The sequence below is a fragment of the Marivirga aurantiaca genome (genome assembly GCF_016679925.1).
Classification (GTDB): Bacteria; Bacteroidota; Bacteroidia; order Cytophagales; family Cyclobacteriaceae; genus Marivirga; species Marivirga aurantiaca.
Genome location: NZ_JAEQBW010000002.1, coordinates 346,030 through 461,372, shown reverse-complemented (window position 1 = coordinate 461,372; position 115,343 = coordinate 346,030). Strand labels below are relative to the sequence as shown.

Sequence of the window (115,343 nt, the reverse complement as noted above, 5' to 3'; positions counted from 1 at the left end):
AGAACCACTATTCTGGATTCACCTGAATGTAGACTTCCCATTTAACTTGACAGGAATATTATATTTCCCCAAGATCAAGAATGAGTTGGAGATGTCCAAGAATAAGATTCAGCTATACTCACGCCAGGTATTTATTACTGATGAGGTAAAGGATGTTGTACCTGAATTCCTAATGTTGCTGCACGGTGTAATTGACTCTCCTGATATTCCATTGAACGTATCAAGAAGTTACTTACAGGCTGATAGCAATGTAAAGAAAATCAACAGCCATATCACTAAAAAAGTAGCGGATAAGCTTTCTGACCTATTTAAAAAAGAGAGAAAGTCTTTTGAAGAGAAATGGGAGAGTATCGGTCTTTTCATTAAATATGGTATGATGAGCGATGATAAATTCTATGATAAAGCCAAAAGCTTCTGCCTATTGAAAAGCATCAATCAGGATAAATACTTCACTTTAGATGAATATACAGAGCATGTTAAAACCAACCAAACAGATAAGGATGGCAATGTAAATTTCATTTACGCTACTGACCCTGCAAAACAGGATGCTTTTATTACTTCTGCTGAAAAGAAAGCTTATGATGTTATTCTTTTGAATAGCCCGATCGATAGCCATTTCATCAATATGCTGGAACAAAAACTTGAAAAAACCAGCATGAAGCGTGTAGATGCTGACATTGTTGATAAGCTGATTGACAAAGATGAAAAAGCAGAAAGTGTACTTTCTGATGAGGAAAAAGAAAAGCTTAAAAAGGTATTTGAAGAAGCTGTTAATAATAAATCCATGACTATTGCTGTGGAAGCCCTTTCTCCTGATGAATTGCCGGTTACTATTACTTTACCGGAATTTATGAGAAGGATGAAGGATATGGCTCAAACCGGTGGCGGAGGAATGTCATTTATGGGAACAATGCCAGACCAGTTTAACCTGACAATTAATGGAAACCATAAATTAGCCGGAAAAATCCTTAAAGAAACTGACACTGAAAAGCAGAAAGCTTTAGCTAAGCAAGGTTATGATTTAGCACTCCTGTCGCAGAATATGTTAAACGGTAAGGACCTAACTTCCTTTATCAGCAGGAGTGTACAAATGATGGACTAACTTCAATTTTAGGATCTATGATATTAAGTTTAATACCATGGAGATAAATATTGAATTCAAATTTTATTAATTTATTATGAACAGCCCGGGGAATTCAATATCTTCGGGCTGTTTGCGTTTTGAATATAATGAGAAAAATAATCATCCTGGGTGTATTTTTATTAGCTAGTCCTTTAATTGTGTCCGCACAAACTGAAGAGGGAAAGGATACTGTTGCTACAGCCAGTGATAGTGTAAAAACTACCTTTCAGTTTCTGGATGGGGCACCTGTTACTATTGACTTTAATAATGAAGAAGAAGAGGAGGAAGAAAAGAATGAAAAAAAGAAAAAGAAAGTAAAGCGTAATTTTTACTACGACAAAAAAACTCGCAAAAAGTTTACCGTTTCCGGCTATGGAAACAACGTAACAAGAGAACTTTTCAATTATCTTAAAAAAGAATATGTAGAGCCTGATCCTTATGTACGGGATTTCTATTGGTACGATTTTAAAAGGAAAACCATAAGAAGTACTAAAAATGCAGATCCTAAGTTTGCGGCCATATTACATGGCCCCTATAAAAAATTAAAGGATGATGAAGTCATTGAATCCGGCATGTACTGGAATGGCTTAAAGCATGGCCGATGGATGCGATATGACAACAATGGCATCTTAATGGACAAGCAAGTTTATTTCAAAGGTTGGCCTATAGATTCCAAAATTACCTATTACGATGAGGAGAGAACTCAGGTAAAAGAAGCTATTCCTATCGTGTATGGAGAAAAAGAAGGCACCTACTTATATTTTCACAAAAACGGACAGGTAGCTGTGCAAGGCGAATACAGATTTGATCAAAAAGTCGGCCTCTGGGTTGAATACTATGACCAACGCAGGCGAAGAAAGAAAACTATTCAATATGGAAGAGATCCTTTTGATAAAAGTTTCCAGCCTTATATCAACCAGGAATGGAATGATGAAGGCAAGTTGGTTTATGACAGGGAGCAATGGGAAAGGAAATTCGCCAGTAATTAAATAGAGCCTATTAGGCAATTACACGAGAATCATTTGTAACTACTAGAAAACAAGAATCAAATGACGAACGTTTGTGTAATTTATTTTTAGAATCCATATAATATTTAACATGCTAAAATCATTTTTATACGTGGGTTTAGGAGGTGCTGCAGGTAGTATCGCACGCTATGCGGTTACTATTTTATCAGAAAAAATTGGCTCTGGAACTTACCCCTACGGAACCTTTTTAGCCAACATATTAGGAAGCTTGCTTTTCGGACTTCTTTTTGGGTGGTTAGTAAAATCAGGAATTAAATCGGAGGCCTTTCATTTATTATTGTTAACAGGATTCTGTGGTGGGTTCACTACCTTTTCAGCTTTTGCCTTTGAAAATTATGTATTTATAATGAGTGGGGGCATTATGGAATTTGTTATTTATACAATTGCCAGCTTTGCCATTTCGTTAATTGCTGTCACCTTAGGAATGTACTTAACCTCCAATGTTATTTAGGGTCCTATCTAAGAATATATAGTTTTCCATATCCTTTTTTGAATGCTTTGTCAGCACTGGTAGCTCTTTGCTCCATAAAGGCTCCATTATTCCTTACCAAAACCCTGTAAAGATAAACTCCATTGGCCAATAAATCGCCAAATTCATCACGCCCATCCCAGGCGTAGGTGGTGATATTATTACCTATGTGAATGGGGCCGATTTCATCCTGCAAGATTTCCCTTACTACCCTTCCTGTTACAGTCAGCACCTGAATTTTAATTTCATTGGGTATTTCAGAACCGGTTAAAGTAAAAACGAACCTTGTCTGGGTGGAAAAAGGGTTTGGGTACGGATAAAAATTGGTAATAGTTGAAGCATTAATCACTTCAAATCGTATTTTGTAGGGTTCCGTTCCGGTTTCATTTTGGCTACCATCGGAAGCCTGCACTCTCAATTGATACATACCATCTTCCAAACTTTCAGGCTGGTATTGAATGCTAAATGGTTTCTCATCTGTAGCAGGAATCCACTCTACCCGGGGATTTGAAAAAGCAATTCTTTGAACTTCACAGCCCTCACAAATTCGCTGCAACTCAATTTGAATTCCCGAAGTATCTTGCTTAGTGATCAGCTGATTCTCATCTTTTAACTCCATCCTGATAGCTGGTGTTGGTGAAACTATATCGCCATCCAATATGCTGATTCCATCAAATGTCACACTCAGAAAAGGGGGCAATGAATCTTTTTTTACATCCAGCACTTCTCTGTAGTTTAGGATATTATTGGAAAAATTCTTTTCAGAAAAACGCTGATTTCTATTAACCAGTATACTTATATCATTTTTACCTGTCCTACCCCTCGTTTCTATGGCAGATGTCAATTCACTTTCCAGATAAGCTTCCAAAGGAGGAATAGTGTCATAGACACGGTGAAAAGTTCTTGTGTTTTTATTGAAAAGCTGGGTTTGGTAAACAATGCTGTCTTCAAAGGAATTAGGAGTCACATTCACAAAATCATATGTCAATTCATACACTTCTCCTTCACTCACAATCCCTTTCGCTTCATTAAAATTTTTCCGGGGAAGTAGCACTCCCTCAGGAACCTCAGCAAAATTCACTTTCCACTCCAATAGTTTGGCAGCCGTTAAATCAATAGGATCAGATATTGTAGCCCTTAATCTCAAATAAGGAAATAGGTCCGCTTCTATGTTACTTATATCCAGTGGTAAGTCTGCATCGGAAAACAATAAATTCTGATTCCCCAAAGTATCTACACCAAATACATCAACACGTATATTGTCATTCCCCTCCACCTCACCGAAATCAGCATCTAAGTTCATCCAACTTTTAACAGGCCCGACTTGCTGCGTAAAAATAGTTCCGCTCTCATAACGGGCGTCTACTGTTTCTGACAAACTAATGACTTGCTTGTTTTTCGGATCAGGTGAGGATGGGTTTGCTGTTATTTCTATTCCATTGCCGGCACCACTACCTTTTTTACCCAATAAAATATAAGGATCGCCATTTTGCAAATTATCAATAACAGCAGCTGAAGCTCCTAAACTCAATAATTCCAGCCTGTTATTGGCCAAAAGAATATTCCAGGCAACACTGTCATAGGAAGTTATAAGTACAAAATCACCCTCGGGTAAATCATCATAGTATTTCTTAAAATAAGTCTGTGGTTGATTCAATTGATTATTATAAATTTGGTTAATCACCTGAGGTCTCCTCCCACAGGAAATATCATCGATTATATCAAATTCATTACTGCCTAAAATACGATAAGGAGCTCCTGAAGAACGATCAAATGCCACCAGGTTAAGTGTTCTGAATTTACATTCATTCACAAAAAAACCGAAGGTAGAAAATTCAATCCCATCAATCATAATACTCAGCCTTCCAAGAGCAGTATCTGCAGGATTGCTTACTTCCAGTTGAAAAGGATTTTCTTCAAACGACCAGGGGCCGTATTCAATATTAAGGCCCTCTATCTCATTCAGTCTGATTTGATCAATTTGATTCTGGACCCACCCTTGTTGAGGAGTTCCGGTATAAACAAAAGAAGAGGTAGTCCATTGATCCAACTCATCTGCACGGGGATCGGCAAATTTAGTACGCCAGAAGTAGGCCTTATTGTCATTACTTAATAAGCCCACCTCCCATTTGGCTATCACTTTCGCATTAACAGTTTGCTGCTTTAAAAATGGGCTGGTAAAGTTGCGGCTAGTGTCGAGTTCAAACAAAAAATCCCGCTCTTCGGAAAACAGGTCAGTTGATTGGGCAGTTAAAGTTATGTTCTGCTCATTGACAAAGGAAAAATTGTAGGGATACAAATTGAGAGTTGTTCCTATGGAAATAAAGTATTCAATAGATGCTGAATTATTGGTTTCATCCATTTCGTTGATGGAATCAGCAGGATCAAGTTGAATCTCAAATCTATTTTGCCCAAAGCTGTTGATATCTTCATTAAAAATACTCAACTGTACTGTATCCTGATAATATACTGAAGGAAAATATTGCACCTCCTGTTCTATAACCTCATTATTGGGCAGGATTCTTTTGACAGATATCCCAATGGAATCTACAGGGGTAGTACCAAAGTTTCTGATAATCACATCGATTCCAAATTCCGGTGTAAAGGCATCAATAGGCTCTCCATCAATGGAGACCACTTCCAAATCCTCATCTTTCACTTCCAAATCAGGTTTATTTGCAGGGAACAAACGATAGGCAGGATCTCCCATCAAATTGAATTGTTGTGCCTGAGCCACATAAATCTCCGCAGGATTTGTACCAAATAAAGCTAAATAATCCTTTATTACCTCTTTGTGAATTTTTCCTATTGGTTGATCTATCAGTGAGGAATCTCCAAAGGCTTTTTCATAAAAAATATCGGAGTAACGTTTTAATTCATTGGTAAAGCCTAAGGCTGAATGAGCCATAACTCCCAGTGCTCCCCTATCCACTGTATTCACCCAGTCTTCACCAAAAGTGATCGCCTCTTTATTTTGTTGGTAGAATGATCCTGCATTACAGCCATTGATCAGGATAAAAGGATACTTTCCCTTATTTTGATATCCATAGATATCATTGCTTACAAAGCCAATATCAATATCTGATTCACCTGTTGAAGAATGTCCAAAAAAAGTAATTAAGCCGAGTCCGTTATTTACTTCATCGGCCACATTAATCAACTCTACCACCTGTGTGGTTTCTTTGGTGATATTGATAGCATCTCCGCCAATATAGGGGCTTTCGGCAAAAGCGGTAAAATCATTAATGTAATTTTTAAACCTGTTGATTTCAAAAGCAGAAAGTCCCCCACTTAAATGCAGAAACTTCTTTCTTCTCAAATTATCCAGGGGATTTGCCTCCATTTCTTTTATTTTATTCAAATAATTGGCCACTATTTGCGGGTTATGTGCATTTAGCCTGCCAAATGAAAGGGAAGCTTCATTATTGTTATTGAGGTTAAAACCAAATAGATTATCGGATCCTGGAGAGCCTGCAGTGGGTACAAATTCTTTATATTGGGCAGACGTTTGGGAAGTTTGCCTATAGTATCCATGCCCCCAATTCAATCCCTTGCCAATCAGGAACACAAACTCAGTCTTTTTATTCTCCACCAAAAACCTTGTGAAACGGTAAATGGCCATTGGAGATATTTCCCCAAAATTAAACTGGTCATAAAGGTTAGTGATATCAACAACCAAAGTATCATACCCCCCACCTGCTTGCGAAGCACGATAAGATGCATAGGATTTTACCGGATTATTATAGTCCCCGGCCTGCTTAGTCAAATCCGTATGGCTGATAATCACATAATCAGGATCAATACTTGCCAGGTTTCTAAACTTGATTCTTTTAATCACCGGAGTAATAAAATTCTGATTCTGAATATATAAATTGGCCCCGTTCAAAGTATTCTCTACTACAGTGTTTATTTCGTTGCCTGATCTATTAGTTCCAAGGAGTACAGGTTCATTAAAATTATCTATCCGATATAAGCGGGCACTGCTATTTGTATTGGTAAAACTCACATATGAATTATTCGCGGCATTGTCACCTAAATGGAAAGAAGTACCAGCTTCATTATCCATATCAAAAGTTTTACTGTAATTAAGCGAAATGTAGGAAACAGACATTCTATCCGGAGAGTTACCTTGAGGCACAACCCTCACTTCAATGTTACCATTTACATTTACATCAGACCAATTCAAACTGACTGCAAGCTTAGTAAAACCATAACCTGAAAAATTGACTGCTCCAACACTTCTTAAAGAGTTGGTAGTTGGCCCCACAAAAACCTCCGCCTGATGATCCCTTGCATTTCTTCCTTGTACTAATATTTCAAATTCAGGTGAAGCATCATTTCTGTTTTGTTTGAGAAGATTGCCCACCGTATAATTTCTTGCACTTGTAAAACCACTATCCGTCCAGCCTTCCCCTTTATCAAAAGTAGATTTAAACACTTCGTTTTGAGGATTATAAGATTGACCTCCATTTGCTGAGCTAACCCATAGATTCTTTACATTCTGAATAAATGATGTTTCAGCAGGCAAATCATTGGCGTTGTTGATCACGTTCCGCTCAATCATTCTTTTACCTTGAACCCCATCCAAACGCCAGGTTAAAAAATAAGCTGTCGTATCAGTAAATAAATTGTAATATGTGTGAGGTTGATCTTCCGGATTTTCATACAAAGGTGTATCGGAAATTCCATCATTTTTTCTGCCCAAAAACTGAATAACATCCCCTTGATTGAGTTTTCCATCAGCCTGGCCTGTTACCCTGATAGCAATTTCGTTCCCACGATGATAAATTCTAAAAGTGCGGGAATCAATACTTGAAAGTGGCAAGCCAGCATTAAATAATGTATTATAATCCAGTTGATAGGCTCCCTCCTGTGCTATAGAGATTTTGTAATAATCCTGGTTAAAATTAATCCATTCTGAACCGTACTGTGAAATGCCCATTAACGGAGCAAACCAACAAATAAAAAAACCGATGATTAGAAATAAATTACTCTTTAGCATTCCAATTCAATATAACGGAAAAAATATGTGAATATAATGATTCTGAGCTGTTGCCTAAATCTGTAAATGCATAATCAATTTGCAAAATCTTGTATTTAAAACCGAGTCCCATATTAGCCTGCCCATTCCATCTTTCAGTACCATTAAAATTCTTGATCTTTTGGAGATTATTTCCGCCAAATCTTAAAAACGCCATATTATCATAAGCCAATTCAATGCCTGCACGTGGATCAATTGAAAATTTGTCTTCACTGATATAAGTGTTTCTTTGACCATCGAAAGTGGCATCAAAATTCACTTCTGCCAATACACTGAATTTATAAGGTAATTTTTGAGTATAGGCTGTTCCTAAAATCAGCCGGGGAACTGCCAATTCAGTGCTATTCTCAGGAATCTCATTGTTGGTTTGGTTATATATTTGCTCAATCATGGTGACATTGTGATACCAGGTAGTAAAAGTCCCGGTGACATCCCTGGCCATTAATCCAATATCCAGATTTTTATATTTATAGGAAGCCCCCAGGTCAAATCCAAAACCCCAGGCCTTGGCAAATTCACCTACTGTTCGATGGATCACTTTTGCATTGGCGCCAAATGACAGTCCTTCTAAAAATTTCAGGTTTCTGGCATAAGAGAACTGAAATGCATAATCTGCAGCAGAAAAAAAACGAATATTATCGTAATTAAGTGCTCCATTGGCATCATACAAGAAACGTGTATCAGGAATATCATCCACTCCGAAGCGGATAAATGTAATACCCATTGTACTTTCCTCATCTATGGGCGTGGCAAAACCAGCATAATCATAAGCAGCAATACCCGCAAAATATTCAGCATGCATCAAATTCAAGGAATAGTCACTTTTGATCGCCATCAATTTGGCAGGATTCCAATAACCGGCCGAAGCATCTGAAACTGAAGCAACATTGGCTCCTCCCATGGCGAAGCTTCTTGCTCCTACTCCAATAGATAAAAATTCATTGGCATACTTGGGCTTTGAAACCTGAGCAAGCAAAGAGAAGCTACCTAACAAAAAAATCAATAAAAGTGATATGAATCTCATCGATTGTTATTTCCTTAAAATTACAAAATATATCATGATAATTTGGTTTTCTTTTCTCTTCATTTAGCATTCCATTTAAAATAATCAATGGTCACCTGTCTTATAATCGTACACTTTTTCAAATTAAAGTGACCACAGTCGAACATAAAGTTCAAAACTAAAATTCATTTGACTCCATCTTTGAAAATTAATAAAAGGGGATTAATGAATGAGAACGCAGTTTTTAATCCAATAAGCCAGCTTACCCCCTTGTTGAAACTTGTCTTGGTACAAATCTTGGCATTTGGTATGGCAAGGCGAATAAGATTTTCGCTCATTAATATTCATAAAATGAAAATCTATATGATAGCAGAAAAATTAAAAACACAATTGAGAATAGGTATTCTTGAATATTGTGCGATGCAAATCCTGCACAGAGGTGAGGTATATGCATCAGATATGATCGAAGAGTTGCTGGCTGCTAAGCTGATATCTGTTGAGGGTGTAGTATATCCTTTACTGATCCGCTTTAAAAATGAGGGACTGGTGCGGTATGATTGGGTGGATTCTGAAAGCGGCTTACCAAAAAAACATTATCAATTAACAGATGATGGTATTAGTACGGTAAAAGCCCTGGACCAGACATGGGATGAAATAACAAAGACCACGGAATATTTCAGAGCAAGGAATTCTGAAATGTCCGGAACAAATTCCGATTCAACATCAAAAAAATAACACACCTATCTGCAAAAATGTAGCAGTATTCAGGTAAAAAACTTAATTTTAGAGCAATGAAAAAAAACATAAGTATCAATATTGGCGGAATTATTTTCCATGTGGAGGAAGATGGTTTTGAGGCATTGAAAAAATATTTGGACACTATTAACCATTATTTTTCCGATTTTGAAGATAGCCAGGAAATCATTAACGACATAGAAAACAGAATTGCCGAAATTTTCCTTAGCAAGCTAAAGGACGATAAACAAGTGATCAGCTATGAGGATATTCAATCTTTGATGGCCACCCTGGGAAGTATTGAGGATTTTAAGAAAGCAGAAGAGCAGACAGAGGAAAAAGAAGCCTCTTATGAAAATAAATCTGCTTACGAGGAAAGCGGTGAACCCAGAAAATTATATCGCGATGTGCAAAGGAAGATTCTGGGAGGTGTAGCTGCCGGAATAGCCCACTATTTTAATGTGGATGCTCTTTGGATAAGGCTAGCGATGCTTTTATTATTCATTGGCACCTCATTTGCCAATGGCTTCTCATTATTTGTGGCACTTGTATATATCGTTTGTTGGATATTCCTTCCATCCAATCCATTTTTGAAAGAAGACGAGAAAGTTAAAAAATTCTACAGAAGTGAAGATAACAAAGTAATTGCCGGTGTAGCAAAAGGGCTTTCCGCTTATTTTGGAGTAGATGTGGCCGTTATTCGGATAATATTTGTTTTATTGCTCATTCCGGGCGGTGCAGGATTTTTCATATATTTGGTACTATGGCTTATTACTCCCTATGCCAGAACAGTCACTCAGAAAATGCAAATGGAAGGAACGCCCATTACACTTTCCAACATAGAACAAAATATTAAATCGGGTCTTAATGTGAAAGAGGGAGAGGAAACTCCCATTGTAAAAGTACTTTTATTCCCTTTCCGCTTAATTGCTATTATTTTAAATGGAATGGCCAAAGCTTTGGGACCGGTGCTTAATTTTGTAGTTGAGGCTATCCGAGTAGTAATGGGCATTGTGTTATTGGTTTTTGGTCTGGTAGCAAGTGTATCTGTAGTAATAGCTACCTTAATATCACAGGGAATTGTAGCCAATAGCGATTACTTTCACTTTGGTGATATCCCTTATCAACTAATCTCAAATACTATTCCATCAGAATTAATCATTGCCATTGTTATTTTATTGCTCATTCCGGCTATTTTTATTTCCATTGCAGGTATCAGTGTATTGGCAAAAAGGTGGGTATTAAATAAAACTGTAGGTTTTTCTTTGCTGGGAGTTTGGGTATTGGGCATTATTATGAGTGCCATTTTAATACCGGCAACTGCTTTGAAATTCAGTAAAGAGGCTACAGTTACTGAAGTAGAAACTTTTAAAATAGAGGATAAAATAGCTGTATTAAAAGTAAATGAAGCAGGATATGAAGATCGTCCTTACACAAGAATTACCTTAAAGGGCTATGAAGGGAATGAGTTCAAACTAGAGAAAAATTTTGAAGCAAAAGGAAGCACCAGGATGGAAGCTGAGGAGAATGCGAAAATGGTCACTCATCATGTAGAACTGCGCGAGGATTCTGTTTTATGGATCGATTTAAACTTCAGGTTCAATGAAGATGCCATCTTTAGGGCACAGTCGTTAAGAATGACTTTATACATTCCCTATAACCAACCTTTTCAAATGGATAGAAAAATGCGCTATCTTCTAAGAAACACTATCTATATCAATGGATATAATGTAAAACAAATTCCTTACAACACCTGGATGTTTAATGAAGAAGGTTTGCAATGCTTAAGCTGTGAACAAACCAGTGCAAGGGTTATATCAGGGGAAAGTGATTCCTTTTACGAGGCTCCATTTTATATAAATGACAATATCGCCCCTGTTATTTATAATTTTGATGATTTTGACAGGATCTCCGGTGCCACCGGCTTATTTTTAGAGATTCACCAGGGAGATGAGTATCAGGTTGCAGTGTTTTCTGATGAAGACGATCTGGATGATTTGCAAATCACCAATAGGAATGGAAAATTAAGATTGAGCTATAGTTCAAGTGGATGGAAATGGAGAAATACTGTTCCTGACATTAAATGTGTCATTACATTACCGGAATTGGAAAAACTGGAATTGTCGTCAGGGGCTGTAGCCCATGTTGTAGACTTTAATGCTCAGGATTTCCATGCTGAATTAAGTTCAGCTGCAAAGGTTTATGCAAAAGGCATTTTCAAAAATGTAGAAATAGATTTATCCAGTGCTTCCAAAGCAATTTTGGGTGGTAAGACTGATTACTTAAATGCAGATTTAAGTAGTGCCGCAAAGGTTGAAGCCTTCGATTTGATAGCCAACAAAGGAAGAGTAGATGTTTCCAGTGCTGCCAAAGCAGAAGTTACCGTAAAGGAAAACCTTAATGCTCAAGCTTCAAGCGCAGGAATAATCAACTATGAAGGAAATCCACAGGTAAGTAGTAATAGTAGTAGCGGTGGACAAATCAAGAGAGAAAATTAAAATCAATTAGATATTTTTTCCAATTCATCTTCATCTCTATAAATTCTTCTTTGACAAAATAAATAACCACGGCTGATAGCTGTGGTTATTTATTTTATGCTCATGATTGATTGTGCCCCCTATCTATTTGAAATAAAAAAGTAATAATAGTACTATTCAAACCTCCGAGGGTTTCCTGTCCGGCTAATAGTTAGCCCATCTATAAAACAAATCAATAAACAAGCCGTGAAAAATTATGTGGTTGATTTAATTTTCGCATCTTTAACATCAAATAAAAAGTATACTTTATGGATGTAAGAATTAAGTTTTTAGGTGGGGCACAATCTGTTACAGGTTCAAAATTTTTGCTCGAAATTGATGAGTTCAGACTTTTAATTGATTGTGGTCTTTTTCAGGGTTTAAAGAAATTACGGCTAAGGAACTGGGAAGATTTACCTATTCCAGCTGAGAGCATTGATGCAATAGTATTAACTCATGCCCACCTGGATCATTCAGGATATGTCCCCCGCATTGTAAAACAAGGTTTTAAAGGGAAAATTCACTGCACTGAAGCTACTGCCGACTTATTGGAAATACTTTGGATCGACTCAGCAAAATTACAGGAGGAAGAAGCAGAATTTATCAAAAAGAAAGGATATAGCAAGCATGAGAATCCTTTAGCCCTTTATAATCAGAAAGATGTACAAATTTCACTCCCCCTTTTGAAAACACATCCATTTGAAACACTTATTACGCTTACTGAAAATATTCAACTCAAATTTTATCCTGCCGGTCACATATTAGGAGCCTCCATTGTAGAACTCAAAGTGAAAGGAGATACACAAGAAAAAAACCTATTGATTTCAGGAGATATTGGAAGGGAGAATGATCCGGTTTTATTTCCTCCCACTGTCGTAAAATCAGCTGATATTGTTTTAATGGAGTCTACTTATGGCGATAGAATAAATAATAATGAAGATATCAAAGAAACGTTAAAAGACCATATCCTCAAAAATATTGATTCGGGGGTTATAATGATTCCCGCTTTTACCGTAGGTCGTACACAAAACCTATTGCTTTATTTACATGATTTAATGAGAACAGGGGATATACCCGAGACTCCGGTTTATATTGATAGCCCAATGGCCATTAGCGTTACCTCACTATATGAGAAATATGATGCACTCCACCGCTTAGAAGACAAAGCCGTTTTCAATGACCGTAATTTCCATTATGTTAAGGATCAAATGCAGTCCAATTCGCTGAAAGCACTAAAAAATAAAGCGATAATTATTTCTGCCAGTGGCATGCTTACCGGTGGACGTATCCTTAACCATCTTTTCCAAAGACTATCCAATAAAAATGACACTTTATTGTTTTCCGGCTACCAGGCTATTGGTACGCGGGGAAGGGATATTCTGGAAGGGAAAGAAAAAATCAGAATCTATGGTGAAGAAATTTCCGTTCATTGTCAGTATGATGAAATTGAAGGACTCTCAGCGCATGCTGATCAAACCGAACTAATTGAATGGTACCAGAAGATTGTTGAAAAACCAAAATATACTTTTATTGTGCATGGAGAAATAAGAGCTGCTGAAGCACTTAAAAGTAAATTGGAAAATGCCGGGGCTAAGAATGTATTCATTCCCGACTATTTAGAGTCATTCGAACTATTTTCAGGGATTTAATTTCATCAATTTCTTTTTAGATCACTTGTAAAAAAAACTCAATTTAATGACCAAAATCATAATATAATAAGATTGAAATCATAGCTTCCAACATAGGTAACATTAGTTACTAACTACCTGAATATTAACCCGTAAAATTGTTTAGAAATATATATTGAAGCTATGAAAATCGAACAAATTTACACAGGATGTTTAGCACACGCTGCATATTATATCGAAAACAATGGAGAAGCTGCAGTTTTTGATCCTTTAAGGGAAGTGCAGCCCTACATTGACAGAGCAGCTAAAGACAAAGCCAAAATTAAGTATGTATTTGAAACACATTTTCATGCAGACTTTGTAAGCGGTCATTTGGATTTGGCTAAAAAAACAGGAGCTAAAATTGTTTACGGTCCAACAGCCAAACCTCAATTTGAAGCTATTGTAGCACAAGATAATGATATTTTTGAAGTAGGGAACTACAAAATAAAAGCACTGCATACTCCCGGCCATACTATGGAAAGCACTACCTATCTTTTGATAGATGAAACTGGAAATGACCACGGAATCATCACGGGGGACACATTATTTATTGGAGATGTAGGCAGGCCGGATTTGGCACAGCACGTTATAGCAGACTTAACCGAAGAAAAACTAGCCGGTCATTTGTACGACTCCTTACACAACAAAATCCTTCCTTTAAATGATCATTTAATTGTGTATCCAAATCATGGAGCCGGAAGTGCTTGTGGTAAAATGATGAGCAAAGAAACTACAGATACTTTAGGTCACCAGAAGAAAACCAATTATGCATTACAGCCAATGGACAAAGAAAAATTCATCAAAGAATTATTAACCGGACTTACCTCTCCTCCCGGCTACTTTCCGAAAAATGTTTTAATGAACATTCAAGGATATGAAAGCATTGATTCTGTAATGAAAAAAGCAAAGCAACCCTTAAGCCCTGAAGCTTTTGAAGCTGCTGCCAATGAAACAGGGGCGTTAGTTTTAGACACCAGAAATGCAGAAGTTTTTGCAAAAGGATTTATTCCAAACAGTATAAATATCGGATTAGATGGAAATTTTGCCATGTGGGTAGGCGAAATGATTCCCGATATTAAACAAAAAATTCTCTTAGTGGCTGAAAAAGGAGATGAAGAAGAAGCTATAATAAGGCTTTCAAGAGTGGGGTATGACAATACTATAGGTTTTTTAGAAGGTGGATTTAAAAACTGGCAGCTAGCTGGCAAAGAAACTGATTCAGTTAAAAGAATAAACGCAGAAGAATTAGCCAATAAAATGGAAGAAAAGCCACTGATTTTTGATGTGAGAAAGAAAAGTGAGTTTGATTCTGAGCATGTTATCGGGGCCCGAAATATACCTTTAAATCAAATCAACTCCCATTTGGCAGAGTTACCAAAAGAAAAACAATTTATTCTACATTGTGCGGCAGGTTATAGGAGTATGTTGGCCGCTTCCATACTGAAAGCAAGAGGATGGGAAAATTTTGTAGATGTGAGAGGTGGTTTCAAGGAAATTAAAGAAACTAATATTCCAGTATCTGAATATGTATGCCCAACTACTTTACTTTAATTTTATTTGAACTGTAATTCATTTTATGCCACAACATTCTGTTGTGGCATAATTTTCTATTTTCATGCTTTCCCTATTTTTCAAGTGAGATTTAAAAAAGATAAAAGTCTAACCATGTTAATTTTAACCCATCAACCTAATGTCAGATGGAAATCTATAATATTCAATTTATTCAAATCCCCAATACTTCTTTTAGCTTAGGGAATCCGGTTTTACTTACAGGCACCTGCTCTCCTGAATGAAGTTTTACAATGTGACTATCTTTTTTATAAGCTTCAATTTTGGTGATTTCACTTACCTTCACAATATAAGAGCGATGTACCCTCACAAATGTTTGGGGATCCAGGCTATGTTCAAAATATGTCAATGTTTTATTCTTGAGAAATTTCCCTTCTAAAGTATATATGTTCACGTAATCGTCATTGGCTTCCATATATTTAATATCCTGGACGGGAATGATTTTAATATCATTGCGAACCTTCACAACTATACGGCTCAGCATCTCCTGATTGTTTAACTCTTCATTTTGCATAAGAGTCGCCAAATTTTTATCTACTCCATTTAATTGAAATTTCTCAATTGCTTTGGCAAATCTCTCCTTAGCAAAAGGCTTTAACAGATAATCAATGGCATGTACATCAAAAGCTTTCATAGCATATTCATCATAAGCTGTGGTGAAAATTACCGCAGGAATATTATCTATGAGTTCCAGCATTTCGAAGCCATTGATTTTCGGCATTTGCACATCCAGGAATATCAAGTCCGCCTCATGTTCTTGAATAGCCTTTAAGCCTTCAAAGCCATCGTGGCAAACAGCTACTACTTTAAATTGCGGGAAATCTTCCAGATATTCCTTTACAATTTCCGTGGCCAGGGGCTCATCATCTATGATTATAGTCTTGATCATGGTTCTGTGGGATTAGTAGTTGTATGCTATATTGTTTGTCTGTTTGTTGTGTTTTCAGTAAATCATATCTGCCAAAAACCAGGAATAAGCGTCTTTTTACAGCTTCCAAACCAAAGCCAGACCCTTTAGGTTGCCCTGCCCTGGGATCAAATGGATTAGTGATTTTCACTATCAGGCCCTGACTACTCGCTACGATTTGCAAGCTGATAAATACCTCCCCGGTCAGACCATACAAACTGTGTTTTACAGCATTTTCCAACAAAGGCTGGATCAATAATTGGGGCAAATTATAATTTTTTGTGTGATCGTCCAACTCAATCTGTACCTGCAGACGATGACCAAACCGTACCTTTTCTATATCAAGAAACAATTTCAAAAATGACACTTCTTCGGTCACACTTATCCACTTCTTTTCATCCTTCCTGATTGTTGCCCTAAGAAAATCAGAGAGTTGCAAAACCATTTCCCTTGCTTTTTCCGGTTGACTTTTGACCAGGGCGCTAATAGAATTAAGGCTGTTAAAGAGGAAATGAGGCTGCAATTGTTGTCTCAAGTGATACAATTCAGCTTCCCTGGCCATTTGCTGTATCTGAGTCTCCCGTTCCACTGCTTCTGCCTGTTCCTCTAATCTGCCATGGTAATTCAGTAATAAAGAGCAAGCCATAAAAAGTAATAACAATACAAATCCCCTGGCCAAAAATATATGCTCCAGAAAATCCTGGTATTCAATTTCATGCTTAAAGATGGTCTGTAACAGCTGATCTCCTCCAAACAGCACGAATATTGATAATATAAGCGGAATAATATAAGCCAAAATCACATTGCCCTGTGTGGGCAAATAGTATCGAAATATATTCTCCAATAAAATAAAACCTCCTATTAATAAGCCACTATGAACCAGGCTATCTAAAAATGCAATGTGCCAGATTAAGCCATAATATATCAACAAGAAACTTGTAAGGAGAACCCAAAGCACTATTATTATCAGCGCTTTGAGCCATCTAAAGGGCTTGTTGTGAAATAGCTTAGTAATCATACTATAAATAAAAGCATGGGAAAAACCGATTAATGAACATCCTGAAAATATTTCTCTAATTTAAGTAGAATAATATTACTCGATATTTCACAACTATACTAATTACTTCTTTTAATAGGATTTAATTTCCAATCCACCAAAAGTTACCGATCCTATAATTCTCAATACTTTATTGGAAGCTTCACCTGTTGGAGGGAATGCCCTTTTATCTTCTACACCGGCAAATATATTGCTCACGTCAGCTTTTATTTCCCAATGAGGAGGAATAATCAGTTTCATACCTCCAAAAATAACTTCAACATTTAATATGGCTCCATCTTCTAATTCAGCTTTTGATAAATCTATGTCAGCACCACCAAAAATAGCTGATATTTTACCTCCTTTGAAATTTTGAGAAAGCATTCTGCGTTGAACACCTGCAAATAAGGCTTCTGCATTGATAAAATCATTATCGTCATCAAATTTATTTTTACCTGAGCCAAGGGACCAGCTTTCACTGCTCCAGGTATCTTTGCCACTTCCTATCCCTCTTACAAGTATAAAATATATACCTAAAGCTATTAAGCCTCCGGGTATCAGGTAAGGTTCAAATTCCATTGGGAGAAGATTCTCTTTTTTGATCAGCAGAAAAGAGCCAAATAGTATCATAAACATACCAAATCCATTATTAAAGCGATGCCTTACCAAACTGAACACCCCAATTATAATAAGTATTACGGGCCATGACAGCAACCAGCTCGCATCGAAAATATCCAGCCTTTTCAATATCATGAAAACACCTATGGCCAAAAGGATCAATCCTGCCGTTACATTTCCATTGCTCAAATTTTGTTTGTTCTTTTTCATCCTAGTGTATTTATGTTTACAATACAAACATAATCTTAAGCTCACCTAAACTAATACCCTCATAGGTTAAGAATTATAAAAACTCGGTAAATAGCAGGAGTAAATCGGTGAAAAGCAGAAGCTGTTTAGTGCCAATCATTTAAAATCTCACTTTTTTAAAAAAAGACGAACAATATGATTTTTACTAAAACCGTGGGTATTACAGGAGTATCCGTTACATTTCTAAGCTACAGAGATTAAAAATCTCTAACATACAATATCTTTTCCTCATTACTTTTTAAAATCCTTCAACAGCATCAAAGTATGGTTCAAAGCTTTATTACTGTTCCAATCCTGATGACCGGGAATTACATAATCCGGAGAGAATTTCCTTTTTATATTTTTGATAGTGGCAGGCCACTCCTGTATGTTGGCTTCTCCTATGTATCCTAAGTCCTCTGCCTCAACACTCTTTACCAGACATCCACCATAAAGCACCCTATCCTTCTCAAACCATATGATGATGTTATCAGCAGTATGACCCTCTCCTGGATAGTAAGTTTGAATTTCATATTGACCAACAGTAAAAATAGTATCATGCAAGATCAGGAATTCTGCTCGCTCCTCTCCTCTTTCTCTGATGATTTTATCCGTTTGTTCAGTAGTAAATGTTTTAATTCCTTGCTTTTGATAATACGCCAGGCCCGCTGTTCGATCATCATGCGAATGTGTTGCGATATACATAACTACATTTTTATTATGTCTGGTTTTTATACTATCCAGCAAGGGTTGAAACTGGCTGGTATCCCAGGGGCTATCAATGATCACCGCTCCCTCATTTGTTATTAAATAAAGACCATTCGAAGGAAATGGGGTTCCTTTATAATCCTTAAAAGTGGTATAAACATAGAAATCACCTGTTAAATGAGTGATTTCCAGTTTAGTACTTTCTGTTTGAGAAAAAGCATTATTGTAGAAGAAAAGTATTATCAATGAAAATATAATCTTATCCATACTTAATTGAAAATTTTATTAATAAGCAAGTAGCTCTTAGCTTGTACAACCGTATAAATTTAGCACTTCCAATTTTATAATCAATCTTTTCCCATGAACAACTTAAACCTCCTGATTACATCACTTTATTCTGCTATTTCTACCACTACAATTTCATTTCCATATAAGTCGAGGCAATGAAAAAACTTAAATTCCGGGGTATTGACAGGTGCAACTTTAATTTCCACCTTATTCTTCTTTAGCTTTTCAAAAAGCTCATTCAAGGAGGTAGTATATATTACCATAGTGGGTTGCCCATTTGTCTGTCGGCCAATCTGACCTTTTTGTTCTTTGCTATCGGCTTTAATAAACCAAATACCAAAGTTATCTGAAGTGTCTCCACCCAAATGCAAAAACCGTTGCCCAACATCAGTTGTAACATCAAAGATTTTTTTGAATCCAAAATTTTCTTCGTAAAACTTTGATGCTTTTTCATAGTCCTCAACAAGTAGGACAATTCTTCCTAAATAATTTTTCATTTTTTTCTATTTTTAATTTCACTGTCTTGATTGATAGTTAGTTTTTGCCATTTTCTGTAGGTACTGAAAAGCTTTATTATCCTTAGGATGCACCCAATTATATCCTATAGCTTGCCATTGTTCTTCGTATTGATTGAGTCCAATACAGGTAATATATTCATTCCCGCAAACCACATAATCTCTCCAGAATGTAAGAAGGTATCCTCCATTCTTTTTGAAATATTCTTCAGCATCAGAATAGTTTTTGAACCATGCATAAACAATGCCCACACAAGAAGGATTATAAAGACAATCATTTTTAATAACAGTCTCTTTTAAGTCTATCCAGGAATGGAAGCCATTTTCATGAGCAATAACTGCATAGGCATGTTTTAATTTAACAAAACCGGAATTTTCAATAAGCCACTCCTCTGATTTGAGGGAAAAAGATGGTATTTGAAGAAATCTCTTGACAGACTCAGAAGTAGAATCGGGCTTGTTCCTTAAATTTTTAAGAAGAAAAGAGGCTTGAATTTTTAAATCGCTTAAGCGAATGGCTCTTAAATTGTTCATATAATTCCTTTTTTGTCAATTTCCCACTTTTGACCGAAATTAAGTAAACAATAAAAACTGTATTATTTGAGAGGGTGAGTTTATCTTTTGTGGGAATAGGCGGCCCTTGCAACCTAAAAATAAAGGTAAGTATTTTTAGCAATTATATAAATGCTAAACCAACTATTTTGTTGAAAGTTTTTATATTATGTTTCATCGGCTCCCAACAATTTGAAAACCTATTACACAAACAATCCTCTACAATAAAAACCGTAATTTATCTTTCAAGAAGATACCAACAAACACCTGATAAATAATTAAATTATTTGAAAACAAGAGATATAGTTGGATATTAGCATCTTATAAGCATATAAACACCCCATTTCCACTTTTTAAAAAAAATCCTGCTACCTCACGCAACCGATCTGAAGTATATTGCATCTACCTAATGTAACCAGTTAAAATGAAAGTGTTCATCCGAAAATCCATAAGCGAAGAAAGTCTGATTGCGGGATGCATCAAGCAGAATGGCAGTGACCAAAAGGCACTGTTTGATAAGTATTCAGGAAGAATGCTAACGGTTTGCAACCGCTATATCAAGGACAGACTGGAGGCAGAAGGGGTAATGGTGACAGCATTTGTGAAAATATTTGAACGGATTGCGCAATTCAGTGGAGAGGGCAATTTTGAGGGATGGATGCGTAGAATAATGGTGAATGAATCGTTGATGTACTTAAGGAAACATAAAAATATGTCCTTGACAATTGATATAGAGGAAGCACACCATTTACCCAATTTTGAAGTACTGGATGATCATCTGCAAGCGGCAGACCTGTTACAAATGATTAGTGAATTACCGGTGGGCTACAGAACTGTTTTTAACCTGTACGCCATAGAAGGCTTTTCCCATAAGGAAATAGCAGAGCAATTGAACATACATGAAAACACTTCCAAATCGCAATTAAGCAGAGCCAGGGCATACCTGCAAAAGCGTTTAACCGAAATGGAGCAACAAATAGAAATGAGTCATGGAATCAAATAGAATCGATGAAATATTCAAGGATAAACTGGAAAGGCACAGCCTAAAGGTATCCGACCAGGCATGGTCGCAGCTTCGATCTCAGATGAAGTCAGAAAAGAAACATCAACCAAAATTCTGGATGGTCGCTGCAAGCGCAAGTATATTAATATTATTTTCGCTCGGCTTGGGGTATAATTTAATGAACAAGCCCACCACTATATCCGGGAAGAAGGTTGAGTTGAGAAATAGTCAAAACTTTACGGCTCAAACACATATACCTTCTCAACCGCAGGTGATCGGGAAAGCGCATTCGGAAGCTTTAGAAGCAAATCGAGTAGAAAATAATCAAAAAAGCAACTCTGCTCCATCTGTTAAAAGATTTCAAAAAGAAGAAAAGGTAGAGGAAGTATTCCGACCTCAACCTTTGGAAAAAATTTCCGGAATGGAGGCCCGATTGGCTATACAAACGGATGAAATAAAAATTGTCAGATTTCCTGGCAATGAAAGAGAAAGTGACATACAGATTGAAATCTACTATGAACAACAATTAGTTGGATCAAGGATAGATGAAACCAGGAATTCACTCAATAAAAGTGCAAACAAACTAAAGTCACTGGCCAGTGAAATAAGTTTAGCAGATTTAAGGTCTGCCAAAAATGAGCTTTTTGCTTCCGCCTTCCAGGCAAACAAAAGGACTTTAAATAATTAATCAATATTAAAAAAAAGACAATGAAACGTATAAACCACATAGCTTTAGTAATGGCATTGACTCTCCTTAGCATGCCGGGAATGGCTTTCAACGAAACATCTGATACTTTGAAAATAGTAAAGAAAGATGGTGAAACAGCAATAATAATCTTAGAAGATAAGATTTACAGTGTAAGGATATTCAAGCACACAAGCAGAGAAGAATTGGAAAAATTCAAAGAAGAAGCTGCCGAACATGGAATTGATATCACTTATGAAAACCTACAAATTGTCAATGGCACTATTGAGGCTCTTAAAATGAAAGTAGATTGTAATGATGGCTTTTCAGGAGTAGTTACGGTTACAGATATTCCGGAATCAGGGATTGGTTTTATCAGGGATTATTCAGAAGATGCCAATGTACCCTTTCAAATTGGGAAGGTTTTCCAAAACCAACCAAAATCATTGTCGGAGGAAATAGAAGAAGATATTGAGGCTGATATTGAAGAAGAGTCGAAATCATGGGAGCAAAAAGTAGAGGACGGATTTGACACTGCCTTTAATAGAGAATCTAAAATCCATAGTGATTCCAAATCCAAAAAAAGGTTTCGTCATGATCATGAATTTGAGTTTCTAATTGGGTTGAATAATTACCTCAATGAGGATAATCAATTCCCAGACAACAATAATGAGGTCTATAGCCTGGATCCAAGTACTTCATGGACTTATGGTATCAATTCCGTACACAGGCTTTCCTTAAGCAGCTATTTCAAGTTGAACTTTCAATTTGGCCTGCAATGGTACAATTTTGCTATGGCTGATAGTCGTTATCAAATTATTAAAGGCCCTGAAGAATTGGAATTTATGGATACTGCAGTGGAGCGTCCGGATATAAGCCCTAGCAGAAGCAAACTTAACATCACTTATTTAAATATCAACCTTGTTCCAATGTTCCATACAGGAAAAAGCAGCTCATCATTCAGGTTTGGTGCAGGACCGTATGGTGGCTATAGAATTGGCAGCAAATCCAAATTTAAATATGATGACGATGGAAAAGATGTTACCAAGAATAATTTCTATCTCAACAACTGGAGATATGGAATCAAAGCACAAGTTGGCTGGAAAGGCATTGATCTATTCGCCACTTATGATCTGAATCCATTATTTATCGACAACAGAGGGCCAGAATTAAATGCCTTTTCTTTCGGAATTATATTCTAAGCCAGTAGAAATTTGAATAGGAAATTAAGTAAACACCTACAAAATAGCCACAGAGATTAATCTGTGGCTATTTTTTTTTAGAAAATAATAATTGGATAAACAAATGACAGTACAATATTCCTTTGAAATATTTTATCAACTTATCATGCTTTATAATTGATTTGCTTATACTCCTCTTTACTCAACCGCAAATCCCTCCTTACGGTTTGTAGCTCCGGTCTAAAAAAAGAAGCATATAACAATAAGGCAGTAAACAACCCCATCATGGCATTATGATAAGTGCAGGCAAAAGTGAACACTATTATTACCTGATAGATACTCAAACTTACATATTTGATAAGAGTCGTCCTTTTGTAAATTTTCATCTTGTTTTCCAAATCCTTCTCTTTGGAAGCTGCCATATTCCTGTTTTTGGCAAAGAAATGCAAGTAGAGCACTACTATCAAAGCGAAAAAGGAAACAAAGCCTACAAAGTAAATCTCCATTTGAAGACTCAATTGCGTTAAGGTGTTATTTCCGTTTTCTGATCGTAAGAATACAATGGCAAACAAAAACAGAGGAGCCGCCAACAATCCATAGTAATTCATCTGCAAAGACTGAAAAAAAGACTCCCAGTATTTTAAATCACGCTTTTCTTCCATTATTGACATTTACTAGCCTCATGAATATGAAGCTATTTTTAATACCTATTAAGCTTAATTGCACAGAAAACAATAACGACATAATTTTACCGAGCCGAATCCAACAGCTTAACTGCACTAAGGCCCAAATGGTTAACTAATATTTTCTTGTATTCAGTCGAATTTTTGTATCCATCATTGGCTGCAAAGAATTCTTCCATGATAGGTTGCCAATCACTGGAAAGAGGCATAATAAAAGCAAAATCCTCCGAACCATCATCTCCTACCTGATGCCTTTTCAATGGTTTTCTTTCCTTTACAGCATTTAAATAAAAAGCTAAATCCAGGTATGAAAATGATTTGGGATCTGATAAAATCTTATCCAACACAGCAGGGCTGGAATTAATATAGGAGATTTTAAGCTCAGGGTAAAATTTGGATTTAATCTGATTCACCCTTTTTTCATTAAGCGTTCCTTTGGCTGTATAGCCTGTAAATCCTTTAAAAACAGTACTGATTTCCTCCATTGAGCTCAATGTAGGTACGCTACTGTGTGTTACCAGGATAGCAAAATTGGTGATAAATGCCGGGCTAAACTTAATTTGGCTTTTCCTGGCTTCTGTAACGGTCACATTACCTAATCCAAAAACACCCTTAGAACCATTTTTAACACCATCAAACATCGCACTAAAACTACTGCCATTGCCTACATACCGTGCATTCATCTGAATGCCATGATTTTTGGCTACATAGGCCATAAAATCATTCATAATATCCACACAAACACCTGTCAGCTTTCCGGATGCATCTTTATAGGCAAAGCCCGGGGTTTCTACATAAGTAAAAGTAACCACCGCTTTTTTGCTGGCTTTTGCCTCGGAAAAATTATCTCCTGATAAACTTTGGGCAGTAATCTCTGATGCAAATAGCATCAGTAAAATAATCGGGATAAAAAGTATACGTACCATAGAATTATATTGAATTATAAATATTCTTATATTAAAACCTCAATGTAAATAAAGCTATTTCTCACTTGGATTCAAATTTTCTTTTGCCAAAGCATAGTTTGGAGCAAGTTTAAGAGCTTTATTAAAATATTGTTTTGCAGCCTCCTCATTGCCCTGCGCACGTGCAATCATTCCCTGCACATTGTATACTACTGCCTTAAAAGGTGCTTCTATCTCTTCCTCAGCTTCATTTTTTACGTATACATTATTTCTCTCCACAGCCGGTTTGCCTAACAACAACTCTGAATTAATCATCGCATCATCATATTTCTTTAAATCATACTGCTTCTGAATAATTTCAAACAGCACAAAGGCGTCATCTGATAAGCTGTACAATCTTTCGTACATCTTCAATGATTGATCAAGAGCTCCTAGTTCTTCCAGGCTTTTTGCTCCAATTTGTAACATCAATCTGTTATTGGAATTTCTATTTAATGCATCCCTGCTTACAAGAGCTGCTGAAGCATATTGCTGAAATTCAAAATACATATAAGCCAATGAATCCAAATAAGCGGAATTATTTGGTTCTAATACCATTAAATCATATATGGCATCCTTGGCTATTGCAAAATCATTGTATTGAATGGATTTGCTATATTTCATTTTGGCCCTATTTATGGCCTCTTCATTTCCGGATTGGCTGAAGCCGAAAGAACAAACGGCCATCATTAAAATGGCGATTAGAATAGATTTACTTGATTTTATCATGATGTTACTTTAAGATTTAGTTTTTTTCCTGTTTCCAGCATGTATTGGTAAGCTTCTTCGCGATTATTACTGATCTTACCATCCAATATTGCTTCCTTAATTTCATTCTTAATTATTCCAATTTCTTTACAAGGGGAAAGATTGAAAGCTTCCATAATATCTTCCCCTGATATGGGTGGCTGAAAGTTCCTTACCTGGTCTTTCTCTTCCACCTCTTTCATTTTTTGCTCCACCACATCAAAATTTGCCAGGAATTTCTGAACCTTGGTAGGATTTTTTGAAGTTACATCAGCCCGACATAAATTCAAAAGATCTTCAATGTCATCCCCAGCCTCAAATAGCAATCTTCGTACCGCATTATCAGTGATATTATCCCTGACCAACGGAATAGGCCTCAAATGAAGTAAAACAAGCTTTTGCACATACTTCATTTTTTCATTTAATGGTAATTTTAATCTTTGAAAAATTCTTGGGACCATTCGGGCTCCTTTATCTTCATGGCCGTGAAATGTCCATCCCTGCTTGGGCTGGAAACGTTTGGTAGCTGGTTTTGCTATGTCATGCAATAATGCTGCCCATCTCAGCCATAGCCCACCACCAAGTGCTGCAGTATTATCAAGCACTTGTAAGGTGTGATAAAAGTTATCCTTGTGCTTATGTCCATTTTTTTCTTCCACTCCCTGAAGGTTAGTCAATTCAGGGAAAAATTTATCCAGAAGTTGCGCATGATACAAAAGTTTAAACCCGTAGGATGGTGTATCGGATAAAATTATTTTATTTAGTTCATCAGTTATTCGCTCCTGAGAAATAATTTTAAGCCTATCTGAATTTTTTACAATGCTATCAAATGTGTTAGGCTCTATGTCAAAGCCTAACTGAGCAGCAAAGCGAACCGCCCTCATCATCCGAAGAGGATCATCTGAGAAAGTAACATCAGGGGCCAATGGAGTTCGAACAATTTTTCTCTTTAAATCCTTTACTCCATTGAATGGATCCACCAGATCCCCATAATTCTTAACATTTAAACTGATGGCCAGCGCATTGATAGTGAAATCTCTTCTGTTCTGATCATCCTCAAGACTGCCATCTTCTACTATGGGCTTTCTGCTATCCCGTTGATAAGATTCCCTCCTCGCCCCCACAAATTCAAGGTCAAATTCCCCATAATGGATACATGCTGTACCGAAATTTTTAAAAATTTGAACACCTTTAGTAGTCCCTAAGGCAGAGGCTACTTTTTTAGCCAAAGCAATGCCGCTACCCACACATACAAAATCAATATCTTTGGAGGGCCTTTCAAGAATTAAGTCACGCACGAAACCACCCACTATATAAGCTTCAATCCCCAGTTCGCTGGCACAGTTCTTTACCACTGAGAATATCTTATCTTTATCTATTACTTCCTTAAAATTCATTTATAATTTCTTAGGTGCCAGACTATATAAAATAGAAAGAGTGTGGAAATCCCATACCTATTCCAGTTCTTTTCCTGACTTGGCTCTCTGCATTAAAATTCAAAGTTAGTATATTCTTCGGATTTGCAGGAATGGTATTCTGACGAATTTTAAGGATTGCATCCTTTCCAATAAAAAAGCCGATTCAATGAATCGGCTTTTACTATTTTGTATGAAAAAAAATTTAGTTCCTCCTATTAATTTCATCTCGGATTTTGGCTGCCATTTCATAGTCTTCAGCTTTAATGGTCTTATCCAGTAAATCATTTAACTTATCCATTGACAAATCCTTCAGTTCATCATTTTGTTTTGATTTACCGGAGGAGGATGGTTCTTCTTTACTAATAGGTCTTTTTAACTCTGAAATATCTCCTTCGGGTGCCTCATCAGTAAGGATGATGCCCGCTTCAGACATTATCTTTTCATAAGTGAAAATGGGTGCATCAAAACGTATACCAATAGCAATGGCATCAGAAGGCCTCGAATCAATTTCAATTACTCCCTGGCCATTATCGCATACTATTTTAGCAAAAAAGACCCCCTCCTTTAAATCGGAAATAACTATTTCCTTCACTGCATATCCAAAGCTTTTTGCAAAGGACTTAAAGAGATCATGCGTCATAGGCCTGTTAGGGACGATTTTTTCTATTTCTATGGCAATAGCCTGCGCTTCAAACATCCCTATAATAATAGGAAGTCTCCTATTGCCATCAGACTCGCCCAAAACTAATGCAAAAGATCCCGATTGAGACTGACTGGATGATAAGCCTAGTATTTCTAATTTAATTTTCTCCACTTTGCTTACACTATTAATTTTGTGCAGCTTTCAGTGCTGCAGTTAATTTAGGAACTACTTCAAATGCATCTCCTACTATTCCATAATCTGCGGCCGAAAAAAATGGGGCTTCCGCATCTTTGTTAATTACGAGAATATTTTTGGAAGAGTTTACTCCTGCCAAATGTTGAATGGCCCCGGAAATTCCTACTGCTACATATAATTGAGGTGACACTTTTACACCTGTTTGTCCTACGTGCTCATGGTGAGGTCTCCAGCCCATATCAGAAACCGGTTTGGAACAACCTGTGGCAGCACCTAATGTTTTGGCCAATTCTTCAATCATTCCCCAGTTTTCAGGGCCTTTCATACCTCTTCCTCCGGAAACTACAATTTCTGCTTCAGGTAATAAGACCTCTCCTGTAGCTTTATCCTGCGATGTAATTTTAACATTGAAATCTGCATCAGAAAGGTTGGCAGCAAATTTCTCAACAGATGCATCGGCACCATCTTCTTTCAATTCAACTGCATTTTTCTTGATACCTAAAATTTTCTTCTCGGTGGTAATGTTAACATTGGCAAATGCCTTACCTGTATAAATACTCCTCTTCACCTGGAAACCGGAAGATGTATCAGGTAAATCCACTATGTTGGAGACAAAGCCGGCATCTAACTTGGCTGAAACTCTTGCAGCAACAGGATCACCCAAGGATGATTTGGCCAACACTAAAATATTAGCACCTATTTTTTCCATCGCCTGGCTAATCACGTTAGCATAAGCCTGAATAATGCCTTTTTCCAATTTCTCATCCGTAACATGTAAAACTTTGGAAGCTCCTGCCTTTCCTGCACTTTTTAACGCATCTTCAGCAATTGAACCAATGGCAATGGCTGTAACATCTCCTTCCATGGCTGCCGCATATGAAACTGCCTCTAAAGAGGACTTTTTGACGGCACCTTCAGCGTGCTCTATAAAAACTAATATTGACATCTCTTTTTATTTAATTTTTTGAAATAATTCCTATTCAACCTGATTAATTATATAACCTTGGCCTCATTTTTTAATAATTTCACCAATTCTTCCACATTATCGGCATCAATCATTTTTACGGCTCCTTTTGCAGGTGGTAATTCATATTGCTCCAACTGGCCTGCAACATCGGCACTTACAGGCTCGATTACTTCTAATTTTTTAGACCTTGCAGACATGATACCTCTCATGTTAGGAATTTTCCATTCTGCAATAGGCTCCTGGCATCCTGCTATAAACGGCAGGGAAAGCTCCAAATATTCCTTTCCACCTTCAATCTCACGAGCCATTGTAGCTTTATCGCCTTCAATATCTAATTTCATTACAGGAGAAATTGCAGGAATCCCCAATAATTCTCCAACCATGCCATGTACCATTCCACCATTAAAATCGATAGACTCACGTCCCATCATGATGAGGTCATAATTGGCCTCCTTGGCATGGACTGCTATTTGTTTTGCAACGAACAAGGAATCGGTTGGTTCAGCATTGATGCGAATGGCATCATCGGCACCAATGGCCAAAGCTTTTCTAATAGTAGGTTCTGTTTCTGAAGTCCCAATGTTCAATACTGTTAAAGTACCACCACTTGATTCTTTTAGTTCTACTGCTCTTGCCAGGGCATAATCGTCATACGGCCCAATGATAAACTGTACTCCATTGGCATCAAATTTTTTATTGTTGTCCGTAAAAGCAATCTTTGCAGTTGTGTCCGGCACGTGTGTTATGCAAACTAATATTTTCATATATTACTCTATGTTTTAAAAGTTTATTGTAAGGTTTGACATGAATATCTGGCAATGATGTTAGATTAATAACTCATATCGATGCCCGAAGTTAAGTAATATTAAAAAAAATAAAAATTGAATTGCGGAATGAATAAAGAACGGATTGCTCAATTGGAACAATTTAGAAAAGAATCGCCAAATGATCCTTTCTTATTATATGCTTTAGCCACAGAATACAAGGAAGAAAAGCCTGAAAAAGCAAAATTGTTTTTTGATGAATTGCTTGAGAAATATGAGGATTATATTGGCTCTTACTATCATGCCGCCTCTCTGTATGCTGAACATTTTGACAGAGAGAAAGCAGATAAAATTTATCAGAAAGGAATTGAAATGGCACAACAGTTAAATGAGCATCATGCTTTAAAGGAATTAAAAAATGCTTATACTAATTTTCAGTTTGAGGAATGATAAAGTATGCCTCTCATTTCCAGTAAAAAATAACTTTACGAAAAAATTATGCGCATAATAGGAGAAATACCGAATAACCATTGTAAAATCACACTTTTTCAGTGGAATGAAAAATACCTTGTGAAATTTGAATTGGGACTTTACGAACAAACTTATAAAGTAGATGAATATGAAGTGGAAGGTACCAACGCACTGAAAGAATTGATTTCAGATGTTTTTTTACAAAAAGTCATGAAGCGTTTTGATGAAATGCATGCTGATTGGGGAGAAATTGTGGAGTTTTAATGATACTGTTTAAAAGAACGACAGCCGGTATTTCCATGCTGCCGTTATATCTTTATGCATTTTTCTACCCAATCAAAATTTAAAATAATAGGACACTATTTTTAGTAAATTTCTATTTTCTCAATAAAAGTGAAGCTACTATAAATCACTCACCCTTTAAAGCAATATAAATATCTACCTCAGCATTGTTGGAATCCTGTGCTCTTTCTCCGTACACCTCAAAATCTGCTGTATATGCTCTGTTTAAATCAGAATTCCATATTTCAGTCCAGGTTTCAAATACTGCCCCTTTTGTGAGGTCACCTTTGGAAATATATTTTGTATACAAGCCTCCGTCAAATGCTTACACTATTAACCCGTCAGGAATAGTTTTTAATGAACTCACTTTACAACCTAATATACAATCATAAGGCATGGTATGATCTCCCTCATAATTTGTATAAATCGAATAAACTGTCTGGTCAATTTTATTTGGGATCTTTCCCACTATATTCTCAGTCATGAATTTATCCCAAAGCTCTCCAATGTCCTTACCTGATTGTCCGTTCTGGTTAGTGGTTCTTACTGAGATACCAATAATTTTGAAAGCATCAATTTTCTCTGTCTGCATTTTTCTATGTTTTATATGTAAGGCAAAAGTAAATGCTCCTTATGTCAAAGGTATGTCAGGGGTAACTCTACTTTTTTCAAGACATAGTTTGAAGTACTCTTGAAGGGAAATTTTATGGGGTTCGAACTGATGATTTGTGATTTGGATATTTTGAAAGCAATCCAAGCGGAATGCCCTAAATTCATTTCTCAATCTACAGAAAGCAATTAAAATCCAATTATCCTGAGTGGAATAAAGGGCAAATGGCTCAATGCTTCTCTGACTTCTTTGGTTTTCCAGTGACAAATAATCTACTTCAAGAATGCTATAGTTGGTTATAGCCGATTGAAGTTTGCTTAAATAGTTACTTGTTCTTTCATTTTCAATGTTATTCCGGATTTGGATTCGCTCTTCCAATAGTTCTGTTTTCTCCTTTTGAGAATGTTTTAAAACTGATTTAAGCTTCGTAATTGCACTTTTATACTGCTCTACCAGAGACTGATCCTTATTTTTATTAATGATATGTTCAGCTGTTATTAAGGCATTTGCTTCTTCCTCAGTGAACATAACAGGTGGCAGCTTATAGCCTTCCAGAATAGAATAACCTTTTCCCTCTTCGGTAACGATAGGAATCCCTGAGTTTTCCAAAGTCCGGATATCCCTATAAACAGTTCTGATACTCACACTATACTTTTCTGCCATTTCCCTGGCAGTTACAATTCTCCTGGATTGCAAATGTGTAAGTATCGCTGTTAAGCGGGCAAGTCTGGGTTTATCCTTTTCCATCTTTATCTAATATTTCCTCAATTACCAGAATGCAACATTTTTTATTTAGAATTTCAAAATACTAAAAAATCTCATTAAAAACGATGGGGACCTTTTACAATTATTTCTTGCCTTTAGTCACCTTGAACAATAATTTCATGTTTGTCAGCAACAGTTTCAGTAAAGAGGAAATAAAACACAATAATACCTGAAAAGCTGTAATCCTAAACGGTAAAGTCCACCTGATAAATAATGTGCTGCGAAAATAATCATAGTCCTCGGATTGTAAAATCTTAATTTTAGTTATTAATTGCGGGTATGGTTTTAAACTATATTTGGATTGCTTTCTTCCTCATCGCTTTTGTGTTTGCTTTGGTCAAGTGGATATTCATGGGAGATATGGAAATATTTCCTGCATTGACCCAAGCCACTTTTGATATGGCAAAAACCGGTTTTGAAATATCCCTGGGCCTCACAGGAGTAATGACCTTGTGGTTGGGCATTATGAAAATTGGAGAAAAAGGTGGTATGGTAGCTGTGCTGTCCCGTATTACTTCACCTTTGTTTTCAAAATTATTTCCTGAAGTACCTAAGAACCACCCTGCCATGGGAGCCATGTTAATGAACATTTCTGCCAATATGTTGGGGCTGGACAATGCTGCTACCCCACTGGGAATAAAAGCTATGCATAGCCTGCAGGAACTAAATCCACAAAAAGATACAGCCAGTAATGCCCAGATTATGTTTTTGGTTTTAAATACTTCCGGCTTAACAATTATTCCTATTAGCATCATGGTTTATCGGGCACAGTTGGGCGCAGCTGATCCCTCAGATATTTTTATACCCATTCTACTCACTACTTTCTTCTCTACATTGGCCGGACTTTTAGCAGTTGGATTTATTCAAAGAATCAATTTCTTTAATAAACAGATTTTATTGTCACTGGGATTGGTGAGTTTAATGATTGCAGGTGTCATTTGGTATTTTACAAGTTTGAGCCAATCGGAAGTGGGGCCCATATCCTCAGCCATAGCCAATTTTATCATTTTTGCCATTATTGTTTCATTCATTATAATGGCCTATCGAAAGAAAGTAAATGTATATGAATCTTTTATTGAAGGAGCGAAAGAAGGCTTTAAATATGCTGTTACCATAATACCTTATTTGGTAGCCATCCTGATTGCTATTGGGGTGTTCAGGGCTTCCGGTGCAATGGAACTGGTAAAAGCAGGTCTCGAAAGCTTTTTCGGTTTTCTGGGTGTCAATACGGATTTCGTGCCCTCTATACCAACAGCCTTAATGAAGCCCCTGAGTGGCAGTGGGGCCAGGGGAATGATGGTGGACGCAATGGAAACCTACGGAGCAGATTCTTTTGTGGGTCGATTAGTAAGTGTAATGCAAGGCTCTACTGAAACTACCTTTTATGTATTGGCAGTTTATTTTGGGGCAGTTAATATTAAGCATACCCGTTATGCTGTTACCTGTGGGCTAATTGCTGATGCAGTAGGAATTATTGCCTCCATATTAATTAGTTATATGTTCTTTTATTAATACATGGAGAGCATGTCGCTCCTCTGAGCCGGGATGTGTGTTTGAAATCAAATAACTAGGTCAGACCATAGGTCAGCACCGGGCTTTGCTTCCACTGGTTATTTCGAACATTTTATTCCGTGTTAACGGATTGATGTAAAGTAATCTGTTGGCTTTCGTTTTCGGGTTTTGTTTGGGGTCCAATCGGACGGTTTGGAATCGTCCTGGCCAAGAATAGCCAATTCCCTCTCTGTTTGCCCTCGTTTTGTGTCCCCAAAAACGAGCGGGATACATACCTATTATTCCAAAGCATTTGTGGAAAACAGGCGCAAAAAATTTCGATTCTAAGTAGAAATTTAGGTGTTTCGTGAGACACGAAACACGGCTGAGAAACAAAGAATTAGTGATCCATCTAACGGTCTGGAACCACATTAAAAAATCCGGTCATTTGAATGACCGGATCCTACTTATAAACCTTCTATTCCAAAGCCTATTTAGCTTTTCTTTTATCATATACTTTCTTGGCTCCGAAAGCTGCTCCTGCAGCAATCAAAAATTCAATTCCTGTAATGGGTACAGGATTTTCATCCGGAGGTGGGGGCGGCCCCGGTTGAGCATTTCCTGTAACGGTAAAACCTATCACACAAAGTGCGATCAGAAATGTTTTCCCAAATAACTTATTCATACTATTGTTCCCTATATTATTTCTTAATAACCCTCTGGGTCAAGGTTCCCTTCTCAGTAATTATCTGTATAAGATAAGTTCCTCTTTTTAACCCACTCATATCAACTTTTTCACCTGACCTCTTCACTTTATGTTCATTAATAAATTGGCCAGATAATGTAAATATAGCTATTTTCAATTGATTCAATTCCTTATCCGCAAATTCTATCGTTAAATCCTTCTCAACAGGGTTCGGATAAATATTTAAAATAGCCTCTAGTTTCTCTGCATTTGAAAGAACTTCTTCCTCAAAAATGTAACTCTCACTTATTTTTGTACACACCCCATTAGAAATTTCTACGGAATAATTTCCACTTTCGTTTACTATTAATATAGAATTATTTTCTCCAGAAAGTAACTCACCATTTTTATACCATTGGTAAGAATTGGCCTCAACTGATGACTGTAGGATGTTTCCGGAAACCTCAATCTCAGGCGTTGCCAAATCTTCTACAGTTACGGAAAAACCAAGGACATTGGATGTACAACCATTACTGGAGATACCTTTCACCTCATAAGTAGTCGATTCCTCAGGAGATATATTAAACAGTCCAGTAGAATTTTCATGAACCACCTCATCATTCACCGTTAATTGGTAATTACTTAATGTGAAATTGCTTTGAACCTCAATAGCCAAAGACTCTCCTTTACAAATTATGGAATTTTCCAGGCCATAAATATTTGCTTGTTCATAAACTGAAATATTTATCGACTGATCAGATGTAAATGCACCACACAGTTCATTGGAAATTCCAATTTCTAATTGATTTTCACCTATAGATAACAACTCTGCACCTACCTCAAAAGTTAATTCACCTGAAGTTGTACCCGATTTACCTGATAAAGTATCTGACTGCTGAATTAACCAGTAAGTATTATCAATCTCCGTATTGGAAATAACTATTTGTGCTGTTCCACCAGAACAAATATCTTCCGCACTCACATTTAAGGCAGTATTGATGCTCTTCTGAATATTGATAACTAAGGCCTCAGTAAATGTAAATTCCTCACATTCACCATAATTGGCTTTTATTGTAAAGCTATTTTCTCCTATACCTAAGAAATCCCTCGGTATAGCACTAGCGATGGTTTCTCCATTTCCATTTAATGTGAGTACTTTTTTGGTACCATCATATATTTCATAAGTAATTCCATTTTGAGTATTAATAGAAAAAGATGCTTCACTATTCTCACAAATTGTGGATCCAAAGTAGGCGATAGATTGGTCGATAGCCAAATCATCAACTATAATTTCTATTTCACTTGTTAATGTTCCACTTTCACATCCCTCTTTCTGAGCTAATATGCTAATAGTATTGGTTCCGGCACTTAATAAACTAACGGTTATTGTTCCATCAATAACACCACCGTTACCTTCCAAAATAGCTAATGTATCTGTGCTATTGGTTAAATAATAGCTCACTCCCACTTCTGTAGCTACCGAGTAAGGAGCCATTTCCACCCCACTACAAACTGAAGAACCACTCACAGCCCTATTAAGATCAAGTGATGAATCCATAAAAGCATTGAAACTTGCTACTTCCAAGGTATCACAACCTGAATTGGAGGCTTTTATCGTTAATTCATTATCTCCTGAACTAAGATAATCCGCTGCTATTTCTGCTGAAACACTTGCTCCTGTCCCTTCCAATGTATTGAGCAACTCTATCCCCTTATAAATATAATAAGTGGCAAAACTTTCTGTTTGTTCAATTTCAAAAGTAGCTGATGATTCAAAACAAGTAGTTACATCTGCTACTGAAACAGCCTGGGGTTGGTTGGTTTCTAAAACTAACTCGAATCTGGTACTACCTTTGGATGCCGCATCACTTGTAACATTGAATGTAATAGCCTTCCCATTTTCAACGATTGTAGATTCACCAAGAAAATGGTCAATCAATTTGAAAGAATAGCCTGGTAAATGATCAATATCCCTAAATATTAATTGATAATCTTTTTCATTCACCATTTGTTCAAGACTAAGATATATTGATCTGGAGCAACTATTCTCTTCTGAAGATTTTCCTAATCTGTTCACTTTAAGTTTTCTGCCATCAGAAGAAAGCGTAGAAAGAGTTTCAAAAGTATTCAGTAGTCTGGTAGCATCGTAAGTAGCTTCATAGCTATCAGTGGCATTTTCATTGAAGGCAACTATTCCAATATCTTCTATTGTATCCTTGAGCAATACAATTTCGAAACGCTCTAAAGGAGTACTCTGTCTATAGTAAGTTGGTGTGGAACCTGTTACTTTTGTAGCCTCAGTAGCAGAAACTGAGCCACCTCCTGAAGTAGCCCTCACAAAAAATCCCTGACCCTGTGGTATGAGTTGCTCACCGGAACCATCATAGGCTATATATGCCCCGGTCGATGTATTGTAGATGTGTGCGGTGGAAGCTTCTATACCAGAGTTTACCCATTGCGACCAATCAGTTGGAGCAGGATAAGGGTTAGCAATTGAATTCCAACCTGCATCAGGATCTGTGCCGGTGAAAGTTAAGGCCTGGCTAAAATTACCCGTATGCAACACACCCCTGCCATCCACTGTAACCGGTGCTGCTCCTGGGTAGGTGTACAAATGATATCCCTCTCCCACCGTAAATGTTTCCGTATTGCTTGAGCTCGGGAAAGCTACGTACCTTTCGTTTAATGTCAGTGAGGCTCCCGCATTTTCATCATAGGCGTACAATGAAGGGTTTGTATCGAAACCGGTACCTGTACTACTTCCTGTGAAAACCCCTGTAATTGCGAGTTCATTTTGCAAATCAGCTACACTTACATTAGAGGCAGGAAAACCAATGATATGGAAACCTTTATTATCCCCATTTACTGTATAGATAGCTCTCTGTACAGTAATGTTGCCACTAAATGTAGCATCAGCAGGAATAGTAGCAATAGCGGCATCCCTGGTACTGGAAGAAAGTAAGGTAAAAACACCTGAACCACTACCATCCGCATCAAAAGTGGTACCACTTGACAGGGTGAGAATGTTGGCCAATCTTATATCCGCACCCGTTACCTGGGCAGTTCCACCAGTTACATTCACATTGAATAAGGTGGTTGCACTACTCCCCCCTATTGATTTAGTACCTGTCCCCTCAAAAGCCAAAGTGCCTGAATTGTTATTAAAAGTTCCGTTATTGGTAAAATTAGTTGTTATCGAGATAGGTATATCAGCACTAGCTGTTAAAGTAGCTCCATTATCAATAGTTAAATTTCTAAATTGAGTGGTTCCCGCACCGGATATCACTGTTGTTCCATTGAATATAAAACCACCTGTACCATTGGTTGTAGCCTGAATAGTACCATCATTAATGATATTACCACTTAATAAAACCGTTCTTGCTAAAGGTGCAAATGTACCACTTATAATTCTTAAATCGGAATTGATAGTTTGATCAACTAAATTCATTGAAACTGTACCAGAAGTTTTATTTATACGAACTTCTTCTCCAAATGTAATGGAATTATTGCCACTAATGGCTTGGTCAGCAGTGCCCAGAAAATCAATTCTTTGAGTAGTTGTCCAGGTTCCGTTGTTTGTTACGTCACCTTGAAATGTAATGGGATTAGTATTTTCTGAAATGAAAGTAACTGAATTTTGACTTATTAAGAACTCACCGCCAATCACTAAATTACCCGCACCGGTAAGTGTTTTATTAACACTGCTTCCCCCGGACCTTATTTCCAGATTTGAATAAGTTGTTGCCCAAATATCCTGACTGGAATTTGCTGAATAAATTACTGTAGACCCTGTATTCATATTAAAAGCTGATGGCGCGCTCGATTGAAACCACCACCCTTGAGTTTGATCCGCTCCATTAAAAGCAGTTGAAAAAACAGATGCACTTCCCAAAGTGAAATTGTTTGAATTTACATATGCGCCTGATGTTCTCATTTCAAGAATTCCATTGATATTTAAGGTGTTAAGCAAAGAAGAACTCCCTGAAACACCATAAACCGGAACATTAGATAGTACAGTGCCATTTGTTTGAACAACAAAATTATTACCCACTTCCAGAGCAGATACGCTTCCGGAGATACTCAATGTACCTGAAATTACTGTTAAATTATTAAACTGTATTACCGAATTGTCAAAACCATTTGAATCTATTGTACCATTATTCCCTATTCCAAAAAGTGCTTGTGCAGTAGAAATGGGTGCATTATTATTCCAATAAGCTATCACTTCATTATTAAAAATCCAAAGAGAAGCATCATCCGATAACCCAATACCAGTTCCTGTAAATCTAAATTGACTAGTTCCGGACAACACATTAGCGGTAATAGCAGTAGGAAATCCAAATTCAGCTCCATCCCATCCAATTATACTTCCTCCCACTATCATCAAACCACTGGAAAATGTTAATCCTCCCGCAACATCATATTGAATAAATAAATCCCTACAATTTTGAGTTGAAGAAGTGGTAACAATAAATCCATTTGTATACACATCATCTCCTTCACCAGGAAAATCAATGTTAACTGTTCCCGGAGATGCATTACCCCAAGTAGCACCATCTGCCCAAGCTCCATTTTGAACTGCAACAAAGTTACTAGCAAATACATCTACCCCTAAATACCCGAAGAATATAACTATCAGTAAAAATCTTTTCATAAGTTTCAAACTATAAAGCCCTATCAAATATTAATATCACTTATGCTAACCACACGTTATGGAACACAGTAAATCAATTAACAAAGCTACTCACAATATTATCCTAATCTTAAATAATAAACTACTAAATATTACATTCTATCGAAAAACAGGAGAATTATTTAATGTTTTTTGGCTCCTTTAAGAAGAATAGCATTTCATTCTTCACTAAATTTTTGTCACATTTGTGGTTTAAGGTGTTGGATATCCCTACTTTTGTGGTTTGTTATAATTTTATATGTATTTAAGAAAAATATTCCTTTTCTTTTTCGTAGCCTTCTTATTTAGTGCCTGTGTGGGCAATAAAAGACTGGTATATCTACAAAAAGACGATTTGCACAAGAAACATCCAACAGATACTGTTTTACGCGAGTACCCATTATTTTTTGATGATTACCGTATCCAGCCTCAAGATATTTTATCTGTACAGTTCAAAAGCCTGACAGACGAAACCTACGACATCTTTAAGGATTTCGGTATGGGTAATGTAGGTGGCGGAGGTGCTGCTGGCCTAATTGGCCTGAGAGGTGAATTAGTGGACCCTCAAGGTGAAATTGTCTTTCCCGTGGTGGGAAAAGTAAGGGTGCAAGGCATGACCGTATTTGAGGTGCAGGATACGCTTCAATCTATAGCAAGTAATTATGTAGAAGACCCGGTTGTGAAAGTACGTTTACTTAATTTTAGATTTTCGATTTTAGGTGAGGTAAACGGAGAAGGTTCTGTTTCTACCCAAAACACCCGCACCACCTTTATGGAAGCGATTGCCATGGCCGGAGGGTTATCTGAACTGGCAGATAGAAGAAATGTGAAAATCATCAGGCAAAAAGGAAATACTGCAGAGGTGTTTTATGTGGATTTATTGGAAGAAGATTTTCTTTCATCTGATAAGTTTTATGTCTACCAAAATGACATTATTATAGTACCTCCATTGCAGCAAAGACCTATCAGAAGGTATTACGGACAAAACTTAGGATTATTATTGTCTTCTGTTTCTGCTATTTTACTGATCGCAAATATCATTAACAATTAAGAACTTCCCATTGGATAATCAATTCAACCCATATAGCTCAGATTTTGCAGACCCATCTGCAGGGCAAAACACTTCCGGTGGCACGGCCATTGATTTTAAGCGTGTACTATACAAAATAATCAGGTTTTGGTATGTAATCGTTATCATGTCATTACTGTCTTTATCAGTTGCCTATCTCATCAACAGGTATACCACCAGGATTTACCCGGTAAGTGCTTCAATTATGATTAAAGAAAATCAGGAAGAAGTGGGCGCCAAATTCCTGTACAATAATGCCATCGCAAATCCATACAGAAATTATTTCAACGAAATGTATGTGATCAAATCTTATCCTCTCATTAAAAGTGTAATAGATGAGTTGGGATTTGAAATAGCCTATTATCGTGAAGGGGATATCAAAAGTACTGAATATTACAACCCCAATTTTCCGGTAAATATATTACCTGAAAAACAAAGTACACTTCCGTATGGGAAAAGTGTGGGAATTACCTTCATCAACCAGAAAGAGTTTCTTTTGAATCAATTAAACCCGGTAGATCAACAAAAAACCGGGAAACCTGCAACTTATACCTACAATCAATGGGTACCCATTAATGGGCATCAAGTAAAGTTTGTGAAAGAGGGGTTACTTCCTGAAGGTGACATTAACAAGTACTATGTTATCAGGTTTACTGATCCTGAGAATGTAACAAATACCTATCAAAATAAATTGACTGCCAACTGGGCGGAACAAGGTTCCTCTGTGTTGAATTTACGTCTTAACGGGGCAGAACCTAGAAAGGAAATTGATTTCCTGTTTAAATTTATTGAAAAATACCAGGAATTGGATATTGAAAGAAAAAATCAGACAGCCTTACAAACAATCCAGTTTATAGATGAACAATTAGCCTCCATAGCTGACACCTTACAGTTTTATGAAAACCAATTGATGCGGTTTAAGGAAAAAAATGTGGTGGCCAACCTGGATGGAGAAGCACTTCGCATTTATGAAAAACTGGAAAACATAGAGGAGTCTGCGGTACAATACAAAGTGCAGGAAAAATATTACGAATATCTTCGTAAATTCTTAAATAATCCACAAAGTGAAATAGAGCAAGTAGTTACACCTTCAAGTGTGGGGATTGAAGACCCCGTGATCACTGAAATGATTACCAAACTTCTTAAGTTACATATAGAAATCAAGCAATTCCAGGGAAAGAACAAACAAGAAAATCCAATTCTGCAGGAAAAGAGAAGAGAGCTTGCTACTTTAAGGGACAATATTTTAAGTAGTATTATCACTCTGGAAGAAACCAGGGCAATCATGCAACAATCTATTAATCAACAAAAAAGGTTAATGGAATCGCAATTAAAATTACTTCCAGGTTTGCAGCAGGATTTCATCAACATTAAAAGAAGTTATTCTTTCCGGGAAGGGTTGTATAATTTCCTGATGCAAAAAAGAGCTGAAGCTGCTATTTCCAAAGCTTCCACTACCAGCGATATTAGAACAGTGAACCCACCCAAACTTTCTGGCGGGCCTATCACACCTAAAACCTCACAAAACTACATGATTTTCCTGGCTGTAGGATTAATACTTCCTATTGCATTCTTTATTTTGCTTGAACTTTTCAATAATAAAATTCAGTCCAAGGAAGATATAGAAAAGATTAGTCAGATTCCTGTTATCGGAGGAATTGGACATAAGAAAACAGAAAATAATTTGGTGGTTTATCAAAAACCTCGTTCGGCTGTAGCAGAATCTTTCCGAGCACTTCGTTCCAACCTGAATTTTTATACTGAAGGGAAAGAGAAAAAAATATTCCTGGTGACTAGTTCTATTTCCGGGGAAGGGAAAACCTTCACGACTATAAACCTTGCTACAGTTTTGGCCTTGTCAGGTAAAAAAACCTTGCTCATTGGTGCCGATATGAGAAGACCTAAGATTTTTGATGATTTTAAATTACACAATGAATATGGTTTAAGTAATTTATTATCAGGTCAGGGCACTCTGGCAGAACTAGTGCAAAGTACTGAAGTTGAAAATCTTGATTTGTTGAGTGGCGGCCCTATACCACCCAATCCAAGTGAGTTATTGATGAGAGATATAATGAAAACTGCCTTTAGCAAAGCATTTGATACATATGATTTTATTATCATTGATTCCCCTCCTATTGCTTTGGTAACTGACGCTTTTGTGCTTTCTAAATTTGCAGACCATACCCTCTTTCTTGTTCGTCAGGATTATACACCTAAAGAAGCTGTGCTGGCAGCCAATGAATTGTATGAAAAAGGGAAAATCAAAAATATGAGTATCCTTTTCAACGATATTAAAAAAGCCGGCCCGGGCTATGGTTATGGGTACGGATATGGTTATGGATACGGATATGGGTATGGTTATGGGTACGGAAAAAAGAAAGACGGCTATGGGTATTATCATGAGAGCTAAGTAAAATGAAGCCTAATGCTTTACTGACCAAAATTATATTTTTACTTTGTTGTACAAGTAGGCTAACCTCTGTATTAACATTCATATAAGTTTGGTAATCTTTCTTCCACTAAAATCAACATTAATTATGTGCTGATTAAACTTCATGAAGGCTTGTTCATCGAATAGTCTATAAATTATAATAACAACTTTTCTTTTTTATTTAAATATTTAGGCATATTAGAGAATTAATATGGTTCAATAATATGGCGAATTTTAACCTAATATTTTGAGAGAAAGGGATTTACATAGCTTTTCAATAAGAATTATTTTCCTTTCTGCCATTTTAATAATGGTTTCATGGGGAATAATGGCTCAAAATCCTCCCCAAACCTTAAACGACTCTATACTTTATTATATTCAACAAGCTGAGTCCAGCTGGCATAAGGATATACAAAAAGCCTCAGAAAGTGCTGAAAAAGCATATTTTTTGTCAAAAAAAACTAATTCACCCTACTTAATCACAGAAGCCATTGCTCAATATGGCATTTCATTTTACTCCAATTCGGAATATGACAGTGCTGAAATTTATTATGATTCTGCCTATCAAATAGCCCTCAAACATAATCTATACTCATCCATCTATCTCACATTAAAATCAGCAGCTTTAGGAAAAAAGTCATACTATTTTAAAATAATAGAACTTGTAGATACACAATATCCACTCCTGATGGAAGGTGACAGTAATAAAGTTAATTTATTATTGTCTCAATTAAGTGCTACGCTTGAGATAGGTCGTTCACAAAAAGCTGATTCAATTATTAAAATAATAGAAAGAGATTTCTCCGGAAAAACCTCAGATTCACATGCACTCAAGATATTGAACCTAAAAGGAAAATATTATTCTCAAACAGCCGACTATACAAAATCCGATTCCATTATAAAGTACTTAATCCCTTTTTATCAAAGTTCAGGAGATTTAATGGATGAAGGAAAAGCCTATTTAATACTTGCAGAAAATGCCATGAGTATCAGTAATTATGATGAAAGCATGCAATATTTAATTATGGCTCGTAAACTCTACGAAAGATTATCTTATCAATTTGGAATTGCCACTACCAAAATGATGACCGGCTCCCTTTACTCCTATTTATCAGATTATAATGAAGCATTCACTTATTTATTTGAGGCCCTGGAATATTTTGAAGAGAATGAAAACTTAAATGAAATCCAAAAAATCTATTACGAACTAGGGTGGATTTTACACCTGGAGAACTTAAATGACAGGGCACGCAATTACCTCTCTAAATCAATTAAAATATCCAGACAGATCAAAAATTATATTTCCCTGGGAGATACACACAATGCCTTTGGATCCTTATACCTGAACATGAAACAAAATGATTCGGCTTTGATTCATTTTGATAGAGCTATCCATTATTTCTCCAAAACTGGAAATATGAAATCCTTAGCTGCCTCTAAATTTAATAAAGCTATTGTGCTTGAAAAGAAAGGCCAAAATCAAAATGCACTTGTACTTTACAGAGAAACGTATCAGGTTGATAAAAAATTAGGGAATACTTTGGGGAAAACTGAAGGAGAATATGCCCTGGGAGAGTTCTTTAGGAAAAACAATATTCAGGATTCCGCCCATTTTTATCTTGAAATGGGTGAAAAGAATGCTGAAACCCTTTCAGATAAATCATTACTACTGAAAATTTATAAAAGCCAGGCAGCATTTTATACCCAGACCAACAACTATCCTCAGGCCAACAGCTATTTGCAAAAAGCGATGAACCTACAGGATGAGTTATTTATCAAAGAAAAGGAATTACAATTGGCTGCATTGGAAACCAGCTATGATTTAAAAAACAAAGAAAAGGAATTGGATTTGCTAACTCTTCAAATGGATAATAATGCAAAAACCATTGCATTAAACAACAAAAAAATCCAGTCCCAAAATAATCTACTTATTGGACTAAGCATTGGTATTCTATTACTCCTACTTTTAAGTTATATCATTTACCGTTATCTACAGGTTAAAACCAGGAATAATGAGAAATTAAAGAAACTTAACAAAGAAATACAGGAAAAGCAGGAAGAAATACTCACACAATCAGAAGAACTTCAAGCTTCTAACCAGTTTATCAATGAAATGAATGCGCTTTTAGAGAAAAAGGTAATTGAACGAACAACCGCCTTACAACGAGCTCATACTGAATTGGATAAATTCTTTTATAGAGCATCACACGATTTCAGAGGACCTCTCACTACAATGATGGGACTGGTGGAAGTCTCCCGACTTACTACTACAGATCCATCTGTTGCCAGTATTTTTGACAATGTGGATGTTACTGCCAAAAAATTAGATAAAATGGTCAGAAAACTGCAATCAGTAAGCTTTCTAAGTGATTATCAGGAATTGCCTGATCCTGATCCCATCCATCTTGATGAATTTTTAAAATTCACTGTTGAGAAATTTACGACAGAACATATTCATAAAAAGTTGAAATTCAAGGTGAAAAACAGTGCTCCTAAACAGATATGCTTTTATACCACCTTTTTGGAAATCTGTCTCCATAATTTGATAGAGAATAGTATAACGTTCAACTACAATGAAACTATTGTTATAAATATCGATTTGTGGCTAGAAAAAGAACATCTTCATTTAACTGTAAGTGATAACGGGCATGGCATACCTGCCGAACTACAGGAAAATATCTTTGAAATGTTCGAAAAATCTTCTCATATATCCAAAGGAAATGGATTAGGCCTCTATTTGGTAAAAAAAGTAGTCAACAAGCTAAATGGTTATATTAGGTTGGAAAGCAGCGATAAGGAAGGCAGCATTTTCCATCTGGAATTTCCTTTATTTGATAAGCCTGCATCCGACAAACCAACATCCTAAAAGTTAATTGCGTTATTAGGGAGATGAGGACCAGTGATCCTTATTTATCAAAATCATACTGTTCTGCCAATTTTCAAGGGAAATTGTTAAATTTAGTTTTGACAATCAAATAATGAATATCAAGCGTAAAGAAATTATTTTTATCATGGGAGTTTCAGGTGTGGGCAAAACCACTATCGGGACACTTTTATCAGAAAGGCTTTCCATTCCTTATTTTGATGGAGATGCTTTTCACCCGAAGGAGAATATTGAAAAAATGACCAGTGGTCATCCCCTTAATGACAATGATCGATTGGGTTGGTTAAAAAGCCTTAATACACTTGCAAAGGAACAGCAGGAAATAAAAGGTTGTATTATTGGATGTTCTGCTTTAAAGGAAAAGTACAGAGATTTACTGAAGACCAATATTGAAAATGATGTAAAATGGATATTTTTAACAGGTTCTTATGAGTTAATTGTCAATAGACTGGAATCAAGGAAAGGTCATTATATGCCTCCATCATTGCTTCAGTCGCAACTTGACTCCCTGGAAATTCCAGTGGACGCTATCACCATCAACATTGAAAAACCACCTGAAGAAATAGTTGAAATGCTTACAGCAGAAATATTGAAAAAATCGGATTTTGGGTTGATTGGCCTGGGAGTAATGGGTAAAAGCCTCAGCAGAAACCTTGTAGCAAAAGGTTTCGATATTTCAGTCTACAACAGACATGTACCAGGCACTGAGGAAAATATAGCAAGGGATTTTAAAAATGAATTTGAGGAATTGAAAGAAATTCTGGCATTTGATGACCTTAAGTCTTTTATCGACTCCCTTCAGAAACCCAGAAAAATAATGCTGATGGTAAATGCAGGAAAAGCTGTTGATGCCGTTATTGATGATTTACTGCCTTTTCTTTCCGAAAATGATATAATAATAGATGGAGGCAACTCTCACTATAAAGATACAGCAAGAAGGGAAGCATTTCTTGCAGAAAAAACTGTATTTTTTATTGGAGCAGGTATTTCAGGTGGGGAAGAGGGCGCCTTGACCGGACCATCCATTATGCCAGGTGGAGAAGAAAAAGCTTATAAAATGATAAAGCCATTTCTTGAAACTATTGCTGCCAAAGACAAAAAGGGTAAGCCTTGTTGTACCTACATTGGCTCATCAGGAAGTGGCCATTTCACTAAAATGATTCATAATGGTATTGAGTATGCAGAAATGCAATTACTGACTGAAATATACCAGATTTTCAAATCTACAGGAAAAAATCCTGATGAGATAGCTAAGATGCTTCTACAAAGAGAAAATGTCATGGACAGCTATTTACTTGAAATAACGATTGAAATCCTTAAGAAAAAAGAAAATGGAGAATGGTTGATCAACAAAATACTTGACAAAGCGGAAAATAAAGGAACAGGCAATTGGACTACCATTGCCGCAGCTGAATTGGGCATTCCTAACACCATGATAGCCAGCTCTTTATTTGCCAGGTACATTTCATCTTTTAAAGAAGAACGACTAAAGTTGAATCCCCTGTTTTCCCATGAAAGTAATTCCTTACAACTGAATAGTGGGGAAATTTTAAAAGCCTATCAATTGGCCCGTATCATAAATCACGCACAAGGATTTAAATTGTTAAACGAAGCTTCCAAAGCCTACAATTGGCAACTCAATTTAAGTGAAATAGCCCGAATATGGACCAATGGTTGTATTATTCGCTCCACACTGATGGAAGAGCTAGTGAATGTTTTAGAAAAAAATGAAAATTTGTTTTACGATAAAAACATCCTAGAGTCTGTAAAAGAATTGAAACCGGCTCTATCCGAAACTGTGCCAGAATGTATTAAAAACAGTATCCCTATACCTTGTTTAAGTGAAGCCATTAATTATTTGAATGCAATTACATTATCCGAATCACCTGCCAATTTAATCCAGGCACAGCGTGATTATTTTGGTGCACATACTTATCAAAGAACAGATGATGAATCCGGGGAATTCCATCATACTCACTGGAAAAAGGCAAATCTATGATCGAATATACTCTTTTAGTAGCTGTTCTGGCTGGCATTCTTGTCTTACTTTTCTTAATTCTAAAATTAAAACTTCATGCTTTTCCAGCATTGTTGATTTCCAGCATTGTTGTGGGGGTTTTAGCAGGTCTTGAACCTCTTGCCATAATGGACACCATTCATGAGGGAATGGCCAATACATTGGGGTTTGTAGCAACTGTTGTGGGTTTAGGTGCCATGTTTGGAGCAATACTGGAACATTCTGGAGGAGCAAGGATTGTCGCTAATTTCCTATTAAAAAAGTTCAGTGTAAGCAGGGCTCCTGCTGCAATGGCAGTGGCCGGATTCATCATCGCCATTCCTGTGTTTTTTGAAGTAGGATTTATACTGCTGGTTCCGATGATTTATGCTTTACAAAGACAGACCAAAAAATCATTATTGATATTCGCACTTCCACTATTGGCGGGTTTGGCAGTAACGCATGCTTTTATGCCTCCAACCCCCGGGCCTATTGCAGTGGCAGATATCATTGGTGCTGATTTAGGTTGGGTGATAGTAATTGGAGCCATCATAGGTTTTCCAACTGTTGTTCTGGGCGGATTATTTTATGGCAAATACATTGGCAATAAAATATTTATCGAAGCGCCACCTGTTACAATAGAAGTTGAGGATAATGGGCTTAAGGCAGGAAAAAAAATACCTGGCGTATATACCATTCTGGCAATTATAGCAATTCCTATTATTCTAATTTTATTAAGCACATTTGTTAAGAGTGGGCTCCTATCCATTGAGAACTCAGGTTTAATTCTGGTTTTGAACTTGTTTGGACATCCATTTTCAGCCTTAATTATAGCAAACATTATTGCCTGGTATGTATTAGGGATAAGGTTAGGTTTCTCTAAGAAAGAATTGTTGGATATTACTACTAAGTCAATGGGACCGGCAGGAATGATCATTTTGATAACAGGTGCCGGAGGTGTATTTAAGCAAGTATTGGTCAATACAGGAGCAGGTGAAATGCTGGCCAGTTCATTGGCTGGTATAGGCTTTCCTGTTTTGGTTTTTGCATTTATAGTGGCTTTATTGGTTAGGGTAATTCAAGGTTCGGCAACAGTCGCCATGATTACAGCAGCTGGTTTGGTGTCTCCTTTAATCACGGGAGGTACAGGGAATTTTGAACTAGCGTGCATAGTAATTGCCATTGCAGCGGGTGGAACATTTATGTCGCACGTAAATGACAGTGGGTTTTGGCTGGTAAAGGAGTTGTTGGGCATAAGTGAAAAAGAAACCTTTAAAACATGGACAATAATGACGGGGATCCTATCAATATCGGGATTTTTACTTGTTTTTATAATTTATCTGCTTTATTCCATTTATTAAAAATAAAAAAGTTAGAATTACCAGATTCTATTTTTTCATCAGTTTAGTTATTAACCCTCTGACAGTTATTATCAAAATAATCTCAAATTTAAAAGTACCATGGGAGATCCTAATATGAATATTATAGCAAGAGAACTGAGCTAAACCACTCCTAAACCTCTATCTTCGCTGTTGTAATCACTTTGGAGATGAAATGAGCCATATATTTAAATTAGGAATAGCTAAGACTACTACTATCCGAAAAGAAATTGAAAAGATAATAATGTTCTTACTATTCATATTTTCACTAATAAATTCTAACCTTTAATTATCTTATCAGTTCCTTAACCTGTACAATAGTTATTCATTGCATTTTTCATGATAGAGTTACTACAAAAAATTAATACTAAAGAACCTGTAACAACGGATATTCTGGTCGAATTAATTAATCAGATACGGCCGCCAAAGAATAAACCTGAAATTGCCACTGAGAATTTCGCAAAGCTAAGAGAAGTGCTGAAGCAGAATCCTTCAAAAGCAGAACAACTAAGGAATTACCTCACTAAATTAATATGCTCAAAACAAAGTATTCAATTATTTACCGAATCGGGTATACTATCAAACAAAGGTTTCTTCAGAGAGCTAAGGCATAGGGTTAATTCCCACTTTTTACCTGAAGTTTATAATGAAACAGATCATACAGCCACTTTTAATGAGATGTTTCATAAAAATTGGGATTATCAATGGGTAAATACTATCCCGGACGAAGAATGGTCTGGCCTTTTTCAGGATTTGGGTTTAAGAAGTATAAGTCATTTGGATAAGGAAAATAGCATGCTTATCCAGCTTTTGAATAGTATTTTAGTTTTATCTCAAAGAGTAGCAGCATTAGGACTAGAACCGGAAATTTTAACAAAATTACCTGAACTGGAAGAATTTGATTCTCCGTTTATGGTTCAAAATAAGGAGATTTTCGATTATGTCGAGAATTTTCAGAAAGAAGGTTTTGACAAAACAGATCAGAATCCTGACTATAAGCACATAATGGTTATGTTAAACCAGTGTGAGGATTATATTTCGCTAATAAGAAAGAACAAACGAAAGTTTGGGGCTGATTTGCACCTTACCTATTTACTTTTAAGGCTTAACCAAAACATAGAAAGATTACGCAAACTGCTAAAACTAATTGATGTTTCTAGCGATCCTATTCCTTTCTCTACAGAGATTGAAGTTTTTAAAACATTGGTGATTACTGAAAATAAGAAGAATAGCCTGAGTGAACATTTTGAAAATAATCTCAGTCTTTTGGCTTTTCAGGTAACGGAGCATTCCGGAAAAACAGGGGATCATTATATCACCAACACAAGATTAGAATGGTGGAAGATGCTTCTTTCAGCTATGGGTGGTGGACTAATTGTTGGAGTCCTGACCATTATTAAAGTGCTAATCTATTACCTGCGCCTGGCACCTTTTGGAGAAGCGTTTCTTTACAGTATGAATTATTCCTTAGGGTTTATTGGCATTCACCTGACTCACTCTACATTAGCGACCAAACAGCCTGCCATGACAGCTTCGCGCCTGGCAGCTTCACTTGATGTGAGTGATCAACCAAAAAATGAAGCCTTAGATAATTTAGCCGATCTGATTGTAAAAATTTCAAGGTCCCAATTCATAGCCTTTGTTGGCAATGTAGTAATAGCTTTCCCTGTAGCATTTGGTATAGCTTTAGCTTTCCATTATTTTTCAGGCAGTCATATAGCTGAACCTGAAAAAGCGTTAAAGTTAATTCATGAATTAAATCCATGGGAAAGCTATGCCATCTTTCATGCTGCAATTACCGGCATATTTTTATTCTTATCGGGTCTTATTTCAGGTTATTACGACAATAAAAATGTTTATCATAAAATACATACCCGTTTAAGAAAACATACTGTTTTAATTAGAATATTTGGCAGGCGCAACACCGAACGATTCGGTGGATACATAGAAAATAATTTAGGTAGCCTGGCAGGCAATTTTTTCCTGGGAATTTTTCTTGGTACTACCGGCACTATAGGTTTTATACTTGGCTTGCCATTAGACATACGCCACATTACATTCTCTTCAGGTAATTTCGGAATAGCTGTAGCATCTATAGGTGCGGAACTTAGTCAATACCAAATATGGATGTCAATATCTGGCATCCTTTTAATAGGATTGGTCAATTTTTATGTAAGCTTTTCGCTAGCTACTTTTGTAGCTATTAAATCCAGAAAAGTTAACTTTAAGCAGACCAGAAAACTTATCTCCCTTATATTTAAATTGTTCTTTAAAGCCCCACACCACTTCTTTCTCCCGCCTAAAGATGTAGTGGAAAAAATTAAGGATGAAGCTGAAGTTACTACTGACAAGGAAGATGTTAAGGGTAAAAAGGAGGAAGAAAATACCCATCCTGAAGAGAATAATGAAGAAAATAATTCATCGTCTGAAGAAGGAAAAGTAAGGCCTGTTAAAAAATAAAGAATAAAATGTACAAAGGTTTGAATATCGGATATAACCTAAACTAAATTTAGATAATTTAAAAAATAAAATTATCTTTTGCTTTTAAAAAAATAGATACAACCAGTTAATCTTCAATATGGAAGAATTTAGTATAATTAATTTATTTTTAGTATTACTGGCGGCTTGGTTTGGAGGCGCATTAGCTACAAAGTTAGGTTATCCGGCTATATTAGGTGAACTGATTATTGGAATAATATTAGGTCCGGCATTGCTTGGGTTTATTGACCAGTCCAGAACAGTAATGGTAATTGCTGAGGTGGGTATTATTCTTCTAATGGTGTATATAGGGATGGAAATTGATTTCCGTGATTTGGGAAAAGCTTCCTGGGCAGGTTTGTTAGCCGCAATAGGGGGATTTATAGTGCCATTCGGATTAGGTTTTTATACAATTACTGCTTTTGGTGGAACGGAAATGTCTGCTCTATTTGTAGCCATTGCAGTTGGAGTAACTTCCTTGGCCACTAAAAGCCGCATATTAGTAGATCTTAAATTATTAAATACCAGGATTGCCTATGTCTTGATGGCCGGAGCACTCATCTCTGATACACTGGCACTAGTCATTTTTGCAGGAATAGTAAGTTTTGCTGATGTAGGAGTGATTGATATTTTAGGCTTATTGTTAGTTGCAGGAAAAGCTATTCTATTCTTCATAGTAACTGCATTCATAGGAATTAAAATTCTACCATTATTATTAGGCTATTTTGAAAAAGCTGGAATTAAAAGCAGTACACTCTATTTTACTCTCATATTAATTATTGCTTTTGGTTTTGCTGAGTTGGCTGAATTAGCTGGCATGCATAGCATTCTTGGCGCATTTTTAGCTGGTTTATTTATTCGTGATGGTGTTTTTCCTAAAAATGTAGCCAAAGAAGTACATAAAACCTTTTATGATGTTTCGATAGGTTTTATGGCACCCATATTTTTTGTTACTGCTGGTTTTCAGGTAAGTTTAGCCGTTTTTGAAACTGATTTGTTATTATTGGTCGTGGTGATTTTCGTTGCCATGTTCGGAAAAATAGTCGGGACAGCATTGTTTTATTTGCCAAGTGGTTATGGATGGAGAGAAGGTATTACTGTTGGGGCAGGAATGAACGGGAGAGGCGCTGTAGAGATAATTATTGCCGGGATAGGACTTGAGATGGGAATTATCAATCAGGATATATTTTCCATACTGGTTTTTATGGCCATTTTTACCACCACTACTGTTCCTTTTCTTCTAAAATGGACAACTAGCTGGCTCAGAAAAAGAGGAGAACTTGTTCAGGTAGATAGTAGAAGCGGCTATTTAATTTTAGGTATTAATCCTGTAAGCTTAATACTAGCCAACCAATTAAAGGAAAACTCAAAGGTGATTTTTATAGATAATAATAAAGAATTATCCCTTCAGGCCAATAAAGAGGGATTTATTAGTGTACATGGCAATGCATTAAAAGAGGAAATACTTGAAGAAGCTCAGGCAGCAAAAGTTAATACTTTTATCTCAATGACCGGAAATAGCGAAGTGAATCTATTGGCTGCTCAGATAGCAAGAGAAACTTTCCTTGTGCCGAATAACTATGTAATGATATCTCCAAACGAAGATGGTGCCGGTGTGGATGTTCTTGATACTATTAAGGCCTCGACAATCTTTGCCATGAAATTCTCACTTGATGAGTGGATACATATAATTACTACGAAAGCTTATATTGACACCAAAGAATTAGTTGAAGAAGAGATAATAAGTACCAGGGCCTGGGTGAAGTTATTTATGGAAAATAATGAAAATATTATGCCAATAGTAATTATTGGAATAGATGGAGGAAAGCGCCCTTTTCAGTATGATGATGTGTTGGTAAAAGGTGAAAAAGTATATTATTTCAAAGCAAAGTAAGGAGTAATGTCTTCCTTCAAACAATAATCAAACTACCTTTATTTTTGAAGCTGGAGTTTATAAACTAAAGATGAAGTTTCAATCATCCTCAAAAAGAAAAAACTATTTCTCTTGACTAACTAAGTTTTTAGTTGTAAGTTTATCCTATCATTAACCAAGTGGATATGCAACAACTAACAAGGGCCGAAGAAGAAATAATGCAAAAGCTATGGGTATTGGAAAAAGCACATGTTAAACAAGTGCTCGAACTTATGCCTGAACCCAAGCCGGCTTATAATACCGTAAGCACTATTATAAGAATTCTGGAAAAGAAAGGTGTGGTAGGCCATGAAGTAACCGGTAAAAGCCATTTATACTTTCCATTGCTCAAGAAAGAGGAGTATAAAAAGCAATCACTTAAACAACTAATTCACGGGTATTTTGAAGGCTCATTTTCGAAAATGGCTTCATTCTTTGCTAAAGAAGAGGATTTAAGTACTGAAGAAGTAGATGAATTATTATCTCATTTGAAGAACAACATAAAAGAGAAAAAATGATTTTTTCCATCAGCTATATCATTCAGGCACATATTATCTTCATTATATTGCTAGGTGTTTATCATTTCTTACTAAGGAATGACACCAACTTTAAGTTCAATAGAATTTACTTGTTATCTATAGTTGTATTTGCTCTTGTTATACCTCTTCTAAGTTTCCCTGTATTTACTCAAACCACTATTCTGATTTTTCCGGAATTAACAAATTTGACAAATCCTGCTAATAGTTCTCCTATGGCTTCCTCCCTTTCAGTAGGTAGTATCATAGCAATTGGCTATTGTGTCATCTCCTTACTATTCATAATATCCAAAGTTTTCAGGTTTCTAAAACTTTTTCGACAAGTAAACTTAATTAAGCGCAAAGCGAAATTTGAAAGTAAAAACGGTGTCTATATTGTTGAAAATGAAGTCGCCCCTTTTTCTTTCTTAAAATGGTCATTTATACCTCAATCTATTCTGGCGAAAGAAGGCGGGGGTTTAATAATTGCCCATGAGAAATTACATGCCCGCGAATTACATAGCTTAGATATCATCTTTACTGAGCTAGCCTGTTGTTTCTTGTTTATAAATCCACTTAACAAATTGTTTAAAAAACATATTATTGAAAATCATGAATATAGGGCTGATGAGATTGCATTACAAAATGATACCGATTCAAAATATAAACAACTACTGATTGAACAAACCCTCTATCCTACCCATTTAAAGTTGGTAAGTTCTTTCGCTAAACCTTTAATTTTAAATAGACTAATGATGATGATGAAAAAAAGAAAACAAACTATCGCTTTCAAAATGCTTGCTATTGTATCTACAGCATTGGTGCTAACTGTCTTTTCCTGTGATTTTCAGGAAAAAGAAAGTCTCTTGATAAAATCAGAAAAAGATATGGCTTCAGAAAATGACAACAATAAGGTTTTCACCATAGTGGAGGACCAGGCTGAGCCTAAAGAAGGAATTGATCACTTGAATAGTTTTCTTTCTGAGAAGTTAAAAAATAGCTATCCTGCGCAAGCCAGAAGGCTTGGTATAGAAGGAACTGTGTATGTGCAGTTTAATATTGAGAAAGACGGTAGCCTTTCTAATATCACAGCCGTAAAAGGGATAGGTGCAGGATGTGACCAAGTTGCAGTAGATGCTCTTGCGGCATATGGTCAATGGACACCTGGAAAACAAAATGGGCAGGTAGTTCGCTCTCAAAGGGTAGTTCCTATCAGATTCACCCTCGAATAAAGAAAATAGTTTAGTTAGTATGATAGGTAAATAAATATGAGCTCCTAAAATTTCTTTTAGGAGCTTTTTTTATTCCCAATCTTATAAAGCCCACAATAATTCGCTACGCCCAAATTTCCTGTGATGTAATTTTGTCCCTGTTATTGGCAAAATAATCAATTGTTTTTTTTCTATATTATATTCAATTAGTTAAAAGCGATAGATATGAAAGCAATAATTTTAATGCTCGGTTTATTTCTACATTCTGATTCTATGAATTCAGTAGAGAACCAGATGATTCTTCAGGAAGTTTTAAACATTGAAGAGTTTAAACAATATATCTCGAAGAATCCCCGGTTTGTAGGTAGTCAGAATCCTCAAATAATACTGTTATCGCATGAAATGATAGACAAATCTGCTAAGTTAGAGATTAATCAAATTCCCATAAAAATAGTAGACAGCGAAACTGCCAAAGTCAATGAAAAGATTTTCTTCATAGAAATACAAAGTTTTAAGATAAGAAACAAAAAAGCCAGTCTTTCCCTGAATTATAAGAATGCCAGGCTTTATTTCGAGGAGAATAAAAGGATAACCATGGTGGCTGATCTAAAAAAAGTAGATGGTGAATGGTTAATATCTCAATATGAAGTAAAAGAAATTAGTATTTCCGATTAAGTATTTCAGCATAAATGATAGCTTTTTTGGCACTTTCAGGATCCGACAAACCATCCCTGATTTCCCTTGCAAATTCATTTTCCTCCCTCTCAATTGAAAATGCATCAAAACGTGATCCTTCCTTTTCCACCTCTTCAAAGTCGACTAGTTCATTGATACTCTTGAGTCTTTCTCCTTTTTTATAAAGTTCCTTTAAAGTGTCATCTGCATTTTCATACTCTTCATGCCCCACACTCTGCTCCAATACGCGTTCTTCCACTTGATCAGACAAAGGTTCCGCTTCCTCAAATTCTCTCTCCTCCCTCCGAGGGGCCTCACCGCTCAATTCCCTAATGATATCCTCAAAAGTTTTGGGCTGTTCCTGTGGTTGGCCGGTATTTGTAGTTTGCTTTTGTCTGGTTGCAGGCTTTTTCTTACTACCAATTCCTTTAATAACATAGTATAATATTGCCAGGGCTATATATATGAGATATTTATAATCTTCCATTTGCTAAAATTAATCAATCTTAATGTAATGTAATTAAAAATGGGTAAATAGTTAAATATAGCTATGCAATAATAACAGAAAGTAAATAATAGCAAACCAGCCATAACTCTCCATCATATAAACTTAACTGTTAATCCAATCTAAATCCCAAAACCAAAACATCATCTGTTTGGGCATAACCATTTTTCCACTCCTCAAATTTCCTTTGCAACAAGAATTTTTGGTCGGTCAATGTTTCTCCTGAAATTTCAGTTAATAATTCCCTGAATCTTTTGGTCATATATTTTTTGTCTCTCGCACCACCAAATTGATCAGCAAAACCATCCGAAAATAGATAATATGAAGAGTCCACTTCAATAGGAAGTGTATGCTTTTTAAACTCCAGCTTCTTGAAATTCCTGTTTTTACCCCCAATTGAGAATTTATCACCTTTAATTTCCGTAGCCATTCCGGAAGAATCTACTACCAGTAAAGGACTCTTTGCTCCGGCAAATTCAATTATTCCTGATTTCTTATCTATTACAACTATTCCAGCATCCATACCATCCTGGTTATCATTCTCAGTCTGCTTAAGTGTTTCATTAATTCCAATATGTAAATCATTTAATATTTCCGCAGGATCAGTAATACCTTTTTGCTTTACTATTTGATTTAGGTTATTCTCGCCAACCAGCGACATAAAGGCTCCTGGAACACCATGTCCGGTGCAATCCACAGCAGCAACAATAGTTTTTCCATTTTTTTGAGTCAGCCAGTAAAAATCTCCTGAAACTATATCTCTCGGAACAAAAAAGATAAAAGACTGAGGTAAATAACTTTTAAAGGAATCCTGAGAAGGAAGCATAGCTCTTTGAATTTGCTTAGCATACCTGATACTTCCAATAATATCCCTGTTTTGCTTTTCAATAAATTCTTTTTGAGTTTGCATGGCATCGCGCTGGGTGAGGATCTCTTCCTTCTGAACTGTCAGTTCTTCATTCTGCTCTTTAATTTGGTCGCTTTTGAAACGAAGGTCCTTCTGTACTTTCAAAAGGCTTTGATTACGCTCTTGTAATTCAAAATGTGCTTCTTGCAAAGCCAGTCGATGCATGAAATTATTTTTCATGATATAATATCTAAATGCAGCAATGGAAAAACAAGCTACACCTACAACCAAAAGAATATTGACTCCTTTCAAAAGGAAATAATCTCCTACTGTCATTCCGCAAAAAACCATGTTCACTGCAATTTGAATGATAAATATCAGTATGAAATTAATAATAAAGTAAAAGGGGCGTAAGATCACTAGAACCGCACTGGTAATGAACACTGTGATCATTGAAATAACATAATTTAACCAATCGCCACATTCCACCATATAAGCTGCAGAAGTGAAAAGGCAAAAGGCAATAATCTCGAATAAAAGTTCATGGCTGAATTTATACTTCTGGTGAAGAAGAAAAACAATGCCCACCAAAACAGAAGGCCCCAGACGAAAAAAATACCAAACCTGGAGATTGGGTTTTTCAATAGATAGTTCAGGGATTATACTTAAAGGAAATAGAAAAATGACCAATATAGCACCCCATCGGGCATAAATAGAGCCTATCCGCTTATATTCTGCTTTCCAGGCTTCTCCTATATTAACACCAAATTTTTCGGTCAAATTTAAATTCATTCCGTTACTCTACCTTATGAGACTACAATACTAGGAATAAAAATGAAACCTCTCATCGAAAATGAGGATAAACATTTTCATCCATTAAAGATTGGATTTTTTTACGAAGTCTCCTACCCTTCACACGTTTTATTTGCTCGTTATAATCTTGCCGTATGTCAATTTTATAAGATGGAATTGACACATTTAAAGCTTTCTCAACCCAAACTGAATGTATTGTAAATGCAAACTGTAAGCTCTCATGATGTAATTTTACCACCGGACCCCTCTTAAGATTTTTAGCATCAAACAGCCAAATTTCTGAGTAGTAAGAACTTAGATTATAACTATTTTCCTCTTTTCCGACAACGGTACACAGAATATAACCATTCAAAGATGAAACTATTCCTGAATTTAAATTTGAAGAGGGTACAAACTGCAACGACCACATGAATGTATCATTGGGAAAAGAGTAATGATCAATGACTTTCATTGAGGCTGTTTCTACCGTTTGCAGGATAAAAGGTGCTCCTTTTTTAGAAAATCCCAACATCTCTTCAGCGGAATAGATCCTATTACGGTCAGAGCATTCATACAAATTGTACATAAAATCCGTCAGCATTTGATCAGACATTCCATAAGCCTGCCAAAAAACATGTTCTATTTTATCAACGTTTTTATCCGGAGAAAGCATATCCCGATATGTATATAGCCCAACACCCCAGGTATGAGGCCCCGGATCTTTTTCATCAAGATCTCCGGTTAAGTGCAGGAATGTCGATTCACTTTCCAATACATCCCTGTTTTTTACATCAATCAGCACCTTACCTATCTTGCCAATATCCATCTCTCCTACCGCGAGCATACCAACCCTCTGTGCATCAATAAGCTCTCCGGAACACTTTAGTTTATCATAATACCTGATCCATTCGGCAGGGCATGCACAACAATTGTGTGCTGTATGTATTGTAATAATATCATCATCATTATTATAATCAACAGAAAAATGAACTGTCTCCAGTGGCAACACTACCTTGTGCGCCATTACTTCTTTCTTCTCATCAATTAATTGCTTTCTAGGAATGATGTAGAGGCTGGAATAATCATTTTGAGCTCCATCCAACAAATCCCTCAAAAACGAATCAATTTTTTCATTATTAGGAAAAGGATTATTCATCATCACATCCAGAGTAAATTTGAAATTAGTATCTGCAAGAATTATATAATCCTTACTAAACCCAATCTGGTGCATATTATGTGCTATTTCTATAGCAGAACCATCTTCATTTACAATTTTATATGCCTTGGGTTTTTTCTCTCCCATCCACTTTATTAAATAAACTGCATTTTCATTAGAAAACTTATGGCCTATAACCCTCCAGTAGAATGCTTTTAATTTCTCCCAAAAAGTTTCCTTTTTAGGTTTTGCACCTGCTTCATAAAAGAAATCATTGACTTCCTCTACTACATTTTCGGTACTTTCATAATTCTTCCAATGATCAATTTTCTCTTCCAATCTTTTTTCCAGGCTCTCCTCATCTTCAAAAATCCGATCAAAAATTTCAGTAGCTTTTAATAAGGATTTAGTGGTCTTTGTAAAGTTAACACTGAACACCTCCCTGGTTTCGGGATCATATACAGGATGTGCAGTAGTCAATATCATAGGAAAAGGGTTTTGTAGAAAAGGTGGTGTCCCCGCTCTCCAAAATTTATTCTCCCCTATTGGAGTAATTAACTCCATAGAATCGGGATCAAACTCAAAAGGTCTTCCGGCATCAAAAGTTGCCAATAAGCGTGCCTCATCATTACCTGGTTGTTGAAAAGGTGTAATAGCAGTATTAATCTGGTTTCTAGTGCCTAGCTTCATTGACATTCGAGCCAAACCTTTGTTTTTAAAGGCTATATCGGCATAAGGGTTGTCTTTTCCATTAAGAATAGGGCTAGAGCCTAAATCAGCATAAAAACATGGTGTTTTTAGCAAACGGGTTTTCAACTTCACTTTTCCGGCTTCTGTTAAATCAAAGCGAAACATGTATCCATCCCCATTGATTACAGGAGAGCCAAACTCCTGATTAAATTTTCCATCGGGAAGGTAACGCTCATAGGGCAAACCACCGGAATTAACGGTTCCCGCCCCCGAATTGATAAATACAAATCCTGAAAGATCATCGGGGATTTTCCCTTCTTTTACTTTTAATTCTACATCTAAGGGTTCTCTGGTTGAAGTCAACAGGTTGGGATGACTCATAAGTTCAAATATTACAGCTTATAAATTAGTTTTTCAATCACACATAAATACAAATAAAAATTGAAATATTATTTATTAACACTGGATTACTCTCTTAAATACTCTCAATGGACTGCCTTCCCAAAAAGGATTTCTATTGTAGGGAAATGCACAAACAAAAAAGGGAGCATAACGCTCCCTTCTATCAGTTTCTATTAAAATCCATATTAGCTTAGATACTGTCTGTTGCAATCTTATAAGTAGGATCTTCTAACACATTTACCTCGATGATCTTATCTGCATTTTGAAGCAATTTTCTGCAATCCTGACTTAAGTGTTTAAGGTGAACCTTCTTTCCTACCTTAAGATAACGCTCCGTTAATTTGTTCAATGCTTCAATGGCTGACATATCCACTACCCTGCTTTCCGCAAAATCAATAACTACTTCATCAGGGTCACTTAAAACATCAAATTTCTCATTAAATGCAGTAACAGATCCAAAAAACAAAGGACCATATATTTCATAATACTTAGTACCATTTTCATCTACATGTTTCCTGGCCCTGATCCTTTTAGCATTATCCCATGCAAATACAAGAGCCGAAATAATTACACCTACTATTACTGCTAAAGCCAGGTTATGCAATACCACAGTAACAATAGTCACCAGGAACATCACAAAAATATCAGATTTAGGCATTCTTTTAATAGTTCTTAAACTGGCCCACTCAAAGGTTCCAATTGCAACCATAATCATAAGTCCGGTTAAAGCCGCCATTGGCAGTTGTTCAATAATACCGGATCCAAACATAATGAAGACCAACAGCATTACCGCTGCCACTATTCCCGAAAGCCTGGCCCTGGCCCCGTTAGAAATATTAATCAAACTCTGCCCTAACATGGCACAACCACCCATTCCGGAAAGGAAGCCTGAACAAATATTGGCTATTCCCTGTGCTACAGCTTCTTTATTGCCTCTACCTCTGGTTTCAGTTATTTCATCAATAATATTCAATGTCAATAAACTTTCAATCAAGCCCACACCTGCCATAATTAACGCATAAGGAAAAATGATTGTCAGTGTTTCCCAAGCTAAAGGAATTGCAGGTATGTGAAAAGGAGGAAATCCTCCCTGGATAGAAGCAACATCACCCACTACTTTTGTATCTATACCGAAGAAATATACTATCCCAAAAACAGCTAATATAGCAGCCAAAGAGGCTGGAAAAGCCTTGGTTATTTTAGGTAGGCCCCAAATAATAACCATTGTTAATAATACTAAACCTAATAATATATATAAAGAAGAACCACTCAGCCAATTACCTGATTTATCCTGAAATTGCTCCATCTGAGACATAAATATGATAATGGCCAATCCATTTACAAATCCAAATATCACTGGATGAGGGACTAAGCGCATTAATTTACCCATTCTTAATGTGCCTGCTAATACTTGCAAAATCCCTGCTAATATTACGGTTGCCAACACATATTCTATACCATGTGATTTGGCTAACACTACTATAACAACGGCAACGGCTCCAGTAGCACCTGAAATCATGCCCGGACGACCACCTAAAATAGCCGTTACAAGACCCATCACAAAAGCTGCATATAAACCTGTTAATGGAGAAAGTCCTGCGATTAAAGCAAATGCTACTGCTTCAGGAATAAGAGCAATTGCTACTGTTAAGCCCGATAAAACTTCTGTTTTATAGTTTACTTTTTGAGACAAATCAAAAAGATTGAAATACTTTTTCATGTGTATATGTTCGTTTTAAGTTGCCACATGGAATTCGCGATAAATATTCATCTGGCGGTTGGTATAAATTCGCCCTCGAATATTTATGCTCATTTCATATGTATGTAATTGATTTTAAGTTGTTGTCACCCCGATTTAGCCGGGGCAGGTTATGGAATCTTTGATTAAAAATTCATCTTCGGTTAATGTAAATTCGAATCTGAATTTTTAATGTCGATTTCATTATTTTAAATTACTTGAAATGGAAATGATTATAAAGCATCAAGGATATGACCCCTGAAGGAAATACTAAGAAAAAAATGCTTATTCTTATCTATAGGTAAAGAAACCTATGGTGGAGTGATTTGAGAATATAGTTGTTTTGGAAACATACCGTTTTTTTGAAGATGCAAAAGTAGAGCAATTATTTTAAAAAAGTTGACATTGGTCATAAATAATTCAAAAAAACAATAAGCCATACAGTTTATATATGAGCTTTACCTAGAGGTTTAAATTAATCGGGAGCACTGGTTATTAGAGGTTTAAAAAGCTTTGAATCAAGACTGCCTGTACAAACAGCCTTGATTCCATAAAAGTAATTTAAGAGAGAGAATTCAATGTCGTTTAGTTAAGCTTTAAAATAAAACCTCAACCTTCTATCCTTCTCCAAAGGAGAAGGAAGTTTGTCTTAACTAAACGACATTGATATAAAATTATTTATCCAACTTACAAGGTGCCTTTGGTGCTGGGCAAATCCTGTAAGCGACTTTCATCCCTACTTACAGCCATTTTTATAGCCCTTGCCCATGCCTTGAAAATGGCTTCAATTTTATGATGTTCATTATCTCCGCTTACCTGAATATCCAAATTGCATTGGGCGGCATCTGTAAAAGATTTAAAAAAATGAAAGAACATCTCTGTAGGCATATCCCCAACTTTTTCTCTTTTAAAATCCGCTTTCCAGTTAATCCATGGTCTACCACCAAAATCAATCCCTACCTGTGCCAGTGCATCATCCATCGGGAGTAAAAAACCATAGCGGTAAATTCCTTTCTTATTACCCAAAGCTTGTTTAAAAGCTTCTCCTAAAGCCAAAGCTGTATCTTCAATGGTATGGTGCTCATCTACTTCCAAATCACCATTTACTTCAATTTTCAAGTTTAAACCACCATGTTTCCCCAACTGATCGAGCATATGGTCGAAGAATTTAAGGCCTGTATTCATTTCCACTTTACCGGAACCATCTAAATTCAACTCTATAAAAATATCAGTTTCATTAGTCTTTCTGTTGATTACTGCTTTACGATTTGGAAGCACCAGGAAATGAGCAATTTCTTTCCAGTCTTTCGTGCAGAAAGTAGCTTCCTCATATTGATCGCCTATAAATATAGATTGCGCCCCTAAATTACTGGCCAAAGCCACATCTGTTCTCCTGTCTCCAATCACATAACTGTTGGCCAAATCATAATCATCGCTTAAATATTTTTGAAGCAAACCTGTTTGTGGTTTTCTGGTGGGCTTTTTTTCCTCTTCAAAGCTTTTATCAATCAGCACCTCATCAAATACTATTCCTTCATTTTCCAGTTGTTGCATCATTTTATTATGTGCGGGCCAGAAAGTATCTTCCGGAAAAGAATCTGTACCCAACCCATCCTGATTGGTCACCATCACCAATTCATAATCTGTATTTTGCACAATTTTTTGCAAAGAAGATAATGCAAAAGGCAGGAACTCCAATTTTTCAAGGGAATCCACCTGGAAATCTGAGGGTGGCTCCTTAATAAGAGTACCATCCCTGTCTATAAATAATACTTTTTTCTTCATTTTCATAAAATCAATTCCAAAATTAGGAATTTGCTACTCGATCTGCATAAAAACCCCAATTATTTACTGCTTTACCAGATAAAAAAGATGTTTTTGATAAGTTTTGATAAAAACATTTCCATTTAAGATGCATCCACCTATATTTGCAGGGTTTTGAAAAAATAAATAGAATTATGAGTAATATAATATGGATTGTGCCCATTTTGGGTATCGTTGGTCTGATTGTAATGGCCATTAAATCTTCATGGGTCACAAAGCAGGATTCCGGTGATGAAAAAATGAATGAACTGGCAGGTTACATCGCCAAAGGTGCCATGGCTTTTTTAAAAGCTGAATGGAAAGTAATGTTTTACTTTGTCCTTATTGCCGGCATATTATTAGCCTATTCAGGCACTTTGGTAGAAACTTCTTCTCCTGTAATTGCCATTTCATTTGTAATAGGTGCAGTTTTCTCAGCCTTTGCCGGTTGGGTGGGCATGAATATCGCTACTAAAGCCAATGTCCGCACCACTCAGGCAGCCAAAACAAGTTTGGCAAAAGCACTTAAAGTTTCTTTCTCTGGCGGAACAGTGATGGGACTAGGTGTGGCCGGGCTTGCAGTCTTTGGGATGGGTATTTTATTTATCTTTTTCTATCAATTTTATGTAATCAATACCGGAGGCGATGTGAATGGCCCTGCAATGATTACTGCATTGGAAGTATTGGCAGGTTTCTCTCTTGGAGCTGAGTCTATTGCACTTTTCGCCCGTGTGGGTGGTGGTATTTACACAAAAGCTGCCGATGTAGGTGCTGATTTAGTAGGGAAAGTTGAAGCAGGTATTCCTGAGGATGATCCAAGAAACCCTGCTACCATAGCTGATAACGTAGGTGATAATGTAGGTGATGTGGCTGGTATGGGTGCTGATCTTTTCGGTTCGTATGTAGCTACCATTTTAGCTTCCATGGTTTTAGGAAGAGAGATTATTTCAGTTGATAATTTTGGCGGTATTGCACCAATTTTATTACCAATGATTATCGCAGGTTTAGGATTGGTATTTTCTATTATCGGTACATTATTTGTAAGAATTTCCAAAGAAACTGACAGTGTTCAGAAAGCATTGAACATGGGGAACTGGTCTTCCATTGTGCTTACAGCTGTAGCCACTTATTTCCTTGTTAAGTGGATGCTACCTGACACCATGATTATCAGGGATTATGCATTTACTAGCATGGATGTATTCTGGGCTATCCTAACAGGATTGATTGTAGGTGCCTTAATGAGTATTATTACTGAATATTATACAGCTATGGGCAGAAAGCCTGTGTTGTCTATTGTAAAACAATCAAGCACTGGTTCAGCCACTAACATAATTGCCGGTTTAGCAGTAGGTATGCAATCCACTGTATTGCCAATATTGGTTTTAGCTACTGGTATTGTAGTTTCCTACACATTTGCAGGTTTATATGGTGTGGCCATTGCAGCTGCCGGAATGATGGCAACAACTGCCATGCAATTAGCTATTGATGCTTTCGGCCCTATTGCTGATAATGCTGGTGGAATTGCTGAAATGAGTGGTTTACCTGAAGAAGTAAGAGGTAGAACAGACAACCTTGATGCAGTGGGTAACACTACCGCAGCTGCCGGAAAAGGTTTTGCAATTGCCTCTGCAGCTTTAACGGCTTTGGCTCTTTTTGCCGCTTTCGTTGGTATTTCCGGAATTGATTCTATTGATATTTATAAAGCTCCTGTATTAGCTGCCTTATTCGTAGGTGGTATGATTCCTTATATATTCTCCTCTTTAGCGATTGCCGCTGTTGGAAGAGCTGCTATGGATATGGTGGAAGAAGTAAGAAGACAGTTCAGGGAGTTACCAGGTATTATGGAAGGTACTACCAAGCCGGAATATGAAAAGTGTGTGGCTATTTCCACTAAAGCTTCCATCAGAGAAATGATTTTACCGGGTGCTATTGCTTTAATAGTTCCTTTATTGGTTGGTTTTGGTTTTAAAGATGTTTTTCCTGATACTTCATCAGCTGAAATATTAGGTGGTTTATTAGCCGGTGTTACTGTTTCAGGTGTATTGATGGGAATTTTCCAGAACAATGCAGGTGGTGCATGGGATAACGCTAAAAAATCGTTTGAAAAAGGTGTAATGATAAATGGAGTAATGGAGTATAAAGGATCGGAAGCACATAAAGCATCCGTTACAGGAGACACTGTTGGAGATCCTTTTAAAGATACTTCAGGTCCATCAATGAACATCCTTATCAAATTAATGTCAATTGTAGCTTTGGTAATTGCTCCTCACATAGCAGTAAAAGACCATACTGCACATTCTGATAATGTTAAGCAGGAAGTTAAAGAAATGGTGCTTGATGCCAAAGGCAATATAGAAGCAGAGAGATAATAAAAGCTGGAAGACTAAAATCTTCCAAGCCCTTTCAAACCAATAATTTTTCAGAGGCTGTATCATGTAATTTGATACAGCCTTTTTTATTGTTTTTGCCAAAAATCATTTCTATTTTGCCACTGCAATTTTTATTAATAAAACTCAGATAATGACCAAAAACGATCCATCAAAAGAGAAATCCTTCCAAAAAAGAAAATTTTCATTATCAAGGTATATAAGAGTTGATTTCAAAACACTTCAGGGTAGAATTACAATAGGCTTTTTATTGATGGGCTTATTTTCCATTATTATGCTTTTAAGCAGTAATTGGGCATGGATTAATCAAGTAAACAAAGCTCGGAATTTAATCCATCTCAACAAAAACAGTAGTATAAAAGCCTCTGAAATCCAACAGCTGGTGGATCTTACTCATATTCTTTCTTTTAGGTATTTAACAACCAATGATGATTTTTTCAAAGGGGACGTAGAAAACAGATGGACAAACGACATCTATCCTACTCTGGAAAAATTAGACAGTCTGACTAAAAATATTAACAATGAAGAGGTTACAGTATATATTAAGAAGTTAAGGGAGCATCTCCCTAAAATAAGGTCAAAGCAACTTTCTGCCATTAACGATAGCCAAATAGAAGAATTGAATAATGAGCAATTAATTGAAGATATTATTCACCTTACCTTTTTAATTGATAGCATTAAGGAAGAATTAGCTGTATCAGAAACACAAACTTTGCGGGAACTAGAGAATGCGGAATCTAAAATCCCCATTTTTTTAGGCATTCAATTTATTATAGCTCTTGTGATTAGTACGCTAATAGCCCTTTATATCATTAGGTCAGTACTGCAACGGATTAAATTCCTTAAAGTGAAAATCCGTGAGATGTCAGAAGGTAATTTACCTGACGAAATGGAGCAGTCAAAAGATGAAATGAACTCAATCATTAAGGCGCTCAACGAGCTAGTTATTAATCTTCGGGGTATTACCAATTTTGCTGAAGAAGTAGGAAAAGGGCAATTCGATTCTGAAATAGCTGTATTTGACAATAAAGGTCATTTAGGGGAATCACTGGCTGAAATGAGAATCAAACTTCAAAATGTAGCTGAACAGGACAAAAAAAGAGATTGGTTCAATGCCGGTGTGGCTAAATTTGGAGATATCCTAAGAAAAAATAATGAAAGCATTGAAGTATTATCAGCCAGGCTCATAGGGGAATTGGTTAATTATGCCAATGCCAACCAGGGCTCACTTTTCATTGTCCATAAAGATGACAATAACAAAATCACCTTACAGTTAAAAGGAGCTTATGCCTATGAAAGACAAAAATTTATTCAAAAGGAATTAGAACCCGGGCAAGGGCTGGTAGGTCAATGTTATCTTGAAAAAGAGTATATATATCTATCGGAAATACCTGCCAACTATGTAGCCATTCGCTCAGGCTTAGGTGAGGCCACTCCTACGCACTTACTAGTAAGCCCAATGAAAATCAATGAAGATATTTTTGGTATTATTGAACTAGCTTCTTTCCATCCTTTTGAAGAGCATCATATTGAATTTATTGAAAAGGTAGGTGAAAACATTGCCTCTACTATTCAAGGTCTGAAAGTTTCGCTGGAGACCAAAAACCTGCTGGAAGAATCGCAAATGCGTGCGGAACAACTACAGGCACAGGAAGAGGAAATGCGCCAAAATGCAGAAGAACTGGAAGCCACACAAGAGGAAATGGAAAGGCAAAGTCGTGAGATGGGCGCATTTAACCTGGCCGTAAAAGAATCTGCTGTTTTTATTGAAATGGAAGAAGATGGTACTATTTCCAGTGTGAACAAAAAATTCGAGCAAGTATTAGGATACAATCCGGATCAAATTGTGGGCAAAAATCATTCATACATTTGGGCTAATAAAGAATTGGCCAATCAGGAATTTGACTCCCTTTTAAACGAAATCAATAAAGGGAATTCCGCACAAAAGTTGATTGAGTGCAGTAAAAAAAATGGCGACAGTATTAAGCTGTATGCGGATTATTTCCCGATTAAAGAGGAATCAGGGAAAGTCAGGAAAATCGAATGCTTGTGTTTTGAGTTGACAGGATTGATTCAGGATTTAAAGAGTTGAAGATAAAAAAACTTCCTTTCAATAAACATAGCATACGAAACATAATAAATGGCATTGAGTTCAATATTGTAAAATAGCGAACTACCATATTGAAAGATTTTGCCGAACTTATCACTTCCATAGATCAAAGCAACAAAACCAATGACAAGGTAGCTGCACTAAAAAGCTATTTTTCGGAAGCCAATGATGCTGATAAAATATGGGTGCTGGCCTTGTTTACCAATCGAAGACCCAAAAGAAAAATCAACAGCACTTTATTGAAAGACTGGGTCACTCAATGGGCAGCAATACCGAGTTGGCTTTTTCAGGAATCATATCATGTTGTGGGTGACCTGGCTGAAACTATCGCCTTGATACTGCCTTTTGACGAAACAAAAGCAACTATAGATAAACCACTTCATCATTATATTCATCAACTTATAGAAATTGGTGAGCTCTCCAATGAAGAAAAGGAAATCCAATTGAAAGAAATCTATGGAGAACTCAACACACAGGAGAGATTTGTATTTACAAAGTTAATGACGGGTTCATGGAGGTTGGGCGTCTCTCAAAATATTGTCACCAGAGCCATCAGTCAGGCTTATAATATTGACAAAACTATTATTGCACATCGATTGATGGGCAACTGGACACCTCAAAGCACCAGCTTTTCTGAATTGATATTGGAAGAACGAAAGGATGATTTAATTGCCCGCCCCTACCCTTTTTTCCTGGCTCACCCCGTAACTTATGAAGAAGTGAAAGAGTTGGGTCATCCAAAAGACTGGCAGGCTGAGTGGAAATGGGATGGCATTAGAGGGCAAATCATCAAAAGAAAAAATGAAGTTTTTATCTGGAGCCGTGGTGAGGAATTGGTGACAGAAAAATTTCCCGAATTAGTTGAAATGTCGGCAAACATTCCAAACGGAACAGTGCTGGATGGTGAGATCCTACCCTATCAAAATGGTGAACCATTGCCATTTGCGCTTTTACAAACACGAATTGGGAGGAAAAACCTCAGTAAAGCCATCTTAAAAAATGCTCCTGTAGTTTTTAAAGCTTACGACATCCTGGAATATCAATCGCAGGACATCCGGTCAAATAGCCTGCAAAACCGTAATTTGCTTTTAGAAGAAATAATTAGGGGAGTGAATCATCCCAATTTGCAACTATCAGCAGCAGAGAAATTTAATAATTGGGAGGAACTTGCCGAAACCCGCACAAAAGCAAGAAGTTTAAAAACTGAAGGTTTTATGCTGAAAAAGTTAGGCTCAGCTTATGAAGTTGGGCGCAAAAGAGGCGGTTGGTGGAAATGGAAAATTGATCCTCTAACCATTGATGGGGTGCTCATTTATGCGCAAAAAGGACACGGGCGAAGAGCAGATTTGTACTCTGACTATACTTTTGGTGTTTGGAGAGATAATGAACTGATCCCTTTTGCTAAAGCTTATTCAGGACTTACAGATGCTGAAATGAGAAAAGTGAATGCTTTTGTGAAAAATAATACCAAAGAAAGGTTTGGCCCTGTAAGGACTGTCACTCCCCAGCTGGTATTTGAAATAGCTTTTGAAGGAATTCAGGAATCTAAAAGACATAAATCCGGTATTGCATTACGCTTTCCGCGGATCAGCAGATGGCGGGAAGATAAAAAAATGGAAGCAGCTAATACCTTAGGTGATTTACAGGAACTGCTGGAAAAGTATGGATAAGCGCATTGGTTTAGGAAAAGACTGGTTTAAAAAGCAGGGATGGAAAGCATTTCCTTTTCAGGTAGAAACCTGGAACAGTTATTTATCAGGAAAATCAGGATTGCTTAATGCCCCTACAGGCAGTGGTAAAACCTATGCTTTATGGATCGCTTGCTTGTTATCCCATTATACACAGCAGAAGAAACTCCTAAGCCAACCAAAAAAAGGGCTCAAGTTTCTGTGGATTTTACCCTTAAGAGCATTGTCAAAAGATATTCAATCGGCCATGCAAGTCTCTGCGGATGATTTCGGTTTCAGTTGGCAAATAGAAACCCGCACAGGAGATACTTCCACCAAAGACCGGCAACGACAAAAAAAGAGTCCGCCAGACTGCCTGATCACCACCCCTGAAAGCCTTCACTTATTATTAAGCCAGAAAAACAGTTCTCAGTACTTTAAAAACCTTGAAGCCATCATTGTGGATGAATGGCATGAACTTTTGGGAAGCAAACGTGGTGTGCAGGTAGAACTGGCATTAGCTGTTTTAAAAGATTTGGCAGTATCAAAATTGAGAATTTGGGCTATCTCCGCCACCATAGGTAATTTGGAAGAGGCCCGTGATGTACTTTTAGGCAAAGATGCCAAAGAAGGTGACTTTATTAGATCAGACATTGAAAAATTGATACAAATAGAATCAATTTTACCTGATGAGGTGGAAAATTATCCATGGGCAGGCCATTTAGGTATTAAACTGATTGATAAAGTACTACCGATTATTCATCAGAATAAAACCACCTTAATTTTTACGAACACACGTTCTCAAACCGAAATCTGGTATCAGAAACTACTGGAAAAATCGCCTGATCTGGCTGGAGCAATAGCCATGCATCATGGTTCTTTAAGTAATCACATCAGAATATGGGTGGAAGAAGCCTTACATTCCGGCATTATTAAAGTGGTGGTTTGTACTTCCAGTTTAGATTTGGGAGTGGATTTCAGGCCAGTAGATACTATTATTCAGGTGGGAAGCCCAAAAGGCATTTCACGCTTTGCACAAAGGGCTGGCAGAAGCGGGCACAGGCCTGGTGAGAAGAGTAGAATTTACTTTCTACCCACCCATTCTTTGGAATTAATTGAAGGTGCTGCTTTGAGGCAAGCCATATCAGAAAAGAATTTCGAAGCAAGGATTCCGGTTCAGAAAGCATTTGATGTGCTACTCCAATTCATGATTACACTAGCTGTTGGTGAAGGCTTCAATCCGGAAAAACTCTTGAGTCAAATAAAATCAACTTATTGCTTTCGAGATATTACTGAGGAAGAGTGGCAATGGATACTTAATTTTATTCAGTTTGGAGGTAAAAGTCTCTCGGCCTATGATGAATACCACAAAGTAGTGCAGGAAGAGAGCCTGCTAAAAGTGGTGAATAAAAAGATTGCGATGCGCCACAGGTTATCCATTGGCACTATTGTGGGTGATCAGCTTTTAAACATAAAATATATTAAAGGAGGCTATATAGGTACTGTTGAAGAGAATTTCATCAGCAGATTAAAACCGGGAGATGTTTTCTGGTTTTCCGGCAGAAACCTGGAATATGTTCGGTTGAAAGACATGACTGTACAGGTGAAGCTAAGCAAGAAAAAAACAGGTTTAGTGCCAAAGTGGATGGGTGGAAGAATGCCACTCTCTTCTCAGTTATCATTTTATATTCGTCAAAAATTAGATGATTTTACAAAAGGAATAATTCGGGATATTGAACTCGAAAAAATCTCACCCCTGATAAACAGACAAAAAAAGTTTTCTATTATTCCTGCCCAAAATGAACTCCTGATAGAAACTGTTAGCTCGAAAGAAGGTTTTCATATTTTTATTTTCCCATTTGAAGGTCGGTTTATCCATGAAGTATTAGCCAGCTTAGTAGCCTACCGAATCAGTATCTCACAACCCATTTCGTTTTCCATAGCCATGAATGATTACGGTCTTGAGCTTCTAACAGATGAAGTAATAGATATGGAAGAGGCTCTTTCATTGGATTTATTTTCAGCTGTTAACCTGGAAGAAGATATCTTGAGAGGAATAAATGAGACAGAAATGGCCAAAAGAAAATTTCGTGATATCGCAGCCATTTCCGGCTTAATTTTTAAAGGATTCCCGGGGAAAAATGTTAAAGACAAGCACCTCCAAGCTTCATCATCCATTATGTTCGGGGTTTTCACAGAGTATGAACCTGAGAATTTACTTTTAAAGCAAGCCCATGAAGAAGTAATTCAACATCAACTGGAAAAAGAAAGACTTGAGAAAGCTATTGCCAGAATAAATCAACAAAAAATAATTCTTAAAAAACTTGCACAGCCCTCTCCTTTTTCATTTCCGATTATGGTGGATAGGTTAAGGGAAAAATTTTCAACAGAAACTTTGGAAGAAAGAGTAGCAAAAATTCAATTACAGCTAGAAAGTTAATATTTTTAATTTTACATTTGAAATCAACATTAACAGAAATCGAAAGATGAAAAAAATTATTGTTCTATTAATATTCGTAAGCATTCAGTTCAATTTATCAGCCCAGTCCGATATTTTTGGCAAGTGGAAAACCATTGATGATGAGACCGGAAAGGTAAAAAGCATTGTAGAAATTTATAAGAAGGATGGCAAGGCATATGGGAAAATAGTGAAGCTTTTCAGAGGGCCTGATGAAGAGCAGGATCCTATTTGCGATTTATGTCCAGGGGATAGAAAAAACAAGAAAATAATAGGACTGGAGATCATTAGAGGTATGGAATATGACAAAAGCGATAATGAATGGGAAGACGGTACCATCCTGGATCCTAAAAATGGAAAAACTTACGACTGCCTGATCTATAAGGAAGGAGATGAATTGAAAGTAAGAGGGTATATTGCCTTTTTCTACAGAACTCAAACCTGGAAGAAGGTAGATTAAGGTTTTGCAAATCAATATCCTAAATGAACCATTTTTATTAACAGCTGACAAAGTTGTTTTTTGGGAAAAAGAATCCATCCTTTTTATAGCAGATGTTCATTTGGGTAAAACCTCGCATTTCAGAAAAGCCGGAATAGCAGTACCCAACGAACTCATTTCTGCTGAGATGGGTAGAATTAAAGAGCTTATTAGCAAATATCACCCAAAGAGAATCTTCTTTTTGGGTGATTTATTTCATAGCCACATCAATGTAGAGTGGGAAATGTTCAAGGATTTCCTAAGAGAGTTTGCATCCATAGAATTTATTCTTATCAAAGGAAACCATGATATTCTTCCTGACACCAATTATCAACTCCCTAACTTCAAATGTAAAGAAGAGCCCTTCCTGTTTAAATCCTTGCTCTTATCTCATCATCCTTTACCTCAGGAAGCAATAGTAAATTGTGGAAATGTAATAAATTTTGCCGGGCATGTGCATCCGGGAATAAGTATAAAAGGAAAAGGAAGAACTTCTCTAAACATGGCATGTTATCACCTGAAACAAAAGCAACTTATACTCCCTGCCTTTGGCCGGTTTACAGGACTTACTATTCAGAAATTCTCTCAAAACGATCATTATTATGGTGTTACCAACAGCAAAGTGGTTTTAGTAAAACAGAAAAATTAAAGAATACCTTACACCTTTAGTTCCTAAAAACCTGCATGTCAATATTTTTTACTATTTTTATAATATAACTTAAATTTGCAAGGGTTACTTATTTAAGTTCTATAGTATATACTCATGAAGCTAAGCGATGCGGTCATCATTGAAAGAATTAAAGCAGGCGATGAGTCAGCTTTAGATTATCTGTATAAGAAAAATTACAGAATGATGGTCAGCATGATTTTAAGAAACAATGGTTCAGAGCAAGAGGCTTTGGATGTTTTTCAAGATGCTTTGATTGTTTTTTGGCAAAAAGCTAAAAGTGAAGAATTTAAATTATCTTCCAAAATAAGCACTTACTTATTCAGTGTCTGCCAAAATCTTTGGAGAAAAGAATTGGACAGAAAAAGAAAATTTGAGGAAAGCGACAAAGAAGATAGTGAGGAAAACAACTTTGAGCAGCAAGAAATGATTAAGATTATCCATGAATGCATTAATGAACTGGGAGATTCCTGTAAGCAGATATTAACCTATCATTATTTTGACGGCATGTCAATGGATAAAATAGCTGAAAAAATGGGCTTAGCCAATAGTGATACTGCTAAAACAAAAAGATATAAATGTAAAAAAAGACTGGATGATTTGATTAGATCAAGATACACAGCCAGTGATTTTTTAGACTGATAAATTATGAGTGAAACCAATTATTTTCGCTTGATAGACGCTTATTTCGATGGTTCGATTAGACCAGAGCAAAAGGTGATGCTTGAAAACAAAATTCAAACAGACCCTTTGTTAAAGGCCGAGTTCGAACTCCAGAAAAATATAATTAACGGAATCAGTCAGGTTCGTACCCAACAACTTAAATCCAGATTATCGGCAATAGACGTAAGCGGATCGGGCAGTATGTTGTTAGGGTCAGGCGTAAAATGGTTAGCAGGCACTTTAACAATAGCCTCTTTCTTAAGTGTATGGCTTTATTGGTACATGAGTGATACTTCTACCTATGAGCAACTAAATATTGAACTAAGCGATAAAATCAATTGGAAAGACCAATCAATTGATATGGAGGTTCCTAAAGCAATTAATCAATTTGCTGAAAATGATCCATTCCAATCTAAAGAATCAAATCCAAAACAAAAGGAAAGATTTGTTAATAACTTAGCACCAAATCCAACCTCCAGAAATGTAAAAACCACTACTCAAAAGGATGAATCAGCCAAGGCCAAACCGCAGTCCTTGCTTACTTTCCAGGATGATAATTTGTTCCATCCATCAAATGAAAAGGAATTTAACAAATCGATAGATAATACTTTAAGTAAAGATATCACCTCAGAAACAGAGATTATTTTTCACAATGAGCCGGATGTAAAAGAGAAGTATCATTACAAATACTTCAACAATAAACTATACCTCTATGGTGATTTCCAAAACGAACCTTACGAAATTATCGAACTTCATAGTCAGGGCAAAAAACAATTGTTCCTGAGTTATCAGGATTCCATCTATATCATTAATGACAATGTAACTAACATTACCTCACTAGAAAAGGTTAAAGATGAAATGTTAATATTGGAACTGGAGCTTATAATGAATGAAGAAAAGTAAGAAGGCTTCCTTTTCGTTCAAAAAAAATAAACCTGTCATGTTAAAATAATTATTCAGGCTTTCTGTTGAAAAATGGAAAGCCTTTTATTTTATCTTCAAATAAATAAGCGAAGCGTAAATAAATTACTATTTTTGAACTTCGTAATATGAGCAGAGAGAAAAAATACAGAAAAAAGAAGAAACTGGGAAACTATCCCTTTCTTAGCGTCATCTTTAGCATGACTCTGGCATTATTTGTCCTGGGTCTATTTGCTTTGTTGCTTTCTACCACCAATTCACTCACACAAGTGATTCGTAAAAATGTGGAAATGCAGGTATACCTCAATTCAGGTCTTTCAGAGCCTGAAATCGCCAGAGTGAATAAATCATTGTCCTCCAGGGAGTTTGTACTTAAAACTGAACAAGGTCCAGCTATTAATTTCATTTCCAAAGAAACCGCTGCTGAAGAATTTATTGAAGAGACAGGAGAAGATTTTCTTAAATTCCTGGGTGACAACCCTTTAAAGGATGCGTATGTTATTAAGATCAATCCTGACTTTCATTCCAATGAAGCCATGGAAGAAATTAAAAATGAAATTGAAAAGATGAATGGTGTTTTTGAAGTAGTATACACCAACAACATGATTCAAAGCATTAATGAAAATATTACCAAAATAAGCCTTGTATTGTTAGGCGTGGCCATCATATTATTTCTAGTGATTGGTATTTTAATTAATAACACGATTAAATTAGCTTTATTTTCACAACGATTTCTTATCAGAAGTATGCAGTTGGTTGGTGCAACAAAGGTCTTTATCCGAAAACCATTTATTTACAGATCAATTATGCACGGCTTCATAGCCGGCACCTTATCATCAGTAGCTTTATATGCCCTCTTAGTATACGGAAACACCAAGATTGACGGTTTAACCTCATTACAAAATCGGGAAATATTATTGGCCATTTTCATCAGTTTAATCATTATTGGTATTTTCATAGCAGTTTTCAGTACATGGCGGGCTATGCAAAAATATTTGGCCATGTCATTAGACGAATTGTATTAAATAAAAATTATGTCAGAAAAAAGTAAGTTAGCATTTGGTAGAACCAACTACATATTAATGATTGCAGGTATTTTGACCTTAACCATTGGATTTATAGTGATGACCTTAGACAAGGAACAATATGGCTTTGGTTTTTTAGGTTTAACCCTGGGGCCAATTATCGTGATGGCAGGCTTTATTATGGAAATAGTTGCAATCCTTATCAAGCCTAAAAAATAACCATGAATTTATTAGAGGCTATTATCCTTGGAATTATTCAAGGATTAACAGAATTTCTGCCTGTTAGTAGTAGTGGGCATTTGGAAATAGGAAATGTACTTTTAAACATTCAAACTACTGATAACCTTCTATTTTCCATTGTTGTACATGCTGCAACAGCTCTTTCCACCATTGTAGTATTCCGAAAAGATTTAGCATCTCTTATTAAAGATCTTTTCAAATTTGAATGGAACGAATCTGTTGATTTTGTTTTAAAAATCATCATTTCAATGATTCCGATAGGAATCATTGGTCTATTATTTGAAAAACAAATAGAAAGTTTTTTTACTGGCAATCTACTCCTGGTAGGTTCAATGCTCATTTTTACTGCTATTCTATTAGCCTTCACATATTTGGTAAGGCATAAAGAAGGCACTGCCGTTAAATACTGGCAGGCAATAGTAATAGGAGTTGCACAGGCCATTGCTATTTTACCGGGAATCTCAAGGTCAGGAGCCACTATTGCAACGGCCTTATTGCTTGGAGTAAATAAAGCTAAAGCTGCAAGATTTTCGTTTCTAATGGTTTTAGTACCAATTTTAGGTGCTTCCTTGTTAAAGCTAAAAGATTATATTGAACAACCTGTGGTAGAAAATCAAACTGCTGGTATTGTATTGATAATGGGCTTTGTAATGGCATTTTTTGCAGGACTCGTAGCTTGTAAATTGATGATTAATATAGTGAAAAAAGGTAAGCTGATCTATTTTGCTATTTACTGTGCTATTATTGGTACAATAGCCATATTCAGTCAGTTAATATGAATGAAAATAGAAACGATATCAAACAAGAAGGGAAAGTAATTCTCATAGACAAACCCTTGAACTGGACCTCTTTTGATGTAGTAAAGAAATTAAAGTTTGCCTTAAAAGTAAAAAAAATAGGCCATGCCGGCACATTAGATCCACTAGCTACAGGTTTGTTGATATTATGTACCGGAAAAATGACCAAATCCATAGAAAAATTTCAGGCGCAAAAAAAAGAATATACCGGAGATTTCACATTAGGCCATATTACAGCATCTTACGATCTGGAAACAGAGCCTGAATTTAAAAAAGAAATTACAGGTATTACAAAAGAGCAATGTATAGAGGTCGCCAATAGTTTCTTAGGAGAGATCACACAAACCCCTCCTATCTTTTCTGCCGTTAAAAAAGATGGCAAACGCGCTTATGAATTAGCCCGGGCAGGGGAAAAGTTTGAATTGAAATCCAAACAAGTACATATTGAAGCATTTGAAATCACTGATTTCGATCCACCTAAAATCTCCTTCAGAATTGTGTGTTCAAAAGGAACCTACATTAGAAGTATGGCCAATGATTTCGGGGAGAAACTCGGGGTTGGAGCTTATTTATCTTCCCTGAGAAGAACAAAAATCGGGGAGTTTTCTGTAGATGATGCTGAAAATCTCATGAAGTTGGTAGAGAAACAAAAAAAAGAGAATGTATGATCATTCATGATGGTATTCAATCTTTAAAAGGCATAAAGAATGCAGTAGTCACTATTGGAACTTTTGATGGTGTACATTTAGGCCATCAGGAAATCCTGAGAAGAATTATTGAGTTGGCCAAGCAAAATAATGGTGAAACTGCCCTGGTAACCTTTTGGCCACACCCCCGCTTCGTTTTGAAACCTGAAGATAATTCTCTAAAATTACTCTCTACTTTTGAAGAAAAAGCAGCCATTTTAAGATCTATAGGGATTGATCATTTGATTAAAATCACTTTTACAAAAGAATTTTCCCAATGGAGTTCTGAGAAATTCATACAGGAAGTCATCATATCCGCCCTCCATACCCAAAAACTTGTAATAGGTTATGACCATCATTTTGGTAAAGACAGAGAAGGTAGCTTTGAGCATTTGAAAGAGCATTCGTCCCGCTATGGTTTTACTGTGGAGGAAATTCCACGGCAGGATATTGAAGATGTGGGCATTAGTTCAACTAAAATCAGAAAAGCCATAGATGCCGGAGAAGTAGAAAAAGCTGCTGATTTCTTAGGAAGGCCTTATGAAGTAATTGGTACTGTTATCCCGGGAGATAAAATAGGAAGAACCCTTGGCTTTCCCACAGCCAATATCAGTACAGATGCCCCTTACAAACTTATTCCTGCCGATGGTACCTATGCAGTGAAAGTTATGTTGAGAAAAAAAACATATCAGGCAATGCTGAACATTGGAGTGAGACCTACCGTAGATGGAAAGGAAAAAAGAATGGAAGCTCACCTTTTCGAATTCGATCAAAGCATTTATGATGAAAAAGTAACTGTTCTCTTTGTACAGAAATTAAGGGAGGAACAGAAGTTTGAATCCAAAGAAGCTTTAACCATGCAATTGGCAAAGGATAAAGAATTGGCAATTAAGATTTTGAATGATTAATTTTTCAACAAAAACACTATCATGATTGATAAAAGAGTTAAAAATGCTGAAGAAGCTGTAAAAGATATTCCTGACAATGCTGTGCTCATGTTAGGAGGCTTTGGTTTATGTGGCATTCCGGAAAATGCCATCCAGGCACTCCTTCAAACAGGAGTAAAAGGACTCACTTGTATCTCAAATAATGCCGGAGTTGATGATTTTGGTATTGGATTACTATTAAAAACCAGGCAGGTAAAAAAAATGATCTCCTCTTATGTGGGAGAAAATGCGGAATTTGAAAGACAATTACTCCAGGGAGAATTGGAGGTTGACTTAATACCACAAGGCACTTTAGCAGAAAGAGTAAGGGCCGGTGGGGCCGGAATACCAGCATTCTTCACCCCTGCCGGCTACGGAACAGAAGTAGCCGAAGGCAAGGAAACGCGCGAGTTTGAAGGTAAAATGTATTTAATGGAAGAGTGGCTCAGGGCCGATTTTTCATTGGTAAAAGCCTGGAAGGGTGATACTGCAGGAAATCTGATTTTCAAAGGTACTGCCAGAAATTTCAACCCGATGATGGCTGCTGCCGGTAAAATCACCATTGCGGAAGTGGAAGAGTTGGTACCTGCGGGCGAGCTTGACCCTAATGAAATTCACACACCCGGCATATATGTGCAACGCATTTTTCAGGGGGTAAATTATGAAAAAAGAATTGAGCAAAGAACTGTAAGATCATAAGCTATGTCATTAGATAAAATAGGAATTGCTAAAAGAATAGCACAGGAGATAGAAGATGGAATGTACATCAATTTAGGGATTGGTATCCCCACATTGGTGGCAAATTACATTCCTGATGAACTAAATGTAGTGTTACAATCGGAAAACGGACTACTGGGCATTGGCTCTTTTCCCACAGAGGAAAATGTCGATGCTGATTTGATTAATGCGGGAAAGCAAACCATTACTATGCGTCCGGGTTCAGTTTTATTTAATTCATCTGAAAGCTTCGGCATGATTAGAGGAGGCCATGTTGATTTGACTATTCTGGGTGCCATGGAAGTTTCTGAAAATGGTGATATAGCCAATTGGAAGATTCCGGGCAAGATGGTGAAAGGCATGGGTGGTGCAATGGACCTTGTGGCATCTGCCAAGAATATCATTGTAGCTATGCAACATACCAGTCGGGATGGTGAATCCAAACTATTAAAAAAATGTAGCTTGCCCATTACCGGTCTTCAATGTGTGAAAAAAATTATTACTGATCTAGCTGTGATTGAAGTGAGACAAGGTGGTGGATTTCAATTACTGGAAAGGGCTCCGGGGGTAAGTGTTGAAGAAATCAAAAATGCCACAGAAGGCGAATTGCACATTGATGGAGATATTCCTGAAATGAAAATAAATTAAATCCTATAAATGAAAAAACTGAATAGTATTATTATAGCTGCACTACTGATTGTAGGAGTTAGCTGTAAAGACAAGAATGATAATTTTGTCTTTTTCTCAATATCACAAGATGTAGAATTAGGTGCTCAGGTAGCCGAAGAAATAAGCAATGATCCTGATCAGTTCCCCATATTGGACGAAACTGAATATGCTGAAGCCTATCAATACTTAAACAATCTGTTAGATGAGATTTTAAATTCAGGTGAAGTTCAATACAAAGAAGAATTTGCATGGGAAATTAAAATAATTGCTAATGACACTGTTTTAAATGCATTTGCCACTCCCGGAGGGTATCTTTATGTTTATACTGGATTAATTAAATATTTGGATCAGGAAGATGATTTTATGGGCGTATTAGGCCATGAAGTAGCACATGCAGATTTGAGACACACTAGTAGAAATCTTCAGAAACAATATGGCATCCAGGTTTTATTAAATGTGCTGATAGGTGATGATCCGTCACAGTTAGAAGAAATTGCAGGGCAGATAGCAGGCACAGCTGCGGGTTTAAGCTTCTCCCGAGCATTTGAATCGGAAGCGGATGACCGTTCAGTGGAATATTTAGCTGAAACTCCCTATGCCTGCAATGGTGCCTATTCATTTTTTCAGAAATTAATAGATGCTGGCCAAACAGGTGGAACTCCGGAGTTTTTAAGTACTCATCCGGATCCTGAAGACAGGGTAGCTGACATCAATGAAAAAGCAGTTGAAATGGGTTGTGACACAACTCCTTTGGCTCCTGCCAGCTATGAAGATTTTAAATTGATGCTTCCTTAACATGAAGCAAAACAGATTCAATTAATAACAATACAAACAATAAGAATGAAGAAATCATCCATCAATTTCGAAGTAGAACTGGATAAGGACAATGTTCCTGAAAAAATACAATGGAATGCGACTGATTCAGGTGACGATAACCTGAAAGAAACTAACAGCATCAGTATTTCCCTTTGGGACCATCAGCAAAAGAATTCAATGCGTATAGATCTCTGGACAAAAGAGATGCCCGTAGATGAAATGAAAAGATTCTATATAGATTGCCTGGGAGGAATGGCTCAAAGTGTTCTCAATTCCACAGGAGATGAATTTATGTCACAGCAAATGAACGAGCTTTGTGATAAATTGGTAAAGCATGTAGAAGAAGAATTGAAGAATCAGAAGTAAAACAAAGAAAGGGAGACTGTTTATTCCCTCCCTTTTTTCCGTTTCTCATCTCATTAATTCACTATTCCTCCTTTATTATTTTTTGATTATCTATAATACATTATTCTAAAAGTAGTATTTTGCAATCAAAAAAAATTAATGCGCTTATTTCTATTTAGTTTTTTCCTATTTATTTATTCCTCTCAATTATTTAGTCAAGAAATAAAAATTGGTAAAAGACCTGCTTGGACTACTCCTATTAATTGGATAGATGACAGTGAAAAACCATACACCTCAAAAGATCTTCACTATTTGCTTACTAGTGAACAATACAACATAGAAAAAAAAGAAGAATACAATAAAATTGTTTATAAAATCCTCAATTCAAATGGCGTTTCTGAAGGAGCATCTGTTCAGATACTATTTGACCCTCTATATCAGGAAGTTTTCATTCATCACATAAGAAAAATCAGGAGTGGAGAGAAACCTATTACCCTCACACCAGACTTTCTTGTTTTACAAAGAGAGGGAAATGCTGAAAGAAATGTTTATGATGGCACCAACACAGCCATCATGAACCTTAAAGATGTGAGAGTGGATGATATAATAGAAATTGAATATAGCATTCGCGGACAAAACCCTCTTTATGAAGGACTTTTTAGCAAAGCTTACAACTTAGCCAGCTATTATTCCATTGCTCATCAAAACATAAGGATTCTGGGAAAAAAAGATACCAAATTAAGGATTTATTCCCCTTATAGCACACAATACTCCCCCATTTATAAAGATAGAAATGTCATTTATGATATTAATATAAAACAAACCGAGGGAGTTAAATATGATGACCAGGCTCCCTCCTGGTTTAATTTCTCTAATTTTGTCATTTTTACAGAATTCGATAAAACGAAATTTTCGAATTGGATCACAAAATTATTCTCAATCAGTTCCAGGGAATATAATTCTGCTGCTCAAAAGGCTCAGGAACTGACAGGACATATAGAAAACGAGAGAACTAAAATTGAGATCCTCATAAATTTTGTACAGGATGAAATTCGCTATCTTTCTCTTTCTACAGGAATTGGGGCTTACAAACCACGGGGACCGTCTGATGTATTGAAAGATAGGTTTGGTGATTGCAAAGACAAATCACTGCTGCTTTCAACCATGCTCAATAGCATAGGTGTAAATGCTTTTCCTGTATTAGTAAACAGTTATAAAGGCCAATATATAACGGATTACCCCCTTACTCCTCAAATATTTGATCATTGTGTAGTTAAGCTAGAAAAAGATAATCAGTCTTTCTGGGTTGACCCTACCATTAATAATCAAGAAGGTTCTTTGTCAAAGCTTTATTTCCCTAATTATGGTGCAGGTTTTATCATTACTGATACCACTCAAAAAATGGTGGAGATTCCATTTCTGAATCATTCAAGAACAGAAATTACACATAATTATTATTTGAGAGGAAGTAACGATCCCGTAGAATTTGAAGTAGAAACTGAGTACTATGGAAAGAATGCAGATCAACAACGGGAATATTTTGAGAATGCAGATATCAGTGATATTGAAAATAATTACCTGGAGCATTATGAAAGGTTTAACTATGAAGTAGTCCTGAGCGAAGAGATTAAAACCAAGAGTTATGACGAAACCAACATGTATAGAGTTTCCGAGAACTATAGAATCAATAATTTCTGGGTTAATAGTGAGAAACAACCCATCCGGGAAAAACCAATTTATGCGGAGATCATTTTTGATAACATGATCTGGGACTTTCAAAAAAGGAGAAACTCGCCCCTTGCACTCAACTACCCCACTGAAATCATACAAAGGATTTATATTCATATGCCAACTAAGATTAATGTCCCTTCAGATTGGCAGGAAATTAAAAATGATTTTTTTCAATTCAGTAGGTCTCTCAACTACCAAAATAACATTATTACCTTTACTTGCAAGTTTAAAATACTTTCTGACCATGTGCCTCTACAGCAAATCGATCTATACAAAAATGATATAGAAAAAGCTTCTAATTTGGTGGGGATTGAAGTTTATCCACCTGCAAAAAGCAGTTATAAGGAAGCTACTTATCCGCAATTTAATTGGTTCTTTTTAATAGGAGGGGTAATAATATTTGGGGTATTTACTTACCTTGCCATTTTGCTTAACAAGAAATATGATCCTCCATCAAAACATTACAAGTATAGATACGAAAAAATTGAGGGCATACTATGGCTTGTATTTATTGGTTTATTAATAGCACCAATAATCACTATATCAAACTTATTTAATGGAGTTTATTTTGATAATTCTATATGGATGTCACTAATTATGCCTGATTCTTTACGCTTTAACCCAATTGTGGCTTTTATTATAATGATTGATTATGTGATTGTTATTTTTCATTTAGTATTCTGCGGATTAATAATAATTCAATTTCTAAAGAAAAGAAGCAGTTTAAGAATCCTCATCACAGTATTATACGCATTCAACTTATCGTACGCTATGCTGTTAATTATTATGCAGGAAATAATTGGTTTAGGTGTTAATACGGATCCTTACCTTGGATTTCTAAAGGCGCTAATTGCTGCTGCTATTTGGATTCCATTTTTTCAAATTTCCAATAGAGCCAAAGAAACGTTTGTTTATCAAAGAATGCCAAAGAATGCTGAGTCAGATCAAAATTTCCCTATGTTTCCTAACCGGAATAAAGATTTTACTTCTTAAATCCTTTAGAAAAATCTATAGCTTCCCCCGCCCTGTGGGCACGCATAATACGCCTTAAAAGTTCTGCTGAAGAAGGGGGTGTGTAAGTAATGGCATTGGCTCCGGCAGCTATTGTTTCCATTATCCTGTCATCATTTCTACCTCCGGTAGCTATAATGGGAATTAATTCATAGGCTTTACGAATCTCTTTTATGATTTTTGAGGTTTCCTTTCCTCCACTCACATTGATAATATCCACACCTGCATCAATTTTAGGCTGTAAAGGTTCATCAATAGAACTGATGGTCCATATAATAGGAATCTCGATGTGTTTTTTTAATTGTTCAATCACCTTGTTTTCAGTAGGTTGGTTAACTACCACACCTGAGGCTCCTTGAAATTCCGCATCCCGGGCAATGCTTAAAACACGGTTTCCACCGGTAAGCCCACCCCCTACTCCACAAAATATAGGTGCATCTGCCGCTACAATTAAAGCTTGTGTAATAGCTGGTTGTGGAGTAAATGGGTAAACAGAGAAAATCGCATCTGCATTATTATTTCTTATAATAGCTACATCAGTGGAAAATATAAAGGACTTTAACGTTCTCCCAAATATGTTAATACCACTAGCCTCATTTATCTCCTCAGGAATGTAGATAATTTTACTGCGTAAATCGTTCTTTATTTCAGGAATAAAATTGTCGTCTTCAGTACCCATGTGAAATCTTTGTGTTCAAAAAACACTGGTTAATTCAATTATAAAGCTACGGAAAACATAACAGATCAAAAATTTTAACATGAATTAGTTTATGAATTCCGTTCTTCATTAAACGCAATAGTATTATCATACAGGTGAAAATAAAACCTAAATGATTACAACACAAAAAGGAAATATATTGCTTTAAAACATTATAATCCTTCAATGGCAAATAACCACAACTGTGTTTGTTGGCCTTCATTGAAGTTGTTATCAGAAACACAAATTAAGCTCTTGCGACCATCAGGAAAATCCTTCCCAAATCCCATACCCTCAATGTTATCTATTCTCTTTCCATAATCAGAGAAGTCTATCAGGGTCTCTTTTTCCACAGCTACATAATTCCCATCCATTAGCGAATCAATAGCAGAAACATCTGTAGCTTCTTCCAAACTCACATTAAAGATTTTTACAAAGTTACCTACCCCCTTTATGTATGACCGTTCCATCACCAATAATTTATTTGTATCCAATACCAGTAATTCTACTACGGAATTAATATTAAAGCCATCTTCAGGAATAGGTTTCGCTTGCACAGCTTCAATCATGTATGCATATTGTGCTAATGGCTGGTTATTCTTAATATCAAATTTAGATAAACGAACCGGAGAAACTGTTTGCCAAAATTGAGGAACTTCCCCATCTTCAATCAATGGAAGTTCATTTACAAACCAAAGTATACTATCATTTTCAAAAGCCAGGCTTTCAAAAGCCCCATTGTCCCTGAGCCCCCTGCTCTCATTATAAAAATCAAATCTTTTGGGAACATTATATTCTTTCAGAAAATTACCCAAAGTATCCATCTCTCTAACAAAAGGTGATGTAGTTCCATCCATTCTTCCACCCTCGCTACTGTAAAAAAGTGTTGCTGACCGAGGATTAAAACGAATAGCTTCAGGATCCAATGTATTGAACGTATAGGATTCACCATTCCTATCCTTCAAAAAAACTGTTTTAGTGAAAAGTACTGTATCAATTCCATTCAAGTCATACTCAATCTCGGCTTCATAAAATCGGGCCGGGGAATATTCTGACCTGTCATCAGAAATAATATACCATTTCCCATTTGGTGATGATTCAATAGAGGATAGTCCTCCTACCCATGTTTGATCAATTTCATATTCAAAAGGAATTATATATTGATCAATAAATTCAACTTTTATATCTGAATTATCAGCGACTTTTGTATCGGGAATACAACTTTGGAGCAATAATAAAGTGACAGGTAAAAAAGAAGTGAAATAATATTTAATCATTTTTTTTGCTATTGGTCGCACAAAATTGCTCCATTCTATGAAAAAACCACTCAAAAGGTAAAAAAAATAACTGTTTTTTTTTGTCACTGAAGCAAACCCAAATTGCATGTTGTCACAGTTTTAAAAAAAACTTTAATTAAATGCAAAATAATTATAGGTTTATTGTGCGGATACAATAAAAGACTTACCTTTGGAGAAATATTAAAAATATAATAATGAATAAAGGAACAGTAAAATTCTTCAACGATTCAAAAGGTTTTGGATTTATCGTTGATGAAGCAACACAAAAAGAGTATTTCGTACACGTATCAGGTCTTATTGACGACATCAGAGAAAATGACGATGTAGTTTACGAATTACAAGATGGCAAAAAAGGTTTAAATGCAGTGAATGTGAAATTAGCTTAATTGATAAATAATACATTTTAGATCATTTAATGAATGAAGCTTCTCTTTTAGGGAAGCTTTTTTTTTGCCCCTACTTTACAAACCCATCAGAACCAATTGCCCGTATATCTGTTATTATTAAAAACCAAGAAAAATGACCAACTGGAATGATGTGATAAAATGGGCTAATAACGGAAGCCCCCAACCCCCTAAGCGAGTAGAAAAAACTGATGCAGAGTGGAAACAAGAATTAAGTCCGGAACAATATCAGATTGCCAGAAAAAAAGGAACTGAAAGAGCTTACACCGGTGAATATTGCGAAGCACACACTCCGGGAAAATATGCCTGCATTTGTTGTGGTACTATTTTATTTGATTCAAAACTACAGTTCAAATCAGGGTCAGGCTGGCCAAGTTTCACTGAACCCTATGCCGACAATGTTATTAAGCATGAAAAAGATTCCAGTTTCGGTATGGTGCGAGTGGAAGCAATGTGCAATGTTTGCGATGCCCATTTAGGACATGTTTTTCCTGACGGGCCGGAACCTACAGGCTTAAGATACTGTATAAACTCAGCTTCTATCAAATTGGTAGAGGAGAGAAAAAGCTGATTTTCTTTTATACACTTTTTAGCACATTATTTTTATTGAGCTGCTTATTAAACATAATAGAATAATAAACTTCATTTTTACAAGTAATTTGTGATACAACAAAGTAGGCATCATCTATTTTTCCGTATCTGTCCATTATTTTGCAACTTTTTCTTTCCGATAATCCTGCCTCAAGAAATTCAGGGTTATCCTCTAATCCCTTCAGTACCTTATTTACTGATTTCTTTATAATCAACTCCGGAGAATTTCCGTACAGGTCTTTGTCCTGGTAATGAAGAGTTTCTTTTACATATTCATTAACAGTAACAATCTCGTAGTGCTGATTTATGATAATTATTCCATCATAAACCTTAGCAAGAATTTGATTGAGCAAAAAGAAATCCTTTCTTACCTCATATAAACTATCGTTCAACTCTTTATTTGCCCTACTCACTTCCTCCTGGCTTTCCAACAATTTGTCCATCTTACGTCTCATTTGCTCTTCCTGAGACTGTAATTGTTCAGTCAGCTGCCTGCTGTTTTTCAGAAGGTTACGCGTGTGAATCTGCATTTTCAAGGCATTAAGTGTTGCCCCTATTCTTTCAGACAACTCAGAAAGAAAAGATATTTCATTTTCGCTAAAAAGTTTAAATGAGGCTACTTCAAACATCCCAATGACCTTTTCATTATATTTCACCGGCATTACCAAAATACTTCTCGGGCTGCTTCCTCCTAATCCTGACCTGATATTTATGTAAGAATCAGGAATCTCTGTTAAGTAGATGTGATCAGCATCCAACCATGCCTGACCAACCAGCCCTTCCCCTTTACCTATACGTTTATTGGTAGATTTTCTTCTTTCATAGGCATAGCAACCTTGCAATTCCAAAGCTTCTTCGTCCTCGGAAATAACGAAAAATGCACCTTGATTAGCAGATATATATTTCACTATTTCCACTATCATTAAAAATGAAAAGCTTTTGATATCATTATTCTGTGCCTTCATTAAATCAGAAAATTTGCTTAATCCTTTTATACTCCAGTTCAGGCTGGCATCTTGAATCGCTTTGTTCTCAAGAACGCTATTTTTCTCCTTTATTTGTTTCAGGTTAGAGTTTAAGTTACTCAGCATCAATTGAAAATTTCGGCTCAGGCTTCCGATCTCGTCTTTAGATTCCATGTCAAGATAACTCCCAGCCATAGCATCTCCCGACAATACTTTCTTAACAATATTGTCCAAATGAATGATTGGCTTGGACACAGTTTTTCTAAGCAAATACACCAAACCTACCACACTCATTAATAACAATAATATAGTCACAAAAGTGACTATTGCAGCACTTCGCTGAAGTTGTTCATTTTTTAAATTGATTTTTTCATACAGACTATTTAATTTAGGCAGGGTGCTGGCGAGCTTATTCTCCAGATCACTCAACAAACCTTCATGCTGGTTAAGTCCTATTACTATTTCAGCCTGTACAATTCTATCAAAATGATTTTTATATGCTTCTATTGATTCAATAGTTTCAACCTTATAGCTTTCGGTCATATGGGGATATTCTTCTATGGAAGCCAACTCAATAAAATTAATAAAAGCATTTGATGCCTCATGCAATTTCTTCACATAGTTCTGGTCTTTTCGTAAAGCAAAATCTTTTTCATGCCTTCTTAAACTGAAAGCATAAACTTTTTCGGCTGGAGACACACATAGCTGGAGTTCATGGGCATAACTCCGCATTTCCCCCTCCAATCCATGGTCCTTAAAACCTCTTTTTAACAACATAAGTCTTAGCTCATTGAAAGTTCTCTCATATTCAGAAACTGAGCTGTTTAAAGAATGAATTTCATTTTCAAATTGGCTCTCAACAACTATAGATTTAGCAGCTTGTGCATTTAACTTTTTCTGAACAAGTTGAATTTTATCGGAGAAGCTCTGTGTCATTTCACTTAAACCGTTCTCCAAAAAACTTATTTCTTTCCATCCATACAAAAGAAATTCCTTTTCAATCTTTTGTGATTTATCAAGCTCCATCATCACCTCAGCCATTTCGCTCTTTAGTTCCTGAAATAAATGTACTTTATAAAAATAGTTATAAACCAAAAAGCCACCCAACAATGCAGGTAGCAACAAGGAAGAGAAAGCTAAAATGAATTTTTTACGGATGGGTATATCTTTGAATGTCATAACAAGTAATTATTATTCAAAGATAAAAGGGGGTTTTAACAATAGGTAATTACAGCTATTATGGCTTTGTTATGAAATCACAACCTTAATTTTAATTCCAACATATGAAGTAGTTATATTTTCCTAACGTAAATGGTTAAATAATAACTAATGGTAAAATAAACACTTTTATAAATTCACAATTTTATAATATGATTATTGCGCAACCTCAATATTTCAGTTTGTTCATAGGCGTACCACCTACAAGTTGTTTACCATTTTTAATAAAGCAAAAAAAAGAGGCTTTTAAACCTCTTTATCTCTCAGATGTCTTCTGATAATTTTTCCCACATTAGATTTGGGCAACTCTTTTTCGAAAGAAACAGCTTTTGGTCTTTTATAGGCCGTCAGCTTATCCTTACAGTATTCAATTACTTCTTCTTCGGTTAAGGAAGGATCTTTCTTAACCACAAAAGCTTTCACTACTTCAGAAGATTTATCATCGGGTATGCCTACAACAGCAACTTCCAACACTTTATCCATACCAGCGATTACATCCTCTACTTCATTAGGATATACATTGAAACCGGATACATTGATCATGTCTTTTTTCCTATCTACTATTTTAAAGAATCCATCTTCATCCTGCACTCCTATATCTCCCGTTCTAAACCATTCGTTATTGAAAAAAGTAGTTTCATTTAGTTCATCTAAATTCCAGTAACCAGACATTACTTGTGGGCCTTTTCCACATATTTCGCCCGCTTCACCAATAGGTAATTCCTGACCTTGTTCATCCATGATTTTCATGTCAGTGCTTGGCGTAGGTAATCCAATAGTACCCAATCTTTCTGTACCATCCAATGGATTTACACTTAATACAGGGGAAGTTTCACTCAAGCCGTAGCCTTCCACCAACGGTCCGCCTGTAGCAGCTTTCCATCTTTCAGCAACAGCACGTTGGACAGCCATTCCGCCACCTATCGATCCCTTTAAATGAGTGAAATCCACTTCCTTGAAATTAGGCTGATTTAACAAGCCGTTAAAAAGTGTATTCACTCCTGTCATTAGCGTAAAAGGATGCTTTTTCAATTCTTTGATAAAAGCAGGCATATCTCGCGGATTGGTAATTAAAATACTTTTTGCGCCAATGCTAAACATCAATAAACCATTTACCGCTAAGGCAAAAATATGATATAAAGGCAAGGCAGTGATCATTTGTTCCTGTTGTCCCTTTTTAAATAATGGTTTAAACCACTCTTTCGTTTGCATAGTATGGGCCACTAAATTGCGATGAGATAGTTTAGCTCCTTTGCTCACCCCGGTAGTACCGCCTGTATACTGCAAAAATGCCAAATCCGTAGAAGCAATTTCAGGCTTTTGAAATTGATGGTCTTTCCCTTTTTTTAATACTTCCTTAAAAGTAATGGCTGAAGGAATATTGTAAGAAGGCACCATTTTCTTGATCCTTTTCACTACAAAATTGACGATCCCACCTTTCAAACCTCCCAGCATATCCCCCAATTGGGTGTGGATTACCGTTTTAATCTCAGTTTCCCCCAATATTTTCTCAAGATTGGAAGCAAAGTTGGCCATAATAACGATTGCACTTGCCCCGGAATCTTTAAATTGATGTGCCATTTCACGTGAAGTATATAACGGGTTAGTTCCCACAACTACCAGCCCAAGCTTTAAGGCACCAATCATTGCAATTGGATATTGCAGACAATTAGGCATTTGAATAGCAATTCTATCCCCTTTTTTTAATCCTGCTTCATGTTGTAAATAAGCAGCAAATTGATTGCTTAAAACATCAACTTCTGCGTAAGTCAATATTTTACCCATATTTTCATAGGCTTCTGCATCAGCATGCTTTTGGAAAATCTCCTCAAATAATTCAGGTAGGTTTTTATACTGGTCTGGGTTTATCTCCCTTGGCACTCCTTTAGGATAGTGCTTAAACCATGGAAAATCGCTCATATATTTATTTTTTCTATTAATCGTTTCGGTTTGAAATTACGAAAAAATATTATTTATCCATAAATAGAATTTACATAATGATGATTTTGCCAAATGCAATTAAGTCCAAACATCTGAAATTTATACTTCCATTCACCCTGAAAGAACAAGGATCAATAAGGAACGAAAGCATCAAAACGAAATGAACTTATCAAATACACTTTTGTTATTGTAGGTTAAAGAAAGATTAGCGAGCAAGGAAGTACAATTTGGCAACTGTAGAGCAAGTTCATTTTAAGTGATTCTTTCTATCTACTTCCAGATTTGCACAAAAAGACATCAAACCGGAATCTTTCATAGTTTTTGATGATATCATTATCATTAAAAATTATTGGATTTTGCTTAACATAAAGTAGCTAATATTGTTAACTTTGTATCTTAATTGAAATTAGTCTAAATAATTCATATATGAGTAAAGACGATCAAATATTAGAACAATTCGCCTCAAAAGAGTACGAACATGGTTGGTCGGTAGATTTTGAAGCAGATTCAGCGCCTCCGGGCCTGAGTGAAGATATCGTGAGATTCATTTCTGCCAAAAAAGATGAGCCGTCATGGTTACTTGAGTGGAGATTAAAGGCTTACAGAAACTGGAGAAAAATGATTGAGCCTAAGTGGGCCAATGTACATTATCCAAAGCCTCAGTTCGAAGATATTATTTATTACTCTGCACCCAAGAAAAAGAAAACAGCTGAGAGCCTTGATGAGGTTGATCCTGAGTTGTTAAAAACTTTTGAAAGATTGGGTATTTCATTAACCGAGCAAAAAAGATTAACAGGTGTTGCGGTAGATGCCGTAATGGATTCCGTTTCTGTAGGAACTACCTTTAAAAAGCAGTTATTGGAACAAGGCATTATCTTTTGCTCTTTTAGCGAAGCCGTAAAGGATTATCCTGAATTAGTGAAAAAATATATTGGCTCTGTAGTGCCATCGAATGACAACTTTTATGCAGCACTTAATTCTGCTGTATTTTCTGACGGATCATTCTGTTACATCCCCAAAGGAGTAAGATGCCCGGTAGAGCTTTCTACTTATTTTAGAATTAATGCAGCCAATACAGGTCAGTTTGAAAGAACTTTGATTGTGGCTGAAGAAGATTCCTACGTAAGTTATTTAGAAGGTTGTACTGCACCGCAAAGAGATGAAAATCAATTGCACGCTGCTGTAGTGGAAATTTATGCGGCCAAAAGTGCTGAAGTAAAGTATTCAACTGTACAGAACTGGTATCCGGGAGATAAAAACGGTAAAGGTGGTATTTACAATTTCGTTACTAAAAGAGGGATATGTGCAGGTGATTATGCCAAGATTTCCTGGACTCAGGTAGAGACAGGTTCTGCCGTAACATGGAAATACCCAAGCTGTATTTTAAAGGGAGATTATTCTCAAGGTGAATTCTATTCAGTTGCAGTAACCAATAATTATCAGCAGGCTGATACAGGTACCAAAATGATTCATATTGGTAAAAACACAAAAAGTAGAATTGTATCAAAAGGTGTATCAGGTGGTTATAGCCAAAATTCCTACAGAGGCCTGGTAGAGATCCATCCAAGAGCTGAAAATTCAAGGAACTTCTCCCAATGTGATTCATTGTTAATGGGCGACAAATGCGGTGCGCATACTTTTCCTTATATAGAAGTAAAAAATAAATCCTCGCAAATAGAGCATGAGGCAACTACTTCAAAAATTGGTGAAGACCAGATTTTCTATTGTACCCAAAGGGGAATAGATGAGGAAAGTGCTGTTGCTTTAATTGTAAATGGATATTGCAAAGAGGTACTGAATAAATTACCCATGGAATTTGCAGTAGAAGCACAAAAATTATTGGCCCTAACCTTAGAAGGTTCGGTAGGATAATAAACTCATCCGTTCTGAACCACTCTGTTAAAGAGAATTTCAAGAGCGATGAATACTATTAATAAAAGTACAAGAAAGTAAAATACAAAAAATGTTATCTATTAAGAACTTGCATGCCTCAATTGAAGGTAAAGAAATATTAAAAGGTATTAACCTGGAAGTAAAAGCCGGTGAGGTACACGCTATCATGGGACCAAATGGTTCAGGGAAAAGTACTTTAGCCTCAGTGTTGGCAGGTAGAGAAGATTACACAGTAGATTCAGGAGAAGTAGTTTTCCAAAGTAAGGATTTATTGGATATGGGTGCAGATGTTAGGGCCAAAGAAGGTGTCTTTCTGGCATTTCAATATCCTATAGAAATACCCGGAGTTACTACCACTAACTTTATGAAAACTGCTATCAATAAAGTAAGAGAGCACAGAGGGCTGGAGCCATTGGATGCTGTCTCTTTCCTTAAATTGATGAAAGAAAAAATGAAGCTGGTGGAAATTGACCAGTCTCTATTGAGCCGCTCATTGAACGAAGGGTTTTCAGGTGGTGAAAAGAAAAGAAATGAGATCTTTCAAATGGCTATGTTAGAGCCTACACTTGCAATATTAGATGAAACCGACTCAGGATTAGATATTGACGCTTTGCGTATTGTTGCCAATGGTGTAAACACCTTAAAAAATCCTGACAATGCCACTATTGTGGTAACGCACTACCAACGTTTGCTGGATTATATAGTACCTGATTTTGTGCATGTTTTGTATGATGGAAAAATAGTAAAATCCGGTGGAAAAGACCTGGCCAAGGAATTGGAGAAAAGAGGATACGACTGGATCAAAGAAGAAGCTGATGTTGCATAAGCATAATCAAAAAATGATATGAGTAAATTAACTAAAGAGCAAGTAGATCATTTTTTCATTGATCAGTTTCAATCTTTCGAGAACAAGCTGAATGGTGAAAGCAAAAAACCTTTGCACCAGCTAAGAAAGGCTGCAATAACTGCATTTAAGGAAAATGGTTTGCCGGCTGCTAAAAACGAAGAATATAAGTATACGAATATAGCCAAAGCATTTGCCAAACATTTAAACGTAGAGGCTCTTTCAGACAACAATTTTGCGCTCAGCTCAGATGAAGCCGCAAAGTATTTCATTCCTGAACTGGATGCTGTTCGTCTGGTATTTGTTAATGGGATGCTTAATAAAGAATTATCTGATTTGGAGAATTTGCCTGAAGGCTTGCAAATACAGCCAATCAAAACAGCTCAGGATGATTTCCAGGATGATTTTGCCAGGCATTTTAATACCCACAAAATAGAAGGATCAGATAGCTTTTCTGACTTAAATACTGCTTTTACTGATGGTGGTGTCTTTATTAAAATCAGTAAAAGTGCTGTAATCGAAAAGCCCATTGCCTGTTATTATTTTACAGATGCTAAAGAGGCAGATGTAATTAGTCAGCCAAGGAATTTGGTTATTGCAGAAAAGAACAGCCAGACCAGTATGGTCGAGTCTTATATAACTATAGGAGAGTATGCAAGCTTCACCAATGCAGTTACTGAAATAGTGGTAGAAGATGATTCAATATTCAACTATTATAAATACCAGGATGAATCTGAAAAGGCTATTCATGTAGGTGCAACGCTTGTACACCAATTGGGTAAATCTGTTTTCAATTCCGGTACTTTTAGTTTTAATGGTGCTATGATAAGAAATAACCTGAGCATAGCAGTGCATAGTGAGCATTCGGAAACCAATATGATAGGCTTGTATTTCCTTGACTATTCTACACATGTTGACAACCATACAGTGGTGGATCACAGGGTACCGAACTGTGAAAGCAATGAAACCTATAAAGGTGTTCTGGATGGTAAATCCAGAGGAGTTTTCAATGGTAAAATTTTCGTAAGACAACCGGCACAAAAAACCAATGCATTTCAATCTAACAGAAACATTTTAATGTCGGATGGCTCTGAAATGGATACCAAACCCCAATTGGAAATCTGGGCTGATGATGTAAAATGTTCTCACGGATGTACAGTAGGTCAGTTGGACAAAGATCAGTTATTCTATCTGAAAGCTCGTGGATTGGATGAGAAAACAGCCAAATCAATGCTATTGAATGCTTTTGCATCGGATGTAGTGAATCCTATTAAAATTGAAGCGCTTAAAAAACTGATCGAAAGTAAAATTATCGAAAGATTATAAAGCAAACTAATATGAGTACTGTAGCAACAACTGACACATATTTCGATATCAAAAAAATCAGAACTGATTTCCCTATTCTCCAACAAAAGGTAAATGGGAAGCCTTTGGTTTACTTCGATAATGCGGCCACAACACAAAAGCCGCAACAAGTCATTGATGCTATTAATAAATACTACGAGGGCTATAATGCCAATATTCACAGAGGCTTACATTCACTTGCTGAAAAAGCAACTACTGCATTTGAAGAAACCAGACTGACTTTTCAAAAATTCATTAATGCAGCGGAAAGTGAAGAGGTGATTTTCACCAAAGGAACTACTGACAGCATCAATTTAGTGGCTACTGCTTACGGACGAAAGTTCATAAAGGCCAGTGATGAAATATTGATCAGCGGAATGGAACATCATTCCAACATAGTGCCATGGCAAATGCTATGTGAGGAAAAAGGAGCCAAATTAAAAGTAATTCCTGTTGATGAAAAAGGTGAAATCTCTTTGGATGATGTTAAAAGCCTGATCAATAAAAATACAAAAATAGTATCAGTTGTATTTGCCTCTAATTCGTTGGGAACAGTGAATCCTGTAAAAGAAATAGGTCAACTGGCCCATAAATTTGGCGCAGTAATGATGATTGACGGTGCACAAGCTGCTTCACACTGTAAGGTAGATGTACAGGATTTAGATTGCGATTTTTTTGCTACTTCAGGCCATAAAATGTACGGTCCTACAGGAAGCGGAATTCTTTACGGGAAGCGGGAAATTTTAGAAAAAATGAACCCTTATCAGGGAGGTGGAGAAATGATCAAAGATGTAAGCTTTGAAAAAACCACTTACAATGATATTCCCTATAAGTTTGAGGCGGGCACTCCTAACATTGCAGATATAGTAGCCTTGAAATCGGCTGTGGAATATATTAATCAATTAGGTAAAGAAAATATTGTACAGTATGAGAATGACATTACCGCTCATGCACATAAAAGACTGGCAGAAGTGCCCGGTATTCATTTTTATGGTACCGCTACCAATAAAGTAAGTGTGGTTTCTTTCACTATTGACAATGTACACCCTTATGACGTGGGAATGATGCTGGATGCGAAAGGTATAGCGGTAAGAACAGGTCATCATTGTACGCAGCCATTAATGGATCACTACGGAATTGACGGAACCATACGCGCCTCATTTTCCGTTTATAATACGAAAGAAGAGATTGATTTCCTGGCCGATTCATTGAAAGATATTGTAGCGAAATTTAGCTGAATTTAATAAGTAAAGCTGTTTTGAATACTGAATGAAATCAGTAAAGTTTCTCAATCAGCTTTTATAAATTAAATACAAATGAGCAATCAGAACATCCGGATTATACAAGATGATATCATAGAAAAATTTTCCATGCTGGATGGAGATATGGAGATGATGATTGGTTACCTCATGGAATTAGGACAAAAATTGCCTGAGATGCCTGATGAATTAAAAACGGAAGAGAATATTGTGAAAGGTTGCCAATCAAAAGTTTGGCTGACTGCAGTAGAAGATGACGGCAAAATATACTTCCAGGCTGACAGCAATACTGCCATTACCAAAGGGTTGGTGAGCTTATTGGTGAGTATTTTAAATGGGCAAAAAGTGGATGATATTCTGGAAGCCGATTTATATTTCATCCATAAAATCAATATGAACAGATTTATTGGTACGCAAAGATCAAACGGCTTTATGTCGATGATCAAACAATTTAAGATGTATGCGATTGCCTTTAAAACGAAATTAGAAAACGAAGCTTAAACACATTACGATATGTCAGAAACGAAACCAGAAAGCAGCACAGCAGTAACCAATTTACGGGACAAGGTAATGGAAGCTATTAAGTCAGTTTACGATCCGGAGATTCCGGTTGATATTTACGAATTGGGCTTAATCTACGAAGTAAACGTATACCCTGTGAACAATGTGTATGTTCTCATGACCTTGACTTCTCCCTCCTGCCCTTCCGCTGAGGAAATACCGGGCGAGGTGGAAATGAAAGTGAAAGCCATTGAAGGCGTAAACGATGTGAAAGTTGAACTGACTTTTGATCCTCCCTACTCTCAGGAAATGATGAGCGAGGCAGCTAAATTGGAGCTGGGATTTATGTATAGACAGTAGACAGTAGACAGTAGACAGTAGACAGTAGACAGTAGACAGTAGACAGTAGACAGTAGACAGTAGACAGTAGACAGTAGACAGTAGACAGTAGACAGTAGACAGTAGACAGTAGACAGTAGACAGTAATAAAAAAATAAAAAGTAGTAAACAAAATAAGTTAATAAACATTATAAGTGTCATGTCCTGGTATACTTTACCTACCAATGGAAATGATTTATTTAATTAATAATTTAAAGAGAGAATATATGTATCCAGAAGAAATGGTAGCACCAATGCGTGCCGATTTAACAGAAGTAGGATTTGAAGAATTAAAAACTTCAGATGCAGTTGTTAATCATTTAAAGGACCATAAAGGTACTTCATTAGTAGTGATTAATTCAGTATGTGGTTGTGCTGCAGGTGCAGCCAGGCCGGGTGTAAAATGGGCTGTGACTACAAGTGAGAAAAAGCCTAATCATTTAGCTACTGTTTTTGCAGGGGTTGACCAGGATGCGGTAGCCAAAGTGAGAGAAATGACTGCTCCTTACCCACCATCATCACCTTCTATTGCTTTATTTAAAGATGGTGAATTGGTTCATTTTGTAGAAAGACATCATATTGAAGGTCGTTCAGCTCAAATGATCGGAGAACACCTTGTTCAGGTATTCGAGGAGTATTGTTAAGCTGTTAATATTTAAAAAATTTACAAAGCCATTGCTGAAAAGTGATGGCTTTTTTGTTGCCTATTTCTGTTGGAATGCTGGTGTAAGCTATGTAAGCTACCCCCAATTAGAACTGTTTATTTGTCAAAAATTATTGTTTTATGATTAGCTAATGTAAGCTGTAAGCTAATATAATTCCTATATAAGTTCATAAGTATCCTTATTGGATTTCAGCCATTTCCTGGCTGTTTTTAAGGCTTTTTCATAATCATCCACCATTAAATCGCCTGAGGCGGAATCATACGGAAGCGGGAAATCTTTGATAATAGGTGCTATAATTTCCAATATTCTATAAGCACAGCTGATATTCTTATTGGTATTAGGATCTGGTGAGGGGCAATTTTTCTCATCATTAAAAACCTGCTCCACAAGTACATTAACTGCTGCTTTCTTTTTAGTAAAAGCCAGTGTTGGGTATATTTCATAAACCACTTCCTCATTCACAGGTAATGCTTTTGCTTTTTTGACAATATAATCCAGAGCCGGCTTCTCCCCCATCCTGCTTAAAGCAATATGCGCCTGCCACTTTTGCATTTGCTCCATATCGGAGAACTGGTACCTGATATGATCGATAATAGGTGCTATGGCTTTTCTTTCATCAATTGAGGCAAGTGTAATCACTAAGTCTTCATAATAAGCGGGGATAGGATTTAATTTCTGTACCAGGAAAGTTCTTACTGCCTCATTAAAATGCTGAGCTTGAAAGGACATAAGTCCTTCAGCAACGAATAATTGAACACTCACATCTTTATCATCCAATCCTTTGCTGTAACTATCAACCACATCCGATTTAAAATCCTCATTTGTAGCGGACTGGTAAATGTCATTTTGCATTCGATAGGCTGATTGGCGAACAGCCACTACAGAATCCGCAGTGGCTTTTTTGAGTTGGTCCAGTGCAAGTCTGTGCTCTTCTTGAGTATAATTATTCCATTGGATGGCACTGAGGGATTTGCCAGTCCTTGAATGAGTAAGTGCCTCATCAACCAGACCGGAAATATTCTGGGAAAAAGACAGCTTTAAGAAGCTTACGCTAAGAATAATTAATACAGTCAGGAATTTGCTCATTGGTTGACACATGATAGTTGTTCGATTATAAGTAGATATGGAGGCAAATGTACTATTTAATTTACTTATTTTTGGCCTAAACCGGGATAAAACCCCTACTTTTGCAGCCAATCAAAATTTAAAGAATTATTTATGAAGAAATTATCAGTTTATTTAATGGTATTGTTTGCAGCTTTTCTATTGCAAAGTTGTGGTGATGATGAAAATACAGTTGAAGAAAGAGAAAATGTAAGTTATTATGGTGAAACTGAATTGGCATTCACTTCCGCTGCAGTAGGTGATTCCGGAGAAGATGGTGGATACCATTTTACCAACATCTATTTAGCAGAAAAGTCTATGGCAACTACAGGGTTTGATATAGCCCCTGGCGAATCACTCATGTCTATCTTTTTCTCATCCAAATCAGAACATCCTGAAGCTAAAAACTATACTGAAATTAAGGACGCTTATTCGGATACAGATGAAAATATTTTTGAGGGAGCCAAGCTTATATTTGATTATGATCCTAACGGAGAACCCGGTTCGGCTTCTGAAAATATAAATACAGGCTCTATCAACCTGATTGAATATGATTTCAATACAAAAACTATAGAGTTTGAGTATGAATTTTTGATGCAAAATGGTAAAACCTCAAAAGGGTATTACAAAGGAAGCTTTGATTTTTTAGGTGAAATAGGATAAGACTTAAATCTCCGACTTTATTCTAAACCCGCAAGGTTTTAAAAACCTTGCGGGTTTGTTGTATGCTGCTATAAAAATCTTCTCTTTTTTGATGATAGTATTAATGTCCTGTGAGCCACAGGGCACTGCTAAAAGCCGATATACTTGCATTATTTTGGCCTATTCCAATGCCATTTGCTACCCATTCAAAAGAAGCTTTTTTCGGGTAATGAGTACGAGCTACAAGCTCGCACTAACTGGGGTTCAATAGGATGATTGCCATCTTTCCATAATTTATTTGATTTAATCCTTTTTAGTTTATTACCAGCCCTTTCGAATGCTCGCACCAGCCACTCTTTTCTGCTTTCATTAATAGCATTTATTTCTTCAATAATCTTCCTATTACTTAATTTCTTAAAGGCTCTTAAAATTTCGCTCAAACTGTCATTAGTATCTCTGGTACTTATTATTAAATGTATTACCTGTCCCGTATTCGGGATGGCTAGGCATTATGCAATAGCAATAAATTTCTAAACCCTTATTTTTTCTACAGTAATCTAAACTTTCGATAATGATAGAGAAATATTGTTCTCTTACAATAACATCAATCCAATATACAGTAGCAAAACTTACAAAGTACAAGCCTTCTTTATTATGAAACTTATATTTTCTGCTCATTGCAACTCTAGGTTTTGATGGAATGATACAAGTTAATCATATTTCTTGAAATCAAAGTGGCACACGCGGCACGCGTGCGCCATCGGAGGGGTCTTTCCTAAGGTTTGAGCCGCATCTTCTATTGCATCTGTTGCGTCTAACCCTTCTTTGATAGCTTCATCAACTTGCTTTAGTGCATCAGAGTTTTTCCTGACTAATTCGCCTGCTTCTCCGAGGTGGTTGTCAATACGTTTCCACGAGTCCACCAACTCATGACACTTATCAAATGCTTGATTTTCCCGAGACTGACCTGCCTCTTTAGATAGGATTGATAATGTAGAGATTTTTTTTAAATTAGACCAAGCCATTTTGTTTCTTCAGAAATAACAAGTTTGATGTTATCTGATTTCAGAAGTCTTCTAGTTTCATCAGAAATATTTCTGACTTTTCTCTTCGTGATTTCTGAAATTTGCTGAACAGAAAGTTTACTTAAAAAGAAACTGGCTTTCGATTTTACCGATACTTCCGACAAACCAATTTGTGAAGAGGAAATATTTCTTTCGTAACCAATAGCTTCAGGACTAGTTGGCACTGAATACAACCCAGCGATAAAAAAGAAAATTGAGTAATATAGAAATTTTAATGACTTCATTTATTCTTTTTCGAAAATATGAAGGGTTCCTTTATTATCATGAACTAATAAATAAGGAGCTTGATAGATAATCGGACTGGGGGCTGGAAAGCTTACCCCCTTTTCTTCATGTAACCAATCAAACTTGTGAGTGACGGTATTAAAAGACCCAATGACTCCTTTTTTGTAGTCGGTAGTAATCAGATGATCCCCGTCAATAGCATAGTTATTTCGCTGACTAAAGACGCCCTCTCCTTTAAAGTATTCTTGATCTATAAATGTATCTACTTCTTCACCAGTACTCGCATTCAGCTTACAATAGCCATTTGATATGGAATGGATAACACCCTTTTCTTGATCCAGACGATTTAATGATGGAAAGGATTTTCTCTCCCATTTTAATGCTCCTGTTGCAAGGTCTAAAGCAATGAGCTTGTCTTTTTTTTGCAAACCAAAAAACACCAAGTCCTTAAAAACACCAATTAGTTCCGGAACAAAATTCTCGTTGTCAATTTCATAAGTCCATTCACTCTCTCCGGTAGCAAAGTCTCTCTTTCCTACTTCTTTTGAAGATGCTGTAAAGGCTATGTTTGAATCTACTTTTATCATTTCGCCAGTATCTATTTCCCATAAGTCATTCCCCGAAAGCAAATCAAATACACTATACTTTCCTTTGAAAGTAGTGTAATCATAATCTAAAATCTTAACTAAATACTTTTGATCGTATAAATGATATCCAACATACCTAATAGTTTTTTCTTCTTTCAATTTTAAGTGACAATCAAAAAAAACGATTTTACCACTAGCCAAACCAATATAATAATCGTTCGACTTTTCTATTTTTTGAATATTCAGTCCACTATTTAGTTTCGACTCTACAATAGTATCTCCAGTACAAATATCGATTTTTTTTAAATAGGAAGTTGCCTGTAACAATATTTCACCTGCTTCAACCAAAAAACCTTTGTTTACTTTATCTTCAATTACGTATTTCTTCTTGAACATATTTTTTTTATTTTACAAAGTTAAGTAACGGATGATTGACAAGTTGCCCTGCATTGGCTGCACCAGTTAAAGCATCAACATCAGGGAATCCAAGATTTTCAAAAAGAGACGGGTTAGCATCCCAAAGCTCCTGCGCCTTAGAAGCATCTTTAAATACATTCTGGAAATTCCCCTTCATGGCATCTCTTAAACCATCGCTGGAATAATAATCGAACTGTTTCCCACTTGAGATATACGCTTTAAACTGATCATATGTGCTACCTGAAATACTTCTGGCAGAACCCCAGTTCTTCATCTCAATGGATTTCTCTAACTCTCTGGCTCCTTCGGTCTTTTTGAGTAGTAAATCAAGTCTATGGCCAGTTTCAATATCAGGGATATTTCCTTCAAATCCCTTTAGACTCCATCCACCTTCTGTTAACTGAGCCCAATTTCTGGCCATCTTTTTTAGAGAGAGTGCTGCGCCTTTAGCTTTTGATGCTTGCTCTCCTGCTTCTTTTAGAAAATCATCAAAACCCTTGGCCACATCAGCATCACTAAAATTAACCCTTTTGGTAACCACCTCATGGAGATCATTGAGAACATCATCTAAATTGCCCACCAAAGAACTTCCTGAATTTCCGCATGTCTTGCATTTCGGATTTGCTTTTATCAGGTTAGTCATAAAATCATCAAACCTTTGCTGTCCTATTTTACCGATCAGGTCGGCATCAAACTTTGCAAAAGCTTCAAGAGATTTGATATCTTTCCTAAGAATCTTGCCTGCATCAGAAAGATTCGGATTAGCTCTTTTTGCTGCGTCTCCAATACCTTTCCACGAGTCCACCAAGTTAGGGTTATTTAGGAAGGCTTCCAACATCTCGTTAGTGGCATCTGCAAAATCTTCAAAAAACTTTTTACCATTCTCTGGTAATTGTTTAATTTTTGCTAGTAGCTCATCAAGCTTTGCTTGTAATTCAGCAGATAATTCTGCTACGTCTTTAATTTTTATTCGTCCCTTTGACAGCAATAATTTTGAGATGATATCATCTGCTATTTTTGGCAACCTGGCCAAGAACTTTCCACCAAAAATGATTGAAGCCGTTATTCGAAAGGTTCCTTTAGCATAGGTATGTTTACTCTTACCTAAGTCAATATCATCTTGAGTGGCTTGTCCCCAATCTTGTAAGGAATTGCCTGTGGCTTCCTCCAAAAGTGCTTCACCCAATAGGGGCCATAAAGAATTAGGGTCATCAAGCATTTGACCCTTAATGGTTACCAATCCATTGTAAGCCTGATTCCTAGCTTCTTCATCTACGGCAACATCATATATCATAACAACCGTACCTGTGATATCGGTAACCTCTCTTAAAGCAGCCTCCGTACCTCCAGTCAATACAGGCGGACATCTTATTACAGGCAGTTCTGCTGGTGATTCTAAATAAGTTGGCTCTTCAATATTACCTGTTTTAAGCAATTCTCCCATTAAGGCCGATCCCTCAAATACAATCTTAAAAAAGGAGACATCTGTTTTTACATCTATTTTACCACCTCCAGGAAATGCCTCAGTATCAAAGGAGCCTTGTTTTTCAGCAGGAGTGGTTGATACTTCTTTTATATCATAATTTAACAGTAACTGATTCCCTTTCAGTTTTAGATTTTCTGAAAGGGTAGTAAGATCAACTTCTTTGCTTGCATCAAATAGTGTGATATTTGATCTTATACCAGCACTTTGAATAACTATATTATCTGATTCGTTTAACGCAAATCTGAATAACATATCATAGTTGCTATCAGACCAGTTTCCGCTTTCAATATCAGAGCTACTTAATGGATTCTCCGATTCAGTTAACTGACCATTCTGCAGTTCATATACCTTATTATTATAAGCAAATTGCACTTTTTGATTCTGTCTTGACTCATTCGATAATTCAGACAGAATATTAAGAATATCGCCTTCGCTTAATTCAGGCTCAACATTTTCAAGGCAGGTTTCTAAGGTAGCAAGTAATTGATCAAAATAATTTGAATCAAACAACGAAATGATATCAAAACTAGATTCAGTATTACTACAAATTTCATTCCTCCAATCTCCAGAAAGTTGATCAGTACAATCTATTACTTTTGTTTGATTATATCTATCAAACATTTGTAGTAATGGGGCATTGATATTACCAGAATAATTGGAACTCGATGCGTTAAGTTGAACTGATTGGTTGTCTTCTGATTTAAAATAGTATATAAAACAGGCGATAGAGTTATCGGCATTTAAAATTGATTCAACCTTATCGAGTTCCAAACTCTGATTTATTGTATTGGTAAAGCTCACATTATGACTAATACCTTCGATGTCAACAAAATTAGCCTCTTCTGGTAAAATCAGGTTTTGTTCCTTACCTTCACATGATTCGCAGTGTACTATCGAAAGATAATCGAATCCAGTCTGGTCCTTAAGACTATCTAATCTATCTGTTATAGATACACCACCTTGAGCATAAGCCCCCGTTCCCGCCATGCTCTGCATGGGGGTCTTTAATTACTTTTCTACTACAACATCAGATGCACATCTCACAGACCTTCCATACTGAGTAATCAATAGCTGAGCTAGCAGGGTTTGCTTAAGATATGAGCTAAAAGCTCGCATCAACGGGTGGGACTCGCGAAATAACGTCATTTCATTAATATTCGCCCAATAATTCAACTCTTATATTAGTGAGTATTTCACCAAGTAAATTTTTACCCTTCCAAGTTTCACGTTTTAATGATCTAGTGTCATCTTCAGATAAACCAATACCCCATATGATATCATTAGGAGCAGCTTCAACAAGTGTAGTCCCTTTAGTTGAAAATAAAGCTTGTTTCAATTCTTCATTTTGAGTAAATTTTGCTTTGTTACCTTCATAAACTATATTGCTTCTATAGTACTCCCAAACTTTTCCATCATAATTCTCAACTTTACGTCCTAAGTTTTTTATTTTACGGACATCATTTGTCGACATAATTTCCTCTGCAATATTTATGTCAAGAAAAACTATAGCTTTATGATACATCATAAATTGCTCTGCGGATGAGTATTCTTGAGTGATTAAAGGGAACTTGTCTTTTAAAACATCTTTACGTTTTAAATTATCAAGACATACCCCTTGAATTAAACAAGTCGAAGCTAAAAATTTTGATTTATGCCATTGTGAAAATGGAGAACTAGTTTCCCAGAAAAAAGTGAACTTTTCATTTTCTAATCTCTTAAAATATTGCTCTACCAAAGGAGTTACATAATTTGACCTTTCGTTTGGTTCGTTTTTAAGTGCAAATTCTATCGACTCTTCAAGAGTAATATATTCAATCCCCCTTTTATTTATGATAAATTCATAATCAGATAGTATTGAATCTTTTTTTTCCTCCCAAGTTAGTTTAGACCATTCGTAATTCCTTAGTTTTTCATAATAATTGTATCTTTCTTGCCTTGAAAGATTTTTTATTTCTTCTTCAGTTAATTTAATCATAATTCCTTCATTTCAATGATATATCTAATTGTGCCATCTGAATTGTGTTAATTTTAATAAGCATTCATTTAAGTTTGCTACACAACGTGTGCTATTGAGTCACTAAAGAACATTATCAATAAAGCAAATTGATTTGCTTTGTAAAGAACTATATTTATTTTTGCAAAGATCAATATGATTAAAAATTTAAAGAATATGCGTAGAAATTAGCGATAGATTTAAACCGAAAAAACATATTTTTTTTTGAATGGGCGTGAATTTAAACTGAAGGATGCACAATAAATAATAAATATGAATAATATATTTGGAAATTTTGAATTAGTACCCAATGAGCAAAAAGGCTATGTTGATGAATTAGAAAAAGAATTTAATGTTTCTTTGCCTCCAATATTTAAAACCTTTTGCCAAACATTTGTCTTAAATTCACTAACACCTAATGAAAATCACCATGTCATACATCCTAATGAAGATTTAGGATATGAAGGGTTTCGCAAAAGTTTAGTAGACCGATTAAAAGTATACTCAAATACAGGTGATTATTATCAAAATGATAGAATGCTACCAATTATAACATCTGGGATTCATAATGGCGGAATTTGTGTTTCATTAGACAATGATGAAATTTATGTATTAAACGAAATGACTGATGAAAGATTTGTAAAAATATCTAAAAATATCTTTGAATTCATCAGCCAATTACAACAAATAAGTTTCCTTAATTAAAAACCAGAGAAATTAAATATATCCTTCAATGTAACCGTACCATCACCTAAAATAGCTCCCCCTCCTGGATGAGCAAAACCTCCATCCGAAGTTGAATGAATACTACTTTTTACAGGGAACATTGTAGTCCCATCTTCGAAATGATGCCAAGTATATTCCACCCATTCTCCATTTTCTAGTAATTCAAATCTTTGTGAAAAGTTAGTCCCTGTTTTTCTCCATCTAAAGTCACCATTCTGTAAATATCCTTCTGCATTTGTTTGAGGCCATTGATTATTAACTTTTTCAATTCCAAATTTTTTGGCTAAAGCTGTATTCGCTTCTTTGAAATCAGTCCCATAACCTGTTAAATTTTGTGATTGATATTTAAACTTCCCAACTGGTGTACCATCAGTAAAATTAAAGCTTGGAGAGTGGTTTCTGAAATCTGGTAAACCATGTTTAAATGTAACTGAAACTTCATTTCCATTTTCCAATACTTTTGTTGCAGTGAAATCAAAATCAGTTTTTGAAAACCCTTCAGGAGAAGGCCTATTCTTATAAAATGTATTTAACTTTTGTAACTGAGCATTCCCTATATTATTTAAATTAGATAATATTGAAGCATCCGCAACATCATCTAAACTATTAACAAAATTTTTAGCGTGAGTTAAATCTCCTAAAGCATTAAGTTTTTCAAGTATTGCAGACTTACCTGTCCCGCCTATAGCTTTAAAATCAACAAAATCAACTAATTTACCGTCTGAATCAGTTTTAAGTTTAAGTCCATCAGCATCAAGTTCTACAACGATTTTATTACCTCCAGACTCGGCAACATTTTTAACTTTTGAAAAACGAGTTGACCTTACAGCTGTTTTGGCTAACCTTAAAGCCTTGCCTAAGAAATAAAATTCATCAAAAGGTGTTACTAAACCAGCAATAAAAACAAAAGTTTCGACTGCTTCTTTTAGTTTCTGGTTTTGGTCTGCACTTACCAGCACATAATATGCAAAAACTGGCATTACATAAATCCCTGAGGTAATGCCTAACTCTTCACTTAAAGTAGCACTTACATCAATGGCTACTAGTTTGTTCAGATCCAAAGTGTATTCTTCTGAACCTATAATTACACAAGGTTGGATTGAACCCGCTCCATGAGTATTCTGAGCATTTGTTTTCTGAATATTTTCATTAAACTTAACCTGGCTGCCATTTTTTGTAGCCTCTATTAGCCATGGGGCACAAATAAGGCTAGAATTTTCAGAGAAGCCATTAAAAAATATTTTATAATCGTTTGGAATTACATTTGGATCATTATAAAGATTTTCTAATTCAGCGGATGTAAAACCTTTATAAAATAGTGTTATATATTCTATGGCTAAGCGATCGTAATTATTTTCATTACCTTTGCCACCCGTAATATTATCTAAATCATCGAGTAATTCTTCAATTAAAGAATTGTCACTACTTATTTTATTATATAAGGATTTCGAATCCGCTCCACTTTGAGTTGTTCTTATCAAATCAAGCACTAGATCCTCCTTGTATTCAAGAGTATTAAAAAAACTATTATTCAGAATTGCTTTTATCAATCTATACCTGGTGTCAGTATCCAAAAAAGTGCTGGAACAAGCAGCTATAGTCTTCAGATTATCAATATCGCCATCCGTTAAATTGTCAATATCATTTATACCTGATATTACAGTCTCTAAGTCTGCCTTAAGCGATGCTTCTGTTGGATTAAAATAATCAGCAAGATTTTGTTCTGAAAATAGAGTGAACGATCCAAAATCAATCTTATAAGTAAAATTATGCTTTATAGCTGCTCCATCTCTAGGTGTTGTATGAACAGTTATTGAATAATTACCTGTTTCACTATTAATGTTTCTTAATAGTTCAGTCGAGTTACTGGTAACTATGGCAATTTTACCTACTTGTGATAAGTTCATAAGTATATTTCGCTTATCAGAAGTAGGAACTCTGTCAATATATTGTTGTCCTTCAAAATTATCGCCACTGTAAAGAGAACACCTGACTTCTTGAATGATTTTATAATAAAGAGTATTATCACTCATATCATAAGCCCCATCCTCATCCGCATCAAACAGTGTAATCATGCTTACCGGGTTGTGGATCAAATCCCACTGGTATTTGTGAAGGAATTTGCCTCCGTTATAATCCATCAGGTTGTCGGTGCTGTTAGGAGCAACAGTTCCATTGACGAAGGTATGTTCCAATCTAAATGCTCCATGCCCCAACTCGTGGGCTATGGTGGTCACTATTTCTTCTTCGGTATTATGTTTATCAGTAAAGACAAAGCCCGCCTGCTTTTTACGCGGCATATAGGCTACCCTGTTGGTATTCTCAGGCTCCTTTACCAGAAATATATAATAGGTATTATCGGTAAAGCCTTTCTCATTTTTATAGGCCCGCAGGATATTGCGCATTTCCTTAGGATAGTTGGAAAGCATACCGGAAGCACCATTGTCCAGCTTTCTGTCATCGTTCTCATCCCAATCACTAACAGCAAAATCTGGGGCCACAGTGACGCTGAAACCAGTCAGCGCCTGCTTATAAATATCGTTCAGCTTTTGCTGTAAATTACCTTCATTAAAAGGGTAAGTTGCTCCGTTTACCGGCACTACCATCAACTGCTCGGTTCCGGGCTGGTAACTGGCTATTTTTATGGCTCCGGTAATGACTTCTTCTTCCTTGTCCTCCTCATTCAATACTTTCATGAAAGCCACTAGCTCATCGTCCTGCCCATCGCCTGTTCCTAAAAGAGACAGGCTTTGCTTGTTTTGGCTCGCCTCTCCCATTTTGGTAGTGGTCATATAGCTGGTTCTGTAGCCTATGTATTGACCTATATCGTTGTTGCCGCTAAAGCCGGCATCCAGGTATTCCAAATCAGTTGAGCTGATGGCTTTATAGGCCATTTTATAGTTATTGCCCAAAATTTCCTGCTGTGGATAGTTGACTAGGGCATAATTATCTCGCACGGCATCAAAACCATATTTCTGTTGTGCAGAAGGGGCAAAATTGGCCAATACCGGGTTTCCATCATAAAGAGGCACGGTATTGCCACTATCCGGCCCGGGATCGGGAGTATTGGGCTGGGCTCCTACTTCGGCCAGGGCATCTTTTACAATATTGGCGGCCTCTTCCACCAGGTCAATAGCACCACTCACATCCCCGGAAGCCAAAGCTTCGGCAGCTTCGCCCAATTTTACACCAGCCTCATCCAAAGCATCGGCCACTTCATCAGGTAGGCCTTCATCGTTCTGAAGATTATCAATGGTTTCATTGATACCGTCAATAACATCCAACAGCTCAGCAGCAGAACCCAAATAATCTTCCAACTGGTCAAACAGCCCATCAATATTCTCAACTATACTGAATATTTTATCCCTGGTAGCATCATCAAGCAACTGCACCACACCGCCTATCACTATTACTTTCCCTTCTACCAGTCTGGATTCGGTATTGATTTTTACATTGGTAAATGCCACTTTAATTTTCATGTGGTTCATCATCGGCACCACTACCAGGCCTTCACCTGAATACTGCCCTGCTCCTCCGGATACTTCTATTACTTTTATATCGAAATCAGCCGCATAGAAAACATCTCCTTTGTTGAGGCTTTCCAGTAGCTCCACATTTTCCAGGTTCCAATCTGCCGGAGTAACACCGCACACAAAATCAGCTGCACTTTCTTCATCTGTTCTGATACTGTAAGATTCGGAAAACTCAGTAGGCACTACATTACAATAGCCTTTGATCTGGTAGAGGTATTTAGTGTTGGGCTTTAGGTCATTGACTGTAGCACTTTTCACATAAATATCGGAAGTAGAGAACCATTCGGCATTGGGCGCATCTTCCTTATACCTGATATTATAGCGGGTATTACCCTCATTATTGTCCCAGCTTATTTTTATCCGCCTGCTGTCAAGCGATTCGGCTGAAACATCCAGGGGACCAAAACACAGTTGCCCATACTGGAATTGCTGTACCGGTGAGCGTCCCCCATTTTTGAAACGGCTCCTTCCATCTTCGTCAGAGGCTATAATTTGCCATGCATAATGTTTGCCCGGTATTAATGTGGCCACGCTAAAGTCAATATCGAACCAGGTATTATAAGTCTGGGAGTTGATAATAGGTGGTAAACTTAAAAGGGCATTGTTGGGATCCGTAGTTTCATCAGGCAATTCCACTACTTTTACCTGATAAACAATTCTGCCCATATTGGGCAATTGCTGATGCTGGGCAGCCCATGTAAGTCTTACTCTTTGCATCTCAAAAACTTCCAGCATCTCCCGGTCAAGCGGGTTAATGGGTATGGGAGGCTGGCTCATAATAATCCATGCCATGGTAGTGGCCACATTGGACACTACCTGGTTTCTGGAATAATCCAGCACTTCAACCTTCACCGTATAAATACTTTCCGGCAAACGGCCACTATTTTTGACCGAATTGGAGCCATTGCCCGTCACCTCCAGGTTATTGAGGTTAAAATAAGGAGCTATGTCTGCACCTGTGAGCGATAAAATCTGGTTAGGTTCAAGATAAATGGGTGTACTTACAAAGCCCGGTCGGGTCCTGATAGTGAGGCCTTCCAGGCTCTCAATGGAAATCCTTAGCTTTACCTGGTAATTAAATTTTTCCTGGTCAGTCAATCTCAAATTCAACCTGAAAAGCGGATTGGCAGCTTCGGCATAATCAGAAAGGTAAACTGAATAAGGTGGCGTTAAAAGCACACTGGCATCTACCGGATAACGGGAGATTTGCGCCTGCGCATTCAACTGAAGCAACAACAGACTCATCAGTGCCAATATGGGCAGACTGAAAGCTTTCTTAATGTAAGCGATGAATTGAATATGTAAATTTCTAAGGTACCTCATACGGACTAAAAGCTATAACTGTAGGTTAAATTGGCTGTGAAATCAATAATATTGTCAGGAGCGGGTATATTATTGACATTGGCAGCCTGTCCCAATGTATTGTTTCTGCTCACTAAAATGGCGTTTAAATTAAAATGGTGGCTTTCATATAATTTATAATTACCCCCAAGCCTCAAGTTGACAATTTCACTATTACGGACATTATCTGCATAGGAAAGATTATAGGAAGCGCCCAGCGTAGTCCGGATTTGATTATCGTTGAAAGATTTGGACACATTAATGCCGGGGCCAATAATTTGATTAGTAATATCCATGCTTTCACTATGACTGTAGTTTACACTAAGACTGGTGCTTAATTGTTTTTCAGAAAGGGATAAGGAATAGGCACCATTCAGGTTTAGAAATTGAGAGCCTGCGTTGTTTTCATTGTATGTTTGCTCTTCACTTGCCCTTTGAATGGCAGCATTAATACTTAATGAATGCTGTTGTTCCTTTTCACTTCCAAAACGATAGTTACTGTTGAGGTTTAAAGATTCCGAGATTTGAGTGAAATTCAGAGTGTCCAGATTGACAGTCGGATCAGTTTCTGTTAACTGCTCTATGGCTGATCTCACATTCACGAAAGTTTGAAAATTGGAGTAATTAAGCCCGGTGGTCCATTTATCACTGATGGCCATATTGGTATTGACTGATCCTAAAAATCTTCTGGTAGAACTCAAATTATCCTCTTCCAGGTTATTTCGCTGGGTACCCAGGCTGGTATTCAATGTCAGCCTGTTTTTTAAAAGTTTCAAGCCACTATTGACGGTAATATTTTCAAAGTCATTGTTGAAATAATAGGATCCGTGGGTGATGTAGCCCGGATCTACCCTTTCGTAACCGAGCCCGATCATGTAAAAAGAACCACTGTAGGCAGTTTTTAAATTAACGGCATGGTGGTAAGAGGTAGAGTTTTTATTGGCTATCCAAAAGTCAGTTGCCTGATAAAAGCTACCGCCAGCTACTTGTTTTTGCTCTGCTCTTTTGTCCCGGGTGATGATGCTATTGGCGTACTCATAAGAGAATACCAGCTTCTTAAAAAAGAGTGTTTTCCCCTCCATTCCTAATACCAGATTTTCCTCTGGCGTGATTTCAGTAGTCAAAGGAGGTGCTTCTATGGAAAACTGATCATCCTCAGATTTAAAAAGGATAAAATCAATGGTAGATTGTGCAAATCTATAACTCGTTTTCACTCCATAGGCCATTCTTTGGTAAGAGGGCTGATTATTGCTCTGGGTAGAATCATAAGCGACCGCTTTCCGCAGCCTGCCGTACATGGCCGAAACCCTGAAATTACCGGGAGGAGCAAGATCAATTCCTGTTCCTAAAAACATATGCCCGCCCAGGGTGTACTTGGAAAAATTCATACTTCTGAAACCCAAATGTAAAGTAGCCCATTTATAGGTAGGACTTAATCCATATTGATTAAAGGGCTGTTGGTAAGTGAAATTTTGGTTACTATAGGCAAAGGAGAGCGGTACTGAAAGCCCGTAAATAGAGAAATTCAAATTGCCGTTTAAAAACAAGGCATAAGGATCTCTGCTGTTACCAGATAAATTAGACTGGAAAAAAGTCTGGTTCACAGACAAGCCACCGCTTATTTTTAATGGCTGGCTGTTGCCAATCTGATCCAGGTTTTGTGCCATTCCATTGTTTGCCTGCAACAAAACCGCCCACATAATAATGAGAATGGTAAATAATCGATATGTACAATTGATATTTTTCAATGTTAACTACTAATTCTTTTCAGCAAAAATTAAAAACTCAACCCTCCTGTTTTTAGCCCTGTTGGATTCGGTATTGTTGGGCAATAATGGTTCAGAATCCCCTTTGCCTATCGCTTTCATCCTGTCTTTGGAAATACCCAGCTCAACAAGGTAATCCATCACATTTTCTGCCCGCTCTGCTGAAACCTTCCTGTTGGCCCTTCCCGAACCTACATTATCGGTATGGCCGGTGATCATTAGTTTTAAGGCCGGGTTGGATTGCAGCATAAAGAAGATATCCTTCAAATAGGTTTTGGCCTCTTCATTAAGGGAAGTATCATTGAATTCAAAGTTGAAATTCACGCTTAGCTCAAAACTAAAATTACCTTCCACGCTGGTTTGCTGGTAAGCTTTTTCAATTTTCTCTACCGGCTCTTTCTCCAAATTAATATTTTCATTGTTGCTGAAATCCCGCTCAGTACCAATCTGATATCCTGTTTCGGAAATTTCAGGAGCCTCCTTTGTTTTGGTGAGGTGCAGTTTTTTGATAATACTTAAACCAAATTCTGTGGCCGTATTCTGGTAACTGTTGTTGGTGAAAAAATCCATAGAAAAGGCAAAAGAGAAATTCTTTTGAGAAATGGAACTTCCCAGACTGATCCGTCCCTCATTGTAGTATTTAGCGAAAGCAGACAGCTCCCCTGAAGTAAAGGGATCAAAAGGATCCATATTGGCAAAATGGTAAGTCCAGCGAGGACCCAAACCGCCCAACTGCATGTTTTTATCAAAACTACTGATGGCTTCCAAAAAGAGTTGATGGTTGCCTTGCCGGAAAATTTCACCGGCTAATTGCACGCCATACATAACAGGGATTTTCTGACTTTGGGCAGTAAATTGAAGCTCGGGCTGATTGAGATTAAAAGCGGATACACCTGCTGTATATTTGATCCTGCCCAAATCATCCTCCATATACCATAAAAGCCCCGTACCTACACCAAAGTATGCGTCCACTACGGATGATAAACTTTCCCCTATGGGCATGGATGGATCGTAGCCAAAATTGCTCACCCACTGGCTTCCAGTGATATAATTGTCCGTGGAAGAAAATTGCAGTTGGTTAAATGAAAGCTGCGCCCCAAAACTCAGGTATTGCTTTTTATAGATGGGTAGATTATAGGCATAGGAAGCAGATGCCGTAATTTTTCTATAAGGGCTATCATTGTTCAGGCTTTCCTGCATAATCGAAAGTCCTACTCCTCCCATTCTTTTGGTTTTGAAGCGGTCAAATATAGGCCTGCTTAAATCTATGCCTGTGGTGTTTACCTGTAAACCCTCTGCATAAGATTGAATCCTGTGAATGGCATTCAGCTCCATAAAATTATCGGAGGCATTAAAAGCCGGATTGTAAAAGCCCATCATTCTATCATGGTTGGAAAAAATAAAGCCTTGTGCTGCTACTGTGCCTGCGCTCAGGTTTAGTAACAATAATAATATGGTGCAAAAGAAGCCACTGCCAACAGATGTAAAACTTTTTATGGTAGCATAACGAGTGGGTATGCTTCGTGCATGAGAAAAGTATTTCCCCATGTAGTGAATTTTTATCATTTTTTTAATCTTTCTCCAGTAATAATCTTTCATAATAATTACCTGATAAGTGAAATAACACCTGAATTTTTTCCTTGCCAGCTGATAGGAGTTCCATCATAAAAATTACCGCTGAGGGTCCATACATAGGTTCCGCTAGGCTGTTCGGTTCCATTATGGGAGCCATCCCATCCTACTTCTATTGCCTCACGTGGATCACTGGTCTCGTATAATAATTTCCCTCCCCGGGTATAAACTTTGAAATCTATATTTTGAACACCTACAGCATATACCCTAAAATAATCATTGGTCCCATCATTATTGGGAGTGAATAAATTAGGAACCATTAATTGGTTTTCCACATACACCGTTACTTCGGAGGTACTAATGCAACCCAATACATCCTGCACTTCCACCTGGTAAGTAGTGGTTTGTAATGGGCTCGCAATGGGATTAGCTATACTCGGATCATTCAAACTGTTGTTGGGGGTCCAGTAATAGTAGGTGCCACCGGAAACATATAATTCCAATGTGGCTCCTGCTCCTAAAGTGGTATCTGCTATCATTTCAATTACAGGCAAAGGGTTGACGATGACCTCCAGGTAGGAAGTGTCCTTTTTACAATCACCTGCCTGTACCACCAAAGTATAAAGCGTTGTGGAATCGGGAGTGGCTACAGGGTTGGCCGCATTGGCATTGTCCAGTGAGTTTTCCGGAAACCACTGATAACTATAGTCGAAAGCTGATCCGCTGGCTGTGGGGCTTCCTCCTAATTTGGTGGGTTCTCCCAAACAGATACTTCTGTCGCCTCCATTATTCACTGTAATAATGGGGTCTACCTCAATATAAATGGAATCAGTACTGATGCAGCCATTGGAATTGGTCACTTCCAAATAGTAGCGTGTGCTTACAAGCGGACTTGCTTCAGGGTTGGCTATATGTCTATCATTTAAACCTTCGGATGGTGTCCAAAGGTAAGTCAGTTCATTTTCATTGGCAGATTCTGAACCAATTATGGTAGTTTCATTCAGGCATATCAATCGGTCGGCACCGGCATCAACTTCAGGTAAATTGATCCTGTTAACAAATATGGAATCCTGTGAATAACAGCCTGAAGCATTCCATTGAGTAAGCACAAACCAGGAGGATTGTTCCGGGATAATCTTCAATGATGCTGACTGACTGCTGAATTCAGCATCTATTTGATTGGTCCATACTAAAGAGTCATAGTATTGCGTGGCGCTGATTTCCACCGAATCCCCTATACAAACATTGATAGAATCGGCCAGGGAAAAAACGGGCAGCTCAATGATATTTATTTTCAAAGTGTCGGAATTAATGCATCCGAATTCGTCAGATACTTCCACCCATATGGTGTCATCAAAAGTGGCAGTCCTTTGGATGCTGTCTATATTGGAGGATAAAAACCCATCATGCTTACTATACCAATTAACCTCCATGAAAGACTGATTGAGTTGTACTAAAAATTCGTCCCCCTTACAAATATTTCTATCATTCCCCAGATTGAGAACAGGAAGTGGATTTACTGTAACATAGATAGAATCATAAGCAGTGCAGCCAAAGTCATTAATGGTTTCAATCCATAAGAAACCACTGTTTTCCGGTACAAAACTCAGTGCGTTTTCATGTGTAGTAAACAAACTGTTACCGTAATACCAGTTAATGGAATCCGTCAGATTCTCTATAGTAGCTGAAAGCGTATCACCATAGCATAAAGAACTGCTATCCTGCAATTCATAGAAAGGCAAATCAATGGCCTCAATGTAAAAAGTGTCATAAGCCACACAACCACGATTATTGAATACCTCTACAAACAAGCTATCATTTTCCATCACCTCATAAAAGATATATCTTGGCCCTTCAGC

General features: G+C 36.6%; 89 protein-coding genes and 1 pseudogene (2 of these 90 only partly in view). 52 read left to right on the top strand and 38 right to left on the bottom strand.

The features are described 5' to 3' along the window. The 3 genes from htpG to crcB form a co-directional block, all read left to right on the top strand. Positions 1-1,102: the 3' portion of a molecular chaperone HtpG gene (gene htpG / locus JKA74_RS07385; protein WP_201430520.1), read on the top strand. Its footprint begins 785 nt before the window's first position; only the last 1,102 of its 1,887 coding nucleotides appear in the window; the start codon falls outside the window, past its left edge; it ends in the stop codon at positions 1,100-1,102. 128 nt (positions 1,103-1,230) lie between these two features. Beyond that, positions 1,231-2,112, top strand: a complete 882-nt coding sequence (locus tag JKA74_RS07380) for a toxin-antitoxin system YwqK family antitoxin (RefSeq protein WP_201430519.1) — start codon at positions 1,231-1,233, stop codon at positions 2,110-2,112. A 109-nt stretch (positions 2,113-2,221) separates the two neighbouring features. Continuing rightward, positions 2,222-2,602 carry a fluoride efflux transporter CrcB gene (crcB, locus tag JKA74_RS07375; RefSeq protein WP_201430518.1) on the top strand — a complete coding sequence of 127 codons (381 nt, stop codon included), beginning with the start codon at positions 2,222-2,224 and terminating at the stop codon, positions 2,600-2,602. A 4-nt stretch (positions 2,603-2,606) separates the two neighbouring features. Here crcB and porU2 read toward each other — a convergent pair whose 3' ends face one another. Then, positions 2,607-7,622, bottom strand: a complete 5,016-nt coding sequence (gene porU2 / locus JKA74_RS07370; protein ID WP_201430517.1) for a putative type IX secretion system sortase PorU2 — start codon at positions 7,620-7,622, stop codon at positions 2,607-2,609. Then, entirely contained in the window at positions 7,609-8,685 is a 1,077-nt protein-coding gene (locus JKA74_RS07365; RefSeq protein ID WP_201430516.1) for a putative type IX sorting system protein PorV2, read from the bottom strand. Before JKA74_RS07365 ends, porU2 begins: the two co-directional genes overlap by 14 nt. A gap of 342 nt (positions 8,686-9,027) precedes the next feature. Between JKA74_RS07365 and JKA74_RS07360 the strand changes: the two genes are divergently transcribed. The 4 genes from JKA74_RS07360 (at position 9,028) to JKA74_RS07345 (ending at position 15,136) form a co-directional block, all read left to right on the top strand. After that, positions 9,028-9,399, top strand: a complete 372-nt coding sequence (locus JKA74_RS07360; RefSeq protein WP_201430515.1) for a PadR family transcriptional regulator — start codon at positions 9,028-9,030, stop codon at positions 9,397-9,399. A gap of 56 nt (positions 9,400-9,455) precedes the next feature. Further along, positions 9,456-11,897, top strand: coding sequence for a PspC domain-containing protein (locus JKA74_RS07355; RefSeq protein WP_201430514.1), 2,442 nt, complete (start codon positions 9,456-9,458; stop codon positions 11,895-11,897). Between the two features lie 287 nt (positions 11,898-12,184). Beyond that, entirely contained in the window at positions 12,185-13,564 is a 1,380-nt protein-coding gene (locus JKA74_RS07350) for an MBL fold metallo-hydrolase RNA specificity domain-containing protein (RefSeq protein ID WP_201430513.1), read from the top strand. A gap of 162 nt (positions 13,565-13,726) precedes the next feature. Next, positions 13,727-15,136, top strand: a complete 1,410-nt coding sequence (locus tag JKA74_RS07345) for an MBL fold metallo-hydrolase (RefSeq protein WP_201430512.1) — start codon at positions 13,727-13,729, stop codon at positions 15,134-15,136. Positions 15,137-15,308: 172 nt separating this feature from the next. Here the strand turns inward: JKA74_RS07345 and JKA74_RS07340 are convergent, their stop codons facing one another. The 6 genes from JKA74_RS07340 to JKA74_RS07315 all read right to left on the bottom strand — a co-directional run bounded on the left by JKA74_RS07340 (position 15,309) and on the right by JKA74_RS07315 (position 19,988). Next, positions 15,309-16,043, bottom strand: coding sequence for a LytR/AlgR family response regulator transcription factor (locus JKA74_RS07340; RefSeq protein WP_201430511.1), 735 nt, complete (start codon positions 16,041-16,043; stop codon positions 15,309-15,311). Beyond that, a complete protein-coding gene (locus tag JKA74_RS07335) occupies positions 16,018-17,079 on the bottom strand; it encodes a sensor histidine kinase (protein WP_201430510.1) in 1,062 nt (353 codons plus the stop codon). Before JKA74_RS07335 ends, JKA74_RS07340 begins: the two co-directional genes overlap by 26 nt. A gap of 111 nt (positions 17,080-17,190) precedes the next feature. Continuing rightward, positions 17,191-17,925 (bottom strand): LiaF transmembrane domain-containing protein, encoded by a 735-nt coding sequence (locus JKA74_RS07330; RefSeq protein WP_201430509.1) that lies wholly within the window; start codon positions 17,923-17,925, stop codon positions 17,191-17,193. A gap of 270 nt (positions 17,926-18,195) precedes the next feature. Continuing rightward, entirely contained in the window at positions 18,196-18,918 is a 723-nt protein-coding gene (gene bla / locus JKA74_RS07325) for a BlaB/IND/MUS family subclass B1 metallo-beta-lactamase (protein WP_201430508.1), read from the bottom strand. Between the two features lie 125 nt (positions 18,919-19,043). Continuing rightward, entirely contained in the window at positions 19,044-19,436 is a 393-nt protein-coding gene (locus tag JKA74_RS07320) for a VOC family protein (RefSeq protein ID WP_201430507.1), read from the bottom strand. Between the two features lie 18 nt (positions 19,437-19,454). Beyond that, positions 19,455-19,988 carry a hypothetical protein gene (locus JKA74_RS07315; protein ID WP_201430506.1) on the bottom strand — a complete coding sequence of 178 codons (534 nt, stop codon included), beginning with the start codon at positions 19,986-19,988 and terminating at the stop codon, positions 19,455-19,457. Between the two features lie 442 nt (positions 19,989-20,430). On the opposite strand from JKA74_RS07315, the gene JKA74_RS07310 reads away from it, so the two are divergent. Genes JKA74_RS07310 through JKA74_RS07300 form a run of 3 tightly spaced genes read left to right on the top strand, consistent with a single transcriptional unit; the run spans position 20,431 to position 22,896 of the window. After that, entirely contained in the window at positions 20,431-21,009 is a 579-nt protein-coding gene (locus JKA74_RS07310; RefSeq protein ID WP_201430505.1) for an RNA polymerase sigma factor, read from the top strand. Then, positions 20,996-21,697, top strand: a complete 702-nt coding sequence (locus JKA74_RS07305; protein ID WP_201430504.1) for a hypothetical protein — start codon at positions 20,996-20,998, stop codon at positions 21,695-21,697. The genes JKA74_RS07310 and JKA74_RS07305 overlap by 14 nt, the downstream gene beginning before the upstream one ends. A gap of 20 nt (positions 21,698-21,717) precedes the next feature. After that, on the top strand, positions 21,718-22,896 hold the full coding sequence (locus JKA74_RS07300; RefSeq protein ID WP_201430503.1) for an outer membrane beta-barrel protein: 1,179 nt from the start codon (positions 21,718-21,720) through the stop codon (positions 22,894-22,896). Between the two features lie 143 nt (positions 22,897-23,039). Here the strand turns inward: JKA74_RS07300 and JKA74_RS07295 are convergent, their stop codons facing one another. The 7 genes from JKA74_RS07295 to JKA74_RS07265 form a co-directional block, all read right to left on the bottom strand. Beyond that, positions 23,040-23,537 carry a hypothetical protein gene (locus tag JKA74_RS07295; protein WP_201430502.1) on the bottom strand — a complete coding sequence of 166 codons (498 nt, stop codon included), beginning with the start codon at positions 23,535-23,537 and terminating at the stop codon, positions 23,040-23,042. A gap of 86 nt (positions 23,538-23,623) precedes the next feature. Then, positions 23,624-24,484 (bottom strand): substrate-binding periplasmic protein, encoded by an 861-nt coding sequence (locus JKA74_RS07290; RefSeq protein WP_201430501.1) that lies wholly within the window; start codon positions 24,482-24,484, stop codon positions 23,624-23,626. A 54-nt stretch (positions 24,485-24,538) separates the two neighbouring features. After that, on the bottom strand, positions 24,539-25,231 hold the full coding sequence (locus JKA74_RS07285; protein ID WP_201430500.1) for a tetratricopeptide repeat protein: 693 nt from the start codon (positions 25,229-25,231) through the stop codon (positions 24,539-24,541). After that, a complete protein-coding gene (locus JKA74_RS07280) occupies positions 25,228-26,646 on the bottom strand; it encodes a CCA tRNA nucleotidyltransferase (protein ID WP_201430499.1) in 1,419 nt (472 codons plus the stop codon). The genes JKA74_RS07285 and JKA74_RS07280 overlap by 4 nt, the downstream gene beginning before the upstream one ends. A gap of 223 nt (positions 26,647-26,869) precedes the next feature. Beyond that, positions 26,870-27,481: a bifunctional nuclease domain-containing protein gene (locus JKA74_RS07275; RefSeq protein ID WP_201430498.1), complete on the bottom strand. Its 612-nt coding sequence runs from the start codon at positions 27,479-27,481 to the stop codon at positions 26,870-26,872. A 13-nt stretch (positions 27,482-27,494) separates the two neighbouring features. Further along, positions 27,495-28,451, bottom strand: coding sequence for an electron transfer flavoprotein subunit alpha/FixB family protein (locus JKA74_RS07270; RefSeq protein ID WP_201430497.1), 957 nt, complete (start codon positions 28,449-28,451; stop codon positions 27,495-27,497). 47 nt (positions 28,452-28,498) lie between these two features. Next, on the bottom strand, positions 28,499-29,236 hold the full coding sequence (locus tag JKA74_RS07265; protein WP_201430496.1) for an electron transfer flavoprotein subunit beta/FixA family protein: 738 nt from the start codon (positions 29,234-29,236) through the stop codon (positions 28,499-28,501). 129 nt (positions 29,237-29,365) lie between these two features. On the opposite strand from JKA74_RS07265, the gene JKA74_RS07260 reads away from it, so the two are divergent. Then, the gene (locus JKA74_RS07260; RefSeq protein ID WP_201430495.1) at positions 29,366-29,686 is read left to right on the top strand and encodes a tetratricopeptide repeat protein; all 321 of its coding nucleotides are present in this window, start codon (positions 29,366-29,368) and stop codon (positions 29,684-29,686) included. A 48-nt stretch (positions 29,687-29,734) separates the two neighbouring features. After that, positions 29,735-29,971, top strand: coding sequence for a hypothetical protein (locus tag JKA74_RS07255; RefSeq protein ID WP_201430494.1), 237 nt, complete (start codon positions 29,735-29,737; stop codon positions 29,969-29,971). 145 nt (positions 29,972-30,116) lie between these two features. On the opposite strand, the pseudogene JKA74_RS07250 reads toward JKA74_RS07255, so the two are convergent. After that, positions 30,117-30,581 (bottom strand): annotated as a pseudogene (locus JKA74_RS07250) (GyrI-like domain-containing protein). A gap of 39 nt (positions 30,582-30,620) precedes the next feature. Next, a complete protein-coding gene (locus JKA74_RS07245) occupies positions 30,621-31,346 on the bottom strand; it encodes a helix-turn-helix transcriptional regulator (RefSeq protein WP_201430493.1) in 726 nt (241 codons plus the stop codon). Positions 31,347-31,643: 297 nt separating this feature from the next. Between JKA74_RS07245 and JKA74_RS07240 the strand changes: the two genes are divergently transcribed. Continuing rightward, positions 31,644-32,876 (top strand): nucleoside recognition domain-containing protein, encoded by a 1,233-nt coding sequence (locus JKA74_RS07240; protein ID WP_201430492.1) that lies wholly within the window; start codon positions 31,644-31,646, stop codon positions 32,874-32,876. 469 nt (positions 32,877-33,345) lie between these two features. On the opposite strand, the gene JKA74_RS07235 is transcribed toward JKA74_RS07240, so the two are convergent. Together JKA74_RS07235 and JKA74_RS07230 are read right to left on the bottom strand one after the other, a co-directional pair. Continuing rightward, positions 33,346-33,540, bottom strand: coding sequence for a hypothetical protein (locus JKA74_RS07235; protein ID WP_201430491.1), 195 nt, complete (start codon positions 33,538-33,540; stop codon positions 33,346-33,348). 16 nt (positions 33,541-33,556) lie between these two features. After that, positions 33,557-38,194, bottom strand: coding sequence for a T9SS type A sorting domain-containing protein (locus tag JKA74_RS07230; RefSeq protein WP_201430490.1), 4,638 nt, complete (start codon positions 38,192-38,194; stop codon positions 33,557-33,559). A 277-nt stretch (positions 38,195-38,471) separates the two neighbouring features. Here JKA74_RS07230 and JKA74_RS07225 point away from each other — a divergent pair, with 277 nt between their 5' ends. From JKA74_RS07225 to JKA74_RS07180, 10 genes are all read left to right on the top strand, one after another. Continuing rightward, positions 38,472-39,263, top strand: a complete 792-nt coding sequence (locus JKA74_RS07225) for a polysaccharide biosynthesis/export family protein (RefSeq protein ID WP_201430489.1) — start codon at positions 38,472-38,474, stop codon at positions 39,261-39,263. A 10-nt stretch (positions 39,264-39,273) separates the two neighbouring features. Continuing rightward, on the top strand, positions 39,274-41,691 hold the full coding sequence (locus JKA74_RS07220; protein WP_201430488.1) for a GumC family protein: 2,418 nt from the start codon (positions 39,274-39,276) through the stop codon (positions 41,689-41,691). A gap of 268 nt (positions 41,692-41,959) precedes the next feature. Next, the gene (locus JKA74_RS07215; RefSeq protein ID WP_201430487.1) at positions 41,960-44,578 is read left to right on the top strand and encodes an ATP-binding protein; all 2,619 of its coding nucleotides are present in this window, start codon (positions 41,960-41,962) and stop codon (positions 44,576-44,578) included. Positions 44,579-44,690: 112 nt separating this feature from the next. Next, positions 44,691-46,595 (top strand): NADP-dependent phosphogluconate dehydrogenase, encoded by a 1,905-nt coding sequence (gene gndA / locus JKA74_RS07210; protein WP_236587588.1) that lies wholly within the window; start codon positions 44,691-44,693, stop codon positions 46,593-46,595. Continuing rightward, positions 46,592-47,953, top strand: coding sequence for a GntP family permease (locus tag JKA74_RS07205; protein WP_201430486.1), 1,362 nt, complete (start codon positions 46,592-46,594; stop codon positions 47,951-47,953). The genes gndA and JKA74_RS07205 overlap by 4 nt, the downstream gene beginning before the upstream one ends. Positions 47,954-48,310: 357 nt before the next feature. After that, complete coding sequence (locus tag JKA74_RS07200; protein WP_201430485.1) at positions 48,311-50,431, top strand: site-specific recombinase; 2,121 nt, start codon at positions 48,311-48,313, stop codon at positions 50,429-50,431. Between the two features lie 118 nt (positions 50,432-50,549). Then, on the top strand, positions 50,550-52,343 hold the full coding sequence (locus tag JKA74_RS07195; protein ID WP_201430484.1) for a cation:proton antiporter: 1,794 nt from the start codon (positions 50,550-50,552) through the stop codon (positions 52,341-52,343). 164 nt (positions 52,344-52,507) lie between these two features. Then, positions 52,508-52,879, top strand: a complete 372-nt coding sequence (locus JKA74_RS07190; protein WP_201430483.1) for a BlaI/MecI/CopY family transcriptional regulator — start codon at positions 52,508-52,510, stop codon at positions 52,877-52,879. Further along, positions 52,876-54,108 (top strand): TonB family protein, encoded by a 1,233-nt coding sequence (locus tag JKA74_RS07185; protein ID WP_201430482.1) that lies wholly within the window; start codon positions 52,876-52,878, stop codon positions 54,106-54,108. The genes JKA74_RS07190 and JKA74_RS07185 overlap by 4 nt, the downstream gene beginning before the upstream one ends. Before the next feature lie 204 nt (positions 54,109-54,312). Further along, positions 54,313-54,762, top strand: a complete 450-nt coding sequence (locus tag JKA74_RS07180; protein ID WP_201430481.1) for a hypothetical protein — start codon at positions 54,313-54,315, stop codon at positions 54,760-54,762. Here the strand turns inward: JKA74_RS07180 and JKA74_RS07175 are convergent. The 5 genes from JKA74_RS07175 to hisB all read right to left on the bottom strand — a co-directional run bounded on the left by JKA74_RS07175 (position 54,746) and on the right by hisB (position 62,677). After that, positions 54,746-55,249, bottom strand: coding sequence for a hypothetical protein (locus JKA74_RS07175; protein WP_201430480.1), 504 nt, complete (start codon positions 55,247-55,249; stop codon positions 54,746-54,748). The two genes, JKA74_RS07180 and JKA74_RS07175, sit on opposite strands and share 17 nt — an antisense overlap. A gap of 130 nt (positions 55,250-55,379) precedes the next feature. Then, a complete protein-coding gene (locus JKA74_RS07170) occupies positions 55,380-56,906 on the bottom strand; it encodes a PP2C family protein-serine/threonine phosphatase (RefSeq protein ID WP_236587586.1) in 1,527 nt (508 codons plus the stop codon). Positions 56,907-56,958: 52 nt separating this feature from the next. Beyond that, positions 56,959-59,133 (bottom strand): carotenoid oxygenase family protein, encoded by a 2,175-nt coding sequence (locus JKA74_RS07165; protein ID WP_201430478.1) that lies wholly within the window; start codon positions 59,131-59,133, stop codon positions 56,959-56,961. 211 nt (positions 59,134-59,344) lie between these two features. Next, entirely contained in the window at positions 59,345-60,874 is a 1,530-nt protein-coding gene (locus JKA74_RS07160; protein WP_201430477.1) for a SulP family inorganic anion transporter, read from the bottom strand. Positions 60,875-61,579: 705 nt separating this feature from the next. After that, complete coding sequence (gene hisB, locus JKA74_RS07155) at positions 61,580-62,677, bottom strand: bifunctional histidinol-phosphatase/imidazoleglycerol-phosphate dehydratase HisB (RefSeq protein ID WP_201430476.1); 1,098 nt, start codon at positions 62,675-62,677, stop codon at positions 61,580-61,582. A gap of 173 nt (positions 62,678-62,850) precedes the next feature. Here hisB and JKA74_RS07150 point away from each other — a divergent pair, with 173 nt between their 5' ends. The 18 genes from JKA74_RS07150 (at position 62,851) to JKA74_RS07065 (ending at position 82,991) form a co-directional block, all read left to right on the top strand. Further along, on the top strand, positions 62,851-65,064 hold the full coding sequence (locus tag JKA74_RS07150; protein ID WP_201430475.1) for a sodium-translocating pyrophosphatase: 2,214 nt from the start codon (positions 62,851-62,853) through the stop codon (positions 65,062-65,064). Positions 65,065-65,215: 151 nt separating this feature from the next. Next, complete coding sequence (locus JKA74_RS07145; protein ID WP_201430474.1) at positions 65,216-67,174, top strand: GAF domain-containing protein; 1,959 nt, start codon at positions 65,216-65,218, stop codon at positions 67,172-67,174. An 89-nt stretch (positions 67,175-67,263) separates the two neighbouring features. Then, entirely contained in the window at positions 67,264-68,862 is a 1,599-nt protein-coding gene (locus JKA74_RS07140; RefSeq protein WP_201430473.1) for an ATP-dependent DNA ligase, read from the top strand. Beyond that, positions 68,855-71,299, top strand: coding sequence for a ligase-associated DNA damage response DEXH box helicase (locus JKA74_RS07135; protein ID WP_201430472.1), 2,445 nt, complete (start codon positions 68,855-68,857; stop codon positions 71,297-71,299). The genes JKA74_RS07140 and JKA74_RS07135 overlap by 8 nt, the downstream gene beginning before the upstream one ends. 46 nt (positions 71,300-71,345) lie before the next feature. Then, positions 71,346-71,777: a DUF2147 domain-containing protein gene (locus tag JKA74_RS07130; protein WP_201430471.1), complete on the top strand. Its 432-nt coding sequence runs from the start codon at positions 71,346-71,348 to the stop codon at positions 71,775-71,777. Between the two features lie 4 nt (positions 71,778-71,781). Further along, positions 71,782-72,444: a ligase-associated DNA damage response endonuclease PdeM gene (pdeM, locus tag JKA74_RS07125; RefSeq protein ID WP_201430470.1), complete on the top strand. Its 663-nt coding sequence runs from the start codon at positions 71,782-71,784 to the stop codon at positions 72,442-72,444. A 114-nt stretch (positions 72,445-72,558) separates the two neighbouring features. After that, positions 72,559-73,104, top strand: a complete 546-nt coding sequence (locus tag JKA74_RS07120) for an RNA polymerase sigma factor (RefSeq protein WP_201430469.1) — start codon at positions 72,559-72,561, stop codon at positions 73,102-73,104. A 6-nt stretch (positions 73,105-73,110) separates the two neighbouring features. Beyond that, positions 73,111-74,028, top strand: coding sequence for an anti-sigma factor (locus JKA74_RS07115; RefSeq protein WP_201430468.1), 918 nt, complete (start codon positions 73,111-73,113; stop codon positions 74,026-74,028). Between the two features lie 146 nt (positions 74,029-74,174). Next, positions 74,175-75,071 (top strand): cell division protein FtsX, encoded by an 897-nt coding sequence (locus JKA74_RS07110; RefSeq protein ID WP_201430467.1) that lies wholly within the window; start codon positions 74,175-74,177, stop codon positions 75,069-75,071. A gap of 9 nt (positions 75,072-75,080) precedes the next feature. Further along, positions 75,081-75,290, top strand: coding sequence for a DUF3098 domain-containing protein (locus tag JKA74_RS07105; protein WP_201430466.1), 210 nt, complete (start codon positions 75,081-75,083; stop codon positions 75,288-75,290). A 2-nt stretch (positions 75,291-75,292) separates the two neighbouring features. Beyond that, positions 75,293-76,090, top strand: coding sequence for an undecaprenyl-diphosphate phosphatase (locus JKA74_RS07100; RefSeq protein WP_201430465.1), 798 nt, complete (start codon positions 75,293-75,295; stop codon positions 76,088-76,090). Further along, positions 76,087-76,776, top strand: a complete 690-nt coding sequence (gene truB / locus JKA74_RS07095) for a tRNA pseudouridine(55) synthase TruB (RefSeq protein WP_201430464.1) — start codon at positions 76,087-76,089, stop codon at positions 76,774-76,776. Before JKA74_RS07100 ends, truB begins: the two co-directional genes overlap by 4 nt. After that, positions 76,773-77,702: a bifunctional riboflavin kinase/FAD synthetase gene (locus JKA74_RS07090; RefSeq protein WP_201430463.1), complete on the top strand. Its 930-nt coding sequence runs from the start codon at positions 76,773-76,775 to the stop codon at positions 77,700-77,702. The genes truB and JKA74_RS07090 overlap by 4 nt, the downstream gene beginning before the upstream one ends. Positions 77,703-77,723: 21 nt before the next feature. Further along, the gene (locus JKA74_RS07085; RefSeq protein WP_201430462.1) at positions 77,724-78,419 is read left to right on the top strand and encodes a CoA transferase subunit A; all 696 of its coding nucleotides are present in this window, start codon (positions 77,724-77,726) and stop codon (positions 78,417-78,419) included. A 3-nt stretch (positions 78,420-78,422) separates the two neighbouring features. Continuing rightward, positions 78,423-79,085: a 3-oxoacid CoA-transferase subunit B gene (locus tag JKA74_RS07080; protein ID WP_201430461.1), complete on the top strand. Its 663-nt coding sequence runs from the start codon at positions 78,423-78,425 to the stop codon at positions 79,083-79,085. A 9-nt stretch (positions 79,086-79,094) separates the two neighbouring features. Further along, positions 79,095-79,901 (top strand): M48 family metalloprotease, encoded by an 807-nt coding sequence (locus JKA74_RS07075; RefSeq protein WP_201430460.1) that lies wholly within the window; start codon positions 79,095-79,097, stop codon positions 79,899-79,901. Between the two features lie 45 nt (positions 79,902-79,946). Further along, positions 79,947-80,288, top strand: a complete 342-nt coding sequence (gene gldC / locus JKA74_RS07070; RefSeq protein WP_201430459.1) for a gliding motility protein GldC — start codon at positions 79,947-79,949, stop codon at positions 80,286-80,288. Positions 80,289-80,426: 138 nt separating this feature from the next. After that, a complete protein-coding gene (locus tag JKA74_RS07065) occupies positions 80,427-82,991 on the top strand; it encodes a DUF3857 domain-containing protein (RefSeq protein WP_201430458.1) in 2,565 nt (854 codons plus the stop codon). Here JKA74_RS07065 and JKA74_RS07060 read toward each other — a convergent pair. Next, on the bottom strand, positions 82,981-83,688 hold the full coding sequence (locus JKA74_RS07060) for a beta/alpha barrel domain-containing protein (RefSeq protein ID WP_201430457.1): 708 nt from the start codon (positions 83,686-83,688) through the stop codon (positions 82,981-82,983). The two genes, JKA74_RS07065 and JKA74_RS07060, sit on opposite strands and share 11 nt — an antisense overlap. A 191-nt stretch (positions 83,689-83,879) precedes the next feature. After that, on the bottom strand, positions 83,880-84,983 hold the full coding sequence (locus tag JKA74_RS07055; RefSeq protein WP_201430456.1) for an esterase-like activity of phytase family protein: 1,104 nt from the start codon (positions 84,981-84,983) through the stop codon (positions 83,880-83,882). Between the two features lie 215 nt (positions 84,984-85,198). On the opposite strand from JKA74_RS07055, the gene JKA74_RS07050 reads away from it, so the two are divergent. Both JKA74_RS07050 and msrB read left to right on the top strand, forming a co-directional pair. Beyond that, positions 85,199-85,390 (top strand): cold-shock protein, encoded by a 192-nt coding sequence (locus JKA74_RS07050; RefSeq protein WP_188459854.1) that lies wholly within the window; start codon positions 85,199-85,201, stop codon positions 85,388-85,390. A gap of 133 nt (positions 85,391-85,523) precedes the next feature. Further along, a complete protein-coding gene (gene msrB, locus JKA74_RS07045; RefSeq protein WP_201430455.1) occupies positions 85,524-85,979 on the top strand; it encodes a peptide-methionine (R)-S-oxide reductase MsrB in 456 nt (151 codons plus the stop codon). 7 nt (positions 85,980-85,986) lie between these two features. Here the strand turns inward: msrB and JKA74_RS07040 are convergent, their stop codons facing one another. Together JKA74_RS07040 and JKA74_RS07035 are read right to left on the bottom strand one after the other, a co-directional pair. Further along, positions 85,987-88,143, bottom strand: a complete 2,157-nt coding sequence (locus JKA74_RS07040) for a GAF domain-containing protein (RefSeq protein ID WP_201430454.1) — start codon at positions 88,141-88,143, stop codon at positions 85,987-85,989. 285 nt (positions 88,144-88,428) lie between these two features. Continuing rightward, a complete protein-coding gene (locus JKA74_RS07035) occupies positions 88,429-90,102 on the bottom strand; it encodes an AMP-binding protein (RefSeq protein ID WP_201430453.1) in 1,674 nt (557 codons plus the stop codon). Between the two features lie 447 nt (positions 90,103-90,549). Here JKA74_RS07035 and sufB point away from each other — a divergent pair, with 447 nt between their 5' ends. The 7 genes from sufB to JKA74_RS07000 all read left to right on the top strand — a co-directional run bounded on the left by sufB (position 90,550) and on the right by JKA74_RS07000 (position 96,986). Beyond that, positions 90,550-91,995 carry a Fe-S cluster assembly protein SufB gene (gene sufB, locus JKA74_RS07030; RefSeq protein WP_201430452.1) on the top strand — a complete coding sequence of 482 codons (1,446 nt, stop codon included), beginning with the start codon at positions 90,550-90,552 and terminating at the stop codon, positions 91,993-91,995. A gap of 91 nt (positions 91,996-92,086) precedes the next feature. Beyond that, complete coding sequence (sufC, locus tag JKA74_RS07025; protein WP_201430451.1) at positions 92,087-92,842, top strand: Fe-S cluster assembly ATPase SufC; 756 nt, start codon at positions 92,087-92,089, stop codon at positions 92,840-92,842. An 18-nt stretch (positions 92,843-92,860) separates the two neighbouring features. Continuing rightward, entirely contained in the window at positions 92,861-94,186 is a 1,326-nt protein-coding gene (gene sufD, locus JKA74_RS07020; RefSeq protein WP_201430450.1) for a Fe-S cluster assembly protein SufD, read from the top strand. 11 nt (positions 94,187-94,197) lie between these two features. Next, positions 94,198-95,442 (top strand): aminotransferase class V-fold PLP-dependent enzyme, encoded by a 1,245-nt coding sequence (locus tag JKA74_RS07015; RefSeq protein WP_201430449.1) that lies wholly within the window; start codon positions 94,198-94,200, stop codon positions 95,440-95,442. 78 nt (positions 95,443-95,520) lie between these two features. Then, positions 95,521-95,964: a SufE family protein gene (locus tag JKA74_RS07010; RefSeq protein ID WP_201430448.1), complete on the top strand. Its 444-nt coding sequence runs from the start codon at positions 95,521-95,523 to the stop codon at positions 95,962-95,964. Positions 95,965-95,976: 12 nt separating this feature from the next. Beyond that, positions 95,977-96,324: an SUF system Fe-S cluster assembly protein gene (locus tag JKA74_RS07005; RefSeq protein ID WP_201430447.1), complete on the top strand. Its 348-nt coding sequence runs from the start codon at positions 95,977-95,979 to the stop codon at positions 96,322-96,324. A 245-nt stretch (positions 96,325-96,569) separates the two neighbouring features. Beyond that, positions 96,570-96,986, top strand: a complete 417-nt coding sequence (locus JKA74_RS07000) for a BrxA/BrxB family bacilliredoxin (protein WP_201430446.1) — start codon at positions 96,570-96,572, stop codon at positions 96,984-96,986. A gap of 177 nt (positions 96,987-97,163) precedes the next feature. On the opposite strand, the gene JKA74_RS06995 is transcribed toward JKA74_RS07000, so the two are convergent. After that, entirely contained in the window at positions 97,164-98,093 is a 930-nt protein-coding gene (locus tag JKA74_RS06995) for a hypothetical protein (protein WP_201430445.1), read from the bottom strand. A 132-nt stretch (positions 98,094-98,225) separates the two neighbouring features. On the opposite strand from JKA74_RS06995, the gene JKA74_RS06990 reads away from it, so the two are divergent. Further along, a complete protein-coding gene (locus JKA74_RS06990; RefSeq protein ID WP_201430444.1) occupies positions 98,226-98,774 on the top strand; it encodes a hypothetical protein in 549 nt (182 codons plus the stop codon). Between the two features lie 689 nt (positions 98,775-99,463). Here the strand turns inward: JKA74_RS06990 and JKA74_RS06985 are convergent. From JKA74_RS06985 to JKA74_RS06965, 5 genes are all read right to left on the bottom strand, one after another. Continuing rightward, a complete protein-coding gene (locus JKA74_RS06985) occupies positions 99,464-99,778 on the bottom strand; it encodes a hypothetical protein (RefSeq protein ID WP_201430443.1) in 315 nt (104 codons plus the stop codon). Beyond that, entirely contained in the window at positions 99,760-100,062 is a 303-nt protein-coding gene (locus JKA74_RS06980) for a hypothetical protein (protein WP_201430442.1), read from the bottom strand. Before JKA74_RS06980 ends, JKA74_RS06985 begins: the two co-directional genes overlap by 19 nt. After that, on the bottom strand, positions 100,063-101,046 hold the full coding sequence (locus JKA74_RS06975; protein WP_201430441.1) for an outer membrane protein assembly factor BamB family protein: 984 nt from the start codon (positions 101,044-101,046) through the stop codon (positions 100,063-100,065). 7 nt (positions 101,047-101,053) lie between these two features. Next, complete coding sequence (locus JKA74_RS06970) at positions 101,054-103,549, bottom strand: hypothetical protein (protein ID WP_201430440.1); 2,496 nt, start codon at positions 103,547-103,549, stop codon at positions 101,054-101,056. 154 nt (positions 103,550-103,703) lie between these two features. Further along, complete coding sequence (locus JKA74_RS06965) at positions 103,704-104,528, bottom strand: NADAR family protein (protein WP_201430439.1); 825 nt, start codon at positions 104,526-104,528, stop codon at positions 103,704-103,706. A gap of 291 nt (positions 104,529-104,819) precedes the next feature. On the opposite strand from JKA74_RS06965, the gene JKA74_RS06960 reads away from it, so the two are divergent. Continuing rightward, positions 104,820-105,251: an SMI1/KNR4 family protein gene (locus tag JKA74_RS06960; protein WP_201430438.1), complete on the top strand. Its 432-nt coding sequence runs from the start codon at positions 104,820-104,822 to the stop codon at positions 105,249-105,251. On the opposite strand, the gene JKA74_RS06955 is transcribed toward JKA74_RS06960, so the two are convergent. The 4 genes in view from JKA74_RS06955 to JKA74_RS06940 are tightly spaced (at most 38 nt apart) and all read right to left on the bottom strand, a layout consistent with a single transcriptional unit that may run on beyond the window. Further along, positions 105,248-110,128 (bottom strand): fibronectin type III domain-containing protein, encoded by a 4,881-nt coding sequence (locus JKA74_RS06955; RefSeq protein ID WP_201430437.1) that lies wholly within the window; start codon positions 110,126-110,128, stop codon positions 105,248-105,250. The two genes, JKA74_RS06960 and JKA74_RS06955, sit on opposite strands and share 4 nt — an antisense overlap. Before the next feature lie 5 nt (positions 110,129-110,133). After that, positions 110,134-111,894, bottom strand: a complete 1,761-nt coding sequence (locus tag JKA74_RS06950; protein WP_201430436.1) for a hypothetical protein — start codon at positions 111,892-111,894, stop codon at positions 110,134-110,136. Positions 111,895-111,903: 9 nt separating this feature from the next. Continuing rightward, entirely contained in the window at positions 111,904-113,478 is a 1,575-nt protein-coding gene (locus tag JKA74_RS06945; protein ID WP_236587583.1) for an OmpA family protein, read from the bottom strand. A gap of 38 nt (positions 113,479-113,516) precedes the next feature. After that, positions 113,517-115,343: the 3' portion of an FG-GAP-like repeat-containing protein gene (locus JKA74_RS06940; protein ID WP_201430434.1), read on the bottom strand. 2,547 nt of this gene lie beyond the right edge of the window; only the last 1,827 of its 4,374 coding nucleotides appear in the window; its start codon lies beyond the right edge, outside the window; the stop codon is at positions 113,517-113,519.

Bases quoted from the DNA above. Each gene is read 5' to 3' on its own strand.
- JKA74_RS07290 (WP_201430501.1), bottom strand. From the start codon at position 24,484: ATGGTACGTATACTTTTTATCCCGATTATTTTACTGATGCTATTTGCA.
- JKA74_RS07175 (WP_201430480.1), bottom strand. From the start codon at position 55,249: ATGGAAGATTATAAATATCTCATATATATAGCCCTGGCAATATTATAC.
- JKA74_RS07255 (WP_201430494.1), top strand. From the start codon at position 29,735: ATGCGCATAATAGGAGAAATACCGAATAACCATTGTAAAATCACACTT.
- JKA74_RS07245 (WP_201430493.1), bottom strand. From the start codon at position 31,346: ATGGAAAAGGATAAACCCAGACTTGCCCGCTTAACAGCGATACTTACA.
- JKA74_RS07005 (WP_201430447.1), top strand. From the start codon at position 95,977: ATGTCAGAAACGAAACCAGAAAGCAGCACAGCAGTAACCAATTTACGG.
- JKA74_RS07330 (WP_201430509.1), bottom strand. From the start codon at position 17,925: ATGAAAAAGAACAAACAAAATTTGAGCAATGGAAATGTAACGGCAGGA.
- JKA74_RS07350 (WP_201430513.1), top strand. From the start codon at position 12,185: ATGGATGTAAGAATTAAGTTTTTAGGTGGGGCACAATCTGTTACAGGT.
- JKA74_RS07110 (WP_201430467.1), top strand. From the start codon at position 74,175: ATGAGCAGAGAGAAAAAATACAGAAAAAAGAAGAAACTGGGAAACTAT.
- JKA74_RS06955 (WP_201430437.1), bottom strand. From the start codon at position 110,128: ATGAGGTACCTTAGAAATTTACATATTCAATTCATCGCTTACATTAAG.
- bla (WP_201430508.1), bottom strand. From the start codon at position 18,918: ATGGATAAGATTATATTTTCATTGATAATACTTTTCTTCTACAATAAT.
- gldC (WP_201430459.1), top strand. From the start codon at position 79,947: ATGAAGAAATCATCCATCAATTTCGAAGTAGAACTGGATAAGGACAAT.
- JKA74_RS07000 (WP_201430446.1), top strand. From the start codon at position 96,570: ATGTATCCAGAAGAAATGGTAGCACCAATGCGTGCCGATTTAACAGAA.
- JKA74_RS06965 (WP_201430439.1), bottom strand. From the start codon at position 104,528: ATGATTAAATTAACTGAAGAAGAAATAAAAAATCTTTCAAGGCAAGAA.
- JKA74_RS07060 (WP_201430457.1), bottom strand. From the start codon at position 83,688: ATGGGTACTGAAGACGACAATTTTATTCCTGAAATAAAGAACGATTTA.
- JKA74_RS07270 (WP_201430497.1), bottom strand. From the start codon at position 28,451: ATGTCAATATTAGTTTTTATAGAGCACGCTGAAGGTGCCGTCAAAAAG.
- JKA74_RS07090 (WP_201430463.1), top strand. From the start codon at position 76,773: ATGATCATTCATGATGGTATTCAATCTTTAAAAGGCATAAAGAATGCA.
- JKA74_RS07040 (WP_201430454.1), bottom strand. From the start codon at position 88,143: ATGACATTCAAAGATATACCCATCCGTAAAAAATTCATTTTAGCTTTC.
- JKA74_RS07225 (WP_201430489.1), top strand. From the start codon at position 38,472: ATGTATTTAAGAAAAATATTCCTTTTCTTTTTCGTAGCCTTCTTATTT.
- gndA (WP_236587588.1), top strand. From the start codon at position 44,691: ATGAATATCAAGCGTAAAGAAATTATTTTTATCATGGGAGTTTCAGGT.
- sufC (WP_201430451.1), top strand. From the start codon at position 92,087: ATGTTATCTATTAAGAACTTGCATGCCTCAATTGAAGGTAAAGAAATA.
- JKA74_RS07315 (WP_201430506.1), bottom strand. From the start codon at position 19,988: ATGAACAATTTAAGAGCCATTCGCTTAAGCGATTTAAAAATTCAAGCC.
- JKA74_RS07195 (WP_201430484.1), top strand. From the start codon at position 50,550: ATGGAAGAATTTAGTATAATTAATTTATTTTTAGTATTACTGGCGGCT.
- JKA74_RS07080 (WP_201430461.1), top strand. From the start codon at position 78,423: ATGTCATTAGATAAAATAGGAATTGCTAAAAGAATAGCACAGGAGATA.
- sufB (WP_201430452.1), top strand. From the start codon at position 90,550: ATGAGTAAAGACGATCAAATATTAGAACAATTCGCCTCAAAAGAGTAC.
- JKA74_RS07165 (WP_201430478.1), bottom strand. From the start codon at position 59,133: ATGAGTCATCCCAACCTGTTGACTTCAACCAGAGAACCCTTAGATGTA.
- JKA74_RS06995 (WP_201430445.1), bottom strand. From the start codon at position 98,093: ATGAGCAAATTCCTGACTGTATTAATTATTCTTAGCGTAAGCTTCTTA.
- JKA74_RS07130 (WP_201430471.1), top strand. From the start codon at position 71,346: ATGAAAAAAATTATTGTTCTATTAATATTCGTAAGCATTCAGTTCAAT.
- JKA74_RS07260 (WP_201430495.1), top strand. From the start codon at position 29,366: ATGAATAAAGAACGGATTGCTCAATTGGAACAATTTAGAAAAGAATCG.
- JKA74_RS06975 (WP_201430441.1), bottom strand. From the start codon at position 101,046: ATGTTCAAGAAGAAATACGTAATTGAAGATAAAGTAAACAAAGGTTTT.
- JKA74_RS07085 (WP_201430462.1), top strand. From the start codon at position 77,724: ATGATTGATAAAAGAGTTAAAAATGCTGAAGAAGCTGTAAAAGATATT.
- JKA74_RS07360 (WP_201430515.1), top strand. From the start codon at position 9,028: ATGATAGCAGAAAAATTAAAAACACAATTGAGAATAGGTATTCTTGAA.
- JKA74_RS07380 (WP_201430519.1), top strand. From the start codon at position 1,231: ATGAGAAAAATAATCATCCTGGGTGTATTTTTATTAGCTAGTCCTTTA.
- JKA74_RS07280 (WP_201430499.1), bottom strand. From the start codon at position 26,646: ATGAATTTTAAGGAAGTAATAGATAAAGATAAGATATTCTCAGTGGTA.
- JKA74_RS07150 (WP_201430475.1), top strand. From the start codon at position 62,851: ATGAGTAATATAATATGGATTGTGCCCATTTTGGGTATCGTTGGTCTG.
- JKA74_RS07055 (WP_201430456.1), bottom strand. From the start codon at position 84,983: ATGATTAAATATTATTTCACTTCTTTTTTACCTGTCACTTTATTATTG.
- JKA74_RS07240 (WP_201430492.1), top strand. From the start codon at position 31,644: ATGGTTTTAAACTATATTTGGATTGCTTTCTTCCTCATCGCTTTTGTG.
- JKA74_RS07145 (WP_201430474.1), top strand. From the start codon at position 65,216: ATGACCAAAAACGATCCATCAAAAGAGAAATCCTTCCAAAAAAGAAAA.
- JKA74_RS07105 (WP_201430466.1), top strand. From the start codon at position 75,081: ATGTCAGAAAAAAGTAAGTTAGCATTTGGTAGAACCAACTACATATTA.
- JKA74_RS07035 (WP_201430453.1), bottom strand. From the start codon at position 90,102: ATGAGCGATTTTCCATGGTTTAAGCACTATCCTAAAGGAGTGCCAAGG.
- JKA74_RS07335 (WP_201430510.1), bottom strand. From the start codon at position 17,079: ATGATTACTAAGCTATTTCACAACAAGCCCTTTAGATGGCTCAAAGCG.
- truB (WP_201430464.1), top strand. From the start codon at position 76,087: ATGAATGAAAATAGAAACGATATCAAACAAGAAGGGAAAGTAATTCTC.
- msrB (WP_201430455.1), top strand. From the start codon at position 85,524: ATGACCAACTGGAATGATGTGATAAAATGGGCTAATAACGGAAGCCCC.
- hisB (WP_201430476.1), bottom strand. From the start codon at position 62,677: ATGAAGAAAAAAGTATTATTTATAGACAGGGATGGTACTCTTATTAAG.
- JKA74_RS07050 (WP_188459854.1), top strand. From the start codon at position 85,199: ATGAATAAAGGAACAGTAAAATTCTTCAACGATTCAAAAGGTTTTGGA.
- JKA74_RS07235 (WP_201430491.1), bottom strand. From the start codon at position 33,540: ATGAATAAGTTATTTGGGAAAACATTTCTGATCGCACTTTGTGTGATA.
- JKA74_RS06990 (WP_201430444.1), top strand. From the start codon at position 98,226: ATGAAGAAATTATCAGTTTATTTAATGGTATTGTTTGCAGCTTTTCTA.
- JKA74_RS07340 (WP_201430511.1), bottom strand. From the start codon at position 16,043: ATGATCAAGACTATAATCATAGATGATGAGCCCCTGGCCACGGAAATT.
- JKA74_RS06970 (WP_201430440.1), bottom strand. From the start codon at position 103,549: ATGCAGAGCATGGCGGGAACGGGGGCTTATGCTCAAGGTGGTGTATCT.
- JKA74_RS07285 (WP_201430500.1), bottom strand. From the start codon at position 25,231: ATGATAAAATCAAGTAAATCTATTCTAATCGCCATTTTAATGATGGCC.
- crcB (WP_201430518.1), top strand. From the start codon at position 2,222: ATGCTAAAATCATTTTTATACGTGGGTTTAGGAGGTGCTGCAGGTAGT.
- JKA74_RS07265 (WP_201430496.1), bottom strand. From the start codon at position 29,236: ATGAAAATATTAGTTTGCATAACACACGTGCCGGACACAACTGCAAAG.
- JKA74_RS06980 (WP_201430442.1), bottom strand. From the start codon at position 100,062: ATGAAGTCATTAAAATTTCTATATTACTCAATTTTCTTTTTTATCGCT.
- JKA74_RS07120 (WP_201430469.1), top strand. From the start codon at position 72,559: ATGAAGCTAAGCGATGCGGTCATCATTGAAAGAATTAAAGCAGGCGAT.
- JKA74_RS07320 (WP_201430507.1), bottom strand. From the start codon at position 19,436: ATGAAAAATTATTTAGGAAGAATTGTCCTACTTGTTGAGGACTATGAA.
- JKA74_RS07345 (WP_201430512.1), top strand. From the start codon at position 13,727: ATGAAAATCGAACAAATTTACACAGGATGTTTAGCACACGCTGCATAT.
- JKA74_RS07355 (WP_201430514.1), top strand. From the start codon at position 9,456: ATGAAAAAAAACATAAGTATCAATATTGGCGGAATTATTTTCCATGTG.
- JKA74_RS07205 (WP_201430486.1), top strand. From the start codon at position 46,592: ATGATCGAATATACTCTTTTAGTAGCTGTTCTGGCTGGCATTCTTGTC.
- JKA74_RS07100 (WP_201430465.1), top strand. From the start codon at position 75,293: ATGAATTTATTAGAGGCTATTATCCTTGGAATTATTCAAGGATTAACA.
- JKA74_RS07135 (WP_201430472.1), top strand. From the start codon at position 68,855: ATGGATAAGCGCATTGGTTTAGGAAAAGACTGGTTTAAAAAGCAGGGA.
- JKA74_RS07190 (WP_201430483.1), top strand. From the start codon at position 52,508: ATGCAACAACTAACAAGGGCCGAAGAAGAAATAATGCAAAAGCTATGG.
- JKA74_RS07185 (WP_201430482.1), top strand. From the start codon at position 52,876: ATGATTTTTTCCATCAGCTATATCATTCAGGCACATATTATCTTCATT.
- JKA74_RS07310 (WP_201430505.1), top strand. From the start codon at position 20,431: ATGAAAGTGTTCATCCGAAAATCCATAAGCGAAGAAAGTCTGATTGCG.
- JKA74_RS06945 (WP_236587583.1), bottom strand. From the start codon at position 113,478: ATGATAAAAATTCACTACATGGGGAAATACTTTTCTCATGCACGAAGC.
- JKA74_RS07295 (WP_201430502.1), bottom strand. From the start codon at position 23,537: ATGGAAGAAAAGCGTGATTTAAAATACTGGGAGTCTTTTTTTCAGTCT.
- JKA74_RS07010 (WP_201430448.1), top strand. From the start codon at position 95,521: ATGAGCAATCAGAACATCCGGATTATACAAGATGATATCATAGAAAAA.
- JKA74_RS07015 (WP_201430449.1), top strand. From the start codon at position 94,198: ATGAGTACTGTAGCAACAACTGACACATATTTCGATATCAAAAAAATC.
- JKA74_RS07170 (WP_236587586.1), bottom strand. From the start codon at position 56,906: ATGAATTTAAATTTGACCGAAAAATTTGGTGTTAATATAGGAGAAGCC.
- JKA74_RS07065 (WP_201430458.1), top strand. From the start codon at position 80,427: ATGCGCTTATTTCTATTTAGTTTTTTCCTATTTATTTATTCCTCTCAA.
- JKA74_RS07115 (WP_201430468.1), top strand. From the start codon at position 73,111: ATGAGTGAAACCAATTATTTTCGCTTGATAGACGCTTATTTCGATGGT.
- JKA74_RS06985 (WP_201430443.1), bottom strand. From the start codon at position 99,778: ATGGCTTGGTCTAATTTAAAAAAAATCTCTACATTATCAATCCTATCT.
- JKA74_RS07300 (WP_201430503.1), top strand. From the start codon at position 21,718: ATGAAACGTATAAACCACATAGCTTTAGTAATGGCATTGACTCTCCTT.
- porU2 (WP_201430517.1), bottom strand. From the start codon at position 7,622: ATGCTAAAGAGTAATTTATTTCTAATCATCGGTTTTTTTATTTGTTGG.
- JKA74_RS07180 (WP_201430481.1), top strand. From the start codon at position 54,313: ATGAAAGCAATAATTTTAATGCTCGGTTTATTTCTACATTCTGATTCT.
- JKA74_RS07230 (WP_201430490.1), bottom strand. From the start codon at position 38,194: ATGAAAAGATTTTTACTGATAGTTATATTCTTCGGGTATTTAGGGGTA.
- JKA74_RS07365 (WP_201430516.1), bottom strand. From the start codon at position 8,685: ATGAGATTCATATCACTTTTATTGATTTTTTTGTTAGGTAGCTTCTCT.
- JKA74_RS07075 (WP_201430460.1), top strand. From the start codon at position 79,095: ATGAAAAAACTGAATAGTATTATTATAGCTGCACTACTGATTGTAGGA.
- JKA74_RS06960 (WP_201430438.1), top strand. From the start codon at position 104,820: ATGAATAATATATTTGGAAATTTTGAATTAGTACCCAATGAGCAAAAA.
- JKA74_RS07160 (WP_201430477.1), bottom strand. From the start codon at position 60,874: ATGAAAAAGTATTTCAATCTTTTTGATTTGTCTCAAAAAGTAAACTAT.
- JKA74_RS07305 (WP_201430504.1), top strand. From the start codon at position 20,996: ATGGAATCAAATAGAATCGATGAAATATTCAAGGATAAACTGGAAAGG.
- JKA74_RS07200 (WP_201430485.1), top strand. From the start codon at position 48,311: ATGATAGAGTTACTACAAAAAATTAATACTAAAGAACCTGTAACAACG.
- sufD (WP_201430450.1), top strand. From the start codon at position 92,861: ATGAGTAAATTAACTAAAGAGCAAGTAGATCATTTTTTCATTGATCAG.